At 72.2% G+C, this 111,789-nt stretch carries 111 protein-coding genes (2 of these 111 cut by a window edge); 74 read left to right on the top strand and 37 right to left on the bottom strand.

The window, feature by feature from the left end; all coding sequences use genetic code 11:
• Nucleotides 1-157, top strand: the end of a protein-coding gene (locus tag ACIBF7_RS17575; protein ID WP_271280046.1) for a DUF1707 domain-containing protein. 503 nt of this gene lie to the left of the window's left edge; the window shows 157 of its 660 coding nt (coding positions 504-660); its start codon lies off the left edge, out of view; it ends in the stop codon at nt 155-157.
• A 387-nt stretch (nt 158-544) separates the two neighbouring features.
• Here the strand turns inward: ACIBF7_RS17575 and ACIBF7_RS17570 are convergent, their stop codons facing one another.
• The 6 genes from ACIBF7_RS17570 to ACIBF7_RS17545 all read right to left on the bottom strand — a co-directional run bounded on the left by ACIBF7_RS17570 (nt 545) and on the right by ACIBF7_RS17545 (nt 4,496).
• Entirely contained in the window at nt 545-1,525 is a 981-nt protein-coding gene (locus ACIBF7_RS17570) for a sirohydrochlorin chelatase (protein WP_397197571.1), read from the bottom strand.
• A 53-nt stretch (nt 1,526-1,578) separates the two neighbouring features.
• On the bottom strand, nt 1,579-2,307 hold the full coding sequence (locus ACIBF7_RS17565) for a phosphoadenylyl-sulfate reductase (RefSeq protein ID WP_364229898.1): 729 nt from the start codon (nt 2,305-2,307) through the stop codon (nt 1,579-1,581).
• Nucleotides 2,304-2,447, bottom strand: coding sequence for an Insertion element protein (locus ACIBF7_RS17560; protein ID WP_148030414.1), 144 nt, complete (start codon nt 2,445-2,447; stop codon nt 2,304-2,306). The genes ACIBF7_RS17565 and ACIBF7_RS17560 overlap by 4 nt, the downstream gene beginning before the upstream one ends.
• Entirely contained in the window at nt 2,444-4,117 is a 1,674-nt protein-coding gene (locus ACIBF7_RS17555) for a nitrite/sulfite reductase (protein ID WP_219543214.1), read from the bottom strand. Before ACIBF7_RS17555 ends, ACIBF7_RS17560 begins: the two co-directional genes overlap by 4 nt.
• Before the next feature lie 108 nt (nt 4,118-4,225).
• On the bottom strand, nt 4,226-4,309 hold the full coding sequence (locus ACIBF7_RS17550; protein ID WP_354532976.1) for a putative leader peptide: 84 nt from the start codon (nt 4,307-4,309) through the stop codon (nt 4,226-4,228).
• A gap of 61 nt (nt 4,310-4,370) precedes the next feature.
• The gene (locus tag ACIBF7_RS17545; protein WP_261808413.1) at nt 4,371-4,496 is read right to left on the bottom strand and encodes a hypothetical protein; all 126 of its coding nucleotides are present in this window, start codon (nt 4,494-4,496) and stop codon (nt 4,371-4,373) included.
• A 42-nt stretch (nt 4,497-4,538) separates the two neighbouring features.
• Here ACIBF7_RS17545 and ACIBF7_RS17540 point away from each other — a divergent pair, with 42 nt between their 5' ends.
• The 4 genes from ACIBF7_RS17540 (at nt 4,539) to glyA (ending at nt 8,136) form a co-directional block, all read left to right on the top strand.
• The gene (locus tag ACIBF7_RS17540) at nt 4,539-5,309 is read left to right on the top strand and encodes a TIGR03084 family metal-binding protein (protein WP_397197807.1); all 771 of its coding nucleotides are present in this window, start codon (nt 4,539-4,541) and stop codon (nt 5,307-5,309) included.
• Nucleotides 5,310-5,335: 26 nt separating this feature from the next.
• Nucleotides 5,336-5,710 carry a YccF domain-containing protein gene (locus ACIBF7_RS17535; RefSeq protein WP_397197570.1) on the top strand — a complete coding sequence of 125 codons (375 nt, stop codon included), beginning with the start codon at nt 5,336-5,338 and terminating at the stop codon, nt 5,708-5,710.
• Between the two features lie 61 nt (nt 5,711-5,771).
• The gene (locus ACIBF7_RS17530) at nt 5,772-6,704 is read left to right on the top strand and encodes a YihY/virulence factor BrkB family protein (RefSeq protein WP_397197569.1); all 933 of its coding nucleotides are present in this window, start codon (nt 5,772-5,774) and stop codon (nt 6,702-6,704) included.
• 181 nt (nt 6,705-6,885) lie between these two features.
• Nucleotides 6,886-8,136 (top strand): serine hydroxymethyltransferase, encoded by a 1,251-nt coding sequence (gene glyA / locus ACIBF7_RS17525; RefSeq protein WP_397197568.1) that lies wholly within the window; start codon nt 6,886-6,888, stop codon nt 8,134-8,136.
• A 419-nt stretch (nt 8,137-8,555) separates the two neighbouring features.
• Here the strand turns inward: glyA and ACIBF7_RS17520 are convergent, their stop codons facing one another.
• Together ACIBF7_RS17520 and ACIBF7_RS17515 are read right to left on the bottom strand one after the other, a co-directional pair.
• Nucleotides 8,556-9,260: an anti-sigma factor family protein gene (locus ACIBF7_RS17520; protein WP_397197567.1), complete on the bottom strand. Its 705-nt coding sequence runs from the start codon at nt 9,258-9,260 to the stop codon at nt 8,556-8,558.
• Nucleotides 9,257-9,745 (bottom strand): sigma-70 family RNA polymerase sigma factor, encoded by a 489-nt coding sequence (locus ACIBF7_RS17515; protein WP_219543287.1) that lies wholly within the window; start codon nt 9,743-9,745, stop codon nt 9,257-9,259. Before ACIBF7_RS17515 ends, ACIBF7_RS17520 begins: the two co-directional genes overlap by 4 nt.
• A gap of 345 nt (nt 9,746-10,090) precedes the next feature.
• Here ACIBF7_RS17515 and rsgA point away from each other — a divergent pair, with 345 nt between their 5' ends.
• Nucleotides 10,091-11,188, top strand: coding sequence for a ribosome small subunit-dependent GTPase A (gene rsgA / locus ACIBF7_RS17510; protein ID WP_397197566.1), 1,098 nt, complete (start codon nt 10,091-10,093; stop codon nt 11,186-11,188).
• A gap of 78 nt (nt 11,189-11,266) precedes the next feature.
• Entirely contained in the window at nt 11,267-11,899 is a 633-nt protein-coding gene (locus ACIBF7_RS17505; protein WP_397197565.1) for a phosphoribosyltransferase, read from the top strand.
• Here the strand turns inward: ACIBF7_RS17505 and ACIBF7_RS17500 are convergent.
• Nucleotides 11,896-12,369 carry an ATP-binding protein gene (locus tag ACIBF7_RS17500; protein WP_148030422.1) on the bottom strand — a complete coding sequence of 158 codons (474 nt, stop codon included), beginning with the start codon at nt 12,367-12,369 and terminating at the stop codon, nt 11,896-11,898. The genes ACIBF7_RS17505 and ACIBF7_RS17500 overlap by 4 nt on opposite strands.
• Before the next feature lie 154 nt (nt 12,370-12,523).
• On the opposite strand from ACIBF7_RS17500, the gene ACIBF7_RS17495 reads away from it, so the two are divergent.
• Both ACIBF7_RS17495 and ACIBF7_RS17490 read left to right on the top strand, forming a co-directional pair.
• Complete coding sequence (locus tag ACIBF7_RS17495; protein ID WP_397197806.1) at nt 12,524-13,396, top strand: helix-turn-helix domain-containing protein; 873 nt, start codon at nt 12,524-12,526, stop codon at nt 13,394-13,396.
• A 123-nt stretch (nt 13,397-13,519) separates the two neighbouring features.
• A complete protein-coding gene (locus ACIBF7_RS17490) occupies nt 13,520-13,753 on the top strand; it encodes a DUF397 domain-containing protein (protein ID WP_148030423.1) in 234 nt (77 codons plus the stop codon).
• 208 nt (nt 13,754-13,961) lie between these two features.
• Here ACIBF7_RS17490 and ACIBF7_RS17485 read toward each other — a convergent pair whose 3' ends face one another.
• The 4 genes from ACIBF7_RS17485 to ACIBF7_RS17470 all read right to left on the bottom strand — a co-directional run bounded on the left by ACIBF7_RS17485 (nt 13,962) and on the right by ACIBF7_RS17470 (nt 17,443).
• Nucleotides 13,962-14,273 carry a WhiB family transcriptional regulator gene (locus ACIBF7_RS17485; protein WP_101784355.1) on the bottom strand — a complete coding sequence of 104 codons (312 nt, stop codon included), beginning with the start codon at nt 14,271-14,273 and terminating at the stop codon, nt 13,962-13,964.
• Nucleotides 14,274-14,374: 101 nt separating this feature from the next.
• Entirely contained in the window at nt 14,375-15,289 is a 915-nt protein-coding gene (locus ACIBF7_RS17480; protein WP_397197564.1) for a sucrase ferredoxin, read from the bottom strand.
• A 52-nt stretch (nt 15,290-15,341) separates the two neighbouring features.
• Complete coding sequence (locus ACIBF7_RS17475; protein WP_397197563.1) at nt 15,342-16,922, bottom strand: glycerol-3-phosphate dehydrogenase/oxidase; 1,581 nt, start codon at nt 16,920-16,922, stop codon at nt 15,342-15,344.
• Nucleotides 16,919-17,443, bottom strand: coding sequence for a TetR/AcrR family transcriptional regulator (locus ACIBF7_RS17470; protein ID WP_219543219.1), 525 nt, complete (start codon nt 17,441-17,443; stop codon nt 16,919-16,921). The genes ACIBF7_RS17475 and ACIBF7_RS17470 overlap by 4 nt, the downstream gene beginning before the upstream one ends.
• 31 nt (nt 17,444-17,474) lie before the next feature.
• On the opposite strand from ACIBF7_RS17470, the gene ACIBF7_RS17465 reads away from it, so the two are divergent.
• The gene (locus ACIBF7_RS17465) at nt 17,475-19,028 is read left to right on the top strand and encodes an FAD-binding oxidoreductase (RefSeq protein ID WP_397197805.1); all 1,554 of its coding nucleotides are present in this window, start codon (nt 17,475-17,477) and stop codon (nt 19,026-19,028) included.
• Here ACIBF7_RS17465 and ACIBF7_RS17460 read toward each other — a convergent pair.
• Nucleotides 19,025-19,426 carry a hypothetical protein gene (locus tag ACIBF7_RS17460; RefSeq protein ID WP_148030427.1) on the bottom strand — a complete coding sequence of 134 codons (402 nt, stop codon included), beginning with the start codon at nt 19,424-19,426 and terminating at the stop codon, nt 19,025-19,027. The two genes, ACIBF7_RS17465 and ACIBF7_RS17460, sit on opposite strands and share 4 nt — an antisense overlap.
• A gap of 179 nt (nt 19,427-19,605) precedes the next feature.
• On the opposite strand from ACIBF7_RS17460, the gene ACIBF7_RS17455 reads away from it, so the two are divergent.
• A complete protein-coding gene (locus ACIBF7_RS17455) occupies nt 19,606-21,045 on the top strand; it encodes a metallophosphoesterase family protein (protein WP_397197562.1) in 1,440 nt (479 codons plus the stop codon).
• Nucleotides 21,046-21,065: 20 nt separating this feature from the next.
• Nucleotides 21,066-22,625 (top strand): bifunctional 3'-5' exonuclease/DNA polymerase, encoded by a 1,560-nt coding sequence (locus tag ACIBF7_RS17450; RefSeq protein ID WP_397197561.1) that lies wholly within the window; start codon nt 21,066-21,068, stop codon nt 22,623-22,625.
• On the opposite strand, the gene ACIBF7_RS17445 is transcribed toward ACIBF7_RS17450, so the two are convergent.
• The 6 genes from ACIBF7_RS17445 to ACIBF7_RS17420 form a co-directional block, all read right to left on the bottom strand.
• Nucleotides 22,600-23,889, bottom strand: coding sequence for an MFS transporter (locus tag ACIBF7_RS17445; protein ID WP_271279949.1), 1,290 nt, complete (start codon nt 23,887-23,889; stop codon nt 22,600-22,602). The genes ACIBF7_RS17450 and ACIBF7_RS17445 overlap by 26 nt on opposite strands.
• 52 nt (nt 23,890-23,941) lie before the next feature.
• Nucleotides 23,942-24,757: an MOSC domain-containing protein gene (locus ACIBF7_RS17440; protein WP_397197560.1), complete on the bottom strand. Its 816-nt coding sequence runs from the start codon at nt 24,755-24,757 to the stop codon at nt 23,942-23,944.
• A gap of 60 nt (nt 24,758-24,817) precedes the next feature.
• Entirely contained in the window at nt 24,818-27,064 is a 2,247-nt protein-coding gene (locus ACIBF7_RS17435) for a protein kinase (protein WP_397197559.1), read from the bottom strand.
• A gap of 136 nt (nt 27,065-27,200) precedes the next feature.
• Complete coding sequence (locus tag ACIBF7_RS17430) at nt 27,201-28,598, bottom strand: DUF1116 domain-containing protein (RefSeq protein ID WP_397197557.1); 1,398 nt, start codon at nt 28,596-28,598, stop codon at nt 27,201-27,203.
• On the bottom strand, nt 28,595-29,956 hold the full coding sequence (locus ACIBF7_RS17425; protein WP_397197556.1) for an FdrA family protein: 1,362 nt from the start codon (nt 29,954-29,956) through the stop codon (nt 28,595-28,597). The genes ACIBF7_RS17430 and ACIBF7_RS17425 overlap by 4 nt, the downstream gene beginning before the upstream one ends.
• Nucleotides 29,953-30,804: a DUF2877 domain-containing protein gene (locus ACIBF7_RS17420; protein WP_219543227.1), complete on the bottom strand. Its 852-nt coding sequence runs from the start codon at nt 30,802-30,804 to the stop codon at nt 29,953-29,955. Before ACIBF7_RS17420 ends, ACIBF7_RS17425 begins: the two co-directional genes overlap by 4 nt.
• Nucleotides 30,805-30,935: 131 nt before the next feature.
• Here ACIBF7_RS17420 and ACIBF7_RS17415 point away from each other — a divergent pair, with 131 nt between their 5' ends.
• The 8 genes from ACIBF7_RS17415 (at nt 30,936) to ACIBF7_RS17380 (ending at nt 39,732) form a co-directional block, all read left to right on the top strand.
• Nucleotides 30,936-32,531: a PucR family transcriptional regulator gene (locus ACIBF7_RS17415; RefSeq protein WP_397197555.1), complete on the top strand. Its 1,596-nt coding sequence runs from the start codon at nt 30,936-30,938 to the stop codon at nt 32,529-32,531.
• Nucleotides 32,532-32,542: 11 nt separating this feature from the next.
• Nucleotides 32,543-32,746, top strand: a complete 204-nt coding sequence (locus ACIBF7_RS17410) for an RNA-binding S4 domain-containing protein (protein WP_148030437.1) — start codon at nt 32,543-32,545, stop codon at nt 32,744-32,746.
• A 139-nt stretch (nt 32,747-32,885) separates the two neighbouring features.
• The gene (locus tag ACIBF7_RS17405; RefSeq protein ID WP_219543228.1) at nt 32,886-34,244 is read left to right on the top strand and encodes a uracil-xanthine permease family protein; all 1,359 of its coding nucleotides are present in this window, start codon (nt 32,886-32,888) and stop codon (nt 34,242-34,244) included.
• Nucleotides 34,241-35,134 carry a xanthine dehydrogenase family protein subunit M gene (locus tag ACIBF7_RS17400; protein ID WP_148030439.1) on the top strand — a complete coding sequence of 298 codons (894 nt, stop codon included), beginning with the start codon at nt 34,241-34,243 and terminating at the stop codon, nt 35,132-35,134. The genes ACIBF7_RS17405 and ACIBF7_RS17400 overlap by 4 nt, the downstream gene beginning before the upstream one ends.
• Nucleotides 35,131-35,625, top strand: a complete 495-nt coding sequence (locus ACIBF7_RS17395; protein ID WP_148030440.1) for a (2Fe-2S)-binding protein — start codon at nt 35,131-35,133, stop codon at nt 35,623-35,625. Before ACIBF7_RS17400 ends, ACIBF7_RS17395 begins: the two co-directional genes overlap by 4 nt.
• Nucleotides 35,622-37,982, top strand: coding sequence for an aerobic carbon-monoxide dehydrogenase large subunit (gene cutA / locus ACIBF7_RS17390; RefSeq protein WP_148030441.1), 2,361 nt, complete (start codon nt 35,622-35,624; stop codon nt 37,980-37,982). The genes ACIBF7_RS17395 and cutA overlap by 4 nt, the downstream gene beginning before the upstream one ends.
• A gap of 27 nt (nt 37,983-38,009) precedes the next feature.
• Nucleotides 38,010-39,251 (top strand): leucine-rich repeat domain-containing protein, encoded by a 1,242-nt coding sequence (locus ACIBF7_RS17385; protein WP_397197554.1) that lies wholly within the window; start codon nt 38,010-38,012, stop codon nt 39,249-39,251.
• Between the two features lie 40 nt (nt 39,252-39,291).
• A complete protein-coding gene (locus tag ACIBF7_RS17380; protein ID WP_271274948.1) occupies nt 39,292-39,732 on the top strand; it encodes a hypothetical protein in 441 nt (146 codons plus the stop codon).
• Here the strand turns inward: ACIBF7_RS17380 and cydB are convergent.
• Together cydB and ACIBF7_RS17370 are read right to left on the bottom strand one after the other, a co-directional pair.
• Nucleotides 39,726-40,631 (bottom strand): cytochrome d ubiquinol oxidase subunit II, encoded by a 906-nt coding sequence (gene cydB / locus ACIBF7_RS17375; protein WP_148030444.1) that lies wholly within the window; start codon nt 40,629-40,631, stop codon nt 39,726-39,728. The genes ACIBF7_RS17380 and cydB overlap by 7 nt on opposite strands.
• A 9-nt stretch (nt 40,632-40,640) precedes the next feature.
• The gene (locus ACIBF7_RS17370) at nt 40,641-41,984 is read right to left on the bottom strand and encodes a cytochrome ubiquinol oxidase subunit I (RefSeq protein ID WP_397197553.1); all 1,344 of its coding nucleotides are present in this window, start codon (nt 41,982-41,984) and stop codon (nt 40,641-40,643) included.
• Nucleotides 41,985-42,250: 266 nt separating this feature from the next.
• Between ACIBF7_RS17370 and ACIBF7_RS17365 the strand changes: the two genes are divergently transcribed.
• The 3 genes from ACIBF7_RS17365 to ACIBF7_RS17355 all read left to right on the top strand — a co-directional run bounded on the left by ACIBF7_RS17365 (nt 42,251) and on the right by ACIBF7_RS17355 (nt 45,029).
• Nucleotides 42,251-43,003 carry an SRPBCC domain-containing protein gene (locus tag ACIBF7_RS17365; RefSeq protein WP_271274938.1) on the top strand — a complete coding sequence of 251 codons (753 nt, stop codon included), beginning with the start codon at nt 42,251-42,253 and terminating at the stop codon, nt 43,001-43,003.
• 391 nt (nt 43,004-43,394) lie between these two features.
• Entirely contained in the window at nt 43,395-44,291 is an 897-nt protein-coding gene (locus ACIBF7_RS17360; RefSeq protein WP_397197552.1) for a hypothetical protein, read from the top strand.
• Between the two features lie 69 nt (nt 44,292-44,360).
• Complete coding sequence (locus tag ACIBF7_RS17355) at nt 44,361-45,029, top strand: DsbA family protein (protein ID WP_397197551.1); 669 nt, start codon at nt 44,361-44,363, stop codon at nt 45,027-45,029.
• Here ACIBF7_RS17355 and ACIBF7_RS17350 read toward each other — a convergent pair.
• The gene (locus ACIBF7_RS17350) at nt 45,014-45,652 is read right to left on the bottom strand and encodes a thymidine kinase (RefSeq protein ID WP_397197550.1); all 639 of its coding nucleotides are present in this window, start codon (nt 45,650-45,652) and stop codon (nt 45,014-45,016) included. The two genes, ACIBF7_RS17355 and ACIBF7_RS17350, sit on opposite strands and share 16 nt — an antisense overlap.
• A gap of 162 nt (nt 45,653-45,814) precedes the next feature.
• Here ACIBF7_RS17350 and ACIBF7_RS17345 point away from each other — a divergent pair, with 162 nt between their 5' ends.
• The 7 genes from ACIBF7_RS17345 to ACIBF7_RS17315 all read left to right on the top strand — a co-directional run bounded on the left by ACIBF7_RS17345 (nt 45,815) and on the right by ACIBF7_RS17315 (nt 53,806).
• Entirely contained in the window at nt 45,815-46,153 is a 339-nt protein-coding gene (locus tag ACIBF7_RS17345; protein WP_246639159.1) for a hypothetical protein, read from the top strand.
• A gap of 6 nt (nt 46,154-46,159) precedes the next feature.
• On the top strand, nt 46,160-48,163 hold the full coding sequence (locus tag ACIBF7_RS17340) for a hydantoinase/oxoprolinase family protein (RefSeq protein WP_397197549.1): 2,004 nt from the start codon (nt 46,160-46,162) through the stop codon (nt 48,161-48,163).
• Complete coding sequence (locus tag ACIBF7_RS17335; protein WP_397197548.1) at nt 48,156-49,964, top strand: hydantoinase B/oxoprolinase family protein; 1,809 nt, start codon at nt 48,156-48,158, stop codon at nt 49,962-49,964. The genes ACIBF7_RS17340 and ACIBF7_RS17335 overlap by 8 nt, the downstream gene beginning before the upstream one ends.
• Nucleotides 49,965-50,046: 82 nt before the next feature.
• Nucleotides 50,047-50,580, top strand: a complete 534-nt coding sequence (locus ACIBF7_RS17330) for a hypothetical protein (protein ID WP_397197547.1) — start codon at nt 50,047-50,049, stop codon at nt 50,578-50,580.
• Nucleotides 50,581-50,755: 175 nt separating this feature from the next.
• Nucleotides 50,756-51,649: a Gfo/Idh/MocA family protein gene (locus ACIBF7_RS17325; protein ID WP_397197546.1), complete on the top strand. Its 894-nt coding sequence runs from the start codon at nt 50,756-50,758 to the stop codon at nt 51,647-51,649.
• Nucleotides 51,650-51,709: 60 nt separating this feature from the next.
• A complete protein-coding gene (locus ACIBF7_RS17320) occupies nt 51,710-52,717 on the top strand; it encodes an NAD-dependent epimerase/dehydratase family protein (protein ID WP_397197545.1) in 1,008 nt (335 codons plus the stop codon).
• A 15-nt stretch (nt 52,718-52,732) separates the two neighbouring features.
• Nucleotides 52,733-53,806: a dihydrodipicolinate synthase family protein gene (locus ACIBF7_RS17315; protein ID WP_397197544.1), complete on the top strand. Its 1,074-nt coding sequence runs from the start codon at nt 52,733-52,735 to the stop codon at nt 53,804-53,806.
• A gap of 37 nt (nt 53,807-53,843) precedes the next feature.
• On the opposite strand, the gene ACIBF7_RS17310 is transcribed toward ACIBF7_RS17315, so the two are convergent.
• Nucleotides 53,844-55,049: a hypothetical protein gene (locus ACIBF7_RS17310; protein ID WP_271274933.1), complete on the bottom strand. Its 1,206-nt coding sequence runs from the start codon at nt 55,047-55,049 to the stop codon at nt 53,844-53,846.
• A gap of 59 nt (nt 55,050-55,108) precedes the next feature.
• On the opposite strand from ACIBF7_RS17310, the gene ACIBF7_RS17305 reads away from it, so the two are divergent.
• The 6 genes from ACIBF7_RS17305 (at nt 55,109) to ACIBF7_RS17280 (ending at nt 60,862) form a co-directional block, all read left to right on the top strand.
• Nucleotides 55,109-56,302, top strand: coding sequence for a DegT/DnrJ/EryC1/StrS family aminotransferase (locus ACIBF7_RS17305; RefSeq protein WP_397197543.1), 1,194 nt, complete (start codon nt 55,109-55,111; stop codon nt 56,300-56,302).
• Nucleotides 56,303-56,364: 62 nt separating this feature from the next.
• Complete coding sequence (locus ACIBF7_RS17300) at nt 56,365-57,609, top strand: sugar ABC transporter substrate-binding protein (protein ID WP_219543243.1); 1,245 nt, start codon at nt 56,365-56,367, stop codon at nt 57,607-57,609.
• 16 nt (nt 57,610-57,625) lie between these two features.
• Nucleotides 57,626-58,492: a carbohydrate ABC transporter permease gene (locus tag ACIBF7_RS17295; RefSeq protein WP_148030458.1), complete on the top strand. Its 867-nt coding sequence runs from the start codon at nt 57,626-57,628 to the stop codon at nt 58,490-58,492.
• A complete protein-coding gene (locus tag ACIBF7_RS17290; RefSeq protein ID WP_397197542.1) occupies nt 58,489-59,349 on the top strand; it encodes a carbohydrate ABC transporter permease in 861 nt (286 codons plus the stop codon). The genes ACIBF7_RS17295 and ACIBF7_RS17290 overlap by 4 nt, the downstream gene beginning before the upstream one ends.
• 10 nt (nt 59,350-59,359) lie before the next feature.
• On the top strand, nt 59,360-60,292 hold the full coding sequence (locus tag ACIBF7_RS17285) for a dihydrodipicolinate synthase family protein (RefSeq protein ID WP_397197541.1): 933 nt from the start codon (nt 59,360-59,362) through the stop codon (nt 60,290-60,292).
• 9 nt (nt 60,293-60,301) lie between these two features.
• Nucleotides 60,302-60,862, top strand: coding sequence for an NUDIX hydrolase (locus tag ACIBF7_RS17280; RefSeq protein WP_148030460.1), 561 nt, complete (start codon nt 60,302-60,304; stop codon nt 60,860-60,862).
• Here ACIBF7_RS17280 and ACIBF7_RS17275 read toward each other — a convergent pair.
• From ACIBF7_RS17275 to ACIBF7_RS17260, 4 genes are read right to left on the bottom strand one after another with little or no spacing between them, the layout of a single operon-like run.
• On the bottom strand, nt 60,843-61,853 hold the full coding sequence (locus ACIBF7_RS17275) for a S66 peptidase family protein (protein ID WP_397197540.1): 1,011 nt from the start codon (nt 61,851-61,853) through the stop codon (nt 60,843-60,845). The two genes, ACIBF7_RS17280 and ACIBF7_RS17275, sit on opposite strands and share 20 nt — an antisense overlap.
• A 52-nt stretch (nt 61,854-61,905) precedes the next feature.
• A complete protein-coding gene (locus tag ACIBF7_RS17270) occupies nt 61,906-63,867 on the bottom strand; it encodes a hypothetical protein (protein ID WP_397197539.1) in 1,962 nt (653 codons plus the stop codon).
• Between the two features lie 55 nt (nt 63,868-63,922).
• A complete protein-coding gene (locus ACIBF7_RS17265) occupies nt 63,923-64,633 on the bottom strand; it encodes an amidohydrolase family protein (protein ID WP_271274928.1) in 711 nt (236 codons plus the stop codon).
• Nucleotides 64,630-65,394: an amidohydrolase family protein gene (locus ACIBF7_RS17260; protein WP_397197538.1), complete on the bottom strand. Its 765-nt coding sequence runs from the start codon at nt 65,392-65,394 to the stop codon at nt 64,630-64,632. Before ACIBF7_RS17260 ends, ACIBF7_RS17265 begins: the two co-directional genes overlap by 4 nt.
• An 83-nt stretch (nt 65,395-65,477) precedes the next feature.
• On the opposite strand from ACIBF7_RS17260, the gene ACIBF7_RS17255 reads away from it, so the two are divergent.
• The 4 genes from ACIBF7_RS17255 (at nt 65,478) to ACIBF7_RS17240 (ending at nt 70,197) form a co-directional block, all read left to right on the top strand.
• Nucleotides 65,478-67,448 carry a PQQ-binding-like beta-propeller repeat protein gene (locus ACIBF7_RS17255; RefSeq protein WP_397197537.1) on the top strand — a complete coding sequence of 657 codons (1,971 nt, stop codon included), beginning with the start codon at nt 65,478-65,480 and terminating at the stop codon, nt 67,446-67,448.
• Between the two features lie 10 nt (nt 67,449-67,458).
• Nucleotides 67,459-68,187 (top strand): amidohydrolase family protein, encoded by a 729-nt coding sequence (locus ACIBF7_RS17250; RefSeq protein ID WP_397197536.1) that lies wholly within the window; start codon nt 67,459-67,461, stop codon nt 68,185-68,187.
• Nucleotides 68,184-68,903, top strand: a complete 720-nt coding sequence (locus tag ACIBF7_RS17245; RefSeq protein ID WP_397197535.1) for an amidohydrolase family protein — start codon at nt 68,184-68,186, stop codon at nt 68,901-68,903. The genes ACIBF7_RS17250 and ACIBF7_RS17245 overlap by 4 nt, the downstream gene beginning before the upstream one ends.
• A gap of 139 nt (nt 68,904-69,042) precedes the next feature.
• Entirely contained in the window at nt 69,043-70,197 is a 1,155-nt protein-coding gene (locus ACIBF7_RS17240) for a DegT/DnrJ/EryC1/StrS family aminotransferase (RefSeq protein ID WP_397197534.1), read from the top strand.
• A 76-nt stretch (nt 70,198-70,273) separates the two neighbouring features.
• Here the strand turns inward: ACIBF7_RS17240 and ACIBF7_RS17235 are convergent, their stop codons facing one another.
• On the bottom strand, nt 70,274-70,843 hold the full coding sequence (locus ACIBF7_RS17235; RefSeq protein ID WP_397197532.1) for a uridine kinase: 570 nt from the start codon (nt 70,841-70,843) through the stop codon (nt 70,274-70,276).
• Nucleotides 70,844-70,920: 77 nt separating this feature from the next.
• Between ACIBF7_RS17235 and ACIBF7_RS17230 the strand changes: the two genes are divergently transcribed.
• The 3 genes from ACIBF7_RS17230 (at nt 70,921) to ACIBF7_RS17220 (ending at nt 74,829) form a co-directional block, all read left to right on the top strand.
• Nucleotides 70,921-72,078 carry a CaiB/BaiF CoA-transferase family protein gene (locus ACIBF7_RS17230; RefSeq protein WP_148030470.1) on the top strand — a complete coding sequence of 386 codons (1,158 nt, stop codon included), beginning with the start codon at nt 70,921-70,923 and terminating at the stop codon, nt 72,076-72,078.
• A 34-nt stretch (nt 72,079-72,112) separates the two neighbouring features.
• Nucleotides 72,113-73,603 carry a carboxyl transferase domain-containing protein gene (locus ACIBF7_RS17225; protein WP_397197531.1) on the top strand — a complete coding sequence of 497 codons (1,491 nt, stop codon included), beginning with the start codon at nt 72,113-72,115 and terminating at the stop codon, nt 73,601-73,603.
• A 98-nt stretch (nt 73,604-73,701) separates the two neighbouring features.
• Complete coding sequence (locus ACIBF7_RS17220; protein WP_364229843.1) at nt 73,702-74,829, top strand: ring-opening amidohydrolase; 1,128 nt, start codon at nt 73,702-73,704, stop codon at nt 74,827-74,829.
• On the opposite strand, the gene ACIBF7_RS17215 is transcribed toward ACIBF7_RS17220, so the two are convergent.
• Nucleotides 74,826-75,992, bottom strand: coding sequence for a pyridoxal phosphate-dependent aminotransferase (locus tag ACIBF7_RS17215; RefSeq protein ID WP_397197530.1), 1,167 nt, complete (start codon nt 75,990-75,992; stop codon nt 74,826-74,828). The two genes, ACIBF7_RS17220 and ACIBF7_RS17215, sit on opposite strands and share 4 nt — an antisense overlap.
• Nucleotides 75,993-76,134: 142 nt before the next feature.
• On the opposite strand from ACIBF7_RS17215, the gene ACIBF7_RS17210 reads away from it, so the two are divergent.
• From ACIBF7_RS17210 to ACIBF7_RS17190, 5 genes are read left to right on the top strand one after another with little or no spacing between them, the layout of a single operon-like run.
• A complete protein-coding gene (locus ACIBF7_RS17210) occupies nt 76,135-77,001 on the top strand; it encodes a DUF418 domain-containing protein (protein ID WP_271274920.1) in 867 nt (288 codons plus the stop codon).
• Nucleotides 76,961-77,752 (top strand): carbon-nitrogen hydrolase family protein, encoded by a 792-nt coding sequence (locus ACIBF7_RS17205; protein WP_397197529.1) that lies wholly within the window; start codon nt 76,961-76,963, stop codon nt 77,750-77,752. The genes ACIBF7_RS17210 and ACIBF7_RS17205 overlap by 41 nt, the downstream gene beginning before the upstream one ends.
• 10 nt (nt 77,753-77,762) lie before the next feature.
• Nucleotides 77,763-78,209, top strand: coding sequence for a hypothetical protein (locus ACIBF7_RS17200; RefSeq protein ID WP_261808420.1), 447 nt, complete (start codon nt 77,763-77,765; stop codon nt 78,207-78,209).
• Complete coding sequence (locus ACIBF7_RS17195) at nt 78,191-78,598, top strand: hypothetical protein (RefSeq protein WP_271274918.1); 408 nt, start codon at nt 78,191-78,193, stop codon at nt 78,596-78,598. The genes ACIBF7_RS17200 and ACIBF7_RS17195 overlap by 19 nt, the downstream gene beginning before the upstream one ends.
• Before the next feature lie 10 nt (nt 78,599-78,608).
• Nucleotides 78,609-79,277, top strand: a complete 669-nt coding sequence (locus ACIBF7_RS17190; RefSeq protein ID WP_364229839.1) for an alpha/beta fold hydrolase — start codon at nt 78,609-78,611, stop codon at nt 79,275-79,277.
• On the opposite strand, the gene ACIBF7_RS17185 is transcribed toward ACIBF7_RS17190, so the two are convergent.
• Nucleotides 79,274-79,816 (bottom strand): TetR family transcriptional regulator, encoded by a 543-nt coding sequence (locus tag ACIBF7_RS17185; protein ID WP_364229837.1) that lies wholly within the window; start codon nt 79,814-79,816, stop codon nt 79,274-79,276. The genes ACIBF7_RS17190 and ACIBF7_RS17185 overlap by 4 nt on opposite strands.
• An 84-nt stretch (nt 79,817-79,900) precedes the next feature.
• Here ACIBF7_RS17185 and ACIBF7_RS17180 point away from each other — a divergent pair, with 84 nt between their 5' ends.
• The 8 genes from ACIBF7_RS17180 (at nt 79,901) to ACIBF7_RS17145 (ending at nt 86,651) form a co-directional block, all read left to right on the top strand.
• On the top strand, nt 79,901-80,986 hold the full coding sequence (locus tag ACIBF7_RS17180) for an aromatic acid exporter family protein (RefSeq protein WP_187281054.1): 1,086 nt from the start codon (nt 79,901-79,903) through the stop codon (nt 80,984-80,986).
• Between the two features lie 76 nt (nt 80,987-81,062).
• The gene (locus tag ACIBF7_RS17175; protein ID WP_187281055.1) at nt 81,063-81,236 is read left to right on the top strand and encodes a hypothetical protein; all 174 of its coding nucleotides are present in this window, start codon (nt 81,063-81,065) and stop codon (nt 81,234-81,236) included.
• 176 nt (nt 81,237-81,412) lie between these two features.
• On the top strand, nt 81,413-81,946 hold the full coding sequence (locus tag ACIBF7_RS17170) for an SseB family protein (protein ID WP_219543262.1): 534 nt from the start codon (nt 81,413-81,415) through the stop codon (nt 81,944-81,946).
• 291 nt (nt 81,947-82,237) lie between these two features.
• Complete coding sequence (locus ACIBF7_RS17165) at nt 82,238-82,945, top strand: A24 family peptidase (RefSeq protein WP_271274914.1); 708 nt, start codon at nt 82,238-82,240, stop codon at nt 82,943-82,945.
• A 92-nt stretch (nt 82,946-83,037) separates the two neighbouring features.
• Nucleotides 83,038-84,219 carry a chorismate synthase gene (aroC, locus tag ACIBF7_RS17160; RefSeq protein ID WP_148030480.1) on the top strand — a complete coding sequence of 394 codons (1,182 nt, stop codon included), beginning with the start codon at nt 83,038-83,040 and terminating at the stop codon, nt 84,217-84,219.
• A complete protein-coding gene (locus ACIBF7_RS17155) occupies nt 84,216-84,716 on the top strand; it encodes a shikimate kinase (protein WP_148030481.1) in 501 nt (166 codons plus the stop codon). The genes aroC and ACIBF7_RS17155 overlap by 4 nt, the downstream gene beginning before the upstream one ends.
• The gene (gene aroB / locus ACIBF7_RS17150; protein WP_219543264.1) at nt 84,713-85,789 is read left to right on the top strand and encodes a 3-dehydroquinate synthase; all 1,077 of its coding nucleotides are present in this window, start codon (nt 84,713-84,715) and stop codon (nt 85,787-85,789) included. Before ACIBF7_RS17155 ends, aroB begins: the two co-directional genes overlap by 4 nt.
• Before the next feature lie 103 nt (nt 85,790-85,892).
• Nucleotides 85,893-86,651 carry an SGNH/GDSL hydrolase family protein gene (locus ACIBF7_RS17145; RefSeq protein ID WP_397197528.1) on the top strand — a complete coding sequence of 253 codons (759 nt, stop codon included), beginning with the start codon at nt 85,893-85,895 and terminating at the stop codon, nt 86,649-86,651.
• 42 nt (nt 86,652-86,693) lie between these two features.
• Here the strand turns inward: ACIBF7_RS17145 and ACIBF7_RS17140 are convergent, their stop codons facing one another.
• Together ACIBF7_RS17140 and ACIBF7_RS17135 are read right to left on the bottom strand one after the other, a co-directional pair.
• Entirely contained in the window at nt 86,694-88,379 is a 1,686-nt protein-coding gene (locus tag ACIBF7_RS17140; RefSeq protein ID WP_397197527.1) for a protein kinase, read from the bottom strand.
• Nucleotides 88,380-88,622: 243 nt separating this feature from the next.
• On the bottom strand, nt 88,623-90,614 hold the full coding sequence (locus tag ACIBF7_RS17135; protein ID WP_397197804.1) for an ATP-dependent DNA helicase: 1,992 nt from the start codon (nt 90,612-90,614) through the stop codon (nt 88,623-88,625).
• Between the two features lie 214 nt (nt 90,615-90,828).
• On the opposite strand from ACIBF7_RS17135, the gene ACIBF7_RS17130 reads away from it, so the two are divergent.
• The gene (locus ACIBF7_RS17130) at nt 90,829-92,103 is read left to right on the top strand and encodes a hypothetical protein (RefSeq protein ID WP_397197526.1); all 1,275 of its coding nucleotides are present in this window, start codon (nt 90,829-90,831) and stop codon (nt 92,101-92,103) included.
• 10 nt (nt 92,104-92,113) lie between these two features.
• Here the strand turns inward: ACIBF7_RS17130 and ACIBF7_RS17125 are convergent, their stop codons facing one another.
• Nucleotides 92,114-92,371 carry a UBP-type zinc finger domain-containing protein gene (locus ACIBF7_RS17125; RefSeq protein WP_148030487.1) on the bottom strand — a complete coding sequence of 86 codons (258 nt, stop codon included), beginning with the start codon at nt 92,369-92,371 and terminating at the stop codon, nt 92,114-92,116.
• 89 nt (nt 92,372-92,460) lie between these two features.
• Here ACIBF7_RS17125 and ACIBF7_RS17120 point away from each other — a divergent pair, with 89 nt between their 5' ends.
• The 11 genes from ACIBF7_RS17120 to ACIBF7_RS17070 all read left to right on the top strand — a co-directional run bounded on the left by ACIBF7_RS17120 (nt 92,461) and on the right by ACIBF7_RS17070 (nt 101,213).
• Complete coding sequence (locus tag ACIBF7_RS17120) at nt 92,461-93,252, top strand: ABC transporter ATP-binding protein (RefSeq protein ID WP_397197525.1); 792 nt, start codon at nt 92,461-92,463, stop codon at nt 93,250-93,252.
• Nucleotides 93,249-94,013: an ABC transporter ATP-binding protein gene (locus ACIBF7_RS17115; protein ID WP_364229826.1), complete on the top strand. Its 765-nt coding sequence runs from the start codon at nt 93,249-93,251 to the stop codon at nt 94,011-94,013. The genes ACIBF7_RS17120 and ACIBF7_RS17115 overlap by 4 nt, the downstream gene beginning before the upstream one ends.
• A complete protein-coding gene (locus ACIBF7_RS17110; protein ID WP_397197524.1) occupies nt 94,010-95,860 on the top strand; it encodes an AMP-dependent synthetase/ligase in 1,851 nt (616 codons plus the stop codon). Before ACIBF7_RS17115 ends, ACIBF7_RS17110 begins: the two co-directional genes overlap by 4 nt.
• Nucleotides 95,857-96,744 carry a branched-chain amino acid ABC transporter permease gene (locus ACIBF7_RS17105; RefSeq protein ID WP_148030490.1) on the top strand — a complete coding sequence of 296 codons (888 nt, stop codon included), beginning with the start codon at nt 95,857-95,859 and terminating at the stop codon, nt 96,742-96,744. The genes ACIBF7_RS17110 and ACIBF7_RS17105 overlap by 4 nt, the downstream gene beginning before the upstream one ends.
• The gene (locus ACIBF7_RS17100) at nt 96,741-97,895 is read left to right on the top strand and encodes a branched-chain amino acid ABC transporter permease (protein ID WP_397197523.1); all 1,155 of its coding nucleotides are present in this window, start codon (nt 96,741-96,743) and stop codon (nt 97,893-97,895) included. Before ACIBF7_RS17105 ends, ACIBF7_RS17100 begins: the two co-directional genes overlap by 4 nt.
• Nucleotides 97,896-97,908: 13 nt before the next feature.
• Entirely contained in the window at nt 97,909-99,195 is a 1,287-nt protein-coding gene (locus ACIBF7_RS17095; RefSeq protein WP_397197522.1) for an ABC transporter substrate-binding protein, read from the top strand.
• A gap of 38 nt (nt 99,196-99,233) precedes the next feature.
• A complete protein-coding gene (locus ACIBF7_RS17090; protein WP_148030493.1) occupies nt 99,234-99,629 on the top strand; it encodes a hypothetical protein in 396 nt (131 codons plus the stop codon).
• Nucleotides 99,630-99,675: 46 nt separating this feature from the next.
• Nucleotides 99,676-100,002, top strand: a complete 327-nt coding sequence (locus ACIBF7_RS17085) for a YidH family protein (protein ID WP_148030494.1) — start codon at nt 99,676-99,678, stop codon at nt 100,000-100,002.
• A gap of 3 nt (nt 100,003-100,005) precedes the next feature.
• Nucleotides 100,006-100,341, top strand: a complete 336-nt coding sequence (locus tag ACIBF7_RS17080) for a DUF202 domain-containing protein (RefSeq protein ID WP_219545343.1) — start codon at nt 100,006-100,008, stop codon at nt 100,339-100,341.
• Between the two features lie 58 nt (nt 100,342-100,399).
• Nucleotides 100,400-100,699: a hypothetical protein gene (locus tag ACIBF7_RS17075; protein ID WP_148030496.1), complete on the top strand. Its 300-nt coding sequence runs from the start codon at nt 100,400-100,402 to the stop codon at nt 100,697-100,699.
• A gap of 112 nt (nt 100,700-100,811) precedes the next feature.
• The gene (locus ACIBF7_RS17070) at nt 100,812-101,213 is read left to right on the top strand and encodes a hypothetical protein (protein ID WP_148030497.1); all 402 of its coding nucleotides are present in this window, start codon (nt 100,812-100,814) and stop codon (nt 101,211-101,213) included.
• Between the two features lie 22 nt (nt 101,214-101,235).
• Here the strand turns inward: ACIBF7_RS17070 and ACIBF7_RS17065 are convergent, their stop codons facing one another.
• A complete protein-coding gene (locus ACIBF7_RS17065) occupies nt 101,236-103,059 on the bottom strand; it encodes an ABC transporter ATP-binding protein (RefSeq protein ID WP_397197521.1) in 1,824 nt (607 codons plus the stop codon).
• Nucleotides 103,056-104,837, bottom strand: a complete 1,782-nt coding sequence (locus ACIBF7_RS17060) for an ABC transporter ATP-binding protein (protein ID WP_397197520.1) — start codon at nt 104,835-104,837, stop codon at nt 103,056-103,058. The genes ACIBF7_RS17065 and ACIBF7_RS17060 overlap by 4 nt, the downstream gene beginning before the upstream one ends.
• 57 nt (nt 104,838-104,894) lie before the next feature.
• Here ACIBF7_RS17060 and ACIBF7_RS17055 point away from each other — a divergent pair, with 57 nt between their 5' ends.
• The 3 genes from ACIBF7_RS17055 (at nt 104,895) to ACIBF7_RS17045 (ending at nt 107,986) form a co-directional block, all read left to right on the top strand.
• On the top strand, nt 104,895-105,371 hold the full coding sequence (locus ACIBF7_RS17055; RefSeq protein ID WP_397197519.1) for a nucleoside deaminase: 477 nt from the start codon (nt 104,895-104,897) through the stop codon (nt 105,369-105,371).
• A gap of 123 nt (nt 105,372-105,494) precedes the next feature.
• On the top strand, nt 105,495-106,724 hold the full coding sequence (locus tag ACIBF7_RS17050) for an FxsB family cyclophane-forming radical SAM/SPASM peptide maturase (RefSeq protein ID WP_397197518.1): 1,230 nt from the start codon (nt 105,495-105,497) through the stop codon (nt 106,722-106,724).
• Entirely contained in the window at nt 106,721-107,986 is a 1,266-nt protein-coding gene (locus ACIBF7_RS17045) for an HEXXH motif domain-containing protein (protein ID WP_397197517.1), read from the top strand. The genes ACIBF7_RS17050 and ACIBF7_RS17045 overlap by 4 nt, the downstream gene beginning before the upstream one ends.
• A 7-nt stretch (nt 107,987-107,993) precedes the next feature.
• On the opposite strand, the gene fxsT is transcribed toward ACIBF7_RS17045, so the two are convergent.
• Entirely contained in the window at nt 107,994-110,522 is a 2,529-nt protein-coding gene (gene fxsT, locus ACIBF7_RS17040) for an FxSxx-COOH system tetratricopeptide repeat protein (protein WP_364229810.1), read from the bottom strand.
• A gap of 143 nt (nt 110,523-110,665) precedes the next feature.
• Here fxsT and fxsA point away from each other — a divergent pair, with 143 nt between their 5' ends.
• The 3 genes from fxsA to ACIBF7_RS17025 all read left to right on the top strand — a co-directional run.
• Complete coding sequence (fxsA, locus tag ACIBF7_RS17035) at nt 110,666-110,815, top strand: FxSxx-COOH cyclophane-containing RiPP peptide (protein ID WP_148030502.1); 150 nt, start codon at nt 110,666-110,668, stop codon at nt 110,813-110,815.
• A 205-nt stretch (nt 110,816-111,020) separates the two neighbouring features.
• Nucleotides 111,021-111,413, top strand: coding sequence for a hypothetical protein (locus tag ACIBF7_RS17030; RefSeq protein WP_148030503.1), 393 nt, complete (start codon nt 111,021-111,023; stop codon nt 111,411-111,413).
• Nucleotides 111,406-111,789: the start of a tetratricopeptide repeat protein gene (locus tag ACIBF7_RS17025; RefSeq protein ID WP_397197515.1), read on the top strand. Its footprint extends 1,686 nt past the window's final position; the window shows 384 of its 2,070 coding nt (coding positions 1-384); it begins with the start codon at nt 111,406-111,408; the stop codon falls past the right edge of the window. The genes ACIBF7_RS17030 and ACIBF7_RS17025 overlap by 8 nt, the downstream gene beginning before the upstream one ends.

Genomic DNA, 111,789 nt, shown 5'->3' with positions numbered 1-111,789 from the left:
GGTGCGGGTCCACGCCTACGCGATCATGGGCGACGTGAAGGTGCTCGGCGACTCCCGGGCCAAGCCCATCAAGCGCGGCTGGTCGGCCTGGCGCGAGCACTGGCGCCAGCTCCACGGCGACGACCACGGCGACCGCTCTCTCGGCCGCGGCTACTGACCCCACCCCGGCACCGGCGCCCCGGGCGCGTTCCGTAGGGCATGTGGTGGCGCGCCTGAGTGATCGGCGTCCGTGGGCACGGCTCCGCACATCGGGGTCTCGTACGGTCAGGCGGTCCTGACCGCGCCCGGGCGCGTTCCCATGGCCCTGCGGTGTCGCGCCCGGGCGCGTTCCGTACGGCATGTGGTGGCGCGCCTGAGTGATCGGCGTCCGTGGGCACGGCTTCGCACATCGGCGTCTCGTACGGTCAGGCGGTCCTGACCGCGCCCGGGCGCGTTTCCGCGGCCCTGCGGTGTCGCGCCCGGGCGCGTTCCGTACGGTATGCGGTGGCGCGCCTGAGTGATCGGCGTCCGTGGGCACGGCTCCGCACATCGGCGTCCCGTACGGTCAGGCCGTCCTGAGGTCGCCTGCCGGGGACCGCAGCGCGGACTCGTACCGTTCCAGCAGCACCTGGGCCAGCTCCGGCGCGGGCCCGAGCACGTCGGCGACCACGTCGGCGCCCGCCTCCAGGGTGGTGCGGCGCACCTTGTCGGCGAAGTAGCCCGGCGCCAGCAGATAGGGCGCGACCGCCACCCGAGGCGCACCCGCCTCCTTGAGCCTGGCGACGGCCTCAGCGGGCGTCGGCGCCGCCGCCGACGCGTAGGCGGCCTCCACGGCCCACCACCCGCACCCCGCCCCCGTGGCGGCCCATACAGAGCCGCCGTCGAACCGCCCGGCGTGGGACGGCACAACCTCCGCCCATGCCGCGCCCGAACCCGCGGTGCGGGACTGCGCGGCACCTGAGCCCGCGGTGCGGGATCGCGTGGCACCCGAGCTTGTAGCACGAGACTGCGCGGGCTCCCATACCCCCTCGGGAGACCCGGCCGCGCAGGGGGTGGTGCCGGGGCGGGCGGCGAAGGAGCGGGCCGCGAAGGACGGCGCGGCGGCGGGGCGGCGCCAGGCGCGGGCGAGCCGGGCGATCACCTCGTTGGCGCGCGCGTCGCTGGAGCCCGCCGACACCAGGACGACCGCGGTGTCCGGGTCGCCGGCGGGCACGCCCGCCTCCTCCAGGCGCCGCTCAAGGGCGGCCGTCAGCAGCGGGTGCGGACCCAGGGTCGTGCCGTAGCGGACGCGCAGACGAGGCTCGCGGGCGCGCGCCTCACGCAGCGCCGCGGGCAGGTCGACCCGGCTGTGGTACGCCTCGGTCAGCAGCAGCGGCAGCACCACCGCGTCGGTCAGGCCGTGCAGCGCCTGCCCGAGGGTGGGCGTGGCGTGGTCGAGGTAGGCGGAGCGCACCGGGAGCCAGGGGCGCAGCCGCCGCACCTCGACGAGCAGCGCCTCCACGGTGGCGGCGGCACGGGGATCTCGCGAACCGTGCGCGACCGCCACCAGTGGGACGCTCGGGCCGGCCCCGCCTGCCAACGGAACCGGCCGGCCGGGGGTCACAGGTGAATGCCGCATTCGACCTTCCCCAGCCCCGCCCAGCGGCCGCTGCGCGGATCCTCTCCCTCCAGGACCTGCCGGGTGCACGGCGCGCACCCGATGGAGGGGTAGTCGTCGTAGTGCAACGGGTTGATCAGCACCCCGTTGTCGGAGATGTAGTTGTCGACGTCCTCCTGGGTCCAGGAGGCGATCGGATTGATCTTCACCATCTGCCGCTTGGCGTCCCACTCCACGACCTTCGTGCCGGTGCGCGAGGGGGACTCGTCGCGGCGGATGCCGCTGATCCACGCGAGGTACGGCTCCAGCGCCCGGTTGAGCGGCTCCACCTTGCGCAGGAAGCAGCACAGGTCGGGGTTGCGGCCGAACAGCCGCGGGCCGAGGTCGCGATCCTGCTCCTCGACCGTGCGCGACGGCTTCACATTGATCACGTTGACGTCGTAGACCTGCTCCACGGCGTCGCGGGTGCCGACCGTCTCGGCGAAGTGGTAGCCGGTGTCGACGAACAGCACGTCCACCCCCGGCTTCACCCGGCTCACCAGGTCGATCAGCAGCGCGTCGCTCATGGACGAGGTCAGGCACAGCCGGTCCCCGAACGTGGCCGCCGCCCAGCGGATGACCTCGCGGGCGGAGGCGTCCTCCAGGAAGACCGCGGCGGACTCGACGATGTCCTGCAGGTCGAGGACGCCGCGCTGCTGCCGCAGATCGATTTCGATGTCGGCGAGCGTCATATGTTGACCCCGATTCCGAGAAACTTCAGCTTGAACGCACGAGCGCAGGAGCGGCAGTACCAGCCCCCGTCATCCTGGTAGGGCTCCAGATCCTCGTCGCCGCAGTACGGGCAGTGGAACGGGACCGCGCGGCCGCTCATTTGAGATCGGCCTCGTCGGCGCGCTGCACCCAGTCGGCGAAGGTCTCGCCTTCCTTCTTCTGCTCGTCGAAGTGGCGCGCGACCCGCTCCACGTAGTCGGGCAGCGCCGCCGCGGTGGTCTTGAGCCCGCGCACCTTGCGGCCGAAGCCGGAGTTGACGCCCAGCGAGCCGCCCAGGTGGATCTGGAAGCCCTCGACCTGCTTGCCGTTCTCGTCCAGGACGAGCTGGCCCTTGAGCCCGATGTCGGCCGTCTGGATGCGGGCGCAGGAGTTGGGGCAGCCGTTGACGTTGATGGTGAGCGGCTCGGTGAACTCCGGCAGGCGCCGCTCCAGCTCGTCGATCAGGTGGTCGGCGGTGTTCTTGGTGTCGACGATGGCCAGCTTGCAGAACTCGATGCCGGTGCAGGCCATCGTCTGGCGGCGGAACGTGGACGGCTTCACCCGCAGGTCGTTGGCCTCCAGCTCGGCCACCAGCGAGTCGACCCGCTCGGGGGCGACGTCGAGGATGACCATCTTCTGCTCGACCGTGGTGCGCACCCGGCCGGAGCCGTGACGCTCGGCGATGTCGGCGATCAGGTGGAGCTGGTCGCCGCTGAGCCGGCCGACCCTGGGCGCGAACCCGACGTAGAACAGGCCGTCCTTCTGGCGGAAGACGCCCACGTGGTCGCGGCGGTTGGCGCGCGGCTGCTCGGGCGCGGGCCCGTCGGGCAGCGGCTCCTTGAGGTACTCGGTCTCCAGCACCTCGCGGAACTTCTCCGGCCCCCAGTCGTTCATCAGGAACTTCAGCCGGGCCCGGTGGCGCAGCCGCCGGTAGCCGTAGTCGCGGAAGATGCCGATGACGCCGCCGAACACGTCGCCCGCCTGCTCCGGCGCCACGAACACGCCCAGGCGCTTGCCCAGCATCGGGTTGGTCGACAGGCCGCCGCCGACCCACAGGTCGTAGCCCTTCTCGCCCCGCTCGTTGACCACGCCGACGAACGCCACGTCGTTGATCTCGTGCACCGTGCAGTGGGAGGGGCAGCCGCTCAGCGCCGTCTTGAACTTGCGCGGCAGGTTGGAGTAGGCGGGGTCGCCGATGTAGCGCTCGTGGATCTCGCGGATCTGCTCGGTGGCGTCGAGCACCTCGTCCTCCTCGATCCCGGCCAGCGGGCAGCCCAGGATCGTGCGCGGGGTGTCGCCACAGGCCTCCGTGGTCGACAGGCCCACGGCCTCCAGCCGCTGCCAGATGTCCGGCACCGACTCGATCTCGATCCAGTGGAGCTGGATGTTCTGCCGGTCGGTCACGTCGGCGGTGCCGCGCCCGTACTCGTTGGAGAGGTCGGCGATCACCCGGAGCTGGCGCAGGTCGAGCTGGCCGCCGTCGATCCGGATGCGCATCATGAAGTAGCGGTCGTCGAGCTCCTCCGGCTCCAGGATCGCGGTCTTGCCGCCGTCGATCCCGGGCCTGCGCTGGGTGTAGATGCCGTACCAGCGCATGCGCCCGCGCAGGTCGGCGGGGTCGATCGAGTCGAAGCCCCGCTTGGAGTAGACGTCGATGATCCGCTGGCGGACGTTCAGCCCGTCGTCGTTCTTCTTCAGCTCTTCGTTCTTGTTCAGCGGCTCCCGGTAACCGAGAGCCCACTGACCTTCGCCGCGCGGGCGCTTGTGATGCCGGCTGGCAGGGGTGCTCATTGCGCGTCCTTAGAGATCATGGGCGCGCGCACGCGGATGTCCTCCTGCCTCGTCATCGAGTGCAGGGGAAGAAGGAGTGCGACGCGCTCAGCGGTGGGAAACGAGTGGTTACCGGGCGTCGCAACAGATGGCACTGCGGACACGCAGAAGGTCGACGTGGCGTCGGCCGACAAGCATGGGGTCCGCTGGCATGCTTATGAAGATACTCTGGCCGTCCGAGATGTCCAATACCGGGTCCAGAGTCTGGACTCGATCATCCCTGACGCGGCCAGTCGAGCTCCGACTCCTGGGCCTCTTCGGCGGGCAGATGCTGGCAGTCGCACCACGAGCCGCCCCGGCAGTCGTCGTGGCGTCTGTCCTTGCAGCTGTCGCAGATCACGACAGCATTATCGCCCCGGGCTAGGCTGGCGTCGTGGATCTCATGGCCGAGCTGCTCGACGACCTCCGCGCCGAAACCGCCTCACTCGAAGCGCTCCTGGAGCCGCTGCGTCCCGGCGACTGGGAGCTGCCCACGCCCGCCGCCGGATGGGCGGTGCGCGACCAGGTGAGCCATCTGGCCTGGTTCGACGACGCCGCCCGCACCGCGATCACCGATCCGGACGCCTTCCGCGACCTGCTCGCCGCCTCGGCCACGACCACCCCCGACGACCTGGCCGCGCGGTCGCGCGAGATGCCCGCCGGCGAGCTGCGCGCCTGGTTCGCCTCCTCGCGCGCCCGGCTCGTCGAGGCGCTCGCCCCGCTGCCGCCCAAGCACCGGCTGCCCTGGTACGGGGTCGACATGTCGGCGGCGTCGTTCGCCACCGCCCGGCTGATGGAGACGTGGGCGCACGGCCAGGACGTCGCCGACGCCCTCGGCCGCACCCGCGAGCCCACCGACAGGCTGCGCCACGTGGCCCGCATCGGGGTCATGGCCCTGCCCTACTCGTTCGCCGTACGCGGCCTGCCCGTGCCGGCCGAGCCGGTGCGGGTGGAGCTGACGACGCCCGGCGGAGAGCTGTGGACGGCGGGCCCGGAGGGCGCCGCGGGCGTGGTGCGCGGGCCGATGCTCGACTTCTGCCTCGCCGTCACCCAGCGCGCCCACCTCTCCGACACCGCCCTGGAGGTCACCGGCGAGCCGGCGGCCGCGTGGATGCCGATCGCGCAGGCGTACGCGGGCCCGCCGGGGCGGGGACGCCCGCCGGGATCACGCTGACGGGCGCCCGGTGACATGCTGGAAGCATGCGCACGCTCCTGAACGTCATCTGGCTCGTCTTCGCCGGGATCTGGCTCGCCATCGGATACGCCGTCGCCGGGATCATCTGCTGCATCCTGATCATCACGATCCCGTTCGGCATCGCCTCGTTCCGCATCGCGGCCTACGCCCTGTGGCCGTTCGGCCGGACCGTGGTGCGCGACCCCGAGGCCGGCGTCTTCTCGCTCATCGGCAACATCATCTGGTGCGTCGTGGCCGGCATCTGGCTGGCCATCGGGCACGTGCTCACGTCGATCCCGCTGTTCATCTCGATCATCGGCATCCCGCTGGGCATCGCCAACATCAAGATGATCCCCGTCTCGCTGCTGCCGCTGGGAGCGCGCATCGAGGACAACGACTAGGGCAGGACAACCTGGGACGTAAGCTGAGCCGGAGAGTCACTGCGACAGAGCGTTGGGTGCCATGACGTCCACGGAAGCGCCAAGCGGGTCGAAGAGGCCCGCCGCCTCGGCCGCCCGGGCCAGGCTGAGCTGGGTGCGCGACACGAGGTCGTGGGCGACCGTGCGCGCCACCACGAACGCCGGGGTCAACTACCGCGTCACCGGCCTGGCGGGCGAGGCGGCGTTCTTCGCCCTGCTGTCGCTGCCGCCGTTCGTGCTCGGCCTGATCGGCGTGCTGGCCAAGCTCGGCGGCTGGATCGGCAAGCAGGCCGTGGTCGACATAGAGGCGTGGGTCATCCACCAGGCCGGCGTGCTGTTCACCGCCGACACGATCGACACCGTGGTCCGCCCGCTGCTCGCCGACGTGCTCAGGGACGACGCCAGCAAGGTGTCGATCATCTCGCTGGGCTTCCTGCTGTCGCTCTGGTCCGGGTCGCGTGCGCTGTACGTCTACGTCGACCTCATCTCCGTCTCCTACGGGCTGGGGGAGGAGCGCGGCATCATCCGCACCCGGCTGATGTCCTTCGGCCTGTACGTGATCGGCCTGGTCGTCGGCATCGTCGTGATGCCCATCCTGGTCATCGGCCCGACGCTGCTCAAAGGGGCGCTGCCCGCCGACTACGCCGCCGCCGTCGACCTGCTCTACTGGCCCGTGGTGGTCGTCGGTTCCGTGCTGTTCCTGAGCGTGCTCTACCACGTCAGCGTGCCCGTGCGCACCCGCTGGTTCCGCGAGCTGCCCGGGGCCATCCTGGCGCTGTTCCTGTGGATCGTGTGCGCCGCGGTGCTGCGCGCCGTGCTCGCCGCCTGGTTCTCGCCCGTGTCCGTGTACGGGTCGCTCGCGGCGCCCATAGCCCTGCTGCTGTGGCTCTACATCACGGCCCTGGCCGTGCTCATCGGGGCGATACTCAACGCCGAGGTCGACCGGCTCTGGCCCGGCGACGGCCGCGCGAAATGAGATCGGGCCCCCGATGACCGCGGGGAAGGCCCAGATCACGGCGGAGTGAGCTCCCCGGCATCCGATATCGTCAATGACGTCGCGACTGGCGCATCAGGTGGGAACGACCACCGGGGAGCGGGAAGGAGCGGAGGCCGGGCGCCTGGGTCTTCGCAAGACACGTCAATATGACAGGAGAGTCATGGGTTCTCTCGCTAGCGTCGACCCTGAGATCGCCGAGCTGATCAAGGCGGAGGAGCGGCGCCAGGCCGACACGGTCAAGCTCATCGCCTCGGAGAACTACGTCTCCAAGGCCGTGCTCGAAGCCACCGGCACCGTCCTGACCAACAAATACTCCGAGGGCTACGTCGGCAAGCGCTACTACGAGGGCCAGCAGGTCATCGACCAGGTCGAGACCGTCGCCGTCGAGCGGGCCAAGGCGCTGTTCGGCGTCAACCACGCCAACGTCCAGCCCTACTCGGGTTCCCCCGCCAACCTCGCCATCTACATGGCGTTCCTGCAGCCCGGCGACACCGTGATGGGCATGGGCCTGCCGTTCGGCGGCCACCTCACCCACGGCTGGTCCGTCTCCGCCACCGGCAAGTGGTTCAACCCGGTCCGCTACGGCGTCCGCCAGGACACCGGCCGCATCGACCTCGACCAGGTGCGCGAGCTCGCCCTCGAACACCGGCCCAAGCTGATCTTCTGCGGCGGGACGGCCATCCCGCGCACCATCGACTTCGAGGGCTTCGCCGCCATAGCCCGTGAGGTCGGCGCCGTCCTGGCCGCCGACATCGCGCACATCGCGGGCCTCGTCGCCGGCGGCGCCCACCCGTCGCCCGTCGGCCACGCCGACGTCATCTCCACCACCACCCACAAGACGCTGCGCGGCCCGCGCGGCGCCATGCTCATGGCGACGACCGACGAGCACGCCACCGCGCTCAACAAGGCCGTCTTCCCCGGCCTGCAGGGCGGCCCGCACAACCACACCACCGCCGCCATCGCCGTCGCGCTGCGCGAGGCCTCGACCGACGACTTCAAGGCCTACGCCCACCAGGTCGTCGCCAACGCCAAGGCCCTGGCCGAGGAGCTCGCCTCGCGCGGCTTCGACCTGGTCTCCGGCGGCACCGACAACCACCTGATCCTGCTCGACCTCACCCCCAAGGGCATCGGCGGCAAGCCGGCCGCCCAGGCGCTCGACCGGGCGGGCCTGGAGACCAACTACAACGCGGTGCCGTTCGACACCCGCAAGCCGTTCGACCCGTCGGGCATCCGCATCGGCACCCCCTCCGTCACCTCGCGCGGGATGAAGGAGGCGGAGATGCGGCAGATCGGCGCGTGGATGGACGAGGTCGTCACCGCCCTGGCCAAGGGCGACGCCGAGGACGTCATCACCCGCGTCCACCGCGAGGTCAGCGAGCTCACCGCCCAGTTCCCGGCCCCCGGCCTGTAACCCGGCCGGTCCCGGAGTTCCCGCCCCGGCGTTCTGAAAGAGCACGCTTTACGGCCGGCCGGAACGCCCCGGACCCGGCAGGGGACGCCCCGCCGCACGGGCTCCCGTGGTGCGGCGGGGCGTCGTCGCGGCCGGGGCGGGCCGGACGGCCCCGGGGCGACGGCCGGGTGGCGGTGAGGGGGAGGACCGCCACTGGCCGGCGGACCCGTCCGGACGGTTCCCGAACGTCCCGGCGGGCCGGTGCGAACTCGGGGTGACCGGCATGTCCCCTGACATGCCGGTCACTTCCTTGGAGGGAATCCCTGTTCTGACAGGCAGTACGGCCCCCGGATCGCCCCGGGTTCAACGATTCGCGAAAAATTCTCCCGTACCGTCGAAAAGCCCTCCCACCGCAGGTGAGAGGGCTCGTGGCGGAAGCGTCAGACGTCGACGGTGAGCAGGTTGCGGCCGGTCGCGGTGATGACCTCGAACCGGTCGATCTTGTCGACGGTCAGCGCGGCCGCGCCGTGCATGTAGAGCGGCTCCGGGTTGGCCTCGGTGCCGTAGCCGGCCGGCGGCACCGACCAGCCCATCATGACCCGGCGGTCGCCGCTCTTGCCGACGGCCACCAGCTCGCACTCCAGCGGCCCCTGCACCCCCGACAGCTTGAGCGCCGCGTGGGTGCCCCAGCCCTTCGACTCCAGCACCAGCCCGCCCGTCACGCCGTCCCTGCCGGTGCCCGGCACCGGCGTGCCCATCGCGTAGAACTGCTCGGCGGGGCCGAGCTGGGTGTGGGCGGCCGGCGGGGCGTTCTGCGCGCCGATCTGGGCGCCGAGCACCAGCCCGCCCGCCACCAGCGAGATGCCCGCCGCGATCCCGACGAGGAACGTCCCCCTGCGCGAGCGCCGGTCGGCGGCCTGCTTGCGGTGCAGCAGGTCGATCACCTCGGCCGGCTCCTCCTCAGGGGGGTCGTCGGTCACCGGCCCCAGCCCGTGCAGCGCCTGGGCCACCCCCGCCAGGTCGGACAGCTCGGCGGCGCAGGCACGGCAGCCGAGGAGGTGCGTCTCGAACGCCATCCGGTCGTCGTCGTCCAGCAGGCCCAGGGCGTAGGCGCCCACGTCGGTGTGCTCCACTCGCGAGGTCACGCCGTCACCCCCCTCTCCTCCAGTGCCACGCGCAGCGCGCGCACCGCGTAGTAGACCCGGGACTTGACGGTGCCCACGGGGATGCCGAGCGCCCGCGCGGCGTCGTTGACGGAACGATCGCGCAGGATCGTCTCGTTGAGGATCTCGCGATGCGCGGGCGACAGGGCCTTGAGCGCTTCGGACACGACCACCTGGTGCAGCAGCTGCTCCATCTCATCCGGCACGGGCATGTGCTCCAGCGGGCCGTCGCCCTGCTCCTGGGGGCGGGCGTCCCTTCGCCGCCGGTCATCGATCACGATACGTCGGGCGACGGTCGCCAGCCAGGGCATCAGCGAGGCCGCGTCGGGATCGAGCTGCTCGGCGCTGCGCCAGGCGCGGATCATGGTCTCCTGTACGACGTCCTCGGCCCACTGCCGGTCACCCGCGGTCAGCCGCACGACGAAGGCCAGCAACGGCCGGTGGTACTGCCGGTAGAGAGCCGACACGACCATCTCCGGGTCCGGCCGTACGCGCCTCAACCACTGCCGTAACCGCGGCTTGCCCATGGGGGCTGCTCCCTCGGCCGAGGGTGGGGGATACGTGCTCAGTCGCATCATTCCCCTTTCTCGAGTCCGTCGGCAGGTGGTACGGACCACGGCGCCCCGACGGTTCAACCGCGGGGTGGCCGAAAACCCGTTGCGGTCCCGCGCGGCCGGTGCGTAGAGTCACCGGCAACGGATCGAGGAGGTGAGGACTATGCGGGTCGTCCTGTTCTGCCTGCCGTCAGTCCCCCTCCGGGTGCTCGCCTGAGACCACCCGGGTTCCTTCTCAACCTCAAGGGTGCAATTCCGTTGTCTTACGATCTTTCTCTGCTCGGCTGGACCGATTCCCGCGCCGCCGAGCTGCCCTCCGACACCGTGCCCGGCCGCGTCTCCCGCGTCGACCGCGGCGCGGCCGAGGTCGTCACGAGTGCCGGCCGGCATCACGCCCGCTACGGCGCCCGCGTCCGCAGGGCGTCCGCCGCCGACCCGGTCGCGCTGCCCTGCGTGGGCGACTGGGCCGCGCTCAAGCCGCTGCCCGCGGGTGACTACGAGCTCGTCGAGCTCCTGCCCAGGACGACCGCGTTCGTCCGCGGCGGCGTCAGCCGCGACTCCCGCGGCGGGCTGTCCGGCGACGGCCAGGGCCAGGTGCTCGCGGCCAACGTCGACATCGTGTTCGTCGCCGAACCGTCCATGCACGCCACCGACCTGGCCGACCTGGGCCGCGTCGAGCGCCTGACGGCGCTCGCCTGGGAGTCCGGCGGCACTCCGGTGGTGCTCGTCACCAAGTCCGACCTGTTCGGGCCCGGCCTGGGCGATCTGCTCGACGACGTGCGGCAGGCCGCGCCCGGCGTCGACGTGCACGCGGTCTCCTCCATCCGCGGCGAGGGGGTCGAGCTCGTCCGCGACTATCTGGACGGGTCCCGTACCGCTGTCGTGCTCGGCCCCTCGGGGGCCGGCAAGTCCACCCTCGTCAACGCGCTCGCGGGCGGCGAGGTGATGGAGACCCAGCGGGTGCGCGCCGCCGACGGGCGCGGCCGGCACACCACCGTCCACCGGGAGCTCATCCCGCTGCCCGGTGGCGGGCTCGTCATCGACACGCCTGGCATCAGGCGGGTCGGCCTGTACGACATGAACGAGGGCGTGGAGCGGGTCTTCTCCGACCTGGAGGCGCTGGCCGCGGAGTGCCGCTTCCACGACTGCGGCCATGAGACCGAGCCCGGGTGCGCGGTGCTGGCGGCGCTGGAGAGCGGCGAGCTGCCGGAGCGGCGGCTGGAGAGCTGGCGCAAGCTCCAGCGGGAGGCGGCGTGGATGGCCTCCCGGACGGACGCCAGGCTGCGCAAGGACCTGCAGAGCAAGTGGAAGTCCATCCACAAGGAGATGCGCCGCTCGGGCCGCAACCGGCCGTGACGCCCTCCCGGGGAGCGGGCCCGCACGGGCCCCTCCCCGGCGGGCCTGCCCGTCGGCGGCGTGGGTACGGGTTTCCGTATGGAGTGCGTGTTCGTCGACCGTGCGCAGGCGGGGGAGCGGCTGGCCGAGCGGCTGGCGGGCATCCCCGGCCCGGTGGTGCTCGCGCTGCCGCGTGGCGGGGTGGAGGTGGCGGAGCCGATCGTGCGCCGGCTCGGCGGAGTGCTGGACGTGCTCGTCACCCGCAAGATCGGCTACCCGCCGTCGCCGGAGTTCGGCGTGGGGGCGATCGCCGAGGGCGGCGAGCCGGTGTTCGACCTGCCGTTGCTGCACCGGCTGGGGCTGACGCCGGAGGACCTGGCCGGCGAGGTGGCCGCCGAGCGGCGAGAGCTGGCCCGCCGGGTGGCGGTGTACCGGGGTGACCGGCCGCTGCCCCGCCTGGCGGGCCGCGAGGTGGTGGTGGCCGACGACGGGCTGGCCACCGGGGTGACCGCGCGGGCCGCGCTGCGGGCGGTGGCCGCGGCCGGGCCCGGCAGGGTGACGCTCGCCGTGCCGGTGGGCGCCAGGGACACGGTCAGCGCCATGCGGGAGGAGGCCGACGAGGTGGTGGTGCTCTGCGTGCCGGCCGACTTCCGCGCGGTCGGGCAGTGGTACGAGCATTTCGGCCAGCTCTCCGACGCCGACGTGCTGGAGGTGCTGGCCCGGAACCGTTAGAGCGGCAGCACCGCCCACACGAGCTTGCGCGCGCCGCCGGGCGTGAGCCAGCCCCAGGCGCGGCAGAGGGCGCCCACCAGGCGCAGCCCGCGACCGTACTCCGCGAAAACGTCGGCGCCGCCGGTGACCGGCGGCGCCGTGCTGTGATCGCTCACAACGCAGGCCAGTTCGGTCCTGTCCATCAGCAGCCGCAGGTCGATCGCGCCGCCGCCGTGGCGCATGGCGTTGGTGACCAGCTCGGAGGTGATGAGCTGGGCGTCGAACACGGCCCGCTCGGCCCCCCACGAGCCGAGCGTCTGGTCGACGAACCGTCTTGCCACCGAGACGCACCCGGGCTCGAACGTGCTGAGCTCGTGGAAGCCGAAGAGGCGATCGCGCTCGGCGGGCCGACCCTCGATCAGGACGGCCGTCAGCCATCCTGGTGGCCTGAGACCGCTGGCGGTTTGCGGTCCCGGGTCGAAAGTCGTCATGCTGGCCCCCGAAGCGCGTTCTGGTGTCCAAGACCATCTTTACGGCGTGACGTCGGCGATGCAAGACTCTTTCGTGATTTACGGATGCAAATCGCATCTGCACGTGCAGATGCGATAGGGAGCGGTGAGCGTGAGCGCGGAGCGGGCGAAGCGGATGGAAAGCGACATTCTGCGACATTCTCCGGGTAGCCCGACCGTCCTGCGGATCCTGCTGGGCACGCAGCTCCGCAGACTCCGCACCGGCAAGGGGATCTCCCGGGAGGACGCCGGCTACTCCATCCGCGCGTCCCATGCCAAGATCAGCAGGCTGGAGCTGGGCCAGGTCAGCTTCAAGGAGCGCGACGTGGCCGACCTGCTCACCCTCTACGGCGTCACGGACCCCGGCGACCGGGCGCCGCTGCTGGAACTGGCCAGGAAGGCCAACGAGCCCGGCTGGTGGCACAAGTACGGCGATCTGCTGCCGAGCTGGTTCGAGATCTACATCGGGCTGGAGGGCGCCGCCTCGGTCATCCGGACCTACGAGAACCAGTTCGTGCCCGGCCTGCTGCAGACGCCCGCCTACGCCAGGGCGGTGATCGAGCTGGCCCACGAGAACGCCCCGGCCGGCGAGCTGGAGCGCAGGGTCCAGTTGCGGACGGCCCGCCAGCGGCGGCTGACCGGGGAGAGCCCGCTCACGCTCTGGGCGGTGATCGACGAGGCGGCGGTGCGCCGGGTGCTCGGCGGGCCCGAGGTCATGCGCGAGCAGATCGAGCACCTGCTGGAGCTCATCGCCCACCACAATGTCACGTTGCAGATCATGCCGTTCGACCGGGGCGGGCACGCCGCCGCCGGCGGCCCGTTCAGCATCCTGCGCTTCCCCGAGCGTGAGCTGCCCGACGTGGTCTACATGGAGCAGCTGACGAGCGCGCTCTACCTGGACAAGGTCGCCGATTCCGAGCACTACGTGAAGGTCATGGACCGGCTGAGCGTGCAGGCGGAGCAGCCCCGGCAGACCCGGGCGTTCCTGGAGCGGCTGCTGAACGGCTGAGTCCCTGTGACCCATCACATAGGGATTTTTGGCCATCCGGTATATGGCCTCCGGTTCGTCCCTCTATTCTCGGCTCGTAAGCACGGATGCACGTGCATCCGTAAGGGCCGAGGAGCAACACCCATGCACGAGTTCCGCAACGGAACGCCCGCCGGTCGACTCTCCGCCGACTGGCGCAAGAGCGCGCGGAGCAATCCCAACGGCAACTGCGTCGAGGTGGCGACCCTGCCCACAGGGGAGGTGGCCATGCGCAACTCGCGGTTTCCCGACGGTCCCGCGCTCGTCTACACGCGAGCCGAGATCACCGCGTTCGTCCTGGGCGCCAAAGACGGAGAGTTCGACGACCTGCTGGTGTGACCAGCCCTAGCCCGCCGACCGGCGGGCACGCGAAAGCCGCCGTCCGGATCGGACGGCGGCTTCTTTCATGCGCGGTTCTTTCGTGCGGGGCGAGGTCCGCCTGATCAGGCAGTTGTCCCGACCGGGTTCTCCGGAGCCCGGCGTACCGGGCCCCGGTCATCGGGACAACTGCGTGATCACACGATCTTCGGAGACGCTGCCGGGTGTGTCAGGCGGCGGAGATGCCGGCGCTGGCGGCGCGGCGCATGCGACGGCGACGCTCGGAGGCGCGCTCGTCCTCGTTGAGGCCACCCCACGTGCCGTACTTCTCCGGACGGGACAGTGCGTAGTCAAGGCACTCCGTGCGGACGGGGCACTGGGCGCAGATCGCCTTGGCCTTCCGCTCACGTACGTCACGCTCGGGCTGCCGCTCCCCGTCGGGGCCGAAGAAGAGCACGAGGTCCTCACCCCGGCACGCGGCATCATCCTGCCAACCCCAGCTGGGGCGCGGGCGGGCGAGCTGCCGACGTACCTGAGACATGAGAAAACCACCTTCGTGAGAGGTATTTCGGTAATTGAGCCGCATCGGACGCTTTGGGCGTCACTGTTCCAACGCAATGGAGGACCGTGATGTTCCCTTTGTCAGGCGTAGGCAGGCGTGGCGTACCGCACAGGCGAAAGCCTGTCCAGCGAAACCAGCCGGTAGGTGGCGGCCTTGTCGGCGCAAACCGAGCCACACGGCGCTTGCCGCGCCGAGGGCTGGACCACAACCTTGAACCGGACGTCGCCGCAGCGCACGATGGCTTCGGTGACGTCGCCGTCCGACTTGGAGGATTCCACGGTCACCGCGCCGACGGAGCACTCTCCCGTATGGGTTCGGGCGAAGTGCTCGACGGCTTGCAATGGCTCAGGGATACCCGCGCGTCCCCGGAAACGGTCGAGAATGATCTCGCCCGACCGGTACGCGTTAGCCGCTGCGATCGCAGCAGCCTGAGACATGCTGCCGTAGAAAATTCCGTGTGGCAAGCACACGAGGTTGGCGGCGTACCGATCGCCGCCAACGTGTGACGTTTCCCACACCCTTTCTGGCAGTTTTTCCGCCAGAGCACGGGCGAGGGGCAGTCCGATGCGGGCGCAGCACGCGTTGCGCTTGGCATGCGTGCACACCAGAAATACCGGCTCGTCTTCAAGTATGCAGGACTCGGGGACCACTCCGGCCACCAGCGCGTCCAGGTCAAGATCGTCAGGACCTGCGATGACGCCGCCGGCGAGCCACGGCCGGTCGCCGATCCCGTACCCGACTAGCACGCGGATGCCCTCCTCCCGCGTCCGGGTGCGGCGGCCCGGGCGGCGGATGAGCTGCGGCCTGATGCCCCGGGCGAGCGCCCGCGCCACCAGTTCGGCGATGTTCTCAGGAAGTTCGAAGCTTTCCAGGTGTGATGGCCACGGGCCCGCGTACTCGACGAGGAGCCAGAGCCGCGCGCCCGCCGTGGCGCTCGCGAGAGTGGGGACGCCACCCGTGTGACATCCCCTCGCGTGTTCGCAGCCCTTCGCCACACCTTCCCCCTTCCAACGGTTAGGTAAGACTAACCTAACGGGTTGGGGAGGATCAGCCGAACATGCCCTCCGCGGCCTCCAGCGCCCGTTCGCGGTCCGCCGCCACCAGGCCGATCCGGGTGCGCCGGTCGAGCAGGTCGCCGGCGTCGAGCGCGCCCTCGTGCCGCACGGACCAGAGCAGGTCGCCCCGGGTCAGGCCGAGACCGACCGGCTCGGGGCAGGACTCCACCAGCGGCCGGACCGCCGCCGCCTCCGCGCCGTAGCGCTCGGCGAGCCCGCGCGGCGTCCCCGCGGCCGGCCGGCCCGCTCCCACCAGCGGGATGGCGGCCGTCCGGCTCGGGCCCGCGCGCAGCCCGCGCACCGCGACCGCCCGGTCCACGGCGTCCTGGGCCATCCGCCGGTAGGTGGTCAGCTTGCCGCCGACGACCGTGACGAACCCGCCCGAGGACAGCACCGCGTGCCGCCGCGACAGATCCGCCGTGCGCCCGCCCGCCCCCGGGTCCCCGCGCCCGTCCCCGTACCCGCCCGTGTGCCCGTCTCCGTATCCGCTCGCGTGCCCGCTCGTGTGCCCGCCGCCCGCCAGGAGCGGTCTGAGGCCCGCGTACGCGCCCGCCACGGCCTTCCTCGGCACTTCGATCTCCAGGACGCCGTTCAGCACGTCCAGGAGCGTCCTGACGTCCTCCTCGGGCGCCTCGGGGACGTCGGGCACCGGCCCGTCCACCGCGACGTCCGTGAGCCCCACGTACACCCGCCCGTCCGCTTGCGGCAGGACGAGCGCGAAACGATTGCTCTCGCCCGGGATCGGCACGTGGAGCCCGGCCCGCAGCCCCGGCAGCGCGCCCGCCGCGAGCACCAGGTGGGTGCCGCGCGAGGGCCGCAGCCGCACCCTCGGGTCCAGCCCGCCGGCCCACACGCCGGTCGCGTTGACCACCGCCCGCGCCCTGATCTCGAACTCCTCGCCGGTCAGCTCGTCACGCACCCGGGCGCCGTCCGGGCGCAGCTCCAGCGCACGGCAGCGGGTCAGGATCCGGGCCCCGTGCGCGGCCGCCGTCCTGGCGACGGCGACCACGAGCCGGGCGTCGTCGAGCACCCGCCCGTCCCACGACAGCAGCCCGCCGCGCAGCCCGTCCGCGCGCAGCACCGGGGCCAGCTCGCCGACCCGGCCCGCCGGCAGCGCCGACGGGCCCGGCAGCAGCCGCCGCGGGGTGCCCGCCGCGCGCCGCAGCCCGTCCCCCAGCAGGTAGCCGGTCATCACCGTCGCGGCCCGCGCCCCGGTGACCCCCGGCGTCAGCGGCAGCACGTACGGGTGCGCCCTGACCAGGTGCGGGGCGGTGCGGGTGAGCAGGACGCCGCGCTCCACCGCGCTCTCGTACGCGACCCCCACCTGCCCCTTGGCCAGATAGCGCAGGCCGCCGTGGATCAGCTTCGAACTCCACCTGGAGGTGCCGAAGGCGAGGTCCTGGGCGTCGATCGCGGCGACGCCCAGCCCTCGCGAGGCCGCGTCCAGCGCCGCGCCCGCCCCGGTCGCGCCCAGCCCGACCACCAGCACGTCCACCCGCTCCTCGGCGGTGCGGGCCAGCTCGCGCGCCCTCCGGGCGGCGTTCAGCGAGCTGCCCGGCACGACCCCGCTCACCGTCCCGCCGGGCGCGCGAGATAGGACTCCAGCAGGGTCGCGAGCTCGGCGTCGAGGTCGTCGAGGGTGAGCGGATCGAGCATGGTGGGCGCCGACAGCAGGAACGACTGGGCGACCAGCAGCACCGCCCTGGCCCTGCGCGGGTCGCCGAGTGCGGGCTCCAGCACCGCGAGCACCGCCTCCTGGCTGGCCCCCCGCCGGTCGAGCAGGTAGGGGAGCAGCAGCTCGGGATCCGCCTCCACGATCTTGCGCCAGAGCGGGTGCCCGCGCAGCCCGCGCACCCCGGCCACCACCGCGCCCACCGGATCGGCCAGGTCGAGCCCGCTGATCACCCGTACCCACTCGCGCGTCATCAGGTCGGCGACCAGCGCCCGCATGTCCGGCCAGTGCCGGTAGATCGTCATCCGCGAGACCCCGGCCCGCCGCGCCACGTCCGTGAGCGTGGTGCGGCGCACCCCGTAGGCCAGCACGCAGTCGCGGGCCGCGTCCAGCACGCCGTCATTGTGACGAATAGCCGTCATATGTCACAGTGTAACCGTGCGATCGGAACCGATGCTCTGGTCCGGCTGGGGCGACCCGGCCAAGGCCCGCGAGCTTCCAGAACAGGTCCGCCGGCTGCTCCACGATCTGCTGGGCGTGCGCGCGCCGGCGGTCCCCGCCGCCGGGCTAGAGTCCGTACGGATGCCGCCCGCCGCGCTGGAGCCCCGGCTGCTCGACGCGCTCGCCGGCCTGGTCGGCGACGGGCACGTGCTGACCACGCACGAGGCGCGGGTCCGGCACGCCCGCGGCAAGTCCACCCCCGACCTGCTGCGGATGCGCGCGGGGGACGGCGCCGGCGCGCCGGACGCCGTCGTGCTGCCCGGCGGCCACCACGAGGTGGCGCAAGTGCTGCGGCTGTGCGCGGCCGAGCGGATCGCGGTCGTGCCGTTCGGCGGCGGCACCTCCGTCGTCGGCGGACTCACCGCAGCCCGCGACGGCTTCGCCGGGGTGATCTCGCTCGACCTGGGCCGGATGGACCGGCTGGTCGAGGTCGACGCCGAGTCGATGACCGCGGTGTTCGAGCCCGGCGTGCCCGCCCCCGAGGCCGAGCGCCTGCTGGCCGCGCACGGCCTCACGCTGGGCCACTTCCCCCAGTCCTTCGAGTACGCCACGCTGGGCGGCTTCGCCGCGGCCCGCTCCAGCGGCCAGGCGTCGGCGGGATACGGCCGCTTCGACGACATGGTGACCGGGCTGACCGTCGCCACCCCCGAGGGCGACCTGGACCTGGGCCGGGCGCCCAAGTCGGCGGCCGGGCCCGACCTGCGCCAGCTCGTGCTCGGGTCCGAGGGCGCCTTCGGCGTCATCACCTCGCTCCGGCTGCGGGTGCGCCGCGCCCCGGCCGAGAAGGTGTACGAGGGCTGGCGCCTGCCCGGCTTCGCCGCCGGCACGGCCGCGCTGCGGGCGCTCGCCCAGGACGGCCCGCTGCCCACGGTCCTGCGGCTCTCCGACGAGACCGAGACCATGATCGGCCTGGCCCGCCCCGACCGGATCGGCGGCGGCGAGGCCGGCTGCCTGGTGATCGCCGGCTACGAGGGCGCCTCGGTGTCCGCCCGCCGCGAGGCCGCCGCCGCGGTGCTGTCCGGCCACGGCGGCGTCCCTCTCGGCGAGGAGCCCGGTCAAGGATGGGCGCACGGCCGCTTCTCCGCGCCGTACCTGCGCGACTCGCTGCTCGCCGCGGGCGCCACCGTGGAGACGCTGGAGACGGCCGGCTTCTGGGCCGACCTGCCGCGCCTGTACGACGCGGTCCGGCTCGCGCTGCTCGGCGCGCTCGGCTCGCCGCTGGTCATGTGCCACATCTCCCACGTGTACGAGACCGGCGCGTCGCTCTACTTCACCGTCGTCACCGCGCAGGAGGACGACCCGGTGGCGCAGTGGGAGCGGGCAAAGGAGGCGGCGAACACCGCCATCGTCGAGGCGGGCGGCACCATCTCGCACCATCACGGGGTCGGCCGCGACCATCGCGCCGCCTACGCCGCCGAGATCGGCCCGCTCGGCGTGGCGATCCTGCGCGCGGTCAAGGACCGGGTGGACCCGCGGGGTGTGCTGAACCCGGGAGCGCTCGTCTAGTCGAGCTCGACGACCCTGGACGCCTCCTCCGCCGCCTCGGCGGCCTCGCCGAAGCGGCGGAGCGCCCTGTAGGCGGCGGCCAGCGCGTGCAGGGAGCGCGCCAGCGGGGCCCCGCCCGCCCTCCTGGCCAGCGCCACCGACTCCTCGGCCGGGGGCAGCGCCTCGGCCGGGCACTTACGTCTCAGCTGCAGGGACGCCTCCATGATCAGGGCGCGCACCAGCAGGGAGGTGTGCTCGGGGTGCTCGGCCGCCAGATCGCGGCTCATCGCCACGGCACGGCTCACCTGGCGCAGCGCCTCGCGCGCGCTCCTCGTGGCGGCGTACGCGAGCAGGCCCTCGACGGCATCCACCTGCGTGGTGTTCCGCCTGAGCGCGTCATCGGAACCGTTCCGGGCCATGGCTAGCCCTCCCCTTGGCGACGACAACCGCTTGCTTGGGGCGACTGAGGTTACACCATCGTGAACCAGCTGTGTCGGCAACGGCACGCTCTGTTCGGATGCGCGCGACGTGATCTACGGGCAAAGATGGGGTCATGGTGGAATCAACGGCTGAACGGGGGAAGCGGGCATCCTCGCGGGTGTCCGAGGAGGGCGCCGGATGGGTGTGCCAGGAGATCGGCACGTTCGACCGGCTGCGGCCGAAGGACGAGGGCTTCACCTGGCTGAACCCGGTCACTCTGTGGAAGTCCCGCAACGAGATCCTCGCCGGCCTGTTCGGCGACCCGTCCGGCGAGGTGCGCGAGCAGTGGGTCGCCGCCCTGCGCGAGCGCGGCACGGACCCCGGCTTCCGGATCGCGCCCGAGGTCGGCGAGAGCTTCGACTTCCTGCTCGTCGGCGACACCGGTGAGGGCGACGCGTCCCAGTACGCGGTGGTGCCCGGCATGCTGAAGGCGGGGGAGGGCACCGCGTTCGCGATCCTGGCCAGCGACATCATCTACCCGGCCGGGTCGGGCAACGACTACCGCGACAAGTTCTTCCGCCCTTACCAGGACTACGACGCGCCGATCTACGCGATCCCCGGCAACCACGACTGGTACGACGGGCTCGGCGGGTTCATGCGGGTCTTCTGCGACGCCTCGCTCAAGCCCAGGCCCGACCGGGGGCTGCGCGGGCTGCTGTGGCGCAAGCCCGAGACGATCGACGAGCCGGCCCTGGCCGAGGCCCGCGCGCTGCGCGGCCGCCCGGCCCAGCAGGCGACGCAGCCCGGCCCGTACTGGGTGATCGACACCCCGAGCCTGCTCATCGTGGGCGTCGACACCGGCATCAAGGGCACCATCGACAAGGGCCAGACCGTGTGGCTGCGCCGCGTGTCGCTCGACCCCCGGCCGAAGCTCCTGGTCACCGGCAAGCCGATCTACACCGGCAACGCCTACAAGCCCTCCGCGCTGGAGGGCGGCGGCACCATCGACGACATCGTGCGCGACCCGCGCCACCGCTACGTGGCGGCCATCGGCGGCGACGTGCACAACTACCAGCGCTACCCGGTCCAGGTCGGCGACCGGGTCATCCAGTACGTCGTGTCCGGCGGCGGCGGCGCGTTCATGCACGCCACCCACACCATCCGGCGCGTCGACGTGGGCGGCGTGCACGAGGACGACTACCGCTGCTACCCGCTGCGCGGCGACTCGCTGTCCTTCTACAGCCAGCTCTACGCCAAGCGGCTGCGGATGAAGTGGCTCTGCCTCACCCCTGACGAGGCCGCCTGCATCATGGCCGAGCAGATCAAGAACACGCCGGTGCGGCCGGCCGGCGGCGCCGTGACGATCACCCGGCGGATGCGGTGGGCGGCGCGGCTGCTCGGGTCCTGGCCGTGGCCGTTCCGGCTGCCGGTGGACCGGGTGTTCCAGCACTTCCTGTCCGAGCTGTCCGACTGGGACACCCCGCCGTTCTTCAAGCAGTTCCTGCGCCTGTCGGTCACCCCCGAGGCGCTCACCATCCGGTGCCACGCCGCCACCGGGTGCCTGCGGCAGGAGCTCGAACCCCCCGTCGAGGACGAGGTGCGCATCTCTTTGTCGTAGCCGCCTGGCACCCTGGAGTGGTGTACGTGGTGCTGGCCGGAGAGCGGCTCCTTCCCGCGGGCGGGCCGCCCCGCCCCGCCGGGCCCGGCGCGGTGCGCGAGCTGGAGGCGTCGCGGCCGCGGTGGGTGTGGGCCGACACCCGCGAGGCCTACCCGCCGCTGCTCGCCGCCGGGGTGCGGGTCTCCCGCTGCCACGACCTCGCACTCACCGAGGCCCTGCTGCTCGCGTACGAAGGGCGTCACGGGGAGCCGCGCTCGGCCAGGGCCGCGCACGCCAGGCTGCACGGCCGGCCCGTCCCCGACGACGCGCCGGAAGATCCCGGCACGCTCTTCGCGCCCGAGCCGCTGCCCCCGGAGGCGGTGGCCGAGGTGCTCGCCGACCAGCTCACCCGGATCGCGGCGCTGCCCGATCCCGGCAGGTTCCGGTTGCTGGCCGCCGCCGAGTCCGCCGGCGCGCTCATCGCCGCCGAGATGAGCCACGACGGCATGCCCTGGCGCAGAGACGTGCACGACGCGCTGCTCGCCGAGATGCTCGGGCCCCGGCCGGTCCACGGCATGCGGCCGGCCAAGCTGCAGGCGCTGGCCGACCGGGTGTCGGCGGCGTTCGGCCATCCGGTCAACCCCGACTCGGTGCAGCAGCTGGTCAAGGCGTTCAAGGGGGCCGGGGTGGCGATCAAGTCCACCCGGTCCTGGGAGCTCAAGCAGGTCGGCCATCCGGCGGTCGAGCCGCTGCTCGCCTACAAGGAGCTGGCCAGGCTCCACAGCTTCCACGGCTGGGCGTGGGCCGACCAGTGGGTGCGCGGCGGCCGCTTCCGGCCCGAATACGTGGTCGGCGGCGTGGTCTCCGGCCGCTGGGCGACCAGCGGCGGCGGCGCCCTGCAGATCCCCAAGGTGCTGCGCAGGGTGGTGGTGGCCGACGACGGGTGGGCCCTCGTCGTCGCCGACGCTGCCCAGCTGGAGCCGCGGGTGCTCGCCGCGATGGCGGGCGACGCCGGGCTGGCCGCCGCGGCGGGGGAGATCGACCTCTACTCGGCGCTGGCCGGCTCGTTCGGCGGCCAGCGCGACCACGCCAAGATCGCGATGCTGTCGGCGATGTACGGCGGCACCAGCGGCGACGCCGCCCGGCTGCTGCCCGTCATGCGCCGGCGCTTCCCGAAGGCCTACCAGTTCGTCGAGGACGCCGCCAAGGCCGGGGAGGAGGGCCGGCTCGTGCGGTCCTGGCTCGGGCGCACCAGCCCGCCGCCGTCCGCGTCGTGGCGCGAGCTCGTCTCCGGCCCCGAGGGCGGCCGGGCGGCGCGCGACCGGGGCAGGTTCACCCGCAACTTCGTGGTCCAGGCCACGGCCGCCGAATGGGCGCTGTCGCTCATGGGGGTGCTGCGCGGCCTGCTGCCCGGCCCGGCCAGGCTGGTGTTCTTCCAGCACGACGAGGTCATCGTGCACTGCCCGCTCGACCTGGCCGAGCAGGTGGCGAATGCGGTGGGCGCCGCGGCGGCCGAGGCGACCCGGCTGCTGTTCGGGGCCACTCCGGTGCGCTTCCCGATGGAGGCGGTCGCGGTCAGCTGCTACGCGGACGCCAAATAGCGCCCGACCGGCGGGCCGCCAGCGCCAGCCACACCCCGGCCAGCGCCACCATCACGCCCACGCCCGAACCGAGCACCCCGTACGACAGACCGCCCACGATCACGCCGGCCAGCACCGTGCCGGTCGCCCCGCACACGTTCATGAGCAGGTCCGACAGCCCTTGGACGGCCGTGCGGCCGTCGATCGAGACCGACTCGCTGACCAGCGCGGAGCCGGCCACCAGCCCGCACGACCAGCCCAGGCCGAGCACGAACAGCGCCACCGTCACCTGCCACACCTGGTGGCCCGCCGTGGCCGCCAGCACGGCGGAGACCAGCAGCAGGCCCATGCCGAGCAGCAGCACCGGCACCCGGCCCGCCTTGTCCGCCAGCCAGCCGACCACCGGCGACATCACGTACATGCCGGCGATGTGCAGGCTGATCACGATGCCGATCACGTCCAGCTCGGCGCCGTCGTGGTGCAGCTTGACCGGGGTCATCGACATGATCGACACCATCGCGGTGTGGCTGACGGCGATCATCACCAGGGCCTGGCGGGCCATCGGCGTGGTGCGCAGGATGCGCCACGCGGTGCGGACTGTCCGGTTGCCCGCCTCCGTCGAGGGCTTCCTGCCGTCGTGCTCCCTGGCCAGCTTGAGCGGGTCGGGGCGCAGACCGGCGAAGACGATCAGCAGCGCCAGCGCGAACGCCAGCGCGGCGAACGCGAACGGCCCGGCCTTCCCCACCAGCCCGGCCTCCATGCCGATCCGGTCGGCCGGCTCGGCCAGGTTGGGGCCGGCCACCGAGCCGACCGTCGCCGCCCATACCACCAGCGACAGGTGCCGGGCGGCGTGGTTCCTGGGCGACAGGTCGGTGGCCGAGTAGCGGGCCGCCAGGTTGCCCGCGCTGCCGCCGCCGACCAGCACCAGCCCGGCCAGCAGCAGCTGCCAGTTGCCGAGGTTGATGGCGACGACCGAGATGGCGCAGCCGAGCAGCGCCGCCAGGTACGCCAGCGCCAGGCCGGACCGCCTGCCGCCCTTGCTCGACGCCTTGGCCGTCGGCAGGGCGAGCAGGGCCGCCCCCAGCACCGTCGCGGTCCCCGCGAAGCCGCTGATCATCGTCGACCCGGAGAGCTGGTCGACCACCACCGAGCTGAGCGCCAGTCCGACGGCGACTCCGACGCCGCCCACGATCTGCGCGGCCGAGAGCACGATCAGAGTGCGGCGCTGGACGGCCCGGAGATGGGCGGAGGGCGAGGCGTCAGCGGTCGTGGGGGTGCTGGTCACCCGTGAAGTCTCGCATAGCCCCAGAGATCACCCCAAAACGTTGTTTTTGGGACTACAGCACTGTGACGGGGTCACCTCGCCTGATCACGCCCGTGCCGTCGGGGATCAGGTTGACGCCGAACCACACCTTGCCGTCCCACCTGCGGTGACGGTTCAGGGTGCGGATCGGCTCCTTGCCCTTGGCGTAGGTGTCCGGGTCGACGGTCGTCAGCACGCAGCGGTCGCATCCCTTGGCGGCCCGGAACTCCACCTCGCCGATCCGCAGCCGCCGCCACCCGTCCTCGGCGAACGCCTCGTCCGCGCCCTCCACCACCACGCTGGGCCGGAACCTGCGCATGTCCAGCGGCCGCGGGATCTCCTCGCCCAGCTCGGCCGCCGTCTCCGCGACCCAGTCGCCGAGCCGGGCCAGCGAGGCCGTCGTGGTGAGCAGCAGCGGGTAGCCGTCGGCCAGGCTCACCCGGTCGCCGGGCAGGCCGTACGCGGGATCGACCGGGCGCCGGGTGGGGTCGTCCAGCCAGGCCAGCCTGGCGGGCCGCCCGATCAGCGCGGCCATCCACGCGGCCGCGTCGTCCCCGCAGTCGGTCACCTCCACCGGCGTCCCCCAGACGTTCGCCGTGAACCTGCGCGAGGTGGGGACGACGCGCAGCGGGTCGGCGTGCGGGCCGGTGAGTTTGATCGCGGCGCCGTCGGCCAGGGCCACGCAGGCCAGCATGATCGGATGCTCGCGGGCGGTGATCGGCTCGCCGCGCTCGTCCACGACGAGGTAGCGCCGGTCGCCGGCCAGCCCCCACGGCTGCACCTCGGCCTCGGCCACCTCGTGCCCAGAGGTGGATTTGATGGGATAGAAGAAGATGCTCCCCAGCCTCATGTGCAGACCGTACAACATCACGATCTGACTTCCGGGCCTTCCACCAGGAAGGACGCCGGGTCAGGTGGACTGGCGGAAGGTGTCGAAGAAGACCTTGCGGGCCCCGGACTGGTCGTCCCAGACGAGCTCCGGCATGTCGAAGGTGATCGTGAAGGCCGTCTTGTCGTCGACGGTGACGAACCGGGTGAGCGCGTGCATGGGCACCTCGTTCTCGGCGGCGTAGGTGTACTCCCAGTCGGTCGCCTTCCAGCCGCGGTAGTCGGTCTCCTGCAGCTGCACCTGGATGTAGCCGTCCCTGCCGCCGTCCGCCTCCTCGCGGGTCAGCTCCGACAGGCCGCCGTCGGCCTGGGGCGCCACCTGGGCGACGACCACCTCGATGCCCGAGTCCTTCGGCCCGGTGATCGTGGTCTGGCCGCCCGAGGTGCTCAGCTTCCAGCCCTCGGGCACGCCCACGCTGAACCCCGGCGGGGTCTCCTCGACGTACCCGTCGGGCACCGGGGAGGCCTCGGCCCGCGCCGGGGCGCTGCTGGCGACCGAGAGCGGGGTCGTCACGGGCTCGACGGAACCGCTCGACGCGTAGATCATCAGCGCGGCCACCACGGCGACCACGGCCGCCACGGCGGCGACGATCAGCAGCGGCGTCGGCCGCCCGTCGCGCACCCAGGCGTTGCCGTTCTCGTCCGGGCTGCGCCGGCTGGTGGTGGGCCGGCCGGCGGAGGTCCGATGGGGACCGCCGGGCAGCTGGGCCAGGCGGCTGCGGCCGACGTCCTTGGACAGCCTGTGCGACTGGTCGCGCAGGTCGTCGTCAGTGGCCAGCGGCCACCGGCCGGAGGCGCTCACGCTGCGGCTGTCGCTGGTCAGCGGCAGGATGGGCGGCGCCGGTTGCTCACCGGAGTCACCCGGCCCCCGCGTGCGGCCCACGCCGGGGAAGGACAGGCCGTCCGGCTCCGGGTAGGCGCCGGACGCCCCGCCCGGCGTCGCGTACGGTCCGGACGCGCCTCCCGGCGTCGAGTAGGGGCCCGACGTCTCCTGTCCCGGCAACGGGTACGGGCCGGACGTGTCGTGTCCGGGCAGCGGGTACGGCCCGGACGTGCTGCCCGGTGACGGGTAGCCGCCCGGGGCCGGGTCCGACAGCGACCTCGGGGCCGCCGAGCCGCCGAGCCCCGGAAGGGAGTGCGGGCCCGAGGAGAAAGCGTCGAACCCCGGCTGCCGCACCTGGTCGGTCCGGTGACCGGACGTCGTGTCGTAGGAAATGCCGTACCCGTCGGAAGGGTTGTTCTCCGGGTCGTACGGGACGCGCACCGGGCCCGAGGGCGTCTCCACGATCCGGGAGGGCAGCGGCCCCGACGGCGGCTCCAGCGGCGGCAGCAGCCCCGCGGGCGTCGAGTCGCCCAGCGTGGGCAGCGGCGCGGGCGTCTCCGGGGTGCGCGGCCGTACCGAGCCGTGCGCGAGCAGCACCCGCTCCAGCCGGTCGGCGACCTGGTCGGCGGTGAGCCGCGCGGCCGGGTTCTTCTGCAGCAGCCCCTCGATCACCGGCAGCAGCGCGCCGGCGCGCTGCGGCCTGGACGGCTCCTGCGTGAGCACCGCGCCCAGCACCGCGACCGCGTCAGGACCCTCGTACGGGGGACGGCCCTCGACAGCCGCGTACAGCGTCGCCCCGAACGACCACAGGTCGGCCGCCGCCGAGATCGGCTGCCCCGACAGGCGCTCCGGCGGGATGTACGCGGGCGAGCCCATGAGCAGCCCGGTCTGGGTGATCGTGACGTCGCCCTCGACGGCGGCGATGCCGAAGTCGGTCAGCACCACCCGGTCGGCGGTGAGCAGCACGTTGCCCGGCTTGACGTCGCGGTGCAGGATGCCGGAGGCGTGCGCGTGCCGGAGCGCGTCGAGCACCCGGATGGCGATCTCGGCGGCCTGGATCACCGGCAGCGGGCCGCTCTGCCGCACCGCCTGCTCCAGCGACCAGGCGCGGACCAGCTCCATGACGATCCACGGGCGGCCGTCCTCCTCCACCACGTCGTGCACGGTGACGATGCCCGGGTGCTGCAGCCGCGCGGCCGACCTGGCCTCGCGCAGCACCCGCCGGTGCGCCGCCTGCTTGCCCGCGTGGTCCAGGCCGAACGGCAGGATGAGCTCCTTGACCGCCACATCCCTGTCGAGCAGCACGTCGTGGGCGTGCCACACCATGCCCATGCCGCCCCGGCCGACGGGCGACATCAACCGGTAACGCCTGCCGACGAGCTTGCCCTGGCTCTGTGGAGTGCCGCCTTCAGCGCCGGGGCCGCTGAGCACGCGGTCGGCTGCCATGTCCCGCCCCCATCTCCAGCCTCAAAGGTCACACAAGTCACGCCGTGGTTTCACATCATGGGATTCGTCACCATATAGGCACGTGAACCGGGGCGAAACCATAGTGTCGCTTTTCGGGGGTTGACGTGCGGTTTCGCTATACCTCGAATGGATCAGCCACCGCGTCCGACAGCGCCCGCAGAGCCGCCGTGAACGCCTCCGCGGGAGGGCTGACGAGCCCCGCGCCGACCTGCCCGGTGCCCGCGATCCTGCCCGCGATTCCGGTGTTCACCACGGGCAGCAGACCGGTCCTGGCGACGAGCGTGACGTCGATGCCGGTGGGCGTGCCGCGGAAGCCGAGCCCCGGGATCTGGTAGGCGGGATGCTCCGCCAGCGTGATCTCGTACATCGAGCGCGTGGCGGCCACCGCGTCCGCGACCTCGCCGCCCACGAACCGGACGATGGCCGGGGCCGCCGCCATCGCGAACCCGCCCAGCCCGGACGTCTCGGTGATGGTGGAGTCGCCGATGTCCGGGTTGGCGTCGCCGGGCCCGTACGCGCCCAGGTACAGCCCGTCCGGCACCCCGGCCGGCCCGGTGAACCACCGGCCGCCGAGCCCCGACACCTGCACGCCGAAGTCCGTGCCGTTCCGCGCCATGGCCACGACCAGGGTCGAACCCGGCACGTCCCGGGCCGCGTCGGTGCTCACCTTGGCCGCGGCCATCCCCGCGTTGAGGAAGAAGTGGTCGTTGCCGGCGATGAAGCGCAGCACCTCCGACGCGTGGCCCGGCGCCGCGTCCGAGATCGCCGGGGCCAGCTCGCGCAGCAGCAGCGAGGTCGCCGCCCGGTTGCGGTTGTGCAGCTCGTCGCCCATCTGCAGCGCCTGCGCGATGAGCGACCGCAGGTCCAGCGGCCCGGTCAGCCCGATCGCCACCGACAGCGCGGGCCCGAGCACGCCGTCCATCCAGCGCAGCCGGTCGAGCACCTCGGGCCCGTACGCGCCGTAGCGCAGCACCTTGCCCAGGCCCTCGTTGAGCGAGCAGTACGCGGTGCCGCCGTGCTCGGTGTCGCGCACCTCGAACAGCCACATGGACGGGCTGACGACGCCCGCCATCGGGCCCACGGCCGCGTGCTGATGGCACGGCTCCAGCCGCACCTCCCCGGCGGCGAGCCTGGCCGCCGCCTCCCGCTCGTCGTCCGCGTACCCCTCGAACAGCATCGCGCCGATCAGCGCGCCGCGCATCGGGCCCGACGCCCGCTCCCAGGTGATCGGCGGGCCCGCGTGCAGGAACGTGCGCTCCGCCGTCCGCAGCACCTCCGACGCCCGCCGTACGCCGGCCAGCTCCGGGCGGGCCGAGACCAGGCGGCGCACCGCCAGGTCGTTGGCCGCCTGCCTGCGCGGGTCGGCGAGCACCCTGGCCAGGGCGTCCGCGGTGCCCGCCAGGGGCGGGCGCCAGGAGACGCCGGTGACGGCGGCGGCCTGCTCGCGCAGCGCGTCCGCGAGCAGGCCGGCGCCGGCCGTGATGACATGGGGCGGGCCGTCGAGCAGTGTCATAGCGAGTCCCTGGCGTGCCGGGCGGCTTGCGCGTTGGAGGTGAACACGACGGCCCCGGCGTCGCGGAACGCCGCGGCCTGCCGGAGCAGGTCCTGCGGGTCGGCCTCGGTGCCGATCAGCGCGACCACCACGGCGGCGGGCAGGGCGGCGATCGCGGGGGCGAGCCGGGCGGCGGGATCGGGGTCGGCGGCGTGGCCGAGCACCACGTCCATGAGCACCACGCCGCCCGGCGGCACCTTGCCCAGGGCCTCCAGCCGCAGCGTGGGGTCGATCATCGGGTGCGCCCGGCCCCGGGTGTAGACGTCGTCCCCGTAGTCGGTGAACTCCCCGGCCCCGGCGATCAGCGCCGCCTCGGCGCACAGCGTCCCACCGGAGTAGATCCCGATCAGCGGCCCGGGATCTTCGCCTGCCACCGTCACGGTGCTCCGGGCGGAGCCGTCCCAGCAGGGCCAGGCGGGCACCGGGCGGCCGAGGGCGCGCAGCGCGGCCTCGGCGGCGGCGGTGAGGTCGATGCCGGAGCCGAGCAGCGCCTCCACGACCGGCGTGCGCAGCGACTCCACGACCTGCCGCACGGTCCCCGCCACCTCCGGGTCCGGCGGCTTGGAGACCAGCACGATCAGCTCCGTGGCCGGGTCCTCGTCCAGCATGCGCAGCGCCCGCACCGTCGAGAGCCCGCCGACCGCCGCCGACAGGTCCCTGCCGCCGACGCCGAGCACGTGGCTGACCCCCACGCCCGCGAGGCCCAGCAGGCAGCTCACCTGCTGGGCGCCGGTCCCCGACGCGGCCACCAGCCCGACGGGCCCGGGACGCAGCACGTTGGCGAACCCCAGCCCCACCCCGCCGACCACGGCCGTGCCGCAGTCGGGTCCCATGACGAGCACGCCGCGCTCGTCCGCGCGCTCCTTCAGCAGCCGCTCCGACGCGAGCGGCACCCCGTCGCTGAAGACCATGACGGGCAGCCCGGCCTCGATCGCGTCCATCGCCTCGGCGAAGGCGTGCTCGCCCGGCACCGACACCAGCGCCAGGTCCGCGCCGCCGCCGCGCGCCGCCGAGCGGGTGGTCAGCGGCGGCTGCTCGGCCTCCCGCGCCGGCCCCGCCGAGGAGAGCTCCGCCAGATGGCGGTCCAGCTCGTGCGCCGCCGCCGCGGTGTCCGGCCCGCGCAGCGCGACCAGCAGGTCGCCCGGACCGGCCGGAGGCAGCTCGAAGCCCAGGTCGCGGGCCAGCTCCAGGTTGAGCTCCGTGGCCATGGCGACGATCGCCACCGCCGTGCCAGGCAGCTCGGACAGCGCCCTGCTCACCCGCATCAGCGCCACCGAGTCGTGGTAGACGCCCTCGCGTACGAAGACCGTGTCGTTCATCCCCGTCCCCCCAGCGCGCGTACGGTCTCCAGCCCGATCGCGATGCCCTGCGCCAGGTCGGCGCCCGAGGTGTGGCCCAGCCCGCACAGCCGGCGCAGCGCCGGCCCCAGCGGCTGCCGCCCGGTCAGGCCGCGCAGCACCGCGAGCACCTCCGGGCACGCCTCGCCGCGCGCCGCGCAGTGCAGCAGCGTCGCGGAGATCGGCGTGGTACGGGTGCGCGCGTCGAACGTGACGGTCGCCCCCAGCCATCCGGCCAGGTCGACCGCCCGCGCGGTGCCGGTCGCCGCTCCCAGGTGGCGCAGCGTCACCAGCAGCCCCGCCAGCACGTCGTCGCCGCTCGGCGTCAGCCCGGGACCGAGGCCGACCAGCCGCTCGGCCGCCGTCACCGCGCCCAGCAGCCACCCGGAGGCGCAACTGGCCGCGAGCAGCTCGACCGCGTCGTTGCCGTCCAGGCCCGGCGTGCCCCGCCCGGCCAGGGCCGACGGCGGCGGCAGCGTCGCGGGATCGACCTCGCCCAGCCGCGGAGACGGATCCCACCAGCGGCGGGCGCGCAGGCTCAGCCCGCCGACGTCCACCGAGCCGTCGCCCACGAAGGCCTCGTCACCCATGGTCACGCGCGGCAGCGCTCCGGCGAGCAGCATCGAGTTCGGCAGCCGGGTGGCAGGCCCCGTCACCACGGCGATCACCGCGGGCTCCAGCTCGGTCCTGACCTCCAGGTAGATCCCGGCGGGGAACGCGGCGAGCACCCGGGCGGGCCGCCTCGAAGCCTCCAGGACCGGGCGCACCGCGGTGCTCGCGGCGCCCGTGACGTGCGCGCGTACCCGCCTCACGTGAGTACCGACCGTCACCGGACCTCCCTACCGACCCTGGACCTGACCGTAGAACGGGCCCGGCAACCGCCCGTACGGAGAAATTTGCCAACAGTCAGCGGGAAGACTGGCTCTTCCTGACAGACGGTATGTGGGGCCACAATCTGTACATGGAGCCCCCAGTTCGTCTCGCCAGCACGGGAACGATCATCCACGGCGTGTCCGTCGGAGAGTTGCTGGGCGTGTCGACTCTCGCGGAGGCCCGGCTGATCGCGGGGGAGAGCGGTCTGGGCCGTATCGTGCAACGCCTCAACGTCATGGAGGTGCCCGACATCCTGGCCTGGGTGAAGCCGCACGAGTTGCTGCTCACCACCGGCTACCCGCTGCGCAACACGCCGCAGTCGCTCGGCCGCCTGGTCGCCGACCTGGACGAGCGCGGGCTGGCGGCGCTGGCCATCAAGCTCGGGCGGTACGTCGACGAGCTGCCGTCGGCGATGGCCGAGCAGGCGGACCGGCTCGGCTTCCCGCTCATCCTGCTGCCGAACGACGTCGGTTTCGACGACATCCTCAACCAGGTGCTCACCGACATCCTCAACCGGCAGGCGGCCGTGCTCGTCCGCGCAGAGGAGGCGCACCGGGCGCTGGTGCAGGTGGTGCTGGCCGGCGGCGGGCTGGACGAGGTCACCACGGAGGTGGCGGCGCTGCTGGACGTGTCGGTGGCCGCCGTCGACGGCCGCGGCCGGGTGCTGGCGTCGGCGGGCCCGCACGAGGCGGCGCTGCGCGAGTCCATCACCCGCGACTGGCCGCCCGGCGCGGCCGCGTCGCCCGGCGCCCGCACCGCGGTGTCGGTGCCGGTGATCGCGGGCGGGCACCACCACGGCCGGATCGTCGCCTACAGCCCGTCCGGGGACATCCGCGACAGCGACGTCGGCATCCTGGAACGGGCCGCCACCGTGGCCGCGCTCGCCGTCACCCGGCAGGAGGCGGTGAACGCGGTCGAGAGCAAGTACCGAGCCGACTTCCTGCGCGACGTGCTCACCGGCCGGGCCGGCTCCGCCGAGCGGGTGGTGGTCAGGGCGCGGGCGTTCGGCTGGGACCTGGAGCGGCCGGTGACCGTGCTGGTGGCCGAGCTCGACCCCGACGGCGACGAGCGCACCGCCCAGGACCGGCTGGTGACGTGCTGGACGGCGGCCATGCGCCGGCACGACCCGCGCGGCGCCGTGGCCGGCTTCTCCCACGAGGTGGTGGCCGTGGTGGACGCCTCGGTGGACGCCGCCCGCATCGCCAAGGACGCCGCCTCGGCCTTCGCCGACACGCCGCCCGTGACCTTTTCCACCGGCACCTCCCGCCCCAGCCGCGGCCCCGAGACGTTACCGGAGGCGTACTCGCAGGCGCTGAAGGCGGCCCGGGTGGGCCGCCAGCTGCATGGGCCCGGCGCCGTCGCGCACTTCGACCAGCTCGGCGTCTACCGGCTGCTGTCCCTGGTCAACGACACCGACGAACTGCACGCGTTCGTCCGGGAGACGCTCGGCCCGCTGGCCTCCGACGACGACGCCGAGAACGCCGACCTGCGCCGCACCCTGCAGGTCCTGCTGGAGACCAACCTCAACGTGGCCGAGACCGCCCGCCGGCTGCACTTCCACTACAACACGCTCCGCTACCGCATCGGGAAACTGGAGCGGCTGCTGGGCAACTTCACCGACGACCCGCACCTGCGGCTCAACCTGACCCTGGCCCTGCACGTGCTGAGGATGCGCGGCATCTAGGGTTGGCAGGCGTGGACTTCGAACTGCGCTCCGACTACATCCCGCTCTGCGACCTGCTGAAGTACTGCGGGGTCACCGAGACGGGCGGCCTGGCCAAGATGCTCGTCGCCGAAGGCATGGTGGAGGTGGACGGCGAGGTGGAGCTGCGCAAGACGGCCAAGATCCGCTCCGGCCAGGTCGTCACCGGTGAGGGCTTCACCATCCACGTCCACTGACGATCACCGGCCCCGCCGGGCAGAAGTGCGCAACGGGACCACTGGTCAACCGGGCAGATTTGGCAGATCATGCCCGTGTACCAGCGCGCCTGCTGGCCTAATGTGCCCGCAAGCAGCGGCCCGGTGAAAAGGGGTTCACATGGCATTCGGGTGGACCAAGCACGGCGACGGCAAGCATCTGGCACCAGGCGAGGTCGTGAGGCCGGACGAACGGCTGAGCTGGCCCCGCATGGTGGGGTTCGGCGCCCAGCACGTCGTGGCGATGTTCGGCGCCACGTTCGTCTTCCCCCTGGTGATGGGGCTCAGCCCGAACATGGCGATCATGATGTCCGGGGTCGCCACGATCCTGTTCCTGCTGATCGTCAAGGGGAAGGTGCCCAGCTACCTGGGCACGAGCGCCTCCTTCGTGGGCGGCGTGCTCGCGATCAGGGCGCTGTTCGGCGGCGACTCGCCCGAGGCCAGCTCCGTCGTGGTGGGCGCGATCCTGGTGGCCGGGTTCGTGCTGGCGCTGATCGGCCTCGCGGTCCACTTCCTCGGCGTCCAGGTCATCAACAAGATCTTCCCGCCGCCGGTCACCGGCGCGGTGGTCATGCTCATCGGGTTCGGGCTCGCGTTCGTGGTCGCGGACGTCTACTGGCCGCAGGACCAGTGGATGGCCCTGCTCACGATGCTGATCACGTTCGTCGTGGTGGTGGCGTTCAAGGGCTTCGTCGGCCGCGTCGCCATCCTCGTCGGCCTCGTCGCCGGCTACGTGCTCTCCTGGGCCGCCGACCGGGTCTTCGGCATGGTGCCCGCCTACGACGACGGCGCCGTGCAGGTCGCCGCGCACTTCCGGGTCGACCTCAGCGGGGTGGCCGAGGCCGACTGGTTCGGTCTGCCGCCCGTCACCTGGCCCAGCTTCCACACCTCGGCCGTGCTGCTGGTCCTGCCCGCCGTCATCGCGCTCGTCGCGGAGAACATCGGCCACGTCAAGGCCGTCGGCGAGATGACCAAGACGGACCTCGACCCGTACATGGGCCGGGCGATCGCCGCCGACGGCGTCGCCACCGTGGTCGCCAGCTCGGTCGGCGGCTCGCCGACCACCACCTACGCCGAGAACATCGGCGTCATGGCCGCCACCAAGGTCTACTCGACCGCCGCCTACTACATCGCCGGCGTCATCGCGATCCTGTTCGGCCTGATGCCCAAGTTCGGCGCGCTGGTCTCGGCCACCCCGTCCGGCGTGCTGGGCGGCATCACGGTCATCCTGTACGGGATGATCGGCCTGCTCGGCGCCAAGATCTGGATCGAGAACAGGGTGGATTTCGCCGACCCGGTGAACATGGTCCCGATCGGCGCGGGCATCATCCTGGCCATCGGACCGGTGAAGCAGTTGATCAGCAGCGACTTCAGGCTTGAGGGCATCGCGCTCGGCACCATCGTGGTGGTGGGCGGCTGGCACCTGCTCCGGGTCATCGCCCGCCGCACCCCCGAACCCGTCAGGATCGAGGCAGGGTGAAGCCGCCGCCGTTCGAGTACCACGCCCCCCGCGACCTCGGCGAGGCGCTGGAGATCCTGGCCGGGGCGGGGCCGCGTGGCAAGGTGCTCGCCGGCGGCCAGAGCCTCATCCCGATGCTCAACATGCGGATCGCCGCGCCGGACCACCTGGTCGACATCAACCGGCTCGGCGCGCTGAGCTCGATCGACGCGGGCCCCGGCGGGGTCACCGTGGGCGCGCTGGCCCGGCACGCCGAGGTGGAGCGGGCCGCCCCGCACCCGCTCATGGTCCAGGCGCTCCGGCTGGTGGCCCACCCGGTGATCCGCAACCGGGGCACCGTGGTGGGCAGCCTCGTGCACGCCGACCCGGCCGCCGAACTGCCCGCCGTGCTCGCCGTACTCGACGGCTCGGTGCGCCTGGCACGCCGCGCGCCCGGCGAGCCGTCGGCGTCCGGCCTGCCGGACGGGGTGGTGACCAGGGACGTGCCCGCGGGCGCGTTCTTCACCGGCCCCATGGAGTCGGCGGCCGAGCCGGGCGAGCTGGCCGTCTCCGCGTTCTTCCCCGCGCTGCCGCCGCGCACCGGCACCGCGTTCCGCGAGATCGCCAGGCGCCACGGCGACTACGCGCTCGCCGGGGTGTGCGCGGTGGTGACGCTCGACGAGGACCTGCACATCAGCGCCGCCCGGGTCGGCTGCGTCGGCGTCGGCCCCGTCCCGGTCGTGGTCGACGTGACCGAGGCCTGCGAACGCCGGCCCGCCGCGACCGTCCCCTGGCAGCGGGTCGCCGGCGCCGTACGGGAACGTGCCGAGCCGGACGGCGACGTGCACGCCTCCGCGGCGTACCGGCTCCACCTGATCGGGGTGCTGGCCGAGCAGGCGGTCAAGGACGCGGCCAGGGAGGCGGCTGGATGAGCACCGGGACGGATTCGAGCCACGAGATCACCCTCGGCGTGAACGGCACCGCCCGCCGCGTGCGGGTGCCGGGCAGGCGGCTGCTGTCCGACTGCCTGCGCCACGACCTCGGCCTGACCGGCACCCACGTCGGCTGCGAGCACGGCGTGTGCGGCTGCTGCACGGTGCTGCTCGACGGCCGGCCGGTGCGCTCCTGCCTGATGCTGGCCGTCACCGCCGACGGGCACGAGATCACCACCGTGGAGGGGCTGGCCGGGCCGGACGGGATGTCGCCGGTGCAGCGGGCGTTCGGCGAGAGCCACGCCCTGCAGTGCGGCTTCTGCACGCCCGGCTTCCTCTGCACGGTGACGGCGCTGCTGGAGGAGAACCCCGCGCCGACCGACGAGGAGGTGCTGGAGGGCATCTCGGGAAACCTGTGCCGCTGCACCGGCTACCAGAACATCGTCAAGGCCGTCCACCGCGCCGCCGAGCTGAGGGCGGAGGAGTCATGACCACCAGGCTGTTCGGAGAGCCGGTGCAGCGCCGCGAGGACCCCCGGCTGCTCACCGGGCAGGGCCGCTTCCTCGACGACCTGGGCTCCGGCGCGCTGGCCGCCGCGTTCGTGCGCTCCCCGCACGCGCACGCCCGCATCCGCGACGTCGACGTCACCGCCGCGCTCGACGTCGACGGCCTGATCGCCATCTACACCTGGGAGGACCTGCCCGAGCGGGTCGGCCGGCCGCTGCCGCTGCTCATCCCGCACCCGGCGCTCACCCACGGCCGCACCGCCTACCCGCTGGCCAGGGAGACGGTGCGGCACGTCGGCGAGCCCGTCGTCATGGTCGTGGCCACCGACCGCTACCTCGCCGAGGACGCCTGCGGGCTCATCGAGGTCGACTACGAGCCGCTCAAGCCGGTCGTCGGCCTGGAGGACGCCGTGCAGAGCGGCCACCTCGTGCACGAGGACGTGCCCGGCAACATCGGCGCCCACCTGGTGCAGGAGGTGCCCTCCGCGTCCGGGCTGAGCGCGGGGGAGGCGATCGACGCCGCCCCGCACACCCTGTCGTTCCGGCTCGACATCGAGCGCAGCGCCAGCACCCCGCTCGAAGGCCGCGGCGTGTACGCCCGCTGGGACGGCGCCGACCTGCGCGTCTACTCCAGCACCCAGACCTCCACCAGCGTCCGCATGGCCATCGCGGCCGCGCTCGGCCTGCCGCTGACCAGCGTCGAGGTCATCGCGCCCGACGTGGGCGGCGGGTTCGGGGTGAAGATCGTGCACCCGTGGCCGGAGGAGATCCTGGTGCCGTGGGCCGCCATGCTGCTCGGCCGTGAGATCAAGTGGACCGAGGACCGGCGCGAGCACTTCATCTCCTCCGCGCACGAGCGCGGCCAGGTGCAGCACGTGCGGGTCGGCTTCGACGACGACGGCCGGGTGCTCGGCATGGACGTGCGCATCCTGCACGACCACGGCGCCTACACCCCGTACGGGATCATCGTGCCGATCATCACCTCCACCCAGCTGCTCGGGCCGTACAAACTCGGCGCGTACCGGGTCGAGTTCTCCTCCGTCTACACCAACACCGTGCAGGTCACCCCGTATCGGGGCGCGGGCCGCCCGCAGGGCGTGTTCTGCATGGAGCGGACGATGGACAAGATCGCCCGCCATCTGGGCAGGGACCGCACCGAGGTGCGCGCCGCCAACTTCATCCAGCCCGACGAGTTCCCGTACGACCAGCGCATGACCTTCCAGGACGGCCGGCCGCTCATCTACGACAGCGGCGACTACCCCGAGATGCTCCGCCTGGTGAAGGAGCTGATCGGCTGGGACGACTTCGAGCCCGCGCCCAACCGGGGCATCGGCATCGGCTGCTACGTCGAGGGCACCGGCGTCGGCCCGTACGAGGGCGGGCACGTGCAGATCACCTCGGACGGGCGGGTGCACGTCTCCACCGGGCTCACCTCCCAGGGGCAGGGACACCAGACGGTGTTCGCCCAGATCGCCGCCACCGAGCTGGGCGTGCCGATCGAGCGGGTGTCCGTGGTCACCGGCGACACCCGCAGGTTCGGGTACGCGGTCGGCACGTTCGCCTCCCGGGCCGCGGTCATGAGCGGCAACGCGATCGCGCTCGCCTGCCGCAAGGTGCGCGAGAAGGCGCTGCGCATCGCCGCCGACGCGCTGGAGGCCAACCCGGCCGACCTGGAGATCACCGAAGGCATCGTGCACGTGGTCGGCGACCCGAAGGCGGCCGTCCCGCTGTCCACGGTCGCGGTGCTGGCCAACCCGCTGCGGTACGCGTTCGACGACGAGGCGGCCAAGGCCACCCAGTTCTCCGGCCAGTCGTCGGGCGGGGCCTCGCCCGACCGGCCGCCGGTCGCCGAAGGGGACGAGCCGGGGCTGGAGGGCCGCGACTACTACTCGCCGATCCGCTCCACCTTCGCCGCCGGCATGCACGCGGCCATCGTGGAGACCGACCCGCTCACGGCCGAGATCAAGGTCCTCAGGTACGCGGTCGTGCACGACTGCGGCAAGCTGATCAACCCGATGATCGTCGAGGGCCAGATCCACGGCGGGGTGGCGCAGGGCATCGGCGGCGCGCTCTACGAGCGGATGGTGTACGACTCGCACGGGCAGCTCGTCAACGCCTCCTTCATGGACTTCCTCATGCCGTACGCGACCGAGATCCCGCACGTCGAGACGGCCCACCTGGAGACCCCGTCGCCGCTCAACCCGCTGGGCATCAAGGGAGCGGGGGAGGCGGGGGTGATCCCGGTGTCGGCGGTCATCGCCTCGGCGATCGAGGACGCGGAGGGCGTCGACATCGACCGCATGCCGATCTCCCCGTCGGAGCTGTTCGACCTGCGCGGCTGATCGTCCGCCCATGGCAGGATCTGCGGCATGCGAACGGACCGGACCGGCGCCGCCCCTGGCCCCCAGACCACAGCGGCAGAACAGGCGGCCAGACACGCGGCCGGACAGGCGACCAGACAGGCGGCCGGACAGGCGGCCGGTCACGGGGCCGGACGCGCGGTAGAACAGGCGGCCGGACACGGGGCCGGACAGGCGGTAGAACAGGCGGCCGGACACGGGGCCGGACAGGCGGTAGAACAGGCGGTCGAGCTGCGGGTGCCCGGCGCCGGGCTGACTCGGTTCCCGGGCGACGCGGCCGGGGCGGCCCGCGTCCGGCTGGTCGACCTGGCCTGGAACGAGCTCACCGAGCTGCCCGCGTGGGCCGGGGAGCTGACCGAGCTGGAGGAACTGCGCCTCGACGGCAACAGGCTGCGCGCGCTGCCCGACCTGTCGCGTCTGAAGGCCCTGCGCGCTCTCCACGCCGACGGCAACCGGCTCACCGAGGTCCCACCCCTCCCGCCCGCCCTGGAGACCCTCTCCCTGTACGGGAACGTCGTCGAGCGGCTGCCGGACCGCCTAGGCGACCGGCTGCGCCACCTGTCCGTCGGCGGAAACCGGGTCACCGGGCTGCCCGCGGCGCTGTGGCGGCTGACCCGGCTGGAGACGCTCAACGTCGCCGAGAACGCGCTCACCGAGCTGCCGCCCGCCGTCGCCGGCCTCACGTCGCTGCGCATGCTCGACGTGGGCCACAACCGGCTCACGTCCCTCCCCGCGGAGCTCGGCGACCTGCCGCTCACCGACTACCTGTACGCGAGCGACAACCTGCTCACCGAGGTGCCCGCCGCCATCGGCCGCCTGGACCGGCTCGCCTACCTCGGCCTCACCGACAACCGGCTGCGCGCCCTGCCCGAGAGCCTCGGCCGGATGGCCTCCCTGGTCGAGCTCAGGCTCTACGGCAACCGGCTGGAGTCGCTCCCGGCGGGCATCGGCGGCCTGGGCCGGCTCCGCGAGCTCCACCTGAGGGGCAACCGGCTGGGCGCCCTGCCCCCGTCGATCGCCGGGCTGGGCGAGCTGCGCGTACTCGACCTGCGCGACAACGTCCTGCGCGAGCTGCCCGACCTGTCGCCGCTCACCCGGCTCACCCATCTCGACCTGCGCAACAACCGGCTGCGCCGCCTTCCGGCGCTGCCGCCCGCCCTGGAGAAGCTCGACCTGCGCTGGAACAAGCTCGACGACGAACCGCCCGCCCTGCGCGACCTGGCCGCCCGCGGCTGCGTCATCCTACGCTGAACGGTTGAACCGTCCTCACGGATCCTGCGTATCTCGGCACATGACGACTTTTCCACGTCTGGCCGCGTTCGGGCTGCTGGCCGGGCTCCTCGTCGCATGCACCCCCGGCGGCGACGGCGACTACGTCGCCGCGGGCCAGAAGCAGGAGCAACTGCCGGCGCTCACCGTGGAGCAGCTCGCCGACAAGGTGGGCTGCGCCCCGCGCATCCAGGTCGACGCCTCCGACATCCGCACCGGCTACTGCAAGACGGACGACGGCGAGTTCTTCGTGAGCACCTTCGCCACGGAGGACGGCAAGGACGCCTGGATGGACCAGGCGCCCGAGTACAAGCCGCACCTCGTCGGCCCCAGGTGGACCGTGCTCGCCGACCTCGAGGTGCTGGAGGCCCTGCAGATCCCGCTCGACGGCGACTTGCACCTGAGCGACCACCGCGTCAGCCAGTCGCCCGCCCCCGGCAACGACGCCGGCTCCGGCTACTGACCCGGCCGTGCCTCCGCGACCTGGACGGCCGGCCGGACCCGCTTCCTGAACACCCAGTACGTCCAGCCCTGGTAACCGAGCACGAACGGCAGCGCGATCAGGCCGATCCAGCTGAGCATCGTCAGCGTGTACGGGCCGGAGGCCGCCTCCGCCAGCGTCAGCCCCGGCAGCGGGGCGTGCCTCAGCTGGGCGAAGACCGCGACCGACACCAGCACGATCGTGGCCGCCATGGCCACGAACGCCCAGCCCTCGCGGCGCCGCCACACCAGCGCCGGCGCGGCGGCCAGCGCGGCCACCGCCGCGAGCGCCGGGATCGTGCCCATGCCCGACAGCGCCACCACGCCGATCGGCAGCGTCACCGCGCTCAGCGCGACTGCCGCCGACCGGGCCCGCTTGCGCACCGGGCCGTCCGTCTTGAGCGCCAGGAAGATCGCGCCGTGCAGCAGGCACACCGTCAGCGAGAACGCGCCGCCCAGCATCGCCGCCACCGCGCTCCCGTACAGCAGGTCGGCGAAGACCGTGCCCCACACGAACGCGGGCAGCGCGCTGCCGACCACGATGCCGAGGTCGCACCAGGCCGGGTTCTCGACCTTGCCGCGCCACTCCAGGCCGACGCCGCGCACGATCAGGCCGACGAGCACAAGCAGCACCGGCAGGTAGAAGCCGCTGAACATGCCCGCGTACCAGGCGGGGAACGCGGCGAACATGGCGCCCACCGCGGTGATCAGCCACACCTCGTTGCCGTCCCACACCGGCCCGATCGTCTGCAGGCTCTGCCGCTGCTCCTCGCCGTCGCCGCTGACGAACGGCGCCAGCAGCCCCACGCCGAAGTCGAACCCTTCCAGGACGAAGTATCCCGTCCACAGGAAGGCGATGATGATGAACCACAGGTCGATCACGTCTGCTCCTCAGTACATCAGCGACGGCTGGCGCTTCTCGGCCGCGGGAGCGGGCTCGATCTCCTCGGGGCCCTTGCGTACGTGCCGGGCCAGCAGCACGATCTCGGCCACGGTGAGCGCGCCGTACAGCAGGGTGAAGATCGTCAGGGAGATCGCGACCTCGGCCAGGCTCACCCCGGGTGAGACGGAGGCGGCCGTGAGCAGCTCGCCCGCGACCGTCCACGGCTGGCGCCCGATCTCGCTCAGCAGCCAGCCGGCCGTCACCGCGAGCAGCGGCAGCGGGAGCGCCAGCAGGAACACCCGCGACAGCCAGGGCGGCATCGGCCTCCGGCGGCGGGTCAGCCAGAGCCCGAGCACGGACAGCCCGACGGTCGCCATGCCGAACCCGATCATCAGCCGGAACGACCAGAACACGATCGTCTGGTCCGGCCGGTAGTCGCCGGGGCCGAACTCCTGCTCGAAGCGTCGCTGCAGGTCCTCGGTGCCCTGGACGACGGCGTCGGGGTCGTTCGTGGACAGGAAGCTGAGCACCTTGGGGATCTCGATGCCGGGCGCGACCGTGAACGGCGCTCCGGCGGTGTCGCGTTCGAGCCCTTCGGCGGCGGCCAGCTTCATCGGCTGCTGCTCGTACATCAGCTTGGCTGACGTGTCGCCGGTGACCGCGACCAGCGCGCCCGCGACCGCCGTCATCACCAGCGCCGCCCTGGCGGCGCTGCGCCACATCTCCGCCCTGGTCCGCAGCAGCCAGTAGCCGCACACCGCCAGCACGAACCCGCCGGCCACCACGAACGCGGCGGCGACCACGTGCGGCACCTGCGCGAGCGCGGTCGAGTTGGTCAGCACCGCCCACAGGTCCGTCATCCTGGCCTTGCCGTCGACCACCTCGTAGCCGACCGGGTGCTTCATCCACGCGTTGGCGGCCAGGATGAAGTACGCCGACAGGTTGGAGGCGAGCGCCGCCGCCCAGATGCAGGCCAGGTGGAGCCGCTTCGGCAGCCGGTCCCACCCGAAGATCCACAACCCGATGAACGTGGACTCCAGGAAGAACGCCAGCAACGCCTCCAAGGCCAGCGGCGCGCCGAACACGTCACCGACGAACGTGGAGTACTCCGACCAGTTCATGCCGAACTGGAACTCCTGCACGATGCCGGTGACCACGCCCATCGCGAAGTTGATCACGAAGAGCTTGCCGAAGAACTTCGTCAGCCGCAGGTAGTGGTCCTTCCCGGTGCGGTGCCACGCGGTCTGCAGCCCGGCCACGAAGATGCCCAGGCCGATCGTCAGCGGCACGAACAGGAAGTGGTACACGGTGGTCACCCCGAACTGCCACCGTGCGAGATCAAGTGCGTCCATGTCCCCTCATCGGGTCAACGAGCTCTACGGCTTGTAGTACATCTACTTGAAGTAGTACTACACGCTGTAGAGCAATGTGGTGCGACCTTGGTCACACCGGCCCCCTTCAGCCCATCCCACGATGCCGTTCGGGCTCGTCCCGCCGCGTCACCCGCCGGGTGGATCCCCGCGTACACCGGGCGGTGGACCCGGCCACAGGGCGACGCGGGGACGTTGGGCAGGTGTTGCCCTTATCCCGGCGGGCGGTGGCTTTCTAGAGTGACGGTGTGAAAGTCGCAGGCAGCGCCGAGATCGGCGTCGAAAGAGACCGCGTGTGGGCAGCCCTGCAGGACCCGGCGGTCCTGGTGCGCACCATCCCCGGATGCGAGCGCCTGGAGGAGTGCGGGCCCGACACGTACCGGATGACCGTCAACGCCGGGGTGGCCTCGCTCAAAGGGGTCTACCAGGGCGAGGTGGCCCTCGCGGAACCGGCGGCCCCGGTGAGCTTCGTGCTGCGGGCGCGCGGCCAGGGCGCCCCAGGGACGGTGGACGCCACCGTCCTGGTACGGCTGAGCGAGATCGACGGCGGGACCCGGGTCGAGTACGACGCCGACGCGGTCATCGGCGGGATGATCGGCGGGGTGGGGCAGCGGATGCTGGGCTCGGTGGCCCGGAAGACGGCCGGCGAGTTCTTCGCCGCCGTCGAACGCCACCTGTGCACCCCTGCGGAAACCCTGCCTCCGGCAGAAGCCCTGGCCCCGGCGGGAACCCTGCCTTCGGAGGGAGCCCTGGCCCCTGCGGGAACCCCGGCCGTGGTACCGGTCCCACGCCCCACCACGGAAGGCCCCGGGCCTCTCCGGGAGCCCTCCGCCCTGACACCCGCGGCGAGCCGCCCCGCCGTCTACGAGCGCCCCCCGGTCGCGGAGAAGCGCCGTACGGAGACTCCGCCGTGGGTGATGCTGGCCGCCTTCGGCATGGGCGCCGGCGTCGCGCTCGGCAGCGCGGCCATCGGCTGGCTCTTCGGCCGAGCCCGCCGCTAACCCGCCCGCCCTCGGACGGACGGCGCGGGACCGCCCACCCCTCGGACGGGCGGTCCCGGAGAGCCGCTGGCCTGGTCCGTTTCTTGGATGGGGGTGCCGGAGAGTTGATGGCCTGGACCCTTCCTCGGCCGGGCGGTCGCGGAGGGAGGCGAGCCCGATGTGGGCGCGCCTCCTTCGAACCCCGTCCTTTCGCATGCGCTCCCTCCTCGCCCATGTGACGCCGTGAAAGGCGGATCGCGCGTCGAGGAGTGGGTGGTGGACGAGAACGCGGCGGCCGTCCGCGTTCGAGGAAGGCGGGCTCGGCAGGGCAGGGGCACGCCCTCAGGGGATGCGGGAAACGACCAGGTCAGAGCCTCTCGCGGAAAAGGATCTCCGGGCGTAGCGTGGCAATATGCGGCAGGCTCATGCTGAAGACGCGCGTACCGAGGCCCGGCGGGTTGTCCGCAACCTGCTGGGCGAGGACCACCCCACCGCCGACGCGCTGATCGCCGCAGCCCGGCCGGTCATCGGCGACGAGCGTTGCGACCGGTGCGTCGGGCTGGCGCTGGGCGCGTCCCTGACGCGGCGCTCGGCCGAGCTGGCCGCGCTCGCCGCCCTGCTGGTCGGCACCCGCGAGCTGGGCGAGCAGTGGTGGACCCGGCCCAGGGGCGGCAAGCTGCCCGCGCCCGACGAGGTGCTGCACACGGCGGTGGCGATCGAGCCGTGGACGGACCTGACCGCGCTGGAGATGCTGGCCGCCTGGGTGTCCGACGACGCCGCCGACGAGCTGTGGGGCAGGCCCGTCGCCCAGGTCGACCTGAACTCCTGGCAGGCGGAGGACCGGTTCGGCCTGCCGCCGGGGGTGCGGCCGGGGCAGCGGCTGGTGGTGCACTTCGACGCCGGCGGCCGCCTCGACGCGGTGGTGACGCGCAGGCCTGACGACAACCTGGGCTCCAACCTGGACTTCCACTCGCTGCGCTACTCACGCCCCGCCGAGGCGCAGTGGAGCTGGGGGGTGGCCGCCGGTCTCGGGCCGCACCGGCTGCCGGGGGAGAAACCCGACCCGTACGCGCGCCGCGTGGACGCTTACGCGGCCCGCGTCCTGCGCGCCTGGGCGCTCAGGCACGGTGCCACCGGCCAGCAGCTCGGCGAGCGCTGGGAGACCGTCGGCGACGTGGTGGCCGCGATCGAGCGGGTCGACTGGATGTGGCGCAGCGGCGAGTGGTTCGGCTGGTGGCGCGGCGCGTCGGCGCTGGTGGACGACTCCGCGTACCTTCCCTACCGGCTGGAGGAGCTGGCCGCGGGCTGACCCGGCCCTTGCCCGCGGCTGAACCGGCGGACCGGAATGGACCGCTGTGCCAAGTCGTTGTCAAGAAACATGAAGGTTGAGATTTTCTCCGACGTCGTCTGCCCGTGGTGCTACGTCGGCCATGCCCGCTTCGCCCGCGCCGCGCAGGCGTTCCGCGACAAGGGCGGGTCCATCGAGGTCACCATGCGCCCCTTCCAGCTGAACCCGGACGCGTCCACCGAGGGTGAGCCGTTGCTGCCCGCGCTGGAGCGCAAGTTCGGCGCCGGCGTGGCCCAGATGACCTCCAGGGTGACGGACGTGGCCGCGGAGGAAGGGCTCGACCTCCGTTTCGACCGGGCGATCAGCACCGGCACGCTGGAGGCGCACCGGCTCGTCGAGGTCGCCACCGGCCAGGGCCTGGGCGAGGAGATGGCCGACCGGCTGTTCCGCGCGCACTTCACCGACGGCCTGAACGTCGGCGACGCCGGGGTGCTCGCCAAGCTCGCCGCCGAGGCGGGCGTGCGCGACACCGGAGAGGGCGCCGCCGAGGTGCGCGAGCAGATCGGCCGCGCCAGGCGGCTGGGCATCACGGGTGTGCCGCTGTTCCTGTTCGAAGGGCAGTTCGCGGTGTCCGGCGCGCAGCCGTACGAGACGATGACGGCCGCGATCGACGAGGTGGCCGACCGCATCGGCGAGACCCCGATCCAGCAGCTCGCCGCCCCCGCCGACGGCTGCGACGACGGCTACTGCGCCGTCTGAGGGGCCGTCTGAGGGGCCGTCTGAGCCGTCCCGCCCCCGACGCCGGTGCCCTCGCCGAGCAGCCCCGCCCGGTGATGGCGGCGGCACAGCACCTGGTAACGCACCGGCGAGGCGTCGGTGTCCCCGATCACCACCTGTTCCCCCGTACGCGCCATCTCCCCGCCCACCACGCGCGCGTTGAGCCGCCCCGGCCGCCCGCACCAGCACAGCACCTCGACCTGCAGCCGGCACACCTCGTCGGCCAGCTCGAACAGCCGCCGCGAGGCCGGGAACAGCACCGAGCGGAAGTCGGAGGCCAGCCCGAACGCGTAGACGTCGACGCCGTGCCCGTCGACCAGGTCGGCGAGCTGCTCGATCTGCTCCACCGTGTAGAAGCACGCCTCGTCGCAGATCAGGTAGTCGATCCGGTCGTGCCCGCGCACCAGCTCCACCAGGTCCATCGAGTCCACCACTTCGACGGCCTCCAGGCCCAGGCCGATCCTGCTGGTGACCCTGGGCTCGCCCGACCGGTCGTGCTTGGTCAGCACCAGCCCTCTCCTGCCCTGACGGCCGTGGTTGTAGTTCATCTGCAGGGCCAGGGCGGACTTCCCGCAGTCCATCGGCCCGAAGTAGAACTTGAGCACGGCATCACGTGGCGCATGGGGTGCAGGAGACAACGCGGACAGTTCGGTCACGGGGTGCCACCTTAGCGCTTGGCTTGTTCCCTGACCTCATGGGAGATTTCTCCTCTGGAGTATCAGGAGGAAAATCTAGTGGTCACAGATAAACCCCCCACGCTCGACGCCATGATGACGCCGGACGACCTCACCGCCGCCCAGGCCGACGCGGCGCGCTGGCGGTACGGCTTCTACGTGGTGCTGACGGGCATCGTGGCGACCCTCGTCGCGTTCGGCGCGGCCGTGTACGCCACCGGGGAGTCGGCCGCCCTGTTCGCCGGTGTGGCGGGCGTGGTCGGCACCATCATCGGGGCGTACTTCGGCGTGCAGGCGGGCCAGTCGGGTAAGGCCAGGGTGGAGGCCGAACTCGGCAGGACCCAGGAGCTCGTGGTCAGGCTGGCGGCCTACGTCGGCACCGACAACGCGCCCCGGGTCATCGACGAAGTGCTCGGCAAGCGCCGAAGCTGAGGAGCCATGCGTAGCGTCCGAATCGGAGTCGACACCGGCGGCACCTTCACCGACGTCGTGGCGGTGGACGAGGAGACCGGTGAGATCGTCACCACCAAGACCCCCTCGACCCCCGCGAACCCCGCCGACGGGTTCATCGCCGGCATCGAGAAGCTCGGCGAGCTGGATGTCGCCGGCATCGTGCACGGCACCACCGTGGCCACCAACCAGCTGCTCGAGGACCGCATCGCCGGCCTCGGGCTGATCACCACCGAGGGCTTCGAGTACATCCTGGAGATCGGCCGGCAGAGCGTGCCCGACGGCTACGGCAACTCCTACTTCTGGGTCAAGCCGTCCCGCATCGTGCCCGTCCACCTGGTCAAGACCGTCGGCGGCCGGCTCGACCACCAGGGCGGCGAAGTGCGCCCCTTCGACGAGGCCCAGGCCGTCGAGGTCGCCCGCTGGTACCGTTCCCGCGGCATCACCACGCTCGGCGTCTGCTTCCTCCACTCCTACGCCAACCCCGAACACGAGCGGCGCATGCGCGAGGTCCTGGCCCGCGAGTTCCCCGAGGCGGTCGTGTCGCTCTCCAGCGACGTGCTGCGCGAGTACCGCGAGTACGAGCGGGCCGTCACCACGCTGGTCGACGCCGCGGTCAAGCCCGGCATGCGGGCCTACATCGCCAACCTGTCCAGCCGCCTGGGCCGCCCGTTCTCGGTGATGAAGTCCAACGGCGGCGTGCTGTCGGCCCGCGAGGTCGTCAACCAGCCCATCACCACCGTCCTGTCCGGCCCAGCAGCGGGCGCGCTCGGCGCGGCGCTGATCGCCGCCACCGCCGGCCACCGGAGCGTGATCACCCTGGACGGCGGCGGCACCTCCACCGACGTGACCGTGGTCGTCGACGGCGACCCGTCCGTCACCACGGAGGGCAGCGTCGGCCGCTTCCCGTGCAAGATCCCGATGATCGACATCGTCACCGTCGGCGCGGGCGGCGGCTCGATCGCGTGGATCTCGCCCGAGGGCACGCTCAAGGTCGGCCCCCGCTCGGCCGGCGCGGACCCCGGCCCGATCTGCTACCGCCGCGGCGGCACCGAGGTGACCGTCACCGACGCCCACGTCTACCTGCGCCGCATCCCTCCGCACCTGCTCGGCGGCGAGATCCCGCTCGACTACGACGCCGCCAGGATGGCCGTCGAGGCGCTGGCCGACAAGCTCGACCTCACTCCCGAGCGGACCGCCGCCGGCATCCTGGAGATCAGCGCGTTCAACCAGAGCAACGCGATCCGCCAGCTCACCGTCAAGCGCGGGCTGGACGTGCGCGACTTCCCGCTGGTGACGTTCGGCGGGTCCGGGCCGCTGCTGGCCTGCCGGCTCATCGACATCCTCGACCTGCCCGCGGTGATCGTCCCGCCGGAGCCCGGCAACGTCTCCGCGTTCGGCCTGCTCACCGTCGACGTCAAGAACGACTACGTGCGCACGTACGTCACCCGCGACCTCGCGCTGAACAAGGCCGCGCAGATCTTCGGCGAGCTGGAGAGCCAGGCCGCCGACGAGCTCGAACGCGAGGGCTTCGACGAGCCCGTCTTCGCGCGCAGCGCCGACCTGCGCTACTACGGGCAGGCGTACGAGGTCCGGGTGCCCGCCCCGGCCGGCCCGCTCGACGAGGACTGGCTGCGCGAGGTCACCGGCCGCTTCCACGACGCGCACGAGAAGCTGTACGGCTACGCCTACCGCGACGACCCACGCCACGCCGTCGAATGGGTCAACCTGCGCGTCTCCGGCATCGGGCCGATCAACCGGCCGGTGATCCGGCGCGACCCGTACCCGAAGACCGAGCCCGTCGAGGCGAGCCGGCGCGTGATCTTCGACGAGCCGCACGACACCCCGATCCTCCAGCGCGCCGCGCTGGAGGCCGGCGCCGTCGTCCACGGCCCGGCCGTCATCGAGGAGTACGGCTCCACCATCCCCCTGCACCCCGGGTTCACCGCCACGGTGGACGAATACGGCAACGTGGAGATCCGTCGTGACTGACCCGATCCTCATCGAGATCGTCGAGGGCACCCTCGCCTCCGTGGAGAAGGAGGTCGAGACCGCCATCGCGCGCACCGCCCGGTCGCCCATGATCCGCGACGCGCACGACTTCCGCGCCGGCATCCACGACAGGAAGATGCGCAAGCTGACCGGCCGCTCCTACAGCGCGCTCGTCCAGCCGGTCGTCCGCGACTTCCCGATCGAGACGATGAAGCCCGGCGACGTCTACTTCCACAACGACGTCTACCTGTCCGAAGGCGGCATCGGCCACCTGCCCGACCTGTGCGTCACCGTGCCCGTCTTCCACCGCGACGAGGTGGTGGCGTTCGTGCAGGCGTTCGGTCACCACGACGACATCGGCGGCGCGGTGCCGGGCTCGATGCCGTCGCACGCCCGGTCGGCGTTCGAGGAAGGGCTGATGGTCCCGCCGATCAAGCTGTGGGACCAGGGCGTGCCCAACGAGGCCGCGCTGCGCATCATGACCCGCAACTCCCGCATGCCCGACTCTCTCGCCGGCGACCTGGACGCGGAGTGCTCCGCCTGCCTCATGGGCGCGCGGCGGCTGGGCGAGCTGTTCGACCGGTACGGGCGCGACGAGGTGGAGGCGTGCTTCGACGCCATCATCGGCAAGACCACCGAGACGTTCCGGCGCGAGCTGCTGTCCAAGATCCCCGAGGGCACGTACGTCTGGGAGGACTACGCCGAGCACGACGGCGTCGACGAGCCCCGCCTGCACACCCAGCGCATCACCCTCACGGTCGACCACGCCGCGGACGCGCCGCTCACCATCGACTTCACCGGCACCTCCCCGCAGGCCAAGGGGCCGATCAACCACGCGGGCGACTACGCCGACGGCGTCTTCCTCAAGAAGTGGCTCGCGCCCATCCTGCGCAACCTGGCCGACACGCCCGAGCGGATGGTCGAGCTCGACGTCAACGAGGGCGTCGTGCCGCTCATCAAGATGGTCTTCCCGGAGAAGGGCACCCTGCTCACCCCGGTCTTCCCCGCGCCCACCAACGCCCGCACGTTCGTCATCCTGCGCCTGCTCGGCGTGCTGGCGGGCGTGCTGGCCAAGGCCACCGGCGGGCGGATGCCGGCCGACCAGGAGACGATCCGCTACACGGGCGTGTACGGCACGGACGCCGGCGGGCAGCCCTACCTGATGCGGGAGGTGCTGGGCGGCGGCTCCGGCGGGCGCTGGTACGCCGACGGCGAGGACACCATCCACGTCGTCCCCGACTCGCGCAACATCCCGGTCGAGTTCGCCGAAGCCCGCTGGCCCTTCAGGGTCGAACGCCTCGGCCTGGCCTGCGACTCGGGCGGGCCCGGCATGTTCCGCGGCGGCCTCGGCTACGACAAGCACATCCGGATGCTGCGCGACGCCTCCTACATGTCGATCGCCGACCGTTCCATCCTGTCCTGCTGGGGCGTCAACGGCGGCCTCGCCGGGCGGCCGTTCCGCGTGGAGATCGCGGGCAAGGAGATGGAAGGCCTGGTCGACGACCATCCGGTCCAGGCGGGCGAGACCATCCGCATCCGCACCACGGGCGGCGGCGGCTGGGGCTCCCCGTACGACCGCGACCCCCGCGCGGTGGCGGCCGACGTCCGCGACGGCAAGGTCTCGATCGCCGGCGCGCTCGGCGACTACGGCGTCGTCCTCGACGGCGACCGCATCGACGAGCAGGGCACCGCCGAACTCCGCGCCCGCCTGCGTCCCCCGGCCGACCGCTTCTTCGACCGCGGCCCCGGCTACCCGAAACTGTCCGGCGGCCGCACCTTCGCGGAGGTAGACGAACTGTAAGAAGGCAATCACCGTACGTGATCGCCGGGGATAACATGACCCCTCATGAACCCCCCCGTTCTCCGCCTATGTCGATGAGTCGATGCGGTTGTCCCACGGCCTCTACCTGATGGCCGCGGTGCTCGTCCCGCCGGCGCAGGCGGACTTCCACCGAGCCGCGCTGCGCGGGCTGCTCCTGCGTCGCCAGCGGCGGCTGCACTGGCGCGACGAGAACGCCAAGCGGCGGACTCTCATCATCGAGACGGTCGCCGGCCTGCGGCCGTCCGCGCTCGTCGTCGTGGGGACGGGCCTCGACGCCAGGCGGCAGGAGCGGGCCCGCCGCAAGTGCATGGAACACCTGCTCTGGGAGCTCGGCCGGCGGCCGGTGACGGAGATCTTCTTCGAGTCGCGCGGCCCCTGGCTGGACGCGGCCGACCGCAAGCTGATCGACATCCTGCGTACCCGTCATGCCATCAGCCCGAGGTTGCGCGCCTTGTGGGTGCCGGCCGTGGAGGAGCCTCTGACGTGGCTGCCCGACCTGGTGGCGGGAGCGGCGTCGCTGGCCGCCTCGGGGGAGGCCGAGCTCTGGGAGGGGCTCGGCGCGGGGGCGGAGATGGTCTTCGTGGCGGCCGGCTGAGCCCGGACAGCGCAAAGCCCGGGCTCCTGTCGTCCGGCAGTCCACCCGGGCTCACTTCCGGCCCATCAGCGATGGGCGGCAGTCGTAAGCGTACCCGTCTGCGTACCCAGTGTCACCTGAATGCGGTGGCTGCCATGATGGGCGCGTTTCGTGAAGTGCGACATCGGAGGACATCGTGCGCATCGCTCTCGCCGGGCTCGCCACCAGCCACCCGTACACCGACGCCAGGACCCTGGCCAGGCATGCCGAGCTCGTGGTGTGGGAGCCGGACGGGGAACGGCTGCGGAGGTTCACCGAGGAGCACCCGAAGGCGCGGGTGGCGGGAAGCCTGGGGGAGGCGCTGGACGGCGGGCCGGACGGGGTGGTGCTGACCGTGCCGAACCCGCGGGTGCCGGAGGCGCTGGCGGCGGTGCTGGAGACGGGGGCGGCGTGTTTCGTCAACAAGCCGGCGGCCGCCACCAGGGAGCAGCTCGACCGGCTGGACCGGCTGCCGATCCACGACCGGGTGATGTCGGGGTCCGTGCTGCGGTTCGCGCCGGCCTTCGCCGGGTGGGCGGCGGATCCGGCCGGGGTGCTGTCGGTGCGCGCGACCGTACGGCATGACGTGGGGCTCTGGGCGACCGGCTACAACGCCTGGCAGGACAACCCGTCCGAGGGCGGCGGGACGCTGGTGACCATGGGGGTGCACGGGGTGGAGCTGCTGGTGGCGCTGCTCGGCCCGGACGTGCGGCTGGCGGGCGCGGCGGGCGCCGTCCGGCACTACGGGACGCTCCGGTCGGAGGACACCGGGGTCATGGCGCTGCGGTGGGGGAGCGGCGTGACGGGCGTGGTGGAGATCGTCGGCGTGAGCGACGAGGAGTCGTACACCGTCACCGTCCACCGGCGCGGCGGGGACGAGCACGTGGTGATCGAGGCCGGTGACGACCCGGTGCTGGGCCTCGGTTACGCGGGGACGATCGAGGCGTTCCTGGAGATGGCGGGCGGCGGGCCCAGCCCGGTGCCGTGGGCGGAGACCCGGGCCATCCTCGACGTCCTCGTCTCGGCCCGCGAGAGCGTGCCCGTCCGTTGACAGCGGCAGCCCCTCCCGGTTACGGTCTGGACCGTAAATAAGGACAAAGGGGGACCTCGCGTGCGGACCACAGCGGAACTCGAGGAGCGGCTGGCGCGGCCGAGCGCCGGGCTCGTGGCGGACCTCGCCGCGCTGGACGGCGACATCATGATCCTCGGCGCCGGGGGCAAGCTCGGCCCCAGCCTGGTGCGGCTGGCGCTGAACGCCACCGGGGGCGACCGGCGGATCATCGCCGTCTCCCGCTTCTCCGAGCCCGGACTCGCCGACGCGCTCGCCGGCGCGGGCGCCACCGTGGTGAGCGCCGACGTGGCCGACGACCGCGCGCTGCGCGAGCTGCCCGAAGCGCCGAACGTGGTGTTCCTGGTCGGCGCCAAGTTCGGCACCCAGGGGCGCGAGCACGCCACCTGGTTCACCAACACCTACCTGCCCGGCCGGGTCGCCGACCGGTTCCGCGGCAGCCGGATCGCCGCCCTGTCCACCGGGAACGTCTACCCGCTCGTCCCGGTCGCCGGCGGGGGCAGCGTCGAGGACGACCCCGCCGGGCCCGTCGGCGAGTACGCGATGAGCTGCCTCGGGCGGGAGCGCACGCTGGCGCACTTCGCCGAGGCGCACGGCACCCCGATGGCGCTGATCCGGCTCAACTACGCGGTCGAGCTCCGCTACGGGGTGCTGGTCGACCTGGCGCAGAAGGTCCTGGCCGGCGAGCCCGTCGACCTGACGACCGGTCAGGTCAACGTGGTGTGGCAGGGGTACGCGAACGAGGTGACGCTCCGCTCCCTGCGGCTCGCCGCGACCCCGCCGTACGTGCTCAACGTGACGGGCCCCGAGCGGATCTCGGTACGGTGGGCCGCGCTGGAGCTGGGCGCGCGGCTCGGGGTGGAGCCGGAGTTCACCGGCGAGGAGGCGCCGACGGCGCTGCTGTCGGACGCGTCGCGGTGCCACCGGCTGTTCGGGTATCCCGGGATCACGCCGCTGGAGCTGATCGACCACATCGCCGGCTGGGTGGCCGGCGGCGGGCCGCTGCTGGGCAAGCCCACCAAGTTCGAACGCCGTGACGGCCGTTTCTGAGACCGGCGACATCACATGACGAGGGGGACCCACGTGCTCAGCACGGCTCCAGAGGCCAAGACGTCCGCGCGCGACCTGTTCAGGCGCGGCCTGGTCATCCCGGCGCACCCGCTGGCGCTGAAGGCGGACCGGACGTTCGACGAGCGCCGCCAGCGCGCCCTGACCCGCTACTACGTGGAGGCGGGCGCCGGCGGTCTCGCGGTGGGCGTGCACACCACGCAGTTCGCCATCCACGGCACGGACCTGCTGCCGCCGGTGCTGGAGCTGGCCGCGGACACCGCCCGCGAGTCGGAGCGCGAGGTGCTGCTGATAGCGGGCGCCACCGGGCCGACCGCCCAGGCCGTGGCCGAGGCCGAGCTGGCCCGGTCGCTCGGCTACCACATGGTGCTGCTGAGCCCGTACGCGGAGCTCGGCGAGGACGCGCTGGTGGAGCGGGCGCGGGCGGTCGGCGAGGTGCTGCCGGTGATCGGCTTCTACCTGCAGCCCGCGGTCGGCGGGCGGCCGCTGTCGCGGGACTTCTGGACCAGGCTGGCGGCGGTCGAGTCGGTGGCAGGCATCAAGGTCGCGCCGTTCGACCGCTACCGCACGCTCGACGTGCTGCACGGCGTCGTGCGCGCGGGGCGGGCCGAGGAGGTCGCGCTCTACACCGGCAACGACGACCACATCCTGGCCGACCTCATCACCCCGCACCGGGTGGTCGTGGACGGGCGGGAGGTGGAGGTCGAGTTCGTCGGCGGCCTGCTCGGCCAGTGGGCGGTCTGGGTGCGGCGGGCGGTCGAGCTGCTGGAGGAGGCCAAGAGGGCCAGGGCGGGCGACGACGCGGCCGTCCGGCGGCTGCTCACCCTCGACGGGCACCTCACCGACGCCAACGCGGCCATCTTCGACAGCGTCAACGGCTTCCACGGGTGCATCCCCGGGATCCACGAGGTGCTGCGCCGCCAGGGTCTGCTGGAGGGGCGCTGGTGCCTCGACCCGGCGGAGGAGCTGTCGCCGGGGCAGCTCGCGGAGATCGACCGGGTCTGGGCGGCCTACCCGTGGCTCAGGGACGACGACTTCGTGGCCGAGGGCCTGGCCCGCTGGCTGTCCTGACGGCTTCCGTCCATGAGCGGGAGGAGGCCGCGGGGTGTCACAGTGTCAGCCGGTACAGCGTGAGCGGCCGCCCGCTGGACCCGCTGGTGAGATTCCCGGTGCGTTCGGCGAGGCCGGCGAGCTCCAGGCGGTGGAGCATGCGGCGGGCGGTGCGCTGCTGGACGGCGAGCCGGTCGGCGATCTCCCGGGTCGTCAGCGGCTCGTCGCCGGCGGCCCTGCGCGCCTCCAGGAGCTTCTCCAGCGTGGGCACCGACAGGCCGACGCGGCGGGCGATGACGGAGAGGTTCTGCTCGCCGGCCTGCCCGGTGGGAACCGACTCCAGCACGATGTCGGTGTCGGCGCGCAGCGACAGGACCGCCGCGACGTCGCCGATGCGGCGGGCGCGGGCGAGCGCGCGGCGGGCCAGGCTCTCCGCCTCGGCGGCGCTGCGGCCCAGGCCGAAGCCGACGCGCACCACGTTGTTCTGGACGGCCAGGCGGGCCAGCAGCGGCAGACCGGTGAAGCCGCCGGTGGCGTCGTGCAGCGGGCCCCGGGTGGTCACCAGCAGGTGGGTGCCGCCCCGGAAGGCGGCCACGGTGCCGCCCAGCGCGGTGGCCTCGCGCAGCAGGCCCTCGTCGTTCGCCACCTCGACGAGGCCGAGCGCGATCTGCGCGTCCTCCTGGGCCTGGCCCTGCGCGGTCAGCAGGAGCTGGCGCAGCGCCACCCGCACCGAGTGCGTCGACGGGGCCAGCCGCAGCACGCGCATGTCGTCGCGGAGAGCCTCGTGGACGCTGCTCAGACAGGTGATCACCGGGTGGGCGGGGCCGCGCCGGTGGAAGGCGACGGCCTTCTCCGACGTCATCTCCGGCCGGTAGGGGAGCGTGCGCAGCTCGCCCGTGGGCAGCCCGGCCTCGGCGAACGTGGCGACGACGTCGGCGGCCGGCAGCGTGTCGATGGACAGCCGGGTCACGTCCACGCCCTGGTGCTGGAGTCGTACCAGGGCGCTGAGCAGCGTCGCGCCCGTGTAGTCGACGAACGCGGCGGGGCGGGTCAGCGCCTCCGCGTCGCGGGAGAGCATGTACGGCACGATGCCGGTGAACAGCCATCCCTCGACGGCCGCGGTGTGCGCCTCCACGATCGCGGGCGCCTGCGACTCGTGGTCGTAGTCCAGCCGCAGGGCGCTGACGCCCGGCTGCTCCTCGCAGGTGGCCGCGACCTGGTCTACCAGGTCATGCGGGCCGACGACGCCGATGACGATCGCCACCCATGCTCCCCTCTCGCTTATTACGGTCAAGGCCGCAATCTTATCCTGTGAGGTGCTCTGTGAAGTTCCCGTCCATGGCCGAGCCGGAAGGCCGCACGCTCGGCGACGAGGAGGTGGCCGCCCTGGAGCGGGTGATCCGCTCGGGCATGCTCAACTCCGTCTGGGGCACCGAGGCGCGGGCGCTCGAACGCGAGATCGCCGAGCTGCACGGCGTGCGCCACGCGATCGCGTGCAGCTCGGGCACCGCAGCCCTCCATCTCGCCGTCGTGGCCGCCGCGCCGGACCCCGGCGACGAGATCATCACGACACCGATCACGGACTTCGGCACTGTGGCCCCCATCTTGGCGCAGAACGCCGTCCCTGTCTTCGCCGATGTCGATCCGTCCGACGGCAATCTCGACCCGGCCGCCGTCGCGGCGCTCATCGGGCCGCGCACGCGGGCCATCATGGCGGTGCACCTGTTCGGGGCGCCGGCGCGGGTGGACGAGTTGCGCGCCCTGGCGGACGCGCACGGCCTGGCCCTGATCGAGGACTGCGCCCAGGCCTGGCTCACCGAACTGCCGGACCCGGCGGGCGGCCGGGTCGCTCGGCTCGCCGGGACGGTCGGCGACGTCGCCTGCCTGAGCCTGCAGCAGTGGAAGCACATCACCTGCGGCGACGGCGGCCTCACGCTTACCGGCGACGACGAGCTGGCCCGCCGGATGCGGCTGTTCGCCGACAAGGGCTGGGACCGCTCGGCGGGCCGTTCGCACGCCGCCTTCGGGCTGAACTACCGCATGACCGAGCTCCAGGCCGCCGTGTCGCGGGCCCAGCTCGCCAAGCTGCCCGGGGTGGTCGCCGCCCGCCGCCGCACGGCCGTACAGCTCCTGGAGGCCTTGCAGGGGCTTCCAGGCGTACGGTTGCCGCGCCCGGAGGGGCACGCCTGGTGGCTCTTCCCCGTCGTGCTCCCCGGCGGCGGCGCGGCGGAGCTGGCCGGGAAGCTGCGGGCGGCCGGGATACCGGCGCGGGCCGGATATCTGGACGAGCCGCTGAACCACGCCCCCGTATGGCAAGGGCCGATATACGGGGCCTCTCGCTACCCTCTGCAGGGGTACGCCCCCCGGCCCTGCCCGGAGGCCGAGCGGATGGTCGCGGAGACCTTGATGGTCATCGACTGGAACGAGAACTACACACCCGATCACGTCCACCTCATCGCGCGGGAGATGACCAGATTTCTGGCCCCGTCCTCGTCACGGTCGGATATCGGGGATTGACCCGAGGAGGATCGCGTTACTAGGTTTCGGTCAGGACCGGTATTAAGGAAAGGTTGCCGCCGATGAGAAAGACAGCGACCCTGGGCGTCGCGATCGCGCTGAGCATCGCCGCCGCCGGGTGCGGATCGTCCAGCGGTTCGGACAAGAGCACGGTGACCCTGTGGATGTATCCGGTCATCGGCGACCAGGCCAAGAGCCAGGCGTTCTGGCAGAAGGTCGAGAAGGACTTCGAGGCGAAGAACCCGGACGTCGACGTCACCGTCGACCAGCAGCCGTGGGAGGGCCGCCAGGAGAAGGTCACCACCGCCCTGGTCTCGAAGAAGGGCTTCGACCTGGTCGTCCTCGGCCCCGACCAGATCCCGCAGTACGCCCAGCAGGGCACGATCGAGCCGGTCGACGACGTGGTGGCCGAGGCGAAGGACGCCTACCTGCCCAGCTCGCTCACCGCGCTGACCGTCGACGGCAAGCTCTACGGCGTGCCGATCTACCAGACGATCACCGCGCCCATCTACAACAAGAAGCTGTTCGCCGAGGCGGGCGTCGAGAAGATCCCCGAGACGCTGGACGAGCTCAAGGCGGCCGCCCCCAAGCTCGCCGCGAACAAGGTCGCCGTGCTGGACTACCCGGGCAAGCCCGAGGTCAGCCTGAACCAGAGCTTCTACCCCTTCCTGTGGGCCAACGGCGGCACCGTGTTCGCCCCCGACGGCAAGAGCGTGGCGTTCAACGGCCCGGAGGGCGTGGCGAGCCTGCAGCTCCTGCTCGACCTCAAGGCCGCGGGCGGGCTCCCGGAGAACACCGCCAGCAAGGGCAACGACATCGAGGGCGGCGCGCTGGCGGCGGGCAAGACCGCCATGTACCACGCGGCCACCGCCGGGCAGGCCGTCCAGCTCGGCGCCGTCATCGGCGAGGAGAACGTCGGCATCGGCCTGCCTCTCGAAGGTGCCAAGCGGGTCGCGTTCGGCATCCCCGGCGGGGTCGTGCTGGCCAAGCACTCCGAGCACAAGGACGCCGCCAGGAAGCTGGCCGGCTACCTGGCCTCGCCCGAGGTCACGGGAGAGCTGGCCAAGGAGTCCGGCTTCTTCCCGGCCCGCACCGACGTCACCGTGCCGGACCAGTCGGAGTCGGCCAAGGAGTTCGCCAAGTCCCTGGAGTACGCCTTCCCCGGCGACACCCACCCCCAGGCCCGCCAGGTCATGGGCCTCATCGCGCCGCACATCCAGGCGGCCCTGCTCGGCCAGGAGGACGCCAAGCAGGCCCTCGACGCGGCGGCCGAGGAGGCCAACGCGCTGCTGGCCAACGGCGGCTGAACGAGAAAGGAACGCCGTGCGTCATCGCTTGCGTGACCCGGTCACCGGGCTGCTGTTCGTGCTGCCCGTGTTCGTGCTCTTCCTGATCTTCCGGATCTTCCCCTCACTGGGGGCGGCGGGCATGAGCCTGACGAACTGGAACATCGGCGGCGAGTGGAGCTTCGTCGGCGCGGACAACTACGCCAGGCTGCTCGGCGACGTCAACTTCTGGCTCAGCCTGCGGGTCTCGCTGGTGTACGCGGCGATCTACGTGCCGCTCACCGTCCTGGTGGCGCTCGGCACCGCGCTGCTGCTCAACCAGGTGGTGTTCATGCGGGGCCTGTTCCGCGGCATGCTCTTCCTGCCGTACGTGACCAGCTTCGTGCTGGCGGGCATCGTCTGGCGCTGGATCTACGAGTTCGACGGGCTGATCAACGGCCTGATCGGCAAGCTGGGGCTCGGCCCGGTGGCGTTCCTGGAGCAGGCGTCGCTGGTGCTGCCCGCGCTGGCCGTGGTGTCGGTGTGGAAGGGGTTCGGCTACTCGATGCTCATCCTGCTGGCCGGTCTCAAGTCGATCCCGGCCAGCTACCTGGAGGCCGCCACGGTCGACGGGGCCGGCGCCTGGCAGAAGTTCCGCCGGATCACGCTGCCGCTGCTCAAACCGACGCTCTTCTTCGTCCTGGTGATCGAGACCATCAGCGCCTTCCAGGTGTTCGACACCATCTACGTGATGACCGGCGGCGGCCCGGCGCGGGCCACGTACACGCTCATCTACGGCATCTACGACCACGGCTTCCGCTCCTTCGACTTCGGCTACGCCGCGACCTGGGGCGTGGTGCTGTTCGCGATCGTCCTGGCCGTGTCGCTGATCCAGCGCCGCTTCCTGGACCGGGGGAACACGTGACGCTCACCGCATCCAGGCCGCTCGCCCGCGACCGCGCCGCCGGACGGGCGCCGCGCCGACGGGCCAGGTGGCCGCTCGCCGTCCTGCTGGCCGTGCTGTCGGTGCTGACCGTCGCGCCGTTCCTGGCCATGCTGATCGTGGCGCTGTCGCCGGCGGGTCAGCCGACGCTGCCCGCCCAGTGGCCCGAGACGCTCACGCTGGACAACCTGACCAGGGTGCTGTCGGCGTCCGGGTTCGTGGAGTGGACGGTCAACTCGCTCGTCTACTCCGTCGTGTCCGTGGTGGTCATCCTGCTCACCGCGTCGATGGCCGGCTACGCGTTCGCCAAGAAGCGCTTCCCCGGCCGCGACACGATGTTCTGGACGTTCCTGGCGACCATGATGGTGCCGTTCCAGGCCACGCTCATCCCCACGTTCGTGCTGGTCAACAGCTTGGACGGGGTGGACACGTTCTGGGGCCTGATCGTGCCGACGCTGGCCAACTCGCAGGCGGTCTTCCTGATGCGGCAGTTCATCATGGGGCTGCCGGACGAGCTGTTCGACGCGGCCAAGGTGGACGGGGCGTCGGAGCTGCGGGTCTATCTGACGATCGTGGTGCCGCTGACCCGGCCGATCATGGCCACGCTGGGCGTGTTCGTGTTCCTGTGGCACTGGAACGACTTCCTCTGGCCGCTGGTCGTCGGCCAGAGCGACGCCACCCGGACGCTGACCGTGGGACTGACCACGCTGCGCACCGAGGAGATGCAGCTGTCGATGCTCATGGCGTCGGCGACGATCTCGGTGATCCCGTGCCTGCTGGTGTTCTTCCTGCTGCAGCGGTATCTGGTGAACAGCATCGCGATGACCGGGTTCAAATAGGCTCATTAATGTGGATATTGCTGCACGTGAGCTCCGGGATCGCCTCCGTGGCACGCTGATCGCCGCCGCGGCCACGCCCATGACCGCCGCGGGCGAGGTGGACCCGGACGTCGTGACCCGCTACCTGGCCTCCCTCGTCGCGGACGGCGCCGGCGCCCTGGCGGTCCTCGCCCACACGGGCCGCGGCCCCTTCCTGACGCCGGACGTGCGCGCCGCCGTGATCGGGCGCGCGGTCGCCCTCGGCGTCCCGGTCCTGGCCGGCGTGGGCGGCACACCCGGACAGGGCACCATCCCGGAGGACGGCGAGCCTGACGGCGCCGCGGAGCAGGCGAGGCTCGCGGCGGAGCTGGGGGCCACCGGGGTGCTGGTGTTCCCGTCGCCGGGCGACCGGCTCGCGCACCATGACGCCGTCTGGCGGGCGGCCCGGCTCCCCATGATCGCCTTCGACCTCTACACCCGGCCCTGCCCGCCCGAGGTGATGCGCGGCCTCCTCGCCCATCCCGGTGTGGCGGGCCTCAAGACGGCCCTGCTCTCGGACGCGATGGGCTGCCAGCGCGCCATCGCCCTCACCAGGGACGCGGGCCGGCTCGCGATCACCGGCGAGGACCGCATGTTCGCCCCGTCCCTGCTGTGGGGTGCCGAAGCGGCCCTGGTGGGCATCGCAGCCGCCAAGGTCGGGCTGACCGCCGCCGTGATGCGCGCCTTCCGGGGTCCGGACCTGCCCGCCTTCCACGACGCGTCGTCCCGCCTGGACCGCCTGGCCGCGGCCACGTTCACCGACCCCATGGAGGGCTACGTCCAGCGCATGCTCTGGCTCGCCGCCGCTGAAGGCCGCATCTCTCACGATCACGCCCATGACCCGTACGGCCCCGCCCTGCCGGTCGGAGAGCGCGAGACCGTACTCCGATCTGTCACACCACCAGCGGACAAACCAGACAGCTAGCATCGGATCATGCGCGATGCGGAAGCCGGAACGATCAGGCAGCTCTCGACCAAGGTGGTCTACGCCAACGCGTGGATGAAGGTCCGGGAGGACGAGATCGAACGTCCCGACGGATCACGCGGCACCTACGGCTACGTCGACAAGCCCGACTTCGCCCTGGTCATCCCGATGGAGCGGGACGGCTTCCACCTGGTGGAGGAGTACCGCTACCCGGTGCGCCGCCGGTCGTGGAGCTTCCCGCAGGGTTCGGCCGCCGAGCCCACCCCCGAGGACGTCGCGCGGACGGAGCTGGCGGAGGAGACCGGCCTGCGCGCGCGGACCTGGACCCCGCTGGGCGCGCTCGACAACGCCCACGGCCTGGCCACCCAGCGGCTGCACGTCTACCTCGCCACCGGCCTGGAGGCGGGGGCCGCCGAGCGCGAGCACACCGAGCAGGACATGCGCCGGCGGTGGGTGAGCCGGGCCGAGTTCGAGGACATGCTCCGCGCCGGCGAGGTGGGCGACTCGGGGTCGGTCGCGGCCTACACCCTGCTGACCCTGCACGAGCGCGTCACGCCAGCGTCTGGGTGATCTCGCCCTGCCCTCCGGCGTACGAGACGCGCGCGCGGGCGCCGTTGACCAGCGGCAGGTACGGCGGGACATGACCGCACTCGACGTCGGCGATGATCGGCACGCCGAGCCCGCCGAGGGCGTCGAGCACCGCCTCGTGCTGGGTCAGCGTGAGCAGGCCGGGGGCGCGGGTGCGCCCGGCGAGGATCGCGGTGGCGCCGTCGAAGAACCCGGCCAGGCGCATCCCGTGCAGGTGGCGGCAGATCGTGCCGGCGTCGTGCTGGTCCGCCTCGACGTACACGATGAGCCCGTCGGCGGACAAGGAAGAGGTGTCGGCGTACCGCGTCCCGGCGACGTTGCACAGCGTCTCGACACAGCCGCCGATCAGCCGGCCCTCGGCCGTCACCGGGCCGTCGCCGTCCAGCCGGGTCCAGCCGCCGGGCGTGTCGAGGGTGAACTCGTCCGCCTCGGGAGAGATCTGCCACTCGTCGAAGCCCTGCGCCCGGTAGCGGCCCGGCGGCGTCTGGGTGAACGTGGCGCCGGACGGCAGCGCCACGATGTCGAGCCAGCCGAGCAGCCCGTCCGGCACCCGGTACGGCGTGTCCATGAGGTTGTTGCCGTGGATCGTCGCCACGCCGGTCAGCAGGGTCAGCGGGGTGATGATCGTCGACAGGTCGGAGTAGCCCACCACCCAGGTCGGCTCCGCCGCGCGCAGCGCCTCCCAGTCGAGCAGGGGGAGCAGGTCGATCGCGGTCTCCCCGCCCCACGGCGGCACCACGGCCTTGATCGCGGGGTCGGTGAGCATGTCCGTCAGCTCGCGCGCCCGCTCGGCCGCGGGCGCGCTGACGTGGCCGGCGCCGTCCATGCACGACCCGGTCACGACCTCGTAGCCGCGCGCCTCGACGGTGCGGATCGCGACCTGGAGCCGGTCGTGCAGGGTCTTGTCCACGCCGCTGGACGGGGAGGTGACGCCGATCCGGTCACCGGGGCGCAGAGGGGATGGATATCGCATCCCCTCGTCCTATCACCCGTGGATCATCCGAAACCACAGGATTCACGCCGCCTCATCGGCGGCCGGTGATGGCGATGCGGACCAGGTCGCGGCCCTTCACCCCGAACAACGCCTTGCGCGAGGGATCCAGCGCCAGCTTCGGCTCACCGCCGAACCACTGCCCGGCCAGGCCCTCGGCGATCGGCTTGACGGTGAACGTGACCAGGTCGATCTTGTACACCTTGTCGCCGTCCGTGCAGTAGGCCACCCGGCCGACGACGTGCAGGTCGCTGCCGCGGTTGCCGACCTTGAGCGTCCTGGTGACCTTCTTGCGCAGCAGGTCGAACTCGAACACCTCGCCCGTGCTGGAGATGCCGTACAGATTCACGACGCCGAGCGAGAGCGAGATGATCGAGCGGGCGCCGGGCAGGGGTTCGAGCTCCCACAGCAGCTTGCGCCGGACGAGGTCGTAGGCGGCCAGACGGGCGGTGGTGGTGACCGGGGGCAGCCCGAGGCCCTCCTGGATCAGGGTGCCGAGGTAGGCGGTGCCGTGCCTGGTGGCGACCGAGTAGACGGTCTGGCGTTCGACGACGGGCCGCTGGACGGTGTACTCGCCGGTGCGGCGGGAGTAGAGGGTCAGCGCGCCGTTCATGTGGCCGGGCTCCGGCTGGGAGGGCATCACGATCAGGCCCGTCCTGGCGTCGTAGGCCAGGTCGCGCGGGCGGTCCTGCTGGTTGCCGGCCCGGGCGAGCAACTCCGCCTCGGCCTGGCCTGAGCGGTGCGCGTAGAGCGCGGCCTGGGTGTAGACGCCGAGGTAGGTGGTGTGGCCGAGCGTGAGCATGGTTTTTGGCTCGCCGGGGATGGCGAGCCTGGTGACCTCGCCCGTCGCCAGGTCGTGGATGTCGGCACCGCTCTTGCCGCCCACGTAGACGCGCCGGCCGTCGCTGTGCACGGACATCGGCTCCTCGGGCGCGGCCCTGAACCCGCGCTGCACCAGGTTGCGGTAGTCGATGGCGCCGGTCTCGGGGTCGTAGACGAACACCGCGTTGTCCTGCACACCGTAGATCCGGCCCTCGTGGGCGAGGATGCGGTGGGTGGCGGCCTCGAAGTACGGCACGCCGAGCACTTCCAGTTCGCCGGAGTCCAGGCGGCAGCGGTAGAAGGTGCCGGAGGGGCGGCCCGCGAAGTACACGTAGCCGTCGTGGATGAGCACCGAGACGATGTACTTCTCGCCCGGGGCCGTGGCCTTGACGACCTTGTGGTCGGAAGGGTCGGATTTGCTGAGGATCAGCAGCTCGGCCAGGGAGTTCATGCCGCCGGCGATGTGCGTGCCGGAGACGCTCATGCTCGACACCCAGTCGCGGTCGGCCAGCTCGGGCGGCAGCAGGTCGCGCCGCTCGCCGGTGGCCCGGTCGATGGCGACGAGGTGGGCGTTGGCGCCGACGCCGGCGTAGACGTAGCGGTCGTCGGCCTGGACGGCGCGCACGTACGCCTCGCCGGGCGCGGCCTCACCGAGGTCGCGCACGACGCCCGTGGCCGGGTCGTACTCCTTGACCCTGCCCGGCTCGGAGGTGCCCAGGTAGACCTTGCCGTCGGGGGAGGCGGCCAGGCTCCAGATGAAGTGGTCGGGCACCGAGGCGACCTTGGTCAGCGTGCCCGCCACCGTGTCGAGCTTGTAGAGGTCGGACTTGGAGTGGGTGCCGACGTAGACGTCGGTGCCCGTCTTGCACATCGCCCACACGCCGATGCCCGTCGGGATGTCGAAATGGGCGGTGACCGAATCCTCGGCGAGATCGTATGCGCCGACCACGTTGGGCGACAGCCCGCGCGAGCCCGCGTAGAGCACGCCGCCGACGAACTCGGCGTTGCCGAGCGGGCTGGCGACGCTGGCGGGACCCAGGTCGGTGAGGGTTCCCTCGGGGACCGGCGCGGCGTGCGCGGGTGCGGCGGGCAGCGTGGCGGGCAGCGTGGCGGGCAGGGCGGCGGCCACCGTGGACGCGGCGGCCGCCTGCAGGAATCGACGGCGGGGGATCATGTGCGGCTCCCAGGTGAAGTTTCGCCGCACGCTATAACGGACTGGGCCGTAATGTCTATATCTTGAACAGCTCCGCGGCGTTGCGCCAGGCGACCCGCTCCGCCGTCACGCCGGTCAGCCCGGCCGCGGCGACCGCGCCGAACGCCGACGACGGGTCGATCAGCGTCGCGTCGGTGCCGAACAGCAGCTGCCGGTCGGGCACGGCCGCCACCACCTCGGCGATCCGGCCCGCCGGCGCGTGCGACCAGCAGGGCTCCAGGTAGAGGCGGTCGCAGGCGTTGGCGGCCTCGATCGCGTGGCGGTGACCGTCGGCGCCCATGTGACCCGCGATCACCCGCAGCTCCGGGATGTCCAGGCACACCTGGGCCAGGTCCAGCACCGAGGCGCCCCAGGTGTGCACGAGCGCCGGAAGGCCCGCCTCGGCGGCCAGCTCCAGGGCGGCCCGCATCCGCGGCGAGGTCACCGGGGAGCCCGTGTAGTCCGTGTGGATCTTGATTCCGACCCACGGGCCGGTCAGCTCCCGCAGGTCCCCGGCCGCCTCGCCGAGCCGCCGCGGGTTGACCGTGACGTACCCGTACAGCCGGTCCTGCCCGTCGAGCACCCTGGCCAGCGCCCGGTTGCCCGCCGGGGCGTCGTAGATCACCGCCTCGGTGGCCGACACGATCGCCTTGCCGATGCCGTAGCGGTCCATGGTGGCCAGGCTCGCCCCGGCCACGTCCATGGTGAAGAACCACGGCCCCCAGTGCGCGTGCACGTCGATGATCATGAAAGCAGCCTCCTCGCGTTGCCCCCGGCCACGGCGGCCACCTCGTCAGGACCCAGCCCGCTCGTCGCCAGCCGGAGCAGCGGCACGATCGGCTCGTAGTGCGGCGCGCGGGTGCCGTGCAGCAGCCGCTCCGCGCCGACCTCGGCGGCCACCGTCTCCAGCGCGTCGGGGGAGTTGAGCAGCCGGGTCGAGGTGTGGAACCCCGGCTCGTCCAGCGCCGCCACCAGGAAGTCGCCCAGATGGTAGAAGTGCGTGTCGAGGAAGACGACCCGGGCGCCGAGCCCCGCGAACGGCTGCCAGAAGCGGCGCACGTCCCCGCCGGTCAGCACCACCAGCCCGAGTTCCGCGGCCCGCCGGGCGACATGCCGGACCGACGGGAACGACGCCTCCACGCCCTGCTCGTCAGGGAACAACCGCACCGCCCGCACCCCCGCGCCCGCCAGCCGGTCGAGCTCGCGGCCCGCGCCGATCGGGTCGCGCAGGTCCACCGTGCCGACGGGCAGCCAGCGCGGGTCGCCGCCCAGGGCCAGCACCTCGTCGTTGCCCGATCGCATGTCGAACAGGGCCGCCCGCAGGCTCGCCACCGCCCCGGCCGCGGTGCGGTGCTCCGCCAGCAGGCCGCCCACCGACTCCGCGGCGCCGGGCGGCCCGTCGCGGTCGGGATAGGCCCCGACCAGCACGTCCACGTCCAGCGCCACCTCCAGGTCGCCTATCAGACTCCACGCGTCGAAAGCCATGGCGGCCCCCTCCTCCATCGACATGCGGGCCATCATGCCATTGACGTATCCCGTTCATAAAGTTACGGTCTGGCCCAAAATCAAGCACGAATGAACGAGGTATGGGCATGATCCGATCCCTGCTCGCCGTGGCGGCGGTCCTGTTACCCGCGCTCGTCTTCCCGGCGCCCGCCTCCGCCGCGCCGTCGCGCTGCGGCGACCCGGCGGTGACCACGTACGGGCCCGCCTCGGTGACGGCCGCCATCGTCGGCGCCGCCGTCCACGAGGGCCGCGCCTACCTCGTCAGCCGCGGCCCCAAGCCGCCGGTGCTGGCCGAGCTCGACCTGGCCACGCGCAAGGTGATCAGAAGCGTCACGCTGCCCGACGGACCGGCCACGGGCGAGCCCGAGGGCGGCTGGGCGGTCGCCGTGTCCGGCGGCAAGGTGTACGTCGGCACGTATCCGGTGCCCGACCTCTACAGCTTCGACATCGCCACCGGCGAGGTGGCGCACCTGCACTCCTTCGGCGCCGTCGGCGGCTTCGTGTGGAGCCTGGCCGCGGCCCCCGACGGCACGCTCTACGCCGGCACCTCCTCCGACGGCCGTGTCTGGGAGTACGTCCCGGGCAGCGGCGCGGTCCGCAGGTTCGGCGTGCTGGCCCCGGGCGAGCACTACGTCCGCGCGGTGGCGGCCGACGACACCCACGTGTACGCCGGCCTGCTGGAGAAGCGGCTCCTCATGCGGATCGACCGCGCGAGCGGCGAGATCAGGCAGCTCGCCGACGCGGGCGCGGCGTTCGGGGTGGTCACGCTCAACGGCGACCGGGTGCTCGCGGCCGCCGGCGGCGAGCTCATCGACGTCCGCAAGGACGGCACGGACCTGCGGCGCGTCACCGTCGAGTCCGGCCTGCTCGACGCCCTGACCGTGACCGCCGACGGCACCGTCTACGCCGCCTCGCGCCCCGACGGCACCGTCTACCGCTACCGGACCGGCGACACCGCGCTGACCCGCGTGGTGGACCCGCCGTCCTACGGGGACGAGACCCGCCTGCTCCACGTGACCGGCGAGGACACCCTGCTGTCGTTCGCGGGCAGCGGCGGACTGTGGTCGCTGGACGCCCGCACCGGCGCCGCCGAGTTCACCGACCTGATCGACGCGGGGATGCCGGCCGGCGCCGAACGGCCGCAGAGCATGGTGCTCGTCCCCAACCGGGCCCTGTACGTCGGCGGCCACTTCGCCATGGACGTCCGCGCGCTCCGCACCGGCGAGCAGCGCAGGATCCGCGTCCCGGGCGAGCCCAAGGCCATGGTCAGGCACGGGAACAAGATCTACGCCGCCATGTACCCCACCGGCGAGATCGTCTCCGTCGACATCCGCACCGACGAGGTGCGCAGCCTCGGCTACCTGGGCCACGAGCAGAAGCGGCCCTGGGACATCGAGTACGACCCGCGCACCGGCAAGCTCCTGGTCGCCACCTCGTCGCTGTCGGCGTCCATCCCCGGCGCGCTGTCCGTCGTGGACCCCCGCACCGGCGAGGCTGACGTCTACCAGGACGTCATCCCCGGCCAGAACCTCATGAGCCTGTCACTCGACGCGGACGAGGGCGTGGTCTACCTGGCCGGCGACGTGTTCGGCACGAGCACGCCGACCGCGTCCATCGCCGCCTTCGACCTGCGCACCCGCACCGTCCTGTGGCAGGCCGACCCGGTGCCGGGCCACCGCACCTTCCAGGACGTCCTGGTGCACGACGGGCTCCTGTACGCGTCGTACAAGCGGGACTCCGGCGCCTGGATCGCCCTGGACCCGGCCACCCGGCAGATCGTCCAGCAGGGCAAACTGTCCGGGTACGGCGAGCTGACCGTGCACCGCGGGCGGGTCTTCGCCTCGGTGTTCCGGGAGGGAGGCAACGCCTACGAGCTCGACGCGGAGCGCGGCGCCACGCTGCTCGCCACCGGTCTCGGCGACGAGTGGCACACCAACCCGCAGCTCCACTTCGAGCCCGGCTCCTGGCACGCCTGGGCGATAGCGGGCCGCGACCTGGCGCGGATCCGGCTGGACCCGCGCTGCCCCGCCTTGACGGTTCCCACTCCCGGGTCTTAGATTTCGGTCTGTGCCGAAATTGATCGTGGACGCCCACCGGCTGGCCGGCCCCGTGCCGTTCGACGACCTGCCGGTGGACCCGCGGCCCGACCTGGACCGTCTGGGCATCGCCAGGGCGCTGGTGACGCACACCCTCAGCCTCTACTCCGACGCGGAGGCGGGCAACGACGCCCTCTTCGCGCTCGGCGACCCCCGGCTCGTCCCGGTGCCCGTCGTGGTGCCCGGCGTGCCGGGGGCGTGCGCGCCCGCCACGCCGGACGCCGTGCGGGCGTGGGGGGTGGGCATGGTGCGGCTCTGCCCGGAGCGCCACCGGTTCGACCTGACCGGCCCGGTCGCGCTCCGCTGGCTCGCCGCCCTGGGCGCGGGGGCGGCGCCCGGCCCGGCCGTCGCCGTCGACCTCGACGAGACCTCGACGGCGCAGCTCCGCACCCTCGCCGAGCGGCTGCCCGGCCTGCGGATCCTCGTGCTCAACCCCGGCTACCGCCGCCTGCGCGCGCTGGCCGAGCTGATGGCCGAGGCGCCGGGCGTCTGGGTGGAGACCGGCACGGTGAACACCCAGGGCGGCGTGGAGTGGCTGGCCGAGCGGTTCGGCGCGGAGCGGCTGGTGTTCGGCACCGGCGCCCCGGTGGCCGACGACTGCGGCCCGCGCTTCCTCCTCGACCACCTCGGCCTGACCCCGCGCGAGACCGGCCTGATCGCGGCGGGCTCCCTGGAAAGGCTGCTCGGAGGCCGCCCATGATCCTCGACGCGCACGGCCACGTCGGCACCTGGCCCGACTTCCTCATCCCCGACCCCACCGCCGGCGGCCTGGTCGCCGCCATGGACCGGATCGGCGTCACCGCCATGGGCATCAGCCACCTGCTCGCCGTCGGCCCCGACGCCGGGCGCGGCAACCGGCTGGCCCGCGAGATCGCCGAACGCCACCCCGGCCGGTTCGGCGTCTGGCAGGTCTACAACCCGCACCACCGCACCCCGCTGTCGCTCGACGGCGTGTGGGGCGTCAAGCTGCACCCGGACGTCCACCAGTGCCGCCTCGACGACCCTCGGTACGACCCGGTCTGGGAGCTCGGCCTGCCGGTGCTCTCCCACGGGCAGACGGACTCTCCGTGGAGCGACCCTGAACAGTTCGCCACTGTCGCCGCCCGGCATCCGGACGTGCCGATCCTCATGGGCCACACCGGCCTGTGGCCGTCCGGGTTCGCCCGCGCCGCCCGCCTCGTGGCCGGCCACCCGAACGTGTTCCTGGAGGTGTGCGGCTCCAAGTCGACCGGCCGCTGGATCGCCCGCCTGGCCTCGCTGGCGGGGGCGGAACGGGTGGTCTTCGGCTCGGACGCCTGCTTCCTCGACCTCAGGATCGGCTACGGCCGCATCGCCCTGGCTCCCCTCGCCCCCGCCGACCGCGCCCTCATCCAGGGCGGCAACCTGGCCCGCATCCTGGGCCCGCGCCTCCCCTGACCTCCACGCCGCACCCGCCCGCCACGCCGCACCCGCCCGCCCACGCCGGAACCTCACGCCGCACCCGTTCGCCCACGCCGGTACCTCAGTCGCATCCGGCCCGCCCGTACCGAAACCCGCGCCGAAGAAGGGACCTCCCGTGACGCTCGCGATCCACGGCGGCTCGCCGGTCCGCACCGACCCCTGGCCCGCGTGGCCGCCGCCGCTCGACCCCCGCCAGCGCGAGCTCGTCATGGACGTGCTGGAGAGCGGGCGGTGGGGCGCCACCCAGGGCGGCTCCGTGGTCACGGACCTGGTCGCCGCGTTCGCCCGCGCCGCCCGCGTCCCGTACGGGGTCGCCGCGGGCAACGCCACGCTGGGCCTGTTCGCCGCGCTCAAGGGCCTGGGCGTGGGCCGCGGCGACGAGGTGATCGTGCCCGCCTACACCTTCGTCGCCTCGGCCACGGCCGTGCTGCTCACGGGCGCGGTCCCGGTGATCGCGGACGTGGACCCGGCCCACCTCCACCTGTCACCGGATGCCGTACGAGACGCGCTCACCCCCAGGACGGCCGCCGTCATGCCCGTCCACCTGGCCGGCAGCCCTGCCGACATGGACCCGATCACCGACCTCGCCGCCCGGCACGGCCTCGCGGTGGTGGAGGACGCCGCCCAGGCCCACGGCGCCGCCTACAAGGACCGGCCGGTGGGCGGGCTGGGCGACGCGGGCGTGTTCAGCTTCCAGTCCAGCAAGGCGATGACGGCGGGGGAGGGCGGGCTCGTCGTCTGCCGGGACGAGTCCGCGTACGAGGCGATCTGGTCGGTGTGCAACGTCGGCCGCCGCCCCGGCGGCCAGTGGTACGGCCACCCCTCGGTCGGCTGGAACCTGCGCCTCACGGAGATCCAGGCCGCGCTCCTGCTGCCGTGGCTGGACCGGCTGGACGACGAGCTCGCCCGCCGCGCCGCCTTCTGCGCCGCGCTCGAACGCGAGCTGGCCGGCCTGCCGGTGACGATGCTGGGACCGCCGCCGGGCACGACGCGGGACTCGCGGCACCTGGTCATGCTGCGGATCGGCGTGCCCGTCGAGCGCGACTTCCTGCTGGCCGCGATGGCCGCCGAAGGGGTGCCGCTGGACGCGGGATACCCGCCGCTCGGCACCATGGCCGCGCTCGCCGCGGAGGGCGCCAGGACCGGGCCGTGCCCCGCCGCCGACGAGGCGGCCGTCAACGTGGTGTGGGTGCGTCAGGCGATGCTCATGGACGACCCGGCCCGCGCCGCCGACGTCGCGGAGGCCCTGACCAAGGTGCTGAAGTCCTGATCGCCGCGTCGCGTCCCGGGCGCGAATCTACTTTGTAAAGGCGTCGGCGCGCGATGCGTCACTTATAGGACCGCCGTCAACGCGGCGCGTCACCCATGGGGCCGCCGCAGGAAGGCGCCGTGGCGACGATCAGGTCGGCGCGGGCGCGCGTGCCGTCGGCGGCGAACCAGGCGCGTTCGGCCTCGAACCACTCCCGCCACCGCTCTTCCAGCCCTGGCCCGTCGCGCTCCAGCACCCGCCGGAGCCGGACGTCGTCGGGCGCCTCCAGCCAGATGCCGTAGGCCAGCAGATCGGCCGCGGACTTCCTGGCCGTGCCCACGCCTTCGATGATCAGCAGCGGCGCGACGGGAACCGCCACCGGCTCGGCGTAGACGCCGCGAACCCAGTCATAGCGTCGGAAACCACCGGGCCGTCCCTGCCGGAGCGGTTCGAGAACCTGGTCGAAGAGGGCGGCGAACCAGGTGGCGGGGCCTTCGTGCCAGGGTACGGGGAAGTCGTCGGCGTGCACGGCCTGGCAGCCGAGCGTGGCCGCGAGCGCGTTGGCGTACGTGGTCTTGCCGGACCCCGCGGGGCCGTCGACGGCGACCAGCCGAACCGTGCCGCATGACGGGGGGAGCGCCCGGATGCGGCGGGCCAGGGATTCCACGGGCCCAGGGTAGATGACTGGGGTGGTGGGGCTGAGACAATGTGCTCCCGCTCCGACCCGCACGCAGGAGGTTGACGTTGCCCGGACCCCTCGGTGACATCGTGGTGCTCGATCTGTCGCGGGCTCTGGCGGGCCCTCATGCCGCGCAGATGCTGGGTGATCTGGGCGCGCGGGTGATCAAGGTGGAGCATCCGGAGGGCGGGGACGAGTCGCGCGGCTGGGGCCCGCCCTTCGTAGGCCCGGATCACGAAATATCGACATACTTCCTGGCGGCGAACCGCAACAAGCAGTCCATCGCCGTCGACCTGAAGACCCCGGAGGGCAAGGATCTGGTCGAGCGCCTGGTCCGGCAGTGCGACGTGCTGGTGGAGAACTTCCGCACCGGCGTGCTCGACCGCCTGGGCTTCACGGCCGACCGGCTGCACGAGCTGAACCCGCGCCTGGTGATCCTGTCGATCACCGGGTTCGGCCACGACGGGCCGGAGGGCGGCCGCCCCGGCTACGACCAGATCGCCCAGGGCGAGGCCGGGCTGATGTCGCTGACCGGCCCGTCGCCTGACGAGCCCTACCGCGTCGGCGCCTCGATCGCCGACCTGCTGGCGGGCATCCACGGCGCGTACGGGGTGGTGGCCGCGCTGTACGAGCGGGAGCGTACGGGCGAGGGGAGAGTGGTGCGCACGTCGCTGCTGGCGGCGGTCACCGGCGTGCACTCCTACCACGGCACGGCCTGGACCGTCGGCGGGAAGGTGCCGGGGGCCAACGGCAACCACCACGCCTCGATCGCCCCCTACGGCGCCTTCCGGTGCGCCGACGGGATGCTGCAGATCGCGGCGGCGAACGACGGCCAGTGGAGAAAGGTGGCCGAGCTACTCGACATCGATCCTGATATGGCGAAATATGCCAGCAATAGGGACAGATTCGCGCACCGGGATGAGCTGATCGCCGACATGGAGAAGGCCCTGGGCGCCCACGACCGCGCCCACTGGCTGGCCAGGCTGGGCGAGGCCGGGGTGCCGGCGGGGGCCATCCGCTCGATCGACGAGGTCTACGCGTGGGACCAGACCCGCTCCCAGGGCCTGCTGGTCGAGGTGGACCACCCGGTGCTGGGCAGGATCGAGCTGCCGGGGCCGCCGCTGCGCTTCGACGGGCTGACGGGGATGCGCCACACCGCGCCGCCGATGCTCGGCCAGGACGAGGAGGCCGTGCTGAACTGGCTCCAAGAGCGTGAGCGATGATCAGGTTCCGCCCGCGGGCCGACACGAAGGAGCGATGGTGAGCCGTCCGGACGCGCGCACGATGATCGAGACGGTCCTCGACAGAGGGTCGTGGCGGTCATGGGACGCGCCGCCCGCCGAGCCGGCCGAGCCGGGCTCCTCCTACGCCGAGGAGCTGGCCGCGGCGCGGGCCAAGTCCGGCTACGACGAGGCCGTGATGACGGGGGAGGGGCTGCTGGGCGGCCGCCGGGTGGCGGTGGTGGCGTGCGAGTTCTCGTTCATGGCCGGGTCGATCGGGGTGGCGGCGGCCGAGCGGCTGGTCACGGCGGTCGAGCGGGCCACCAGGGAGCGCCTGCCGCTGCTGGCCGCCCCGGCATCGGGCGGCACCCGGATGCAGGAGGGCGCGCTGGCCTTCGCGCAGATGATCAAGATCACGGTGGCCGTGCAGGAGCACCGGGCGGCCTGCCTGCCGTTCGTGGTCTACCTGCGGCATCCGACGACCGGCGGGGTGTTCGCCTCGTGGGGCTCGCTCGGCCACGTCACGGCGGCGGAGCCGGGCGCGCTCATCGGGTTCCTCGGGCCGCGCGTGTTCGAGTCCCTGTACGGCTACTCGTTCCCGTCGGGCGTGCAGGTGGCGGAGAACCTGTACGAGAACGGCCTGATCGACGCGGTGGTGCCGGCCGAGGACGTGCGCGAGGTGGCGATCCGGGCGCTCGGCGTGCTGACGGCCGGCGGCGAGCGGGTCCCGGCCGGCGAGGAGCCGGAGGAGGACCTGCGGCCGGTCGAGGCGTGGGAGGCGATCACCCGGTCGCGCCGCGACGACCGGCCAGGCGTGCGCGAGCTGCTGAAGCTGGCCGCCACCGAGGTGACCCCGCTCAGCGGCAGCGGCGCGGGCGAGAACGAACCGGGGCTGGTGCTGGCGCTGGCGAGGTTCGGCGCGGCCCCGGCCGTGGTGCTGGGGCAGGACCGGCGGGGCCAGCGGGCCCGCTCGCCGCTCGGCCCCGGCGGGCTCCGGGTGGCCAGGCGCGGCATGCGGCTGGCCGAGGAGCTGCGGCTGCCGCTGGTGACGGTGATCGACACGGCCGGCGCGGCGCTGTCGAAGGCGGCCGAGGAGGGCGGCCTGTCCGGCGAGATCGCACGCTGTCTCGCCGAGCTGGTCATGCTGGACGCGCCGACGGTCTGCCTGCTGCTGGGCGAGGGCGCGGGCGGCGCGGCGCTGGCGCTGCTGCCGGCCGACCGGGTGCTGAGCGCCCAGCACGCGTGGCTGTCGCCGCTGCCGCCCGAGGGCGCCTCGACGATCCTCTACCGCAGCGTCGACTTCGCCCCCGAGATCGCCCAGGCCCAGCGCGTGCGCGCCACCGACCTGCGCCGCGACGGCATCGTGGACCGGGTGATCCCGGAACGCCCGGACGCCGCGTACGAGCACCACGCCTTCAGCGAGCGGGTGGGGCGGGCTCTGGAGTACGAGATCGCCATGCTGCTGCGGCGGAGCCCGGCGGACCGCAAGGCCGCCCGGCTGGAGCGCTACCGCAACCTGGGCGGCTAGTTGGCAGACATTGCCAGTGAAAGACCGTTTCCTGCGTCATTAGTGTGAACCCCGGGTATGCCGTTCGACGCGGTTGCACTGGTGAGAAGGGGCGCGGGATGCCGGATCCGATTGACGTGCGCAAGGTGCCGATCGAGAGCGTCACGGACGCCTCGGGGCTGGAGCGGCTCATCGACGACGGGGTGATCGAGGCGCGGCGGGTGCTCGCGGTGATCGGGAAGACCGAGGGCAACGGCGGGGTGAACGACTACACCCGCATCCTGGCCGATCGGGCGTTCCGCGACGTGCTGTCCGCCAAGGGTCATCCGGCGCCGGAGAGCGTGCCGCTGGTCTGGTCGGGCGGCACCGACGGGGTGCTCAGCCCGCACGCCACGATCTTCGCGAGCGTGGACCCGGCGTCGGCGCCGCCGTCGGACGAGCCGCGGCTGTCGGTCGGCGTGGCGATGAGCGAGGTGATCCTGCCGGAGGACATCGGCAGGCCGGCCATGGTGGAGAAGGTCGCGGCGGGCGTGCGCGAGGCCATGAAGATCGCCGGCATCGACGACCCGCGCGACGTCCACTACGTGCAGACCAAGACGCCGCTGCTGACGCTGGCCACGATCACCGACGCCAAGAGCCGCGGCGAGGACACCGCGATCGAGGAGACGGGCCCGTCGATGGACCTGTCGAACTCGACCACCGCGCTGGGCATCGCGGTCGCGCTCGGCGAGATCGACATGCCGCGCGCCGACCAGATCCACAAGGACCTCTCGCTGTACTCGTCGGTGGCGTCCTGCTCGTCCGGCGTCGAGCTGGACCGGGCGCAGATCGTGCTGGTGGGCAACGTGCGCGGCATCGGCGGCCGCTACCGCATCGGCCACAGCGTCATGCGCGACGCGCTCGACGCCGACGGCATCTGGGAGGCGATCCGCGACGCGGGCCTGCCGCTGCCGGACCGTCCCCACCACTCCGACCTCAGCGGGCGGCTGGTCAACGTGTTCATGAAGTGTGAGGCCGACCCGTCGGGCCGGGTGCGCGGGCGGCGCAACATCATGCTCGACGACTCCGACGTGCACTGGCATCGCCAGATCAAGGCGACGGTCGGCGGCGTGGCCGCGGCGGTCACCGGCGACCCGGCGGTGTTCGTGTCGGTGGCCGCCGTGCACCAGGGCCCGTCGGGCGGCGGCCCGGTCGCGGCCATCGCCGATCTGGGCGCCGATCTGGGCGCCGACCTGGGCGCCGACTAGCCCGAGAGCCGCTTGAGCCGGGTGACCGCCTCGTCGATGACCTCGTCCTTCTTGCAGAAGGCGAACCTGACGAAGGGGCGGCCCCGCTCGGCGTGCTCGTAGAACACCTGGGTGGGGATGGCGACGACGCCGGCCAGCTCGGGCAGCCGGCGGGTGAGCGCGACCCCGTCGTCGAACCCGAGCGGCCGGATGTCGGTCTGCACGAAGTAGGTGCCGGCCGGGCGGAACACCTCGAACCCGGCCGCCGCCAGCCCCTCCATGAGGCGGTCGCGCTTGTCCTGCAGCGAGGCGCGCAGCGCCGCCACCCACTCGCGCTCGTGCCGCAGCCCGTAGGCCACCGCGGCCTGCCAGGGCGCGCCCGCGGTGAAGGTGAGGAACTGCTTGACCGTCTGCACGGCGCCCACCAGCGGGGCCGGGGCGCAGATCCAGCCGGTCTTCCAGCCGGTGACGGAGAACGTCTTGCCCGCCGAGGAGATCATCACGGTGCGCTCGCGCATGCCCGGCAGCGTGGCCAGCGGGACGTGCTCCACGCCGTCGAACGTCAGGTGCTCGTACACCTCGTCGGTGACGGCGATCAGGTCGTGCTCGCGGCACAGCTCCGCGACCAGCGTCAGCTCCTCGCGGGTGAACACGGTGCCGGTCGGGTTGTGCGGCGAGTTGACCAGGATCACCCGGGTGCGCGGGGTGATCGCCGCGCGCAGCTCGCCGGGGTCGAACGCGAACCGCCCGCCGTCCGGGCGGAGCGTCACACCGACCAGCCGCGCCTGGGCGAGCGCGATCGAGGCCGCGTACGAGTCGTAGTAGGGCTCGAAGGCGATCACCTCGTCGCCCGGCTCGCACAGCGCCAGGATCGAGGCCGCGATGGCCTCGGTGGCGCCGACGGTGACCAGGATCTCGCCGTCGGGGTCGTAGGAGAGGCCGTAGTGCTCCTCGCGGTGCTCGGAGACCGCCTGCCTGAGCTCCGTGACGCCGGGGCCCGGAGGATACTGGTTGGCGCCGGAGCGGATCGCGTGCACGGCGTGGTCGAGCATGGCGGCCGGGCCGTCGGTGTCGGGGAAGCCCTGGCCCAGGTTGATCGCTCCGGTCCGCACGGCTAGCGCGCTCATCTCGGCGAAGATGGTCGTGCCGAAGGAGCGCATCCTGGAGACAAGTGGTTCCGTCACATGTTCACAGTAAGGTGTCGGCCGGGCGGGCCGACGCGCGCGGGCCGGGTCACGGAGTTCCCTCAGTAGGGTGGTTCACCTGAGTTCCCCATCGCGTATTCGTGAGCTGGACGCTCTCCGCGGTTTCGCGGTGGGCGGCATCATGCTGGTCAACACGTGGCAGCACGCCGCCAAGGAGACCTACACCGGGATCGACTGGACGGTCGAGTCCTTCTTCCAGAGCCGGTTCTACCCGATCTTCTCGCTGCTGTTCGGCATCAGCTTCGTGCTCTACCTGCAGCGGGCCGGGCGGTGGTCGCTGCTGTCGCGCCTGCTCTGGCTGATGGTCTTCGGGCTGGTCCAGCACATCTGGTACCCGGGCGAGGTGCTCACCGACTACGCCTTCTACGGGCTGATCGTGCTGCTGCCCGCCTCGTTCCTGTGGCGCGGGGTGCCGGTGCTGCTGCTCGGGCTGGGCGTGACCGCGTGGGGGGTGATGGCGGGCGGCGGGGTGCTGCTCATCCCGGGGATGTTCCTCGTCGGCATGGCGCTGATGCAGCTGCGGCCGCCGCGGGAGCTGCTGCTGCCCGCCTTCGGGGTGAGCGCGGTGTGCGGCGTGCTGCTCTCCGCGGCGGCGTCGTTGTCCGGCGACTGGACGCTCTACACCCTCGGCGCGCTGGCCGGCGCGGCCGCCTACTCGACCGGGTTGGTCCTGGTGCTGCGGCCGTGGCTGTCGGCGGTGCTGGAACCGCTGGGCAGGATGGCGCTGACCAACTACGTGACGGGCACGCTCGTCATCTTCTTCGCCGGCGGGCTGGTCGACGCCGATCCCACCCGCTGGTCGGTGCTCGCCGTGGCGGGCGTCACCGTGGCCGTGCAGGCGGTGTTCAGCCGGTGGTGGCTGCGCCGGTTCCGTTACGGGCCGCTGGAATGGATCTGGCGCATGCTCACCCGGTTCCGCCGCGTGCCCAACCGGCTAGAGTCGGGCCGTGACGAGAATCGCCCTCTGCCAGGTCCCGGTGTCACCTGACCCTTCGGTCAACCTCACACGGGTGCGTGAGGCGCTCGCCCGGGCCGAGGGCGCCGACCTCGCGATCTTCCCGGAGGCGACGCTCACGCGTTACGGCAAACGCATCACCGACCTGGCCGAGCCGCTCGACGGGCCGTTCGTCACCGGCGTGGCCGAGGCCGCCAGGCGGCACGGGGTGGCGGTGATCGCGGGCGTCTTCGAGCCCGGCCATGGCCTGGTCCACAACACCGCCGTCGCGCTGGACGCCTCCGGCGAGCTCAGGGGCGCCTACCGCAAGATCCACCTGTTCGACTCGTTCGGCGCCAAGGAGTCGGGGCTGGTCGCGCCCGGCGCCGAGCCGGTCGTGGTCGAGCTGGCGGGTCTGCGGGTGGGGCTGGTCACCTGCTACGACATCCGCTTCCCCGAGCTGACCAGGGCGCTGGTCGACCAGGGCGCCGACATGTTCGCGGTGATCGCCGCCTGGGGCTCGGGGCCGCTGAAGGAGGACCACTGGGTGACGCTGGTGCGCGCCCGCGCCCTGGAGAACACCATGTGGACCGCCGCCGTCGGCCAGGCGCCCAACCCGGCCGAGTCGTCCGACGGTTACGGGGTGGGGCGGAGCATGCTGGTCGACCCGCTGGGCGTGGTCAGGGCCGACCTCGGCTCCTCCGCCGGGGTGCAGGTGGTGGAGCTCGACCCGGAGGTCACCGTCCGGGCCAGGTCCACCCTGCCCTGCCTCGAACATCGCGTTCTCGGGGTCAACAGATCGTAAAGTGGTCATCGTGAGCGGAACGCAGATGCAGAAGGTGGTCCCGCCGCGTCTGCTCGTCCCCTACCTGTCGGGCAAGCGCACGGTCATCTCCGGTTACGTCTACCGCGTGCAGGACTGCGCGCGACTGACCACCCCACGCGACTTCTACCATGGCCTCGACCTGTCGTTCGACGGTTCGGAGCTGACCTCCGACGTGCCGGAGCTCTACGTGCTGCGCTGGCACGCCCGCGACGTCGACACCTACTCCGTCCCGTACGGCCCGCACATGGGCGGCGACTGGAGCGACGCGCCGCCGTTCGCCGGCAACGGGTTCACCACCTCGCGCGAGCACGTGGTGCCGCAGTTCCACACCGTCCCGATGCCGATCCCGGCCGGCGCGCGGATCATGCATGTCACCGGCTCGGGCGAGCGGCCGTTCGCCGAGTACGACGGGCTGACGTGGCGGCCTTCGGCATGAGCGAGGAGATCACGCCGGTCGCCTCCGGCTTCGTCGCCCGGTTCGGAGAGCTGACGCTGCCCGCGGCGCTCGGGCCCGACGACCGGGTCGTGCTGCTGAGCGAGGAGGAGCTCGACGGGTTCGAGCCCGCCTCCGGCTACTGGCGGCGCACGGTCGCCCGTTCCGAGCTGGAGTGGCTGGTGCTCATCCGCACGGTCGGCACGTTCGGCGGGGAGCCCTGCATCGTGCTCGACGAGGACGACGACGGCCTCCACATCGCCTACACCGGCCACAGCGGGATGAAGGCCGAGGCGCTCGGCTACTGGATGGTCGATCATGGCGCCTACGAGGTCGTGGTGCCGCGTGAGGAGGTCTTCTCCATCCGCGTCGAGCGCATCCCGGTGCCGTAGGGTCCCTGATGTGATACGTGAAGCCCACGTCAACGGGATCCGGCTGGTCTACCGGGAAGAGGGCGATCCGGCGGCGCCCGCGCTGGTGCTGCTGCACGGCCGGACCGCCGACCACAACGACTGGAACGGCTTCACCCGCCACTTCGCCGGCCGCTACCACGTGCTCGTCCCCGACCTGCGCGGCCACGGCGCCAGCGACTTCCCCGGCACCTACCCCATCCCGGAGATGGCCGAGGACGTCGCCGCCCTGCTCGACCTGCACGACGCCGCGACCGCCACGGTGATCGGCCACTCGCTCGGCGGCATGGTCGCCTACCACCTGGCCATGCGCCACCCCGAACGGGTGACGCGGCTGGTGGTGGAGGACTCGGCGCTGCCCGTGCCGATGCGCGACCGGCCGGTCCTGGTCGAGGACGACTCCACCGGCTTCGACTGGCGCATGATGCACGACACAGAGCGGCAGTTCCTGCACCCCGACCCGGCCTGGCTCGACGGGCTGGCCCGGATCACCGCGCCGACCCTGGTGATCTCGGGCGGGCAGGCCAGCCCGTTCCGCGCCGACCTGCTGGCGGCGCGCATCCCCGGCGCCCGCCTGGTCACCATCGAGGCCGGTCACCTGGTGCACACCACCGAGCGCGTGGCCTTCCGGCAGGTGGTCGACGACTTCCTGGACGGTTAGTCCAGGCACGCGCGGAACACGGCGGTCAGCCGCGTCACCAGCTCGTCGCGCCGCACCGGCGTGACCGGGCCCATGAGCTGGCGGAACTGCCCGATGCCCATGATGAGCGCGGTGGCGATGGCGGCGCGCAGCTCGGCCTGCCCGCCGTCCAGCCGGGCGGTCAGCGGCTCCAGCAGGGCGGTGCGCACCCGGTCCGCGGCGAGCGTGCCGATCTCGGCGCTGGAGGCCGAGCGGGTCAGCGTCGCCAGCACCGGGTTGTCGGAGTCGGAGCCGAGCCGGTCGGCGACGTACTCGGCCAGACGCACCGCCAGGTCGCCGCCGCCGTCGTCGAGGACGCCGGGGAAGCGCCCCTGCTCGGCCAGCACCTCAGCGAACAGCTTCCGCTTGGAGCCGAAGTAGCGGTTGATCAGCGCCACGTTCGCGTGTGCCTCGGCGGCGAGCATGCGCATCGTCACCTGGTCGTAGCCGTTCTCGGCGAACAGGTGGCGGGCCGCGTCGAGGATGCGCCGCCGGGTCCCCTCCCGGCTCCTCGGTCTCATGCTCACGACAATAGCCATGCGCATCCTGGGCCGATATCGGCCACTATGGCCGAGGTGACCGGAATGTCATTATGATCGGCAAGGATGACAAGGGTGGGAACGAAGCTCGGCGATCACATGCGGGGCCGGGTGGGGACGTTCGGGCTGATGGCCCCCGCCATCGCGCAGAGCTCCGTGGGCGCGGGCGTGGCGTGGCTCGTCGCCACCCAGCTGCTCGGCCACGTCCGGCCGTTCTTCGCGCCCATCGCGGTGCTCATCAGCGTCGGCATCGGGCTCGGCCAGCGGCTGCGCCGGGTGGCCGAGCTGGTGGTGGGCGTCAGCCTCGGCGTCGGCGTGGGCGACCTGCTGGTGGCCTGGATCGGGTCCGGGCCGTGGCAGATCGCGCTCGTGGTGGCGCTGGCCATGACGACCGCGGTGCTGCTCGACAGCGGGGCGCTGTTCGTGGCGCAGGTCGCCTCCTCCGCCGTGCTCGTCGCGGCCGTGCTGCCCGGCGACGACATGGGCGGCCTGGACCGGATGGTGGACGCGCTCGTCGGCGGCGCCGTGGGCCTGGCCGCGGTCGCGCTGATGCCGGCCAGCCCGCTCGCCCTCGCGGCCAAACACGCCTCCGGGGTGCTGGACGCGCTGTCCACCGCGCTGGAGCAGGCGGCCGAGGCGATCGAGAAACGCGACGCCGACCTGGCCGCCGAGGCGCTGGAGGAGGCGCGCGGCACGCAGGCGGTGGTGGCGGAGTTCGAGCAGGCGCTGGAGACCAGCAAGGAGATCATCCTGATCTCGCCGATGCACTGGCACCGGCGGGCCATCCTGGCGCGGTACGAGACCGCCGCCGAGCCGGTCGACCACGCGCTCAGGAACGCCAGGGTGCTGGCCCGGCGCACGATCGCCGCCCTCGGCGAGCCGCAGCCGCCGCCGGCGTCGCTGGCCGAGTCCATGCGCGAGGTGTCGGAGGCGGCGCTGCTCCTCCAACTGGAGCTGGGGGCGGGCCGCGAGCCCGTGCTCGCCCGGCAGGCCCTGCTGGCGGTGGCCACCCGGCAGCGGCCGGACGACGGCGTCGGCTTCTCCTCCGCGGTGATCGTGGCGCAGCTGCGGTCGATCGTCGTCGACCTGCTGCGGGCGACCGGATCCGACCAGGAGGAGAGCTCCGCGGCACTGCCGCCGGTGGCCGGCTGACGGCCGCGTGCGGGTTCCCTCGGCCCCCGACGGGTAGAAGAGCGCAGTCAACGGCTCTGACCAGGGAGGACGACCGATGAGCACGCCCGACGAGAACGCCCCGAAGACCGACGCCGAGCCGCTGCTGGAGCCGGCGGAGGACGACCGCGAGCCGGTGGAGGAGCCCGGCAGGGAGCCCAGGACCCAGGGCAGGGCGGCGATGGAGCGGGCCATGCGCGAGTCGGGCAAGGGCCTCGACGACCTGACATGAGCCTTGTGCCGCCGAGCGGCTGCTGGATCTCAAGGACGGGATGCGGGAGAAGGTGGCGGCGCACGACCCGCTCATCCCGTGGGCCGGGCGGCCGCCCGCGCGCTCCAGTCTTCCGGCGAGGAACGCCGCACGCACCGGGGACGAGGGCGGGGCCGCGTCCGGATAGGGTCGGAGGCGTGCTGACCATTCCCGATCCCCTCGACGCCGGCGACGACGGCAGCACGCCGCCGCTGGTGAGCGCCGCGCTGGCCGCCTACCAGGCCGGCGCCGCGGGGCCCGAGCGGGTGCTCAACGCGCTCGGCGAGAGCCGGCTGCTGGTGCCCGTCGTCGCCCTGCTGACCTCGTCCGAGATCGGGGCGCACGGCGTGCGGCAGGAGAAGGAGAGCGAGATGGCGCTCCCCAAGCTGGTCGGCAAGGACGGGCGCGAGGCGGTGCTGGCCTTCACCGGCACCGAGCCGCTGCGCCTGTGGCGGCCCGACGCCCGGCCCATCCAGGCCACGACGCTCCAGGTCTGCCGCGCCGCCGCCGCCGAGGGCGCCGCCGCCGTGGTCGTCGACGTGGCCGGGCCGGTCCAGTTCGTGATCGAGGGAGAGGTGCTCCGCGCCCTGGCCGCGATCGAGTCCGGCACCCTCGACGGCCTCACCGTGGCCAGACCCGAGCCGGTCAGGAAGCGCGGCTGGTTCGCCAGAAAGGTCGCCCGCGGGCGCTAGCGACCAGCACGCGGTCCCAGGTTCCCGACCGGCGGTCCCGGCGCCTGGAAGGCGACAGCTGACAGCAGCCGGTCTCGACTGCACTGCGGCCGGTGATGGTCAGGTGCCCAGTCCCGGCCCTTGGAAGGGGAGAGCTGACAGCAGGCCAGTGGTGGTCAGGTGCCCGATCCCGGCCCCTGGAAAGCGAGAGCTGGCAGCGGGCGGTCTCGGCTTCGTTGCGGGTGGTGGTGGTCAGGCGCCCAGTCCCGGCTTTTCCGGCGGGGCGGGCCGTCGCGCATTAGAGTGCGGCGCGTGCTCGTACACCCGGTGGTGGAGGCCCTCTCGCCGGACGCCCTGGTGCTCGCCGGACCGTCGTCCTGGCTCGCGCCCGCCGCCCTCGTACTGCTGGGGGTCGTGGCGGGGCGTTATGTGCGGACGCTCGCCGGGGCGTTCGAGCAGGAACCGGCCGACACGCGCGCCGAGGGGCGCGGGGCGCTCCTGGCCACTCTGCGCACGGTGCCCGTCCCCGCCTGGCCGCCCACGTACGAGCTGATCACCGCCGTCGTGCTGACGCTGGTGGTGTGGCGGGCCGGATGGCCGTACGCGTACGCGGCCGTCGCCGGGACGGCGCTGGCCGCGGTCGACTGGCGCACCACCCGGCTGCCCGACGTGATCACGCTGCCCTCGTACCCGATCCTCGCGCTCACCCTGCTGCCCACCGGCGAGCCGGCCAGGGCGCTGCTCGGCGGGCTCGCGCTGGCCGCCTGCTACGGGCTGCTCTGGCTGATCAGGCCCGCCGACCTGGGCCTCGGCGACGTCAAGCTGGCCGGGCTGATCGGCATGGCGTGCGCCGCGGCCGGCTGGCAGGCATGGGTCGTCGCCGCCGTCGGAGGGCAGCTGCTCGGCGCGCTCTACGCGATCCTGCTGCTCGTCACCCGGCGCGGCGACCGGCGCACCGAGTTCCCGTTCGGTCCTTTCATGCTGCTCGGAGCGTTCGCCGCGCTCTGTCTCCAGCCCTGAACGTCTCCGTCGACGAAAGTCTCGATCCCGGAACGTCTCGGCAGGTGAACGCGCGGACGTCGCACCCGGCCGCGCATGGAAGACTTGGACTCATGTTGCGCTGGTTGACCGCCGGAGAGTCCCACGGCCCTGAGCTCGTCGCCATCCTGGAGGGCCTGCCCGCAGGCGTCGAGGTGACCACGGCCGCCATCGACGAGGCCCTGCGCCGCCGCCGTCTCGGCTACGGCCGCGGCGCCCGGATGAAGTTCGAGCAGGACGAGGTGACGATCGTCGGCGGAGTCCGCCACGGCCGCACCATCGGCAGCCCCGTGGCCATCCGCATCGGCAACACCGAGTGGCCCAAGTGGGAGAAGGTCATGGCCGCCGACCCGGTCGACCCGGCCGAGCTGGAGGGCCTGGCCCGCAACGCGCCGCGCTCCCGGCCCCGCCCCGGCCACGCCGACCTGGCCGGCATGCAGAAGTACGGCTTCGACGACGCCCGCCCCGTCCTCGACCGGGCCAGCGCCCGCGAGACCGCCGCCCGCGTCGCGCTCGGCGAGGTCGCCAGGCGCTTCCTCAAGCAGGCGCTCGGCGTCGACCTCCTCAGCCACGTGACCTCCATCGGTGGCGTCCAGAGCCCCGCCACCACTCTGCCCGGCCCCGGCGAGCTGGCCCGCATCGACGCCGACCCGGTCCGCTGCGCCGACCCGGACGGGAGCGCCGCGATCGTCGAGCGCATCGACCGGGCCCACAAGGACGGCGACACCCTCGGTGGCGTCGTCGAGGTGCTCGCCTACAACCTGCCGCCCGGCCTCGGCAGCTACACCCACTGGGACCGCCGGCTCGACTCCCGTCTCGCCGCCGCCCTCATGGGCATCCAGGCGATCAAGGGCGTGGCGGTCGGCGACGGCTTCGAGACCGCGCGCAGGCCCGGCTCCGAGGCCCACGACGAGATCGAATACACCTCCGAAGACGGCGTGCGGCGCCTCACCAACCGCGCCGGCGGCGTCGAGGGCGGCATGACCAACGGCGAGATCCTGCGCGTCAGCGCCGCCATGAAGCCCATCTCCACCGTCCCCAGGGCGCTGGCCACCATCGACGTCAAGACCGGCGAGGCGGCCAAGGCCCACCACGAGCGCTCCGACGTGTGCGCCGTGCCGGCCGCCGGCGTCGTGGCCGAGGCGATGGTCGCGCTGGTGCTGGCCGACGCGGCGGTGGAGAAGTTCGGCGGCGACTCCGTCGAGGAAGTCGCCCGCAACCTGTCCGGCTACCTCTCATCCATGGTGATCAAATGATCAAGGCCGTGCTGATCGGCCCGCCCGGGTCCGGCAAGACGACCGTGGGCCGCCTGCTCGCCGAGCGCCTCGGCGTCACCTTCCGCGACACCGACGCCGACGTGGAGGCCGTCGCGGGCAAGCCCGTCAGCGACATCTTCATCGAGGACGGCGAGGAACACTTCCGCGAGCTGGAGCTGGAGGCGGTGCGCAGGGCTCTGGACGAGCACGACGGCGTCCTGTCCCTCGGCGGCGGCGCCGTGCTGCGCGAGGAGACCCAGGCCATGCTCGACGGCCGCCCCGTCGTCTACCTCCAGGTCGGCCTGGCCGACGCGGTCCAGCGCGTCGGGCTCGGCTCGGCCAGGCCGCTGCTCGTGCTCAACCCGCGCAGCCGGCTGAAGAAGCTCATGGAGGAGCGGCGGCCCGTCTACGAGCGGCTCGCCGTGCTCACCGTGGCGACCGACAAGCGCGAGCCCGCCGAGCTCGCCGACGAGATCGTGGAAGGGCTGGGCCGATGACCGCGGCTACCCGCATCACCGTGAAGGGCGAGAGCCCGTACGACGTCGTGGTCGGCACCGGGGTCCACGGCGAGCTGCCCGGCCTGCTCAGGCCCGGCGTCTCCACCGTCGCGGTGATCCACCCCGAGAGCCTGCCGGAGCTGGCCCGCCCCGTTACCGCAGTCCTGGCCGAGGCCGGTTACGACGTGGTGGCGCTGCCGGTGCCCGACGGCGAGGCGTGCAAGACCGCGGAGGTGGCCGCGGGCCTCTGGTCGGCGTTCGGCCGCCACGGCATGACCCGGTCCGACGCGGTCGTCGGCGTCGGCGGCGGGGCGACCACCGACCTGGCCGGGTTCGTGGCCGCCACCTGGCTGCGCGGCGTCCAGGTGGTGCTGGTGCCCACGACGCTGCTCGCCATGGTCGACGCCGCGGTCGGCGGCAAGAACGGCATCGACACCCCCGAGGGCAAGAACCTCGTCGGCACCTTCCTGCCGCCTGCCGGGGTGCTGTGCGAGCTGTCGGTGCTCGACGGCATGCCCCGCGCCGATTACGTGGCCGGCCTGGCCGAGATCATCAAGGGCGGGTTCATCGCCGACCCCGTCATCCTCGACCTGGTCGAGGCCGACCCCGAGGCCGCCGCCCGCCCCGGCGGGCCTCACACCCGCGAGCTGATCGAGCGCAAGATCCGGGTCAAGGCCGAGGTCGTCGGCGCCGACCTGCGCGAGTCGGGCCTGCGCGAGATCCTCAACTACGGCCACACGCTCGCCCACGCCATCGAGCGGGCCGAGCACTACCGGATGCGCCACGGCGAGGCCGTCGCCATCGGCATGATGTACGCGGCCGAGCTGTCCAGGCTCGACGGCCGCGCCGACCTCGTCGAGCGCACCAGGGCCATCCTCACCTCGGTCGGCCTGCCCACCGGCTACCACGCCGACGCCTGGCCCCGGCTGCGCGACCACATGCGCCTCGACAAGAAGAACCGCGGGGCCAAGCAGCGCTTCGTCGTCCTCGACGAGCTGGCCGTGCCCGCCCGGCTGGAAGGCCCGCCCGAGGAGCTCCTGGAGGACGCGTACAAGGTCATCGGGCGGTCATGAAACGGGCGCGCGCCGGGGTGGCGGCGCGCGCGGGCGCGGCCGAGCCACTACAGTCGTGGGGCCCACGCCGCAGCACGAGAAACGCGGAGATGAACATCAGGTCATGAGGCATTACGGCTCCTTCGTCGCTCTCGGTGACAGCTTCACCGAAGGCCTGAACGACCCCGGCAGCAACGGCCACTTCCGCGGCTGGGCCGATCGCGTCGCCGAACGGCTCGCCCTGGACGATTCGTCCTTCCGCTACGCCAACCTGGCGGTGCGCGGCAGGCTGCTCGACCAGATCGTGGCCGACCAGGTGCCGCAGGCGGTCGAGATGTCGCCCGACCTGGTCAGCCTCTGCGCCGGCGGCAACGACCTCCTGCGTCCCGGCAGCGACCCGGACGTGATGGCCAAGAAGCTCTCCGGCGCGGTCCGCGCGCTGCGCGCCACCGGCGCGGACGTGCTGCTGTTCACCGGGGTCGACCCGCGTGACACGCCGCTGATGCGCCGCCTGCGCGGCCGCTTCGCCATCTTCTACCTGCACATCCGCTCGATCGCCGACCTCTACGGGTGCCGGCTGGTCGACCAGTGGTCGATGCAGGGGCTGCGCGACTGGCGGGCGTGGAGCCCGGACCGCCTCCACATGAACGCCGACGGTCACCGCCTGGTGGCGGCCCGCGTCCTCGACGTCCTCGGGGTGCCGTTCGACGAGTGGCACAAGGTGTGGCCGGAGCGCGTCGTCGACCCTCGCGCCCGCCGCCGCGAGGATGCCCAGTGGATCCGCGAGTATCTCGTCCCGTGGGTGTCGCGCCGCGTCCGCGGCGTCTCCTCCGGCGACGGGGTGTCTCCCAAGCGTCCGGAGCTGTCTCACTGGACGGTGTAGAACCCCGTTCACATCCCGGAGGATTTCTGCCCGGCGGCCCGCTCAGCTGTTGAGTCTGGCCGCCTGCATGGCGCTCAGCCGCCGCACGAACCGAGCGGTGACGATCGCCGTCGGCACGACCGCCATGTGCAGGGCCAGGCTGGCCCAACTGGCCGGCGTGAACTCGTATATCCGGTAGAGGTCGTTGTCCTCCCTGCGTTCGTACTGGGTGGCGAGGAGTGTCGTCCAGTCGATCCAGAAGAGGGGCCAGGTCAGGAACGTGACCAGCCACATGGCCCACCACGTGTGCAGGAGACCGGCCGGGGCTGTCGTGCGGCCGCGTCCGGGCGGGCTGGAGGCGTGCCAGACGTCGTCGGCGATCTGCTTGGGAAGCCACAGGCCGGCGATGGGGATGAACCAGGCGTATACCGCCATGGAGGGGCGGTAGCGCAGCCGGCCAGGCGCGAACTGTTCGGCGACGACTCGTACCCGGAAGAACCAGAGCACCCAGCACGCCGTCAGCGCCAGGCCGGAGACGATCTGGGCCACCCACGTGATCGTGCTGATCAGTTCGTCGGACTCGTGAAGGTCGCCGTAGGTCTCCACCGAGCGCCACCGTCCCGCGTCGTCGGCGATGTCGAACTGGTGAACCACCGTGCTCACGGAGACCACGGCGAAGAGGGTAAGGAGCACATAGATGGCGATCTGGTAGGCGGCGGCATGGGACCCCGGGTCGCGGCCGCGCATGAGGCGGCGTTCGTGGACCAGCAAGGGCTGGGGTGCCCGCGGCTGATCCGCGTGCACGGGTGGTGGTGGCGCCGTGGTCCGGGGGTGGCCACCGCCGGTCCCGGTGGCCGGGTCATGGAGGGCGGTCAGTGCCAGGGTCCGCCGCTCGGCGATGACCTGGGTGAGCGCCTCAGGCAGCCACCGGCCCTGGCCGGGCGAGGCGAGCGCGGTGAGCCGGGCCAGCACGTGCTCCAGGCCGGGCCGGGCGGCGGGGTCCTTGGCCAGGCAGGCCGCCACCAGAGCGGCGAGCGGGGCGGGCACTCCGCGCAGGTCGGGGTCGCCGTGCACGACCCGGAAGACGACCGCGTGGACGGGCCCCGTTCCGAAAGGGCTGCGGCCGGTCGAGGCGAAGGCGAGCACGCAGCCGAGCGAGAACACGTCCGAGGGCGGCCCGACCTTCTGGGCCATGGCCTGTTCGGGGGACATGAACGCGGCGGTGCCCAGCACGGTGGAGGTCTGGGTGTGGCTCGTGGCGTCCAGGGCGCGGGCGATGCCGAAGTCGATCAGGCGGGGCCCGTCCTCGGCGAGGATGACGTTGGCGGGTTTGAGGTCGCGGTGCACCATCTCGCAGGCGTGCACGGCGGCGAGTCCTTCGGCCAGCCCGGCTCCCAGCACCGCGGCCGACTCCAGGGGGAGCGGCCCGTGCTCTTCGACGGCCTGGTGCAGGGAAGGACCCGGGATGTAGGCGGTGGCCAGCCACGGCCGGGCGGCCTCGGTGTCGGCGTCCACGACCTGGGCGGTGTAGAATCCGCCGACCTTGCGGGCGGCCTCCACCTCGGAAGCGAAGCGGCGCCGGAAGTCCGCGTTGTCGGCCAGTTCGGGGCGCACCACCTTGACGGCCACCAGGCGCCCGCCCGGGGAACGGCCCAGGAACACCTGCCCCATCCCGCCCCCGCCGAGCCGTGCGTGCAGCCGATACGGGCCGATCTGGGTCGGGTCGCCGTCGCGTAGGGGGTTGGCCATGGCACCGCTTTCCGCGTTGAGATCTTGACAGTCGGTGTTGATGATCCCAAAAAGGCGCGTGTCCTGGAGGGGACTTTGACCCCCGGCGTCCCCGAAGACCGCCTCTACACCGACCGCGGCCGGCTACGACGGGAGGTTCGACGCTCTTCGCCGGAGTGACGGCGGGACAGGCGGGCCGAAGGCTCGCTATCGGCGCTCAGCCCGAGGGGGTTCCCAAAAGATCTTGACTGTCGCCCTGACGGTTCAGTCGCCGGACGAGAGCCGGCGCAGGGCGGCGCGGGGAACCCCCGGGTCGGTGGTGCGCCAGAACGGGGGCAGCGAGCCCAGCAGGAAGCCGCTGTAGCGCGCCGTGGCGAGGCGCGGGTCGAGCACGGCGATCACGCCCCTGTCGTCCTGGGAGCGCAGCAGGCGCCCCGTGCCCTGGGCGAGGAGGAGCGCCGCGTGGGTGGCCGCGACCGTCATGAAGCCGTTGCCGCCCTTGGCGGCGACGTGTCGCTGCCTGGCCGAGGTGAGCGGGTCGTCGGGGCGCGGGAACGGGACGCGGTCGATGATCACCAGGCGCAGCGACGGCCCCGGCACGTCGACGCCCTGCCACAGCGACAGCGTGCCGAACAGGCAGGTCGGCTCGTCTTCTGCGAACTGCTTGACGAGCAGCATCGTCGAGTCGTCGCCCTGGCACAGCAGCGGCACGTCGAGGCGGTCGCGGAGGGCCTCGGTGGCGGCCTTGGCGGCGCGCATCGAGGAGAACAGGCCGAGCGTGCGCCCGCCGGCCGCCTCGATCAGCTCGGCGATCTCGTCGAGGTAGGCCTGCGGCAGGCCGTCGCGGCCCGGCTGCGGCAGGTGCTTGGCGACGTAGAGGATGCCCGCGCGGGGGTGGTCGAACGGGGAGCCGACGTCGATGCCCTGCCAGTCGTCGTCGCCGAGCCCCCACTGCCGGGCCATGCCGTCGAAGCTGCCGCCGAGCGCCAGCGTGGCGGAGGTGAGCACGACGGTGCGGTCGCCGAAGAGCTTGTCGCGGAGCATGCCGCCGACGTTGAGCGGGGCGACGCGGAGGGTCGGCGGGCGGCGGTCGGTGCCGCCGTCGAGCCACACCACCTCGGCGCGGTCGGACTCCGAGGCGTGCCCGTAGGCCTCCAGCATGCGCACGGCCGTGTCGTGCACCTCGTCCAGCGCGGTGAACGCGGCCTTGCGCTGGCCCGCCCTGTCGGGGTCGTCCTTGTCGCCGCCGCGCGGCCCGAGCGCGGTGAGGCAGCGGGCCGCGCTGTCGCGGACGAGCGCGAGCGTCAGCCCGAGCACCTCGGGCAGTTCGTCGACGCGGCCAGGCGGGGCGGCGGCCAGCAGTGCCTTGAGGTCTTCGCTCGCCTCCATCAGCTGGTCGGCGACCGGCTGGTCGATCAGGCGGCCCACCCGGCGCACCGCGAGGGCGACGGTGGTCTCCGACAGCTCGCCGGTGACCACCGAGGTGACCCGGTCGACCAGCTCGTGGGCCTCGTCGACGACGACCAGCCGATGCTCGGGAAGCACCGGCAGGTCGCCCATCGCGTCGATGGCGAGCAGCGCGTGGTTGGTGACGACCACGTCGACCTCGCCCGCGCGAGCCCTGGCCAGCTCGGCGAAGCACTCGGCGCCGCTGGGGCACCGGCTGGCGCCCAGGCACTCCTGGGCGCTGACGGAGAACTGCCGCCAGGCCTGCTCGCTGACCCCGGGCACCAGCTCGTCGCGGTCGCCGGTCTCGGTCTCCTCGGCCCACTCCTGGATGCGCTGCACCATCCGGCCGGTCGCGCTCACGTCGCGGGCGTCGAACAGCTGGTCCTGCTCGTCCTCTTCGGGCCAGGCGGCGGTCAGCTTGTAGCGGCACAGGTAGTTGCGGCGGCCCTTGAGTATGGCGAACGTCGGCTCGTGCGGCAGCTCCTTGCCGAGCGCCTCGGCGAGCCGGGGCAGGTCGCGGTCGACGAGCTGGCGCTGCAGCGCGATCGTGGCCGTGGAGACCACCACGGGTTTGTCGGCGTCCATCGCGTGGCGGATCGACGGCACCAGGTAGGCCAGCGACTTGCCGGTGCCGGTGCCGGCCTGGACGGCCAGGTGGTCGCCGTCGTCGATGGCCTGCTGCACGGCCTTCACCATCGTGATCTGGCCTTGCCGCTCGGTCCCCCCGAGCGCGTCGACCGCGACGCTGAGCAGGGAGTCGGCTGACGGGAGATGGGAGTCCGGCACGGCAGTAAACGCTACCCGCATTCCGGCGCCCGTCGCGCCGGACGTGAGGTGATCGGCCATGCGCATCCCGGAATTCGCGGACCTCTCCGCCGCGTCCCGTGGCACACTGGCGGTGGAACTCCACCTGGGGACCATGGGAAAAAGTGGGTTCAAGGTGGGGATGGGAAGTCCGTTTTGGTAGGGTTTTCCGGGGTTGAGTGGACGGATAAAGGCTGGTACTAGCAGTATGTCTGCCATGTCGGAAGTTGTCCCGTTGCCGTCGTTCGGCGAAGTCTTCTTCGATGCCCGAGGCCAGGAGCGGTGCCTCAGGGTCACCTGGCACGAAGGCACCCTGGTGCTCAGCCTGTGGCGGGGAGAGATGTGCACCGCGAGCTTCCGCATGCCGCTCGACGACGTCGGCAGGCTGCTCGACACCCTTGACGAGGGATACGCCGAGGCCACCGGCGAGCACGAGCCCGACGGTCACGCGGCCGACGTGCCCGCCGCCGACCCCGCCGCCGAGGTCATCCCCGGCACGGGCACCTACCACCGGCCCGCCCCGCCGCCCCTCCACGACGAGCGGCCCGCCGCGCCGCTCGGCCCCAACGACGTGCTCGTCGCCCGCGGCAACCCCAACCACCAGGACAAGCTGGTCGCCTCGCGCGCCGAGACCACCCCGCCGCACGCCCAGCCCTTCGCCGGCCCGCAGTACGCCGAGCAGGCGAACGACCCGTTCACCGGCCCCCAGTACGCCGTCGACGCCGGCTACCGCGACCCCTACTCGGGCCCGCAGTACGTGCAGCACGACGCCCAGCCGTTCGCCGGCCCGCAGTACGCCGACGAGCCGGCCTACCAGCTGCCCGGCGGCCAGCCCCCGCACACCGACCCGCTCGGCTTCCCGTCGCAGGCCCGCCCCGCCGAGCCCGCCTACGAGCAGCGCGGCGACTCCTACGGCGGCGGCCAGTACCAGCAGCAGGCCGCACCACCCGCGCAGCCGCGCACCTCGCCCAGCGGCGGCGCCGGCCTGGGCACGCCCATGCACGGCATCCCGGGCGCCGGCCGCCGCCAGGACCCGTTCCGCGCCCAGGAGCCCACGTACGGCCAGGAGCCCGGCTACGGCCAGGACCCGGGTTACGGCCAGGACCCGGGCTACGGCCAGGACCCGGGCTACGGCCAGGACCCGGGCTACGGCCACGGCCAGGACCCCGGTTACGCCAAGGACCCGGGCTACGCCAAGGACCCGGGCTACGCCAAGGACCCGGGCTACGCCAAGGACCCGGGCTACGGCCAGGATCCCCTTTACCGGCAGGATCCCTCGTACGGGCAGGACCCCGGCTACGGCCAGAACGCCGCCTACGGGCAGGAGCGCTACGGAGGCGGCGCCCCCAACCCGGTAGACCCGCTGCTGTCGATGGGCCAGCAGGAGCCCGACAGGACTCGCCCGTACCTGGGTGAGCCGCTGTTCTCGACCGGCGAGCGCCTGCGCCCGGACCAGCAGTACGACGACCCGCGCGACCGCCGCGAGTGGTGACCGCCCGGCGTCAGCCCATCTGGCTGTCGGCGTAGCACCAGCGCCAGGTCTCACCCCGCTCGAACGACTGCACCACCGGGTGACCGGTGCCGTGGAAGTGGGCGGTGGCGTGCTTGGCCGGGGACGAGTCGCAGCAGCCGATGTGGCCGCAGTCGAGGCAGCGGCGCAGGTGCACCCACCGGCCGCCCTCGGCCAGACATTCCTCGCATCCCTCGGGCGTGCGCGCCTCGGGATCGTCCGCCTGAATCAGATGTTCGCACATAGCCATGTCCGCGATCCTAAACACAGGTTCGCAGCGATTTCGGCCGCGCCTCTTGCTGCGTGTCGGGTGAACGTGGACTCTGTGCTCATCGGGGAGTGATCTGGACCACAATCCCGGGAGCCGCGGTGCTCGAAATCCGCAATCTCGAGGTCGTCTACGACGACGTCATGCTGGTGCTGCGCGGCGTGAGCCTCGCCGTCCCGCCCGGCTCCATCGTGGCGCTCCTCGGCGCGAACGGCGCGGGCAAGACGACGCTGCTGCGCGCCCTGTCGGGGCTGCTCGACGTGCACGACGGCGAGGTCACCAAGGGAGCGATCACCCTTGAGGGCGAGCCGATCCACCGGCTGAGGCCCGCCCAGATCGTCCGGCGCGGCATCAGCCAGGTCATGGAGGGCCGGCGCATCCTGGCCGAGCTGACCGTGGAGGAGAACCTCAGGGTCGGCGGCCACACCGCGGCGCGGTCGCACCTGGACCGGGTCTACGGCCTGTTCCCGGTGCTGCGCGAGCGGCGCGGCAGCGTGGCCGGCTACCTGTCCGGCGGCGAGCAGCAGATGCTGGCCGTCGGCCGCGCCCTCATGGCCGGCCCCCGCTACCTGCTGCTGGACGAGCCCAGCCTGGGCCTGGCCCCGTCGCTGGTCGCCCAGGTGCGCGACCTCGTGGTGGAGATCAACAGGCAGGGCACCACGGTGCTGCTCGTCGAGCAGAACGCCGCCATGGCGCTGTCCATCGCCAGCCACGGCTACGTCATGGAGACCGGGAAGATCGTCATGGACAAGCCGTCCGCCGAGCTGCTCGCCGACGAGGACATCAAGGAGTTCTACCTCGGCGCGGTCCGCTCCTTCCGCGAGGTCAAGCACTACAAGCGCAGGAAGCGGTGGCTGTCGTGAGCATCCTGCGGGTCGAGGACGTGCACCTCGGCTTCGCCGGGGTCAAGGCCATCGACGGCGTCTCGTTCGAGGTCGGGCCGGCCGAGCTGCTGGCCGTCATCGGGCCCAACGGCGCCGGCAAGACCTCGGTGTTCAACGTGCTGTCCGGCGTCTACCGGCCGCAGTCCGGGCGGGTCACCTTCCTCGGCGAGGACCTGCTGGCCCGCCGCCCGCACGAGATCGCCGCCATGGGGCTGGCCAGGACGTTCCAGAACGTCGAGCTCTTCCACAACCTGACCGTGCTGGACAACCTCATGCTCGGCCGCCACCACCACTTCCGCTACGGCGCGCTGTCCGCCCTGTGGTGGCTCGGCCGGGCCCGCCGGGCGGAGCTGGCCGCCCGCGCCGAGATCGAGGACATCATCGACTTCCTGGAGCTGGAGGCGTGGCGCCGCCATCCCGTGCGGCTGCTCCCGTACGGCGTGCAGAAGCGGGTCGAGCTGGGCCGGGCGCTGGCCATGGAGCCGAAGCTGCTGCTGCTCGACGAGCCGGTCGCCGGGATGAACCTGGAGGAGACCGAGGACATGGCCAGGTTCGTCCTCGACATCCGCGACGAGCTCGGCATCCCGATCGTGCTCGTCGACCACGACATGGGGCTCGTGATGGACCTGGCCGACCGGGTGCTGGTGCTGGACTTCGGCCGCCCGGTCGCGCTCGGCTCCCCGGCCGAGGTGCAGCAGGACCCGCGGGTCATCGAGGCATACCTGGGAGGGACCGCATGACCGCCGCCCCCGTCGCCGCCACGCTCATCAGCCTCGTCACCAGGGTCCGCGACCGGGCCGCCGCGACGCCGGACGCGGTCGCCATGCGGCACAAGGACTTCGGCATCTGGAAGGAGGTGACCTGGGCCGATTACTGGTCGCGGGTGGAGCTGGTCGGGCACGCGCTGCTCGCGCTCGGCGTCGAGCCAGGCGACCGGGTCGCCATCCACGCCGAGAACCGTCCCGAATGGCTCTACGTCGATCTCGGCACGGTCGCGGCCCGCGGCGTCACCGTCGGCCTCTACCCGACGAACCCGCCCGCCGAGGTCGCGTACCTGCTGGCCGACTCCGGCGCGAAGATCCTCATCGCGGAGGACCAGGAGCAGGTCGACAAGGCGCTGGCGGTCATCGGCGAGTGCCCCGAGCTGCGGCACGTCGTCTACATCGAGCCGCGCGGCATCCGCGGCCGCTACACCGACCCGCGGCTGATGCCGTGGGAGGAACTGCTCGCGCTCGGCGCCCGGCACCGCGAGGCGCACCCCGGCGCGCTCGACGGCCGGACGGCCGGCGCGCGCCCCGACGACGTGGCCACCCTCATCTACACCTCCGGCACCACCGGCCCGCCCAAGGGCGTCATGCTCACCGTCGGCAACATCGAGTTCGGCGTCGAGACGCTCGTGCTGGGCGGTGGCTTCGCCGACCCGCCGCCCTCGCCGCGCGACCTGACGCTGTCGTACCTGCCGCTGTGCCACGTCGCCGAGCGGGCCTTCACCGTCTGGTTCAACGCCGGCGCCGGCATCCAGGTGAACTTCGCCGAGTCCATCGACACCGTCCAGGCCAACCTGCGCGAGGTGCAGCCGACGATCCTGTTCGGGGTGCCGCGCATCTGGGAGAAGGTGCTCGCCCAGGTCGACATCCGGCTCGGGTCCGCCTCACCGGTCAAGCGGGCGACCGGCCGGTTCTGGCTGCGGGTCGCCGACCGCATCGGTGACACGCTGGTGCGGACCGGGGGCACGCACACCGCCGCCACCCGGCTGCTGTACGCGGTCGGGTGGGTGTTCTGCTACCGGGCGCTGCGCGAGCGGCTGGGCATGCGCCGCGTCCGCTACGCCGCCTCCGGCGCCGCCCCGATCGCGCCGGACGTGCTCAAGTTCTACATGGGCATCGGCATCCCGATGCACGAGGTGTACGGGATGAGCGAGAACACCGCCGTCGCCACCGCCAACCGGCCCGGCCGGGTCCGCCTCGGCACCGTCGGCGAGCCGCACCCCGGCGTCGAGCTGAAGATCGACGAGGCCACCGGCGAGATCATGACCAGGCACCGGGGCACGTTCGCCGGATACTGGGGCAAGCCGGGCGCCACCGCCGACGTGCTCGACCCGGACGGCTGGCTGCACACCGGCGACGTCGGCGAATGGGTCGACGGCACCCACGTGCGCATCACCGACCGGATGAAGGACATCATCATCACCGCCGGCGGCAAGAACGTCGCCCCCAGCGAGATCGAGAACGCGCTCAAGGCGTCCCCGTACGTCAAGGAGGCCGTCGTCATCGGCGACCAGCGCCCCCACCTCGTCGCGCTCATCGGCATCGAGCTGGACACGGTGGGGGAGTGGGCCAGGCGGCGGCGCATCCCGTACACCACCTACCGCGACCTGTCCGGGAAGCCCGAGACGCGGGCGCTGGTGCAGGGCGTCGTCGACGAGGTCAACGCCCGGTTCGCGCGGGCCGAGCAGGTCAAGCGCTTCGCGTTCCTGCCCAAGGAGCTCGACCACGAGGACGGCGAGCTGACCGCCACCCAGAAGGTCAAGCGGAGCGCCGTCGCCAAGCTCTTCGAGGACCTGGTCGAAGGGATGTACGCGCGGTGACCGGCACGCTGGAGACGATCATCAGAGGGCTGGGCAACGGGTCCGTGTACGCGCTGCTCGCCCTCGGCTTCGTGATCATCTACAAGGCCACCCGGGTGATCAGCTTCGCCCAGCCCGCGCTCATGCTGGCCGGTGCGGTCGCGGTCAGCTACCTCGCCCCCGTCACCGGGTTCTACCTCGGGGCGCTGCTGGGGGCGCTGCTCATCGCCGCCGTCGCGCTCGGCATCGAGCGGGCGGCGATCCGGCCGATGGTGGGCCGGCCGGTGTTCGTGGTGGCGATCATCACGCTCGGCGTCGACGTGGTGGTGCGGGTGGTGGTCAACGGCCTCATCGGCAGGGACGTGCGCCAGGTGGGCGACCCGTGGGGGTTCGACCTGGTCTCGCTCGGGCCGCTCGTGGTGCAGCAGCGCTGGCTGGCCATGATGGCCGCCGCCGCGGTGCTGGTCACGCTGCTGTTCGCGTTCTTCCGGTACAGCAGGTACGGGCTCGCCATGCGGGCCGCCGCCTACGACCAGGAGACGGCGCTGGCCCAGGGCGTCTCCGTCGGGGCGGTGTTCGCGCTGTCGTGGGCGCTGGCCGGGTTCCTGGCCGCGGTCGCCGGCATGTTCGTCGGCACCGGGCAGGGCATCGAGCAGACCACCTGGATCGTCGCGCTCAAGGCGCTGCCAGCGATCATCGTGGGCGGGCTCGACTCGCTCGGCGGCGCCGTGGCGGGCGGGCTGGTGATCGGGGTGGTCGAGTCGCTGTTCCAGTCGTACCAGGGCGCCTACCTGCCGTGGCTGGGGCAGAACTTCGCGGTCGTCTCCCCGTACGTGGTCATGCTCGTCGTCCTGCTGGTCAGGCCGTACGGGCTGTTCGGCACCCGGGAGGTCGAGCGGGTATGACCGGAACGCGAACCGGAGACCCGGCCTTACCGACCGGCCGGTCCCGGAGGGTGCGCGGGCGGCCGCTGCTCTACACCTCCTACGCCCAGGACATGGCGCTGCTCGACACCCGGGCCAAGCGGGTCTCGGCGGGCGCGCTCGTCCTGCTGGCGCTCGCGCTGTCGGCGGTGCTCACCGACCCGGCGCTGGAGGTGCTCGCCGTCGCGTACGTGCTCGCCATCGGGGCGATCGGGCTCAACATCGTCACCGGGTACGCGGGCCAGGTCTCGCTCGGGCACGCCTTCTTCGTCGCCATCGGCGCCTACACCGCCGCCGCCCTGTCCGGGCCGCCCGGCGGCGACACCATCGGGTACGGGATCTCCGAGATCTGGATCTGGCTGCCCGCGGCCGGGCTCGTCGCCGCCGCGGCCGGGGTGCTCGTCGCGCCGCTGGCCACCCGGCTGCGCGGGCTCTACCTGGCCATCGTCACGCTCGGGCTGGTCTTCCTCGGCGAGCACGTCTTCAAGGAGTGGCAGGAGCTGACCGGCGGCGTCGGCGTCGGCCGGGAGGCGGCCGTGCCCGCGTTCCTCGGCGTCAGGCTCGACCAGGACGGCGCGCTCGGCACCCGGGAGCAGCAGCTCTACCTGCTCATGCTCGTCCTGCTCGTGGTCTTCGCGGTCGCCGCGCGCAACCTGGCCCGCTCCCGCGTCGGCCGGGCGTTCGCGGCCATCCGCGACCGCGACATCGCCGCCGCCGTCATCGGGGTGCCGCTCACCCGCTACAAGGTGCTCGCGTTCGGCGTCTCGTCCTTCTACGCGGGCTGCGCGGGCGGGCTGCTCTTCACCGTGTCCGGGTACGTCGAGCCGGGTTCGTTCAGTCTGTTGCTGTCGGTGCAGTTCATCGCGATGGTCCTGATCGGCGGCGTGGCCACCGTGTCGGGGGCGATCGCGGGCGCCCTGTTCATCTCGCTGCTGCAGCCGCTGACCCGTACGCTGCCCGCGCTGGTGCCGGTGATCAGCGGCGACACCACGCAGACGCCCAACGTGTTCCAGGTCGAGACCGTGCTCTACGGCCTGCTGATCGTGCTGTTCCTCATCTTCGAACCGCGGGGCCTGTTCGGCCTCTGGATCCGCGTACGGAATTACTGGAAAGCCTGGCCTTTCTCCTACTAGAAAGGGTCATTTCATGAAGAGTCGCTATGTGGTGGCCATCACTGCAGCAGTGGCCCTTCTGTCCGCGTGCGGCGTCTTCCGGGGGGACGACGAGGGCGGGCAGAGCGCCCAGACGACAGGAGTCACCAGTGAGCCCTGTCCCTCCGCTGTCGACAGCGCCAAGGGATGCATCTACCTCGGCTCCATCTCCGACCTGACGGCCGGGCCGTTCGCGGCGCTGGCCGTGCCGATCACCGAGGCGCAGAAGGCGTTCTGGGCCCGGGTCAACAAGGCCGGCGGCATCGGCGGCACGTACGAGGTCGACGTCACCCGCTACGTCCGCGACAACAAGTACAACCCGGAGGTTCACCGGCAGGTCTACAACGAGATCAAGGACCAGGTGCTCGGCCTCGCCCAGACGCTCGGCTCGCCCACCACCGCCGCCATCATCGGCGACCTCAAGGCCGGCAGCGTCGTCTCCGCCCCGGCCTCCTGGACCTCCGCCTGGGAGTTCGAGGACGTGGTGATCGAGACCGGCGCCAACTACTGCGTCGAGGCGATGAACTCCGTCGACTACGCCATGGAGGCGTACCAGCCCAAGTCCGTGATGGCCGTCCACCTGGCCGGCGACTACGGCGCGGACGCCGCGGCCGGCGCCAAGATCGCGGCCGAGGCGCACGGGCTGGAGTTCACCGGCGTCGAGACCCCGCCGGGCGCCACCGAGCAGGGCCGCGCCATCACCGAGATCACCCGCGTCAAGCCGGACCTGGTGATCCTCACCACCGGCCCGGCCGACGCCGCCACCATCGTCGGCCAGAGCGCCGCGGCCGGATTCAAGGGCCGCTTCATCGGCACCGGCCCGACCTGGAACCCCGCCCTGCTCCAGTCGCCCGCCGCCGAGGCGCTCAAGGCCCTGTACGAGCAGTCGGCCCCCGGCAAGCCGTGGAACGCCGACACGCCCGGCCACCAGGCCATGCGGGAGGCGCTGCCCGGCGTCACCCCCAACGACGGCTACACCTCCGGCTGGGCGTGGGCGTACCCGATGAAGGCGGCACTGGAGAAGATGGTCGCCGGCGGCGACGTCAGCCGCGCCGGTCTGCTCGCGGCCGTCAAGTCGCTCAAGACCGTCGACTACGAGGGCATGCTGCCGCCCGAGGCCGGCAACTACGCCGACGACCCCAACACCGCCACGTTCCGCCAGACGCTCATCAACAAACTCGACGAGACGGCGCCGACCGGCGTCACCGAGGTGCGGGACTTCTTCACCGGCCCCACCGCCGAGTCCTACACCTTCGACGGTCCCTGTTTCGCCAAGCTGTGATCACGCGGGGGACGCGGTCGGTTGGGTAGGGTCGGGACATGTCTCGCCGCTACCGCCGGTTCGCGTCCCTCGCCGTCATCCCCGCGTTCGCGTTCGCCGCGGCCGGCTGCGCCGAGGTCAACACCACGATCGACAGAGCCCAGGCCTGCCTGGAGGCCCCGAAGATCGTCGGTGAGCTGACGTCGCAGCTGACCCAGCTGGCCAACGACCCGCAGGCCATGGAGAAGGCGCTCGACGACACGGCCGCCAAGCTCAACGACCTCGCCGACTCGGCCGCCAACACCACCATCAAGGAAGCGTCCGACAAGCTCGCCGGCACCCTGTCCGGCCTCAACGTGCAAACCGTCAACGACGCCGTCGACGCCGCCCAGAAGGTCGGCAGCGACACGGCCGCCTATGTCAAGCAGGTCGCCGAGGCCTGCTCCGGAGGCTGAACCCCGCTTTCTCTAGGGAGAATGGTCGCGAAATAGCGTGGGGCTCATGGAGCCTGACCCGCGTTTCACCCTGGCCAACGAGCGAACCTTTCTCACCTGGCTGAGCACCGCCCTGGCGCTCAGCGCCGCCGGGGTGGCCATGGCGGCGGTGCCCTCCACGGACTTCGTCCCATGGCTGCGCACCACCCTGGCCGTCATCCTGGTCACGCTGTCGGCGCTGGCCGCCGGCATGGCCTATCCGCGCTGGCGCAACATCCAGCGCGCGCTGCGTGCCCAGGCGCCGCTCCCGCCGCCCGCGCTGGCGTCCGTGTTCGGGTACGGGGTCGCGACCGTGGCGGTGCTGGCCCTGGTGATGATCCTGCTGGCGGCCTGACCGGTGGGCGATCCGCACGAGATCTGGGACCAGGGGCTGCAGAGCGAGCGCACCCGCCTGGCCTGGGTCCGCACCGCCGTCATGCTGGCCACCGGCGGCCTCGGCGCGGCCGGGCTGTCGGCGCGCGCCGGGCTGCCGCTCCCGGCGGCGGCCGCGTTCGCGCTGGCGGCGCTCTGCGGCGCCGTCCTGCTCATCCGCACCGGCACCCGCTTCCTCCGGGTGCAGGAGGCGCTGCACGGCGGCCGGCCGCTGGACCACCGGGCCGACGCGGTCTTCGCCTGGCTCGGCACGCTCGCCCTGGTCGCCGGGGCAGTGGTGTTCGTGCTGTCCATGCGCTGAGGGCGGGTTGCGGGGCCGCGGGAGGAAGGCGGACACTCGAAGAGAGGGAGGTGACCTCATGAGAGAAGAACTGCGGAAGGTCCCCTTCGAATGCCGCGCCTGCTGGCACGTGTGGGAAGAGGAATACACCATCAGGTTCGGCGACCGGGGTGAGGTCTGGCTGCGCGGAAACGTCCCTGTGCCGCCCCCGACGCCGGCCGAGAAGTGCCCGAGGTGCGGCTGCTACCAGGCGGTCCAGTTCCCCGAGGGCTACCTGGCCCACCACCCGGAGCTGATGAGGTCCACGCGGCCCGCCGGCTCCGACGCCACCCCGCTCATCAGCCCGGTGCGGAAACGCCCGCGTTGGCTTGAGACGTAACAGATGGTCATATTTGACTAACAGAGAGTGTTATAAGGGCCATCTTGCCGTGTCAATAGGCAGGGCGGACACTCGGTGCGGATGACGGTCCCTGACCCGGGGGGTGGTCCTGGTGCACGAAGGAACCGGTGGGCGCCGGTTGTGGCCGCTGGAGTGCCTGCGCTGCTGGCACGTCTGGGAGGAGGCCTACACCGTCAGGCTCGGTGACCGGGGCGAGATCTGGCTGATGGGCGGCGTGGTGGTGCAGCCGCCCTGGTCGGGCGCCTGCTGCCCGGCCTGCGGCGGGTTCGCGGTGACGTCGTTCCCCGACGGCTACCTCGCCCGCCACCCCGAGCTGCTGTCCTCGCCCGAGCCCGAGCCGGAGCGGCCGCGGGTGCCCGACCCCGATCCCGTACCGGTGGCGGCGGGCCGGACGCCGCGCCACCACCGGCTCCTGGTCGTGCTCGGGGTCCCGGCGGTGCTGGTGGCCGCGTACGAGGTGTATCGCGTCATGGCGGCCGCCAGGCCGCACTAGTCATGGCGTCCGCCGGGCCGCACTAGGAGAGGCTCTCCAGCCAGGCGCGGTGCAGGCCCGCGAAGCGGCCGTCGGCGGCCACCAGCCGGTCCGGCGGCCCGTCCTCGACGATCTCGCCGCGCTCCATGACGAGCACCCGGTCGGCGATCTCCACCGTCGACAGCCGGTGGGCGATGATCAGCGCCGTGCGGTCGGCCAGGATCGTGCGCAGCGCGCGCTGCACCAGCCGCTCGCTCGGCACGTCCAGGCTGGAGGTCGCCTCGTCCAGGATGAGCACCGCCGGGTCGGCCAGGAACGCCCGCGCGAACGCCACCAGCTGCCGCTGGCCGGCCGACATGCGCCCGCCCTGCTTGCCCACGTCCGTGTGGTAGCCGTCGGGCAGCGACGCGATGAAGTCGTGCGCGCCGATCGCCTGCGCCGCCTCGCGCACCTGCCGCTCGGTCGCGCCCGGCCGGCCGAACATGATGTTGTCCAGGACGGTCCCGTTGAACAGGAAGTTCTCCTGCGTCACCATGACCACCGCCCGGCGCAGCGTGGGCTCGTCCAGCTCCCGCAGGTCGGCCCCGTCCAGCAGCACCCGCCCGGCCGTCGGGTCGTAGAAGCGGGAGATCAGCTTGGCCAGCGTGGTCTTGCCCGCCCCCGTCGAGCCGACCAGCGCCACGCTCTGCCCCGCCGGGATCGCCAGGTCCAGGCCGGGCAGGATCGGCATCGACTCCACGTACGCGAACCGTACGTCCTCGAAGCGCACCTCGCCGCGCGCCTGCGGCAGCGGGCGCGGCGCGCGCGGCTCCGGCACCGCCGGCTCCTCCTCCAGCACGCCCGACAGCTTCTCCAGCGCCGCACTGGCCGACTGCAGCGTGTTGTAGAACTGGCTGATCTCCTGCATCGGCTCGTAGAAGCCGCGCAGGTAGAGCAGGAACGCGGTGAGCACGCCCACCGTGACCTCCCCGTGGAAGGCCAGCCAGCCGCCGTAGAACAGCACGGCCGCCACCGTCAGGTTGCCGATCAGCTTGATGCCCGGCATGAACACCGCGATCAGCCTCATACTGCGCGCGTTGGCCTGGCGGTAGTCGTCGTTCAGCCGCTCGAAGATCTCCTGGTTGCGCGGCTCGCGGCGGAACGCCTGCACCGCCCGCATGCCGGTCATCGACTCGACGAAGTGCACGATGACCAGCGCCACCGTCTCCCTGGTGCGCCGGTAGACGATCGCGGACTGCCGGCGGAACCACCGGGTGAACAGCAGCAGGATCGGCAGCGGCACCAGCGCCACCAGCCCCAGCTCCACGTCCAGCACGAGCAGCAGCACGGCGGTGCCGGCCATCGTCAGCACCGCCGTGACCAGCCCGTCGAAACCGGCCTGCAGCAGCTCGGCGATCGCCTCGATGTCCGAGGTGAGCCGCGAGATGACCCGGCCCGAGGTGTACTTCTCGTGGAAGCTCAGCGACAGCCGCTGGAAGTGGTCGAACACCCTCCTGCGCAGCTCCAGCAGGATCTGGTGACCGATCCGGCCGGACATCTTGAGGAACGCCTGCCGGGTGAGCGCCTGCGCGGCGGCCGCCGCCAGGATCACGCCCACCACCGTCAGCAGCGTGCCCGTGCCCTCGCCGCGCAGCATCGGCGGGATGCCCGCGTCGATGCCCACCTTCACCAGGTAGGGGATGGCCAGCCCGGCACCGCTGGAGGCGATGATGACCGCGGTGAGCACCATGATGCCCTTGCGGTGCGGGGCCAGCAGGTCGCCCAGCAGCCTGCGCGAACGGGTCCGCAGCAGGCCGCTCACCTTGTCCGGCAGCTCGTCCTGGTCCTCGGAGGCGACCCCGCGCCAGCCGGTCGTGGCGGATGTCAACGCAAGGCTCCTTCCGACGGGTCCAGATCGGCGTCCTGGGCCAGGAGCTGCCGGTATTCGGGCACCTCGGCCAGCAGGTCGTGGTGGCGGCCGACATGTGTGATCGTGCCGCCCGCGAGCAGCGCCACCTTGTCCGCCAGCAGCACGGTGGAGGCCCGGTGCGCCACCACGATGCCGGTCGCCTCGCGCAGCACCTCCCGCAGCGCCGCCTCCACCAGCGCCTCGGTCTCCACGTCCAGCGCCGAGAGGGTGTCGTCGAGCACCAGGATCCTCGGTCTGCTCAGCACCGCCCTGGCCAGGGCCAGCCGCTGCCGCTGGCCGCCGGACAACGACATGCCCTGCTCGCCGATCCGGGTGTCCAGACCCCACGGCAGGTCGTACACGAACATCGCCTGCGCGGTGCGGATCGCGTCGTCGACCTCCTCCTCGGTCGCGTCCAGGCGGCCCATCGTCAGGTTCTCGCGCACGCTCATGGAGAACAGCGTCGGCTCCTCGAACGCGGTCGCCACGATGGAGCGCAACTCGGGCAGCTCCAGGTCGCGCACGTCGTGACCGTCGATCGTGACCCGGCCCCCGGTGACGTCGAGGAGCCGCGGCACCAGCGCGGTCAGCGTGGTCTTGCCCGAGCCGGTGGCGCCCACGACCGCGACCGTCTCACCCGGCCGCACCTCCAGCCACAGGTCGTGCAGGACCGGCCGGTCGGCGCCGGGGAAGCGGAACTCCACCCCCTCGAACCGCAGGTGACCGCGGGGCCGCTCGATCCGCTCCCGGCCGCCGGTGATCTCCGGGACCGTGTCCAGGACCTCCAGGACCCGGTCGGCGGCGGTCATCGCCTCCTGCGCCATGGCCAGGATGTAGCCGAGGCTGGCGATCGGCCACACCAGCTGCAGCACCAGCGTGGTGAACGCGAACAACGCGCCCAGCGTCAGCGAGCCCTGCCCCACGGCCAGCGCGCCGAGCAGCAGCACCATCGCCAGCGTCACGTTCGGGATCACCTCCAGGAAGGTGAAGAACCGCGCCGACAGCCGCACCTTCTCCATCGACGTCCCGTACAGCCTGCGCGCCGCCTCGTCGTAGCGCTCGAAGACGTGGTGACGGCGGCCGAACGCCTTGATCGTACGGATGCCGATGGCCGACTCCTCGACCAGCGTCGCCAGGTCGCCCTGCTCGTCCTGAACCTGCCGGGAGATGCGGATGTAGCGCTTCTCGAACCGCATCGACAGCAGGACGATCGGCACCGCAGAGACGGCCACCAGTACGCCCAGCGGCCAGTACATGTTGAGCAGCAGCACGGTCACCGTGATCAGCTGCAGGATGTTCATGACCAGGAAGAGCATGCCGAAGCCGAGGAACCTGCGGATCGTCGACAGGTCCGTGGTGGCCCGCGACAGCAGCTGGCCCGACTGCCACTCGCCGTGGAACCTCATCGGCAGCCGCTGCAGCTGTGCGTACAGGTCGTCGCGGATGCGCGTCTCCAGCCCCAGCACCGGGCCGATCTGCGCCCACCGGCGCAGGAAGATGAGAAGCGCTTCGAGGACGCCGAGACCGAGCGCCAGCGACCCGAGCAGCAGCAGCGCCCGGCTGTCGCCGTCGCGCACCGGCCCGTCGACGACCCGCTCGCCGACCAGGGGCAACGCGATGCTGGCACTGATGCCGACGATCGCGGCCAGCCAGATGAAGATGAGCTTTCCGACATACGGGCGGAGATAGCGCCGTAACCGCCATAGAGAGATGTTTTCGAGCAGGGGACGACGAGGAGCGCGCGTATCAGGAGGCATCCTTCTAAGGCTAGTACCGCCCCTCAACCCATTTTCGGACGTGGCATGGTGGATCTCATGAACGAGACAGACCTTCGTCACCTGCGCAGATGCGTCGAACTCGCCGCCGAGGCCCTCGCCTCCGGCGACGAGCCCTTCGGATCCGTGCTGGTGAGCGCGGACGGCACGGTCCTGGGCGAGGACCACAACCACGTGGTCGCGACCGGCGACCACACCCGCCATCCGGAGTTCGAACTCGCCCGCTGGGCCGCCGCCAACCTGAGCCCGGAGGAGCGGGCGGCGGCCACCATGTACACCTCGGGGGAGCACTGCCCGATGTGCGCGGCCGCCCACGGGTGGGTGGGGCTGGGCCGGATCGTGTACGCGGCGTCGTCGGAGCAGCTGTCGGGGTGGCTGGGGGAGCTGGGGGTGGCTCCGCCGCCGGTGCGGACGCTGGCGATCCGGGAGGTGGTGCCGGAAGCGGTGGTGGAAGGGCCGGCGCCCGAGCTCGCGGAAGAGGTCAGGGAGCTGCACCGCCGCTTTCACCGCAGTTAATACAATAATGGTGATTAAGTCCTGACATTTATGGCCTGCCGACCAGCTCCTCCCAATAGCTCGATTTCTCGGTTAATATCTTGAATCACTCCGATATTTCCGGCGGGTGCGGGGTGTTCCAGGGTGACCTACCAGGTGGAAGACCCGAGGAGGGAGTGGCCCGGCACCCTCGACGTCGCCGAAATGCTGAGAAACGGGTGGCGTGCCCACCCCTTCCGGCAATTCCTGCTCAAGGCGCACAGCCGTTGCAACCTCGCCTGCGACTACTGCTACGTCTACACGCTCGCCGACCAGAGCTGGCGGTCCCGGCCGATGATCATGGCGCCGGAACTGGTGAGCGCCGTCGCCGGCCGGATCGCCGAGCACGCGGCGGCCCACCGGCTCGACTCCGTCCGGCTGATCCTGCACGGCGGCGAACCTCTGCTCGCGGGCGCCGACTACCTCGTACGGGCCGTCCGCCTCGTCCGTGACAGGGCCGGCCCGGACGTGCGCGTCGAGGCGGTCGTCCAGACCAACGGCGTGCTCCTGGACAAGGACGTGCTGCGCGCCTTCGCCGACGAGGGCGTGGACGTGGGGGTGAGCCTGGACGGCACGCCGCGCGGCAACGACAGGAACCGCCGCTACGCGGACGGGCGCAGCAGCTATCCGGCCGTCGCCGAAGCGCTCTCCCTCCTCATGGAGCCGGAGTTCCGGCACGTCTACAACGGCCTCCTGTGCACGGTGGATCTGGCGAACGACCCCGTCGAGACGTACGAGGCGCTGCTGCTCTTCCAGCCGCCGGTGATCGACTTCCTCCTCCCGCACGGCACCTGGGACGCGCCGCCCCCGGGCCGAGTGCCGGATCCGGCCGCGACGCCGTACGCGGACTGGCTCGTGGCCGTCTTCGACCGCTGGTACGGCGCCAGCGGGGAGACCGTCGTCCGGCTCTTCCAGGAGATCATCCACCTGCTCCTCGGCCGCGCCTCCGCCAGTGAAGCGGTCGGGCTCACCCCGTCCACCCTGGTCGTGATCGAAACCGACGGGACGATGGAGCAGACGGACTCGCTGAAGGCGGTGCGGCACGGCGCGCCGGCGACCGGGCTGAACGTCGTCGACCATCCGTTCGACGACGCGCTCCTGCACCCCGGCGTGGTGGCCAGGCAACTCGCCTTCGAAGGGCTGAGCGACACGTGCAAGGCGTGCCCGTACAGCAGGGTCTGCGGGGCCGGCCTCTACACCCACCGCTACCGCCGCGGCACCGGCTTCCTGAACCCGTCCGTCTACTGCCCCGACCTCTACCGGCTGATCGGTCACATCCGCGACCGGCTCCTGGCCGATCTCCGCAGAGCCCGACTCCCGAAGGGACGCCCATGAGACCGCGGCCCCACCGGTTGCCCGATGAGATCCTCGCCCGGCTGGCGGCCGGTGGCGGCGGCGCGGAGGCCGCGCGCCATCTGGTGGCCGCCGAGCGCAGCAAGCATCGGCTCCTCGTGCTGGGCGTCGTCCGGCTCGCGGGCTCCCACCCGGCCGTGGGCCATGCCTACGACCTGCTCGCCTGGATCGAGAAGAAGGCGCCGGAGGCCGTGGAGACCGTGCTGGGCCATCCGGCGGTGGGCGCCTGGGCGGCGCACGTCATCCGGTCGCGGGGGACCGCCACCCAACTCGGCGCGCTGGCCGCCGCGGCGGCGATCCTGGCCCGGCTTACGGCCCGGGTCGAGGCGCCCGCTCCGGACGGCCGGATCACGCTGCCCTCGCTCGGCCAGATCGTGACCGCCGACCCGGCCGACCTGGTGGACCTCCGCGTCCACCCCGACGGGACCCTGGAGGCGGGCGGACGCCGCGTACGCGCGGCGGACCGGACGGCCGGACGGCAGGCGGAAGAGCGGGAGGAACCGGGCTGGCTACCGCTGCGACGCATCACGGCGGACGGCTTCAGCCTGTGCGTGGACGACCTGGACCCGTTCCGCTGGTCTCCCGACGAGGCGCCGGACGGGCGGCTGCCCCCGGCCGAGCTGGACGTCTGGCGCGAGCACCTCCGGATTTCCTGGCAGGTCATGAAGGCCCGGCACTGGACGCTCGCCGGCGAGACCGCCTCGATCGTCTCCGTGCTCACACCCATCACCGGCCCGGCCTACCGCATGAACAGCGCCACGGCCAGGGACAGGTTCGGCGCCATCGGGATCTCCACGCCGCGGGACTGGCGCTGGATGGCGTCCACGTTCGCGCACGAGGTCCAGCACGCCAAGCTCGGCGCGGTGCTCGACACGGTCGAACTGCTGGAGCCCGACGACGGCAGGTACTACGCGCCCTGGCGGCCCGACCCCCGCCCGCTGGCGGGGCTGCTGCAGGGCACGTACGCGCATCTCGGGGTCGCGGGCTTCTGGCGGCGCCAGCGTGCGGACGAGACCGGCCCGCAGCCGCACGTCGAGTTCGCGCACTGGCGGCAGGCCGCGTTCGAGGCGACGGGGACGCTCCTGGACAGCGGGCGGCTCACCCCGCCCGGCGAGCGGTTCGTGACGGCGATGCGGGGCACGCTGGCGGACTGGATGGCGGAGAGCGTCCCTCCCGCCGCGCTGGACGCCGCCGGGAGGGAGGCGGCCGCGCACCGGGAGGCGTGGCTCGCCCGTAACGGGTGATCGGTCGTCAGAGGCTGATGGGGTCGAAGTCCCAGTTGAAGCGCTTCTTGCTCTCGGCGTGGATTCTCTCGGGGTGGCCCAGGTCGTACCTTCCGTAGCGTCGCATCGTGTCCGTATACAGGGTCTCCGCCTGTTCCGGTTTCCCATCGGCCTGAAGGTCGAGCGCGAGGTTGACGGCGGCGGCCAGCGTGAGCAAGTTGTCGGGGCCGTAGAACGCGCGCATCTGGGCCAAGAGGTCCTCGCCCAGCTCGCGTGCGCCGGCGACGTCGTCCAGGGCGGCCAGATCACTGGCGAGGTTGAGGGTGGCGCCGAACACGTAGCCGTGATTGGGCCCCAGCCTGTCGAGCAAGCTCTCGTACGCCTGCCGGTCCATCTCCTTCGCCTGGATGACATCCCCGCGGAGCTGGTAGAGCAGCGCGAGATTCATCAGGCAGCCGTTGGTGAAGGGGTGCTGGTCGCCGTAGATCCTGCGATAGCGGGGGAGGGCCTGCCGGGCGAGCGCCATCGCCTCTTCGGAGCGTCCGGCCTGATGCAAGGCCCTGCTGAACGCGACCTGTGTGGCCATGGTTTCCGGGCTGTCCGGGCCGAAGAGCTTATCCATCCTGGTGAAGGTCTCCTCGACGAGCTCCAGAGCGCCTTCGACATCACCCATCCGGCGGCGGGCGATGGACAGGTCACGGGCGGTCATGAGAGTGAGTGGATGCTCGATGCCCAACTGGCTGATCCCATGGGCGTACGCTTCTTCTCCGACGTCGCAGGCCTGCGCATGGTCGCCGAGCAACCTGACCGTGCGCGCCAGTCCGTTCCAGGAACTCTGCAGTTCCCATATGCGGATCCCGTCCCTGGCGCTGCTCTGCTCGATGAAGACCAGTTGCGCGAGATCCAGGGCGGTGTCGAACCGGCTCAGCAGGACGTTGTCGAGTGCCAGGTTGTTCAGCACCCGCAAGGTGGCGGGGGCGACAGCGCCGAAGACCCGGGTGTGCAGGTCCAGCGACTCGGTGTCCTGTTCGAACGCCTCCCTGAACATCCCCTTGGCCCGGAGGTCCGCGGCCACGGTGAGCCGGATGCGCAGCGTCTCCTCGTTCTCCTCGCCGAAAACCTCGCGCATGCAGGGGAACGTTTCCTCGTTCAGCGCTCGCGACTCGGAAAACGCTCCCATCTGCCACAGGACATTGCCCAGATGCCGGCAGAGCCGCAGGACGTTCTCGTCCTTCTTCCCGTGGGCGGCCGTCCAGTGCGCGCGGAACTCCTCGGCGAAGTTCTTCGCCGAGGAGTAGTTCGCCACCCGGTGCAGGTAACGAATGACGTCGATAGCGAATCGCTGCACCTGGCGATCGGCGCATCGAGCGACGCCCGCCGGGCGTACATGAGGGACCAGATCGGCGAAGTCGGGCCAGTTGACGGTGTCCTCGGGGTCGGCAGGGGCGCCCCCCGCGAGCAGCAGATGAACCTCGTGCCGAATCTCCTCACGTTCCGGCTCCACCAGCGAGTCCCGCAGGAGGGCCTGGACGAGGCGGTGCACCTGAACGGTCCCCGCCTCTTGCTCGATCTTCACCAGGGCGAACCGGTTGAGCTCGCCGAACGCTTTCGCGGCCAGGACGGGATTCGCCAGTATGGGCGCCATGCGCTTGACGCCGCTCTTGCTTCCCCGGCGGAAGACGGCGCGCGGGATCGGATCCGGCCCGAAGAAGGCCAGGCAGCGCAGCACCATGGCTGCTTCGGGCAGCCGGTTCTCGATCTCGTTGACTGAGAGCTGCCAGGCGGCCGTCATCGACAGCGGGTATTCGGTCGACTTGCCGAGGTTCAGTAGTTCCCTCGTCTGCAGGGCGAGCTGCTCGATGTACTCCTCGGTGGACAACCCGGTCATTATTTGAAGGGCCGCGGCCTGCTCCAGGGCCAGAGGAAGGTCACCGAGCTCACTCGCCAGGTGCTCCGCCTCCTTCTGCGGAACGTCCTTCTGCAGCCGCTTGCGGAGGAACTCCACGCTCTCCTCGGTGGAGAAGACGTCCACGGGGACGGTTTCTGCCACACCGCTCCACCGGCTGTTCCGCGACGTGATCAGCACATGCCCGGGCCCGCCTTCGGGGATGAAGTCGCGGATCTCCTCCGGCTCGTCCGCGTTGTCGAATATGAGCAGCCACCGGTCGATCGGGTCGCCGCGCTGCAGCGCGTCACGGACGGACGCGGCGGCCTCTTCGATGCCGACGCTGTTGGCCGGGCGCAATCGGAGGTGGTCGGCGAGGGCCGCGATCGTGCTGGGGACGAGCATCGGCTGGTCCGCCGGCACCCACCAGACCAGGTCGTAGAAACTGCGGTAACGCCACACGTATTCGATCGCCAGTTGTGTCTTCCCGACGCCGCCCAGTCCTTGCAACGCCTGAGGCACGACTGCCGCCTTGGCGGTGGAGATGATGCTCGTGCGTAACTGGTCGAGGAGATTCTCCCGGCCGGTGAAGTGTTTGTTCCGGCCCGGAATCTTCTTCCCCCAGATCGCCGGTACCTGGTGTGACGCCTCTGGAGCCGTCTTCTGATCCATGAACCGACACCTCCTGTCAGCCCGATTTTCTCTCGGATGATTGCTTTTGGCGATGGGCGGTCACACACTCTAAGTGAGGTGCCATAGCCGGGACGACGGTTTTGGAAGTTAAGGGCAGCCGTAATCGGGCAAGAGGGGGCGGCATGGCTGACACGCACGGGACGGGCTTGATCGATGTCAGTGATATCGATCTGGAGGCGTTGAAAGGGCTCGACATACCGGCTCTGAACAGGGTTTTGGAGCGACTGGCCGATGAGGGTGTCATCGTGGCCAGCTTCCAATCATCGGTCTGATTCCTGCCGTCATCACCGAACTTTCCGTCCGGCGAGGTCGGCTGTTGCCTGCGATAACCAGTGCCGTGGGTGCCTGGATCATTTAAGAGGTCGTGCGAGAATGCGAGAACAAGAAGGTATGTAGTGCATCTCCCGCCGTTCGTCCGGCCCATTGCCTCTTTATCTGTAGATTTGGTTCGATCGATGCGGGGAGGGGCGGGCGCAGGTGGATGTGGCGGCGATGGCAAGTGCGGTGGCTCTGGTCGCGGGGACCGGGGCGGTCCAAGGGCTGGGAGAAAGCGCGGCACTGAGCCTGGTGGCGAAGATCCGGGAACGCATTCGCATCGTTTTCGGCGGGGACCCGCGGTCGGCGGACGCGCTGGAGCGTGCCGTGGCGACACCTGAGGACGAAAGCGCGCTTCATGAACTGGCCGAGGCATTGCGCTGGTATGCCGAGCGCGATCGGGCGTTCGCCGATGAAATGGCCGAATGGGCTCGGCAGACTGCTTCCTCCGGGAAGGTCGTGCAGAACGTGCGCGCCGGCCGGGACGCGTATACGGCAGGTCGGGACATGACCGTGCAGCAGCGTCCTGACGCGAAGCCGTCGCCAGATGACTGACGAGCCTTTCCCAGCAGATGAAACCAGAGTGCGGCAAGGTATCGCCGCACTGCGGGATGCGCTGAGTGCCGGACGTGACCTGCACATCACGTACCGCTCCGCCGACGAGGGCACGCCGGTGGTCCCGGGTGGGCACGGAGTGCTGTGGCCTCCGCTGGGGCGCCTGCCGAAGCGTGTACGGGGTCGCGAACCTCTGCTGGAGCAGCTGAGGACGTTGCTGGGGGCGCCGGACGGTCGGGTGCACGTGCTGGCGGGGCTGGGCGGCACGGGCAAATCCACCGTGGCCCTGCAATTGGCCGATATAGCGGTACAGGCCCGCCGGCCAGTCTGGTGGGCCTCGGCGGTGGACGCGGCGGCCCTGTCCGACTCGCTGCTG

The organism is Nonomuraea sp. NPDC050478 (assembly GCF_044458265.1).
In the GTDB taxonomy this organism is placed as follows: domain Bacteria; phylum Actinomycetota; class Actinomycetes; order Streptosporangiales; family Streptosporangiaceae; genus Nonomuraea; species Nonomuraea ferruginea.
Note: the sequence above shows the minus strand (reverse complement) of the source record. Positions and strands in the feature narration are given on the sequence as shown.

Excerpts from the sequence above, each read along its gene's own strand:
- ACIBF7_RS17565 (WP_364229898.1), bottom strand. The coding sequence starts at position 2,307 with ATGACGCTCGCCGACATCGAAATCGATCTGCGGCAGCAGCGCGGCGTC.
- ACIBF7_RS17560 (WP_148030414.1), bottom strand. The coding sequence starts at position 2,447 with ATGAGCGGCCGCGCGGTCCCGTTCCACTGCCCGTACTGCGGCGACGAG.
- ACIBF7_RS17555 (WP_219543214.1), bottom strand. The coding sequence starts at position 4,117 with ATGAGCACCCCTGCCAGCCGGCATCACAAGCGCCCGCGCGGCGAAGGT.
- ACIBF7_RS17550 (WP_354532976.1), bottom strand. The coding sequence starts at position 4,309 with ATGCCAGCGGACCCCATGCTTGTCGGCCGACGCCACGTCGACCTTCTG.
- ACIBF7_RS17540 (WP_397197807.1), top strand. The coding sequence starts at position 4,539 with ATGGCCGAGCTGCTCGACGACCTCCGCGCCGAAACCGCCTCACTCGAA.
- ACIBF7_RS17535 (WP_397197570.1), top strand. The coding sequence starts at position 5,336 with ATGCGCACGCTCCTGAACGTCATCTGGCTCGTCTTCGCCGGGATCTGG.
- ACIBF7_RS17530 (WP_397197569.1), top strand. The coding sequence starts at position 5,772 with ATGACGTCCACGGAAGCGCCAAGCGGGTCGAAGAGGCCCGCCGCCTCG.
- glyA (WP_397197568.1), top strand. The coding sequence starts at position 6,886 with ATGGGTTCTCTCGCTAGCGTCGACCCTGAGATCGCCGAGCTGATCAAG.
- ACIBF7_RS17505 (WP_397197565.1), top strand. The coding sequence starts at position 11,267 with ATGGAGTGCGTGTTCGTCGACCGTGCGCAGGCGGGGGAGCGGCTGGCC.
- ACIBF7_RS17500 (WP_148030422.1), bottom strand. The coding sequence starts at position 12,369 with ATGACGACTTTCGACCCGGGACCGCAAACCGCCAGCGGTCTCAGGCCA.
- ACIBF7_RS17495 (WP_397197806.1), top strand. The coding sequence starts at position 12,524 with ATGGAAAGCGACATTCTGCGACATTCTCCGGGTAGCCCGACCGTCCTG.
- ACIBF7_RS17490 (WP_148030423.1), top strand. The coding sequence starts at position 13,520 with ATGCACGAGTTCCGCAACGGAACGCCCGCCGGTCGACTCTCCGCCGAC.
- ACIBF7_RS17485 (WP_101784355.1), bottom strand. The coding sequence starts at position 14,273 with ATGTCTCAGGTACGTCGGCAGCTCGCCCGCCCGCGCCCCAGCTGGGGT.
- ACIBF7_RS17470 (WP_219543219.1), bottom strand. The coding sequence starts at position 17,443 with ATGACGGCTATTCGTCACAATGACGGCGTGCTGGACGCGGCCCGCGAC.
- ACIBF7_RS17465 (WP_397197805.1), top strand. The coding sequence starts at position 17,475 with ATGCTCTGGTCCGGCTGGGGCGACCCGGCCAAGGCCCGCGAGCTTCCA.
- ACIBF7_RS17460 (WP_148030427.1), bottom strand. The coding sequence starts at position 19,426 with ATGGCCCGGAACGGTTCCGATGACGCGCTCAGGCGGAACACCACGCAG.
- ACIBF7_RS17440 (WP_397197560.1), bottom strand. The coding sequence starts at position 24,757 with ATGAGGCTGGGGAGCATCTTCTTCTATCCCATCAAATCCACCTCTGGG.
- ACIBF7_RS17435 (WP_397197559.1), bottom strand. The coding sequence starts at position 27,064 with ATGGCAGCCGACCGCGTGCTCAGCGGCCCCGGCGCTGAAGGCGGCACT.
- ACIBF7_RS17430 (WP_397197557.1), bottom strand. The coding sequence starts at position 28,598 with ATGACACTGCTCGACGGCCCGCCCCATGTCATCACGGCCGGCGCCGGC.
- ACIBF7_RS17425 (WP_397197556.1), bottom strand. The coding sequence starts at position 29,956 with ATGAACGACACGGTCTTCGTACGCGAGGGCGTCTACCACGACTCGGTG.
- ACIBF7_RS17415 (WP_397197555.1), top strand. The coding sequence starts at position 30,936 with ATGGAGCCCCCAGTTCGTCTCGCCAGCACGGGAACGATCATCCACGGC.
- ACIBF7_RS17405 (WP_219543228.1), top strand. The coding sequence starts at position 32,886 with ATGGCATTCGGGTGGACCAAGCACGGCGACGGCAAGCATCTGGCACCA.
- ACIBF7_RS17395 (WP_148030440.1), top strand. The coding sequence starts at position 35,131 with ATGAGCACCGGGACGGATTCGAGCCACGAGATCACCCTCGGCGTGAAC.
- cutA (WP_148030441.1), top strand. The coding sequence starts at position 35,622 with ATGACCACCAGGCTGTTCGGAGAGCCGGTGCAGCGCCGCGAGGACCCC.
- ACIBF7_RS17385 (WP_397197554.1), top strand. The coding sequence starts at position 38,010 with ATGCGAACGGACCGGACCGGCGCCGCCCCTGGCCCCCAGACCACAGCG.
- ACIBF7_RS17380 (WP_271274948.1), top strand. The coding sequence starts at position 39,292 with ATGACGACTTTTCCACGTCTGGCCGCGTTCGGGCTGCTGGCCGGGCTC.
- ACIBF7_RS17370 (WP_397197553.1), bottom strand. The coding sequence starts at position 41,984 with ATGGACGCACTTGATCTCGCACGGTGGCAGTTCGGGGTGACCACCGTG.
- ACIBF7_RS17360 (WP_397197552.1), top strand. The coding sequence starts at position 43,395 with ATGCGGCAGGCTCATGCTGAAGACGCGCGTACCGAGGCCCGGCGGGTT.
- ACIBF7_RS17355 (WP_397197551.1), top strand. The coding sequence starts at position 44,361 with ATGAAGGTTGAGATTTTCTCCGACGTCGTCTGCCCGTGGTGCTACGTC.
- ACIBF7_RS17345 (WP_246639159.1), top strand. The coding sequence starts at position 45,815 with ATGATGACGCCGGACGACCTCACCGCCGCCCAGGCCGACGCGGCGCGC.
- ACIBF7_RS17340 (WP_397197549.1), top strand. The coding sequence starts at position 46,160 with ATGCGTAGCGTCCGAATCGGAGTCGACACCGGCGGCACCTTCACCGAC.
- ACIBF7_RS17330 (WP_397197547.1), top strand. The coding sequence starts at position 50,047 with ATGCGGTTGTCCCACGGCCTCTACCTGATGGCCGCGGTGCTCGTCCCG.
- ACIBF7_RS17315 (WP_397197544.1), top strand. The coding sequence starts at position 52,733 with ATGACGAGGGGGACCCACGTGCTCAGCACGGCTCCAGAGGCCAAGACG.
- ACIBF7_RS17300 (WP_219543243.1), top strand. The coding sequence starts at position 56,365 with ATGAGAAAGACAGCGACCCTGGGCGTCGCGATCGCGCTGAGCATCGCC.
- ACIBF7_RS17280 (WP_148030460.1), top strand. The coding sequence starts at position 60,302 with ATGCGCGATGCGGAAGCCGGAACGATCAGGCAGCTCTCGACCAAGGTG.
- ACIBF7_RS17275 (WP_397197540.1), bottom strand. The coding sequence starts at position 61,853 with ATGCGATATCCATCCCCTCTGCGCCCCGGTGACCGGATCGGCGTCACC.
- ACIBF7_RS17270 (WP_397197539.1), bottom strand. The coding sequence starts at position 63,867 with ATGATCCCCCGCCGTCGATTCCTGCAGGCGGCCGCCGCGTCCACGGTG.
- ACIBF7_RS17265 (WP_271274928.1), bottom strand. The coding sequence starts at position 64,633 with ATGATCATCGACGTGCACGCGCACTGGGGGCCGTGGTTCTTCACCATG.
- ACIBF7_RS17260 (WP_397197538.1), bottom strand. The coding sequence starts at position 65,394 with ATGTCGATGGAGGAGGGGGCCGCCATGGCTTTCGACGCGTGGAGTCTG.
- ACIBF7_RS17255 (WP_397197537.1), top strand. The coding sequence starts at position 65,478 with ATGATCCGATCCCTGCTCGCCGTGGCGGCGGTCCTGTTACCCGCGCTC.
- ACIBF7_RS17245 (WP_397197535.1), top strand. The coding sequence starts at position 68,184 with ATGATCCTCGACGCGCACGGCCACGTCGGCACCTGGCCCGACTTCCTC.
- ACIBF7_RS17225 (WP_397197531.1), top strand. The coding sequence starts at position 72,113 with ATGGTGAGCCGTCCGGACGCGCGCACGATGATCGAGACGGTCCTCGAC.
- ACIBF7_RS17220 (WP_364229843.1), top strand. The coding sequence starts at position 73,702 with ATGCCGGATCCGATTGACGTGCGCAAGGTGCCGATCGAGAGCGTCACG.
- ACIBF7_RS17210 (WP_271274920.1), top strand. The coding sequence starts at position 76,135 with ATGCTGGTCAACACGTGGCAGCACGCCGCCAAGGAGACCTACACCGGG.
- ACIBF7_RS17185 (WP_364229837.1), bottom strand. The coding sequence starts at position 79,816 with ATGAGACCGAGGAGCCGGGAGGGGACCCGGCGGCGCATCCTCGACGCG.
- ACIBF7_RS17180 (WP_187281054.1), top strand. The coding sequence starts at position 79,901 with ATGACAAGGGTGGGAACGAAGCTCGGCGATCACATGCGGGGCCGGGTG.
- ACIBF7_RS17175 (WP_187281055.1), top strand. The coding sequence starts at position 81,063 with ATGAGCACGCCCGACGAGAACGCCCCGAAGACCGACGCCGAGCCGCTG.
- aroC (WP_148030480.1), top strand. The coding sequence starts at position 83,038 with ATGTTGCGCTGGTTGACCGCCGGAGAGTCCCACGGCCCTGAGCTCGTC.
- ACIBF7_RS17155 (WP_148030481.1), top strand. The coding sequence starts at position 84,216 with ATGATCAAGGCCGTGCTGATCGGCCCGCCCGGGTCCGGCAAGACGACC.
- aroB (WP_219543264.1), top strand. The coding sequence starts at position 84,713 with ATGACCGCGGCTACCCGCATCACCGTGAAGGGCGAGAGCCCGTACGAC.
- ACIBF7_RS17145 (WP_397197528.1), top strand. The coding sequence starts at position 85,893 with ATGAGGCATTACGGCTCCTTCGTCGCTCTCGGTGACAGCTTCACCGAA.
- ACIBF7_RS17140 (WP_397197527.1), bottom strand. The coding sequence starts at position 88,379 with ATGGCCAACCCCCTACGCGACGGCGACCCGACCCAGATCGGCCCGTAT.
- ACIBF7_RS17135 (WP_397197804.1), bottom strand. The coding sequence starts at position 90,614 with ATGCGGGTAGCGTTTACTGCCGTGCCGGACTCCCATCTCCCGTCAGCC.
- ACIBF7_RS17130 (WP_397197526.1), top strand. The coding sequence starts at position 90,829 with ATGTCGGAAGTTGTCCCGTTGCCGTCGTTCGGCGAAGTCTTCTTCGAT.
- ACIBF7_RS17125 (WP_148030487.1), bottom strand. The coding sequence starts at position 92,371 with ATGGCTATGTGCGAACATCTGATTCAGGCGGACGATCCCGAGGCGCGC.
- ACIBF7_RS17110 (WP_397197524.1), top strand. The coding sequence starts at position 94,010 with ATGACCGCCGCCCCCGTCGCCGCCACGCTCATCAGCCTCGTCACCAGG.
- ACIBF7_RS17100 (WP_397197523.1), top strand. The coding sequence starts at position 96,741 with ATGACCGGAACGCGAACCGGAGACCCGGCCTTACCGACCGGCCGGTCC.
- ACIBF7_RS17095 (WP_397197522.1), top strand. The coding sequence starts at position 97,909 with ATGAAGAGTCGCTATGTGGTGGCCATCACTGCAGCAGTGGCCCTTCTG.
- ACIBF7_RS17090 (WP_148030493.1), top strand. The coding sequence starts at position 99,234 with ATGTCTCGCCGCTACCGCCGGTTCGCGTCCCTCGCCGTCATCCCCGCG.
- ACIBF7_RS17085 (WP_148030494.1), top strand. The coding sequence starts at position 99,676 with ATGGAGCCTGACCCGCGTTTCACCCTGGCCAACGAGCGAACCTTTCTC.
- ACIBF7_RS17075 (WP_148030496.1), top strand. The coding sequence starts at position 100,400 with ATGAGAGAAGAACTGCGGAAGGTCCCCTTCGAATGCCGCGCCTGCTGG.
- ACIBF7_RS17060 (WP_397197520.1), bottom strand. The coding sequence starts at position 104,837 with ATGCCTCCTGATACGCGCGCTCCTCGTCGTCCCCTGCTCGAAAACATC.
- ACIBF7_RS17055 (WP_397197519.1), top strand. The coding sequence starts at position 104,895 with ATGAACGAGACAGACCTTCGTCACCTGCGCAGATGCGTCGAACTCGCC.
- ACIBF7_RS17045 (WP_397197517.1), top strand. The coding sequence starts at position 106,721 with ATGAGACCGCGGCCCCACCGGTTGCCCGATGAGATCCTCGCCCGGCTG.
- fxsT (WP_364229810.1), bottom strand. The coding sequence starts at position 110,522 with ATGGATCAGAAGACGGCTCCAGAGGCGTCACACCAGGTACCGGCGATC.
- fxsA (WP_148030502.1), top strand. The coding sequence starts at position 110,666 with ATGGCTGACACGCACGGGACGGGCTTGATCGATGTCAGTGATATCGAT.